The sequence below is a fragment of the Aromatoleum evansii genome (assembly GCF_045689615.1).
GTDB lineage: Bacteria > Pseudomonadota > Gammaproteobacteria > Burkholderiales > Rhodocyclaceae > Aromatoleum > Aromatoleum evansii.
In genome coordinates this window covers 2437849-2551463 of record NZ_CP141259.1, presented here as the reverse complement: position 1 = coordinate 2551463, position 113615 = coordinate 2437849, and the positions used below count along the sequence as shown (strand labels likewise).

The 113615-nt window shown below is 62.5% G+C and carries 110 protein-coding genes, 2 pseudogenes and 1 other annotated feature (1 of these 113 running past the window's edge); of the genes and pseudogenes, 63 read left to right on the top strand and 49 right to left on the bottom strand.

Annotation, left to right across the window (positions count from 1 at the left end):
* Positions 1–224: 224 nt before the first annotated feature.
* On the bottom strand, positions 225–875 hold the full coding sequence (locus U5817_RS11955) for a Fic family protein (protein ID WP_407281062.1): 651 nt from the start codon (positions 873–875) through the stop codon (positions 225–227).
* Between U5817_RS11955 and U5817_RS11950 the strand changes: the two genes are divergently transcribed.
* The 3 genes from U5817_RS11950 to U5817_RS11940 are packed head-to-tail and all read left to right on the top strand — an operon-like array spanning position 874 to position 2673.
* Positions 874–1104, top strand: a complete 231-nt coding sequence (locus U5817_RS11950) for a hypothetical protein (RefSeq protein WP_407280886.1) — start codon at positions 874–876, stop codon at positions 1102–1104. The genes U5817_RS11955 and U5817_RS11950 overlap by 2 nt on opposite strands.
* A 38-nt stretch (positions 1105–1142) precedes the next feature.
* Complete coding sequence (locus U5817_RS11945) at positions 1143–2327, top strand: acetyl-CoA C-acyltransferase (RefSeq protein ID WP_407280885.1); 1185 nt, start codon at positions 1143–1145, stop codon at positions 2325–2327.
* A 37-nt stretch (positions 2328–2364) separates the two neighbouring features.
* Positions 2365–2673, top strand: coding sequence for an EthD family reductase (locus tag U5817_RS11940; RefSeq protein WP_407280884.1), 309 nt, complete (start codon positions 2365–2367; stop codon positions 2671–2673).
* Positions 2674–2768: 95 nt separating this feature from the next.
* On the opposite strand, the pseudogene U5817_RS11935 reads toward U5817_RS11940, so the two are convergent.
* A pseudogene (locus U5817_RS11935) lies at positions 2769–3881 on the bottom strand (Tn3 family transposase); the annotation flags it as partial.
* A gap of 79 nt (positions 3882–3960) precedes the next feature.
* The gene (locus tag U5817_RS11930) at positions 3961–4146 is read right to left on the bottom strand and encodes a hypothetical protein (RefSeq protein ID WP_407280883.1); all 186 of its coding nucleotides are present in this window, start codon (positions 4144–4146) and stop codon (positions 3961–3963) included.
* A gap of 231 nt (positions 4147–4377) precedes the next feature.
* Between U5817_RS11930 and U5817_RS11925 the strand changes: the two genes are divergently transcribed.
* From U5817_RS11925 to U5817_RS11910, 4 genes are read left to right on the top strand one after another with little or no spacing between them, the layout of a single operon-like run.
* Entirely contained in the window at positions 4378–5811 is a 1434-nt protein-coding gene (locus U5817_RS11925; protein WP_407280881.1) for an aldehyde dehydrogenase family protein, read from the top strand.
* A gap of 4 nt (positions 5812–5815) precedes the next feature.
* The gene (locus U5817_RS11920; RefSeq protein WP_407280880.1) at positions 5816–6625 is read left to right on the top strand and encodes a shikimate dehydrogenase family protein; all 810 of its coding nucleotides are present in this window, start codon (positions 5816–5818) and stop codon (positions 6623–6625) included.
* On the top strand, positions 6622–8022 hold the full coding sequence (locus U5817_RS11915) for an FAD-binding oxidoreductase (RefSeq protein WP_407280879.1): 1401 nt from the start codon (positions 6622–6624) through the stop codon (positions 8020–8022). Before U5817_RS11920 ends, U5817_RS11915 begins: the two co-directional genes overlap by 4 nt.
* Positions 8023–8029: 7 nt before the next feature.
* Entirely contained in the window at positions 8030–9628 is a 1599-nt protein-coding gene (locus tag U5817_RS11910; protein WP_407280878.1) for a GMC family oxidoreductase, read from the top strand.
* A 45-nt stretch (positions 9629–9673) separates the two neighbouring features.
* On the opposite strand, the gene U5817_RS11905 is transcribed toward U5817_RS11910, so the two are convergent.
* On the bottom strand, positions 9674–10702 hold the full coding sequence (locus U5817_RS11905; protein WP_407280876.1) for a LacI family DNA-binding transcriptional regulator: 1029 nt from the start codon (positions 10700–10702) through the stop codon (positions 9674–9676).
* Positions 10703–11124: 422 nt separating this feature from the next.
* On the opposite strand from U5817_RS11905, the gene istA reads away from it, so the two are divergent.
* Complete coding sequence (istA, locus tag U5817_RS11900; RefSeq protein ID WP_407279177.1) at positions 11125–12615, top strand: IS21 family transposase; 1491 nt, start codon at positions 11125–11127, stop codon at positions 12613–12615.
* Positions 12608–13411, top strand: a complete 804-nt coding sequence (istB, locus tag U5817_RS11895) for an IS21-like element helper ATPase IstB (protein WP_407279178.1) — start codon at positions 12608–12610, stop codon at positions 13409–13411. Before istA ends, istB begins: the two co-directional genes overlap by 8 nt.
* 239 nt (positions 13412–13650) lie before the next feature.
* Here the strand turns inward: istB and U5817_RS11890 are convergent, their stop codons facing one another.
* Together U5817_RS11890 and U5817_RS11885 are read right to left on the bottom strand one after the other, a co-directional pair.
* Positions 13651–13965 carry a hypothetical protein gene (locus tag U5817_RS11890; protein WP_407280874.1) on the bottom strand — a complete coding sequence of 105 codons (315 nt, stop codon included), beginning with the start codon at positions 13963–13965 and terminating at the stop codon, positions 13651–13653.
* A 36-nt stretch (positions 13966–14001) separates the two neighbouring features.
* Entirely contained in the window at positions 14002–15087 is a 1086-nt protein-coding gene (locus U5817_RS11885) for an IS5 family transposase (protein ID WP_407280873.1), read from the bottom strand.
* Positions 15088–15244: 157 nt separating this feature from the next.
* Between U5817_RS11885 and U5817_RS11880 the strand changes: the two genes are divergently transcribed.
* The 3 genes from U5817_RS11880 (at position 15245) to U5817_RS11870 (ending at position 17884) form a co-directional block, all read left to right on the top strand.
* Complete coding sequence (locus U5817_RS11880) at positions 15245–16753, top strand: MarR family transcriptional regulator (RefSeq protein WP_407280872.1); 1509 nt, start codon at positions 15245–15247, stop codon at positions 16751–16753.
* A gap of 85 nt (positions 16754–16838) precedes the next feature.
* Positions 16839–17114 (top strand): hypothetical protein, encoded by a 276-nt coding sequence (locus U5817_RS11875; protein WP_407280871.1) that lies wholly within the window; start codon positions 16839–16841, stop codon positions 17112–17114.
* The gene (locus U5817_RS11870; RefSeq protein ID WP_407280870.1) at positions 17114–17884 is read left to right on the top strand and encodes a metallophosphoesterase; all 771 of its coding nucleotides are present in this window, start codon (positions 17114–17116) and stop codon (positions 17882–17884) included. The genes U5817_RS11875 and U5817_RS11870 overlap by 1 nt, the downstream gene beginning before the upstream one ends.
* 386 nt (positions 17885–18270) lie before the next feature.
* Here U5817_RS11870 and U5817_RS11865 read toward each other — a convergent pair whose 3' ends face one another.
* Positions 18271–19224 carry a TIR domain-containing protein gene (locus tag U5817_RS11865; protein WP_407281060.1) on the bottom strand — a complete coding sequence of 318 codons (954 nt, stop codon included), beginning with the start codon at positions 19222–19224 and terminating at the stop codon, positions 18271–18273.
* Between the two features lie 516 nt (positions 19225–19740).
* Between U5817_RS11865 and U5817_RS11860 the strand changes: the two genes are divergently transcribed.
* Positions 19741–20199, top strand: coding sequence for a hypothetical protein (locus U5817_RS11860; RefSeq protein ID WP_157354170.1), 459 nt, complete (start codon positions 19741–19743; stop codon positions 20197–20199).
* 418 nt (positions 20200–20617) lie between these two features.
* On the opposite strand, the gene U5817_RS11855 is transcribed toward U5817_RS11860, so the two are convergent.
* From U5817_RS11855 to U5817_RS11840, 4 genes are all read right to left on the bottom strand, one after another.
* Positions 20618–21874 carry a hypothetical protein gene (locus U5817_RS11855; protein WP_018992643.1) on the bottom strand — a complete coding sequence of 419 codons (1257 nt, stop codon included), beginning with the start codon at positions 21872–21874 and terminating at the stop codon, positions 20618–20620.
* 372 nt (positions 21875–22246) lie between these two features.
* On the bottom strand, positions 22247–22714 hold the full coding sequence (locus tag U5817_RS11850; RefSeq protein ID WP_018992644.1) for a DUF411 domain-containing protein: 468 nt from the start codon (positions 22712–22714) through the stop codon (positions 22247–22249).
* Between the two features lie 34 nt (positions 22715–22748).
* Positions 22749–24164 (bottom strand): heavy metal sensor histidine kinase, encoded by a 1416-nt coding sequence (locus tag U5817_RS11845; RefSeq protein ID WP_026296310.1) that lies wholly within the window; start codon positions 24162–24164, stop codon positions 22749–22751.
* Positions 24161–24841, bottom strand: a complete 681-nt coding sequence (locus U5817_RS11840; protein ID WP_018992647.1) for a heavy metal response regulator transcription factor — start codon at positions 24839–24841, stop codon at positions 24161–24163. The genes U5817_RS11845 and U5817_RS11840 overlap by 4 nt, the downstream gene beginning before the upstream one ends.
* Positions 24842–25018: 177 nt before the next feature.
* On the opposite strand from U5817_RS11840, the gene U5817_RS11835 reads away from it, so the two are divergent.
* The 17 genes from U5817_RS11835 (at position 25019) to U5817_RS11755 (ending at position 44458) form a co-directional block, all read left to right on the top strand.
* Entirely contained in the window at positions 25019–25441 is a 423-nt protein-coding gene (locus U5817_RS11835; protein ID WP_018992648.1) for a hypothetical protein, read from the top strand.
* Positions 25442–25850: 409 nt separating this feature from the next.
* Positions 25851–27257, top strand: coding sequence for a TolC family protein (locus tag U5817_RS11830; RefSeq protein WP_018992649.1), 1407 nt, complete (start codon positions 25851–25853; stop codon positions 27255–27257).
* Positions 27258–27274: 17 nt separating this feature from the next.
* Positions 27275–28672, top strand: coding sequence for a copper oxidase (locus tag U5817_RS11825; RefSeq protein ID WP_026296311.1), 1398 nt, complete (start codon positions 27275–27277; stop codon positions 28670–28672).
* Positions 28673–28737: 65 nt separating this feature from the next.
* On the top strand, positions 28738–29247 hold the full coding sequence (locus U5817_RS11820; RefSeq protein WP_026296312.1) for a cupredoxin family protein: 510 nt from the start codon (positions 28738–28740) through the stop codon (positions 29245–29247).
* 106 nt (positions 29248–29353) lie between these two features.
* Complete coding sequence (locus U5817_RS11815) at positions 29354–29707, top strand: copper-binding protein (protein ID WP_018992652.1); 354 nt, start codon at positions 29354–29356, stop codon at positions 29705–29707.
* A gap of 90 nt (positions 29708–29797) precedes the next feature.
* A complete protein-coding gene (locus tag U5817_RS11810; protein ID WP_026296313.1) occupies positions 29798–31087 on the top strand; it encodes a TolC family protein in 1290 nt (429 codons plus the stop codon).
* A complete protein-coding gene (locus U5817_RS11805) occupies positions 31084–32682 on the top strand; it encodes an efflux RND transporter periplasmic adaptor subunit (protein ID WP_026296314.1) in 1599 nt (532 codons plus the stop codon). The genes U5817_RS11810 and U5817_RS11805 overlap by 4 nt, the downstream gene beginning before the upstream one ends.
* Position 32683: 1 nt before the next feature.
* Positions 32684–35857 carry an efflux RND transporter permease subunit gene (locus U5817_RS11800; protein WP_018992655.1) on the top strand — a complete coding sequence of 1058 codons (3174 nt, stop codon included), beginning with the start codon at positions 32684–32686 and terminating at the stop codon, positions 35855–35857.
* Positions 35858–35976: 119 nt separating this feature from the next.
* Positions 35977–37197, top strand: a complete 1221-nt coding sequence (locus U5817_RS11795; protein ID WP_026296315.1) for a TolC family protein — start codon at positions 35977–35979, stop codon at positions 37195–37197.
* A complete protein-coding gene (locus U5817_RS11790; protein ID WP_157354173.1) occupies positions 37194–37763 on the top strand; it encodes a hypothetical protein in 570 nt (189 codons plus the stop codon). Before U5817_RS11795 ends, U5817_RS11790 begins: the two co-directional genes overlap by 4 nt.
* A 23-nt stretch (positions 37764–37786) precedes the next feature.
* Entirely contained in the window at positions 37787–38941 is a 1155-nt protein-coding gene (locus tag U5817_RS11785; RefSeq protein WP_051092363.1) for an efflux RND transporter periplasmic adaptor subunit, read from the top strand.
* Between the two features lie 9 nt (positions 38942–38950).
* Positions 38951–42070 (top strand): efflux RND transporter permease subunit, encoded by a 3120-nt coding sequence (locus U5817_RS11780; RefSeq protein WP_018992659.1) that lies wholly within the window; start codon positions 38951–38953, stop codon positions 42068–42070.
* A gap of 48 nt (positions 42071–42118) precedes the next feature.
* The gene (locus tag U5817_RS11775) at positions 42119–42499 is read left to right on the top strand and encodes a hypothetical protein (RefSeq protein WP_018992660.1); all 381 of its coding nucleotides are present in this window, start codon (positions 42119–42121) and stop codon (positions 42497–42499) included.
* 163 nt (positions 42500–42662) lie between these two features.
* A complete protein-coding gene (locus U5817_RS11770; protein WP_407280867.1) occupies positions 42663–42944 on the top strand; it encodes a hypothetical protein in 282 nt (93 codons plus the stop codon).
* A gap of 198 nt (positions 42945–43142) precedes the next feature.
* Positions 43143–43448, top strand: coding sequence for a hypothetical protein (locus tag U5817_RS11765; RefSeq protein WP_018992661.1), 306 nt, complete (start codon positions 43143–43145; stop codon positions 43446–43448).
* 238 nt (positions 43449–43686) lie between these two features.
* Complete coding sequence (locus tag U5817_RS11760; protein WP_018992662.1) at positions 43687–43896, top strand: hypothetical protein; 210 nt, start codon at positions 43687–43689, stop codon at positions 43894–43896.
* 205 nt (positions 43897–44101) lie between these two features.
* A complete protein-coding gene (locus tag U5817_RS11755; protein ID WP_018992663.1) occupies positions 44102–44458 on the top strand; it encodes an ABC transporter permease subunit in 357 nt (118 codons plus the stop codon).
* Positions 44459–44510: 52 nt separating this feature from the next.
* Here the strand turns inward: U5817_RS11755 and U5817_RS11750 are convergent, their stop codons facing one another.
* The 3 genes from U5817_RS11750 to U5817_RS11740 form a co-directional block, all read right to left on the bottom strand.
* Positions 44511–45875, bottom strand: a complete 1365-nt coding sequence (locus U5817_RS11750; RefSeq protein ID WP_198292343.1) for a hypothetical protein — start codon at positions 45873–45875, stop codon at positions 44511–44513.
* A gap of 154 nt (positions 45876–46029) precedes the next feature.
* Positions 46030–46635 (bottom strand): ubiquinol-cytochrome c reductase iron-sulfur subunit, encoded by a 606-nt coding sequence (gene petA / locus U5817_RS11745; protein ID WP_040395781.1) that lies wholly within the window; start codon positions 46633–46635, stop codon positions 46030–46032.
* A 436-nt stretch (positions 46636–47071) separates the two neighbouring features.
* The gene (locus U5817_RS11740; RefSeq protein ID WP_198292344.1) at positions 47072–47518 is read right to left on the bottom strand and encodes a hypothetical protein; all 447 of its coding nucleotides are present in this window, start codon (positions 47516–47518) and stop codon (positions 47072–47074) included.
* Between the two features lie 628 nt (positions 47519–48146).
* Here U5817_RS11740 and U5817_RS11735 point away from each other — a divergent pair.
* The 7 genes from U5817_RS11735 to U5817_RS11705 all read left to right on the top strand — a co-directional run bounded on the left by U5817_RS11735 (position 48147) and on the right by U5817_RS11705 (position 53962).
* Positions 48147–50405, top strand: a complete 2259-nt coding sequence (locus tag U5817_RS11735; protein WP_232429035.1) for a heavy metal translocating P-type ATPase — start codon at positions 48147–48149, stop codon at positions 50403–50405.
* A 143-nt stretch (positions 50406–50548) separates the two neighbouring features.
* Positions 50549–51391, top strand: a complete 843-nt coding sequence (locus U5817_RS11730) for a class I SAM-dependent methyltransferase (RefSeq protein WP_198292345.1) — start codon at positions 50549–50551, stop codon at positions 51389–51391.
* Positions 51388–51858: a hypothetical protein gene (locus tag U5817_RS11725; RefSeq protein ID WP_040395782.1), complete on the top strand. Its 471-nt coding sequence runs from the start codon at positions 51388–51390 to the stop codon at positions 51856–51858. The genes U5817_RS11730 and U5817_RS11725 overlap by 4 nt, the downstream gene beginning before the upstream one ends.
* Positions 51859–51872: 14 nt before the next feature.
* Positions 51873–52136, top strand: coding sequence for a DUF2933 domain-containing protein (locus U5817_RS11720; RefSeq protein WP_018992670.1), 264 nt, complete (start codon positions 51873–51875; stop codon positions 52134–52136).
* Complete coding sequence (locus U5817_RS11715) at positions 52133–52786, top strand: isoprenylcysteine carboxylmethyltransferase family protein (protein ID WP_018992671.1); 654 nt, start codon at positions 52133–52135, stop codon at positions 52784–52786. The genes U5817_RS11720 and U5817_RS11715 overlap by 4 nt, the downstream gene beginning before the upstream one ends.
* Positions 52786–53565 (top strand): HD-GYP domain-containing protein, encoded by a 780-nt coding sequence (locus U5817_RS11710; protein WP_084600600.1) that lies wholly within the window; start codon positions 52786–52788, stop codon positions 53563–53565. Before U5817_RS11715 ends, U5817_RS11710 begins: the two co-directional genes overlap by 1 nt.
* Before the next feature lie 151 nt (positions 53566–53716).
* A complete protein-coding gene (locus U5817_RS11705; protein WP_018992674.1) occupies positions 53717–53962 on the top strand; it encodes a hypothetical protein in 246 nt (81 codons plus the stop codon).
* A gap of 936 nt (positions 53963–54898) precedes the next feature.
* Here U5817_RS11705 and U5817_RS11700 read toward each other — a convergent pair.
* Complete coding sequence (locus tag U5817_RS11700) at positions 54899–56029, bottom strand: ISAs1 family transposase (protein ID WP_407280864.1); 1131 nt, start codon at positions 56027–56029, stop codon at positions 54899–54901.
* A 639-nt stretch (positions 56030–56668) separates the two neighbouring features.
* On the opposite strand from U5817_RS11700, the gene U5817_RS11695 reads away from it, so the two are divergent.
* From U5817_RS11695 to copK (U5817_RS11675), 5 genes are all read left to right on the top strand, one after another.
* Positions 56669–57130: a CzcE family metal-binding protein gene (locus U5817_RS11695; protein WP_407280862.1), complete on the top strand. Its 462-nt coding sequence runs from the start codon at positions 56669–56671 to the stop codon at positions 57128–57130.
* A 104-nt stretch (positions 57131–57234) separates the two neighbouring features.
* A complete protein-coding gene (gene copK, locus U5817_RS11690) occupies positions 57235–57516 on the top strand; it encodes a periplasmic Cu(I)/Cu(II)-binding protein CopK (protein ID WP_018992676.1) in 282 nt (93 codons plus the stop codon).
* Between the two features lie 244 nt (positions 57517–57760).
* Positions 57761–58153, top strand: coding sequence for a CzcE family metal-binding protein (locus tag U5817_RS11685; RefSeq protein ID WP_407280861.1), 393 nt, complete (start codon positions 57761–57763; stop codon positions 58151–58153).
* A gap of 116 nt (positions 58154–58269) precedes the next feature.
* Positions 58270–58551 carry a periplasmic Cu(I)/Cu(II)-binding protein CopK gene (gene copK, locus U5817_RS11680; RefSeq protein ID WP_026296319.1) on the top strand — a complete coding sequence of 94 codons (282 nt, stop codon included), beginning with the start codon at positions 58270–58272 and terminating at the stop codon, positions 58549–58551.
* Positions 58552–58786: 235 nt separating this feature from the next.
* Positions 58787–59068: a periplasmic Cu(I)/Cu(II)-binding protein CopK gene (gene copK, locus U5817_RS11675; protein WP_018992678.1), complete on the top strand. Its 282-nt coding sequence runs from the start codon at positions 58787–58789 to the stop codon at positions 59066–59068.
* A 152-nt stretch (positions 59069–59220) separates the two neighbouring features.
* Here the strand turns inward: copK (U5817_RS11675) and U5817_RS11670 are convergent, their stop codons facing one another.
* The 13 genes from U5817_RS11670 to U5817_RS11610 all read right to left on the bottom strand — a co-directional run bounded on the left by U5817_RS11670 (position 59221) and on the right by U5817_RS11610 (position 70273).
* Positions 59221–59634: an ankyrin repeat domain-containing protein gene (locus U5817_RS11670; protein ID WP_018992679.1), complete on the bottom strand. Its 414-nt coding sequence runs from the start codon at positions 59632–59634 to the stop codon at positions 59221–59223.
* A 7-nt stretch (positions 59635–59641) separates the two neighbouring features.
* The gene (locus U5817_RS11665; RefSeq protein WP_224792799.1) at positions 59642–59830 is read right to left on the bottom strand and encodes a hypothetical protein; all 189 of its coding nucleotides are present in this window, start codon (positions 59828–59830) and stop codon (positions 59642–59644) included.
* A gap of 99 nt (positions 59831–59929) precedes the next feature.
* Positions 59930–60292, bottom strand: a complete 363-nt coding sequence (locus tag U5817_RS11660) for a hypothetical protein (protein WP_018992680.1) — start codon at positions 60290–60292, stop codon at positions 59930–59932.
* Positions 60293–60743: 451 nt separating this feature from the next.
* Positions 60744–61550: a hypothetical protein gene (locus tag U5817_RS11655; protein ID WP_018992682.1), complete on the bottom strand. Its 807-nt coding sequence runs from the start codon at positions 61548–61550 to the stop codon at positions 60744–60746.
* Positions 61551–61716: 166 nt separating this feature from the next.
* The gene (locus U5817_RS11650; protein WP_040395790.1) at positions 61717–62274 is read right to left on the bottom strand and encodes an ankyrin repeat domain-containing protein; all 558 of its coding nucleotides are present in this window, start codon (positions 62272–62274) and stop codon (positions 61717–61719) included.
* Positions 62275–62386: 112 nt separating this feature from the next.
* The gene (locus U5817_RS11645) at positions 62387–62737 is read right to left on the bottom strand and encodes a hypothetical protein (protein ID WP_026296320.1); all 351 of its coding nucleotides are present in this window, start codon (positions 62735–62737) and stop codon (positions 62387–62389) included.
* A gap of 66 nt (positions 62738–62803) precedes the next feature.
* The gene (locus U5817_RS11640) at positions 62804–63190 is read right to left on the bottom strand and encodes a hypothetical protein (RefSeq protein ID WP_018992685.1); all 387 of its coding nucleotides are present in this window, start codon (positions 63188–63190) and stop codon (positions 62804–62806) included.
* A gap of 41 nt (positions 63191–63231) precedes the next feature.
* Entirely contained in the window at positions 63232–66351 is a 3120-nt protein-coding gene (locus U5817_RS11635) for an efflux RND transporter permease subunit (RefSeq protein ID WP_018992686.1), read from the bottom strand.
* Between the two features lie 15 nt (positions 66352–66366).
* The gene (locus U5817_RS11630) at positions 66367–67479 is read right to left on the bottom strand and encodes an efflux RND transporter periplasmic adaptor subunit (protein ID WP_018992687.1); all 1113 of its coding nucleotides are present in this window, start codon (positions 67477–67479) and stop codon (positions 66367–66369) included.
* On the bottom strand, positions 67476–68039 hold the full coding sequence (locus tag U5817_RS11625) for a hypothetical protein (RefSeq protein WP_026296321.1): 564 nt from the start codon (positions 68037–68039) through the stop codon (positions 67476–67478). The genes U5817_RS11630 and U5817_RS11625 overlap by 4 nt, the downstream gene beginning before the upstream one ends.
* 17 nt (positions 68040–68056) lie before the next feature.
* Positions 68057–69319: a TolC family protein gene (locus U5817_RS11620; protein ID WP_026296322.1), complete on the bottom strand. Its 1263-nt coding sequence runs from the start codon at positions 69317–69319 to the stop codon at positions 68057–68059.
* Between the two features lie 131 nt (positions 69320–69450).
* Positions 69451–69798 (bottom strand): hypothetical protein, encoded by a 348-nt coding sequence (locus U5817_RS11615; RefSeq protein ID WP_026296323.1) that lies wholly within the window; start codon positions 69796–69798, stop codon positions 69451–69453.
* 136 nt (positions 69799–69934) lie between these two features.
* Positions 69935–70273, bottom strand: a complete 339-nt coding sequence (locus U5817_RS11610; RefSeq protein ID WP_018992691.1) for a DUF4148 domain-containing protein — start codon at positions 70271–70273, stop codon at positions 69935–69937.
* Between the two features lie 167 nt (positions 70274–70440).
* Here U5817_RS11610 and U5817_RS11605 point away from each other — a divergent pair, with 167 nt between their 5' ends.
* Together U5817_RS11605 and U5817_RS11600 are read left to right on the top strand one after the other, a co-directional pair.
* Positions 70441–71127, top strand: a complete 687-nt coding sequence (locus U5817_RS11605; protein ID WP_018992692.1) for a heavy metal response regulator transcription factor — start codon at positions 70441–70443, stop codon at positions 71125–71127.
* A 2-nt stretch (positions 71128–71129) separates the two neighbouring features.
* Positions 71130–72461: a heavy metal sensor histidine kinase gene (locus U5817_RS11600; RefSeq protein WP_018992693.1), complete on the top strand. Its 1332-nt coding sequence runs from the start codon at positions 71130–71132 to the stop codon at positions 72459–72461.
* Here U5817_RS11600 and U5817_RS11595 read toward each other — a convergent pair.
* The 3 genes from U5817_RS11595 to merT are packed head-to-tail and all read right to left on the bottom strand — an operon-like array spanning position 72436 to position 73354.
* Positions 72436–72681: a GDCCVxC domain-containing (seleno)protein gene (locus tag U5817_RS11595; protein WP_084600602.1), complete on the bottom strand. Its 246-nt coding sequence runs from the start codon at positions 72679–72681 to the stop codon at positions 72436–72438. The two genes, U5817_RS11600 and U5817_RS11595, sit on opposite strands and share 26 nt — an antisense overlap.
* Positions 72678–72959, bottom strand: coding sequence for a mercury resistance system periplasmic binding protein MerP (merP, locus tag U5817_RS11590; RefSeq protein WP_026296324.1), 282 nt, complete (start codon positions 72957–72959; stop codon positions 72678–72680). The genes U5817_RS11595 and merP overlap by 4 nt, the downstream gene beginning before the upstream one ends.
* Before the next feature lie 20 nt (positions 72960–72979).
* Entirely contained in the window at positions 72980–73354 is a 375-nt protein-coding gene (merT, locus tag U5817_RS11585; RefSeq protein ID WP_018992695.1) for a mercuric ion transporter MerT, read from the bottom strand.
* 39 nt (positions 73355–73393) lie between these two features.
* Here merT and merR point away from each other — a divergent pair, with 39 nt between their 5' ends.
* Entirely contained in the window at positions 73394–73807 is a 414-nt protein-coding gene (gene merR, locus U5817_RS11580; protein ID WP_018992696.1) for an Hg(II)-responsive transcriptional regulator, read from the top strand.
* Positions 73804–74142 carry a YnfA family protein gene (locus tag U5817_RS11575; protein WP_018992697.1) on the top strand — a complete coding sequence of 113 codons (339 nt, stop codon included), beginning with the start codon at positions 73804–73806 and terminating at the stop codon, positions 74140–74142. The genes merR and U5817_RS11575 overlap by 4 nt, the downstream gene beginning before the upstream one ends.
* Positions 74143–74370: 228 nt before the next feature.
* On the opposite strand, the gene U5817_RS11570 is transcribed toward U5817_RS11575, so the two are convergent.
* From U5817_RS11570 to U5817_RS11555, 4 genes are all read right to left on the bottom strand, one after another.
* The gene (locus tag U5817_RS11570; protein WP_018992698.1) at positions 74371–74835 is read right to left on the bottom strand and encodes a disulfide bond formation protein B; all 465 of its coding nucleotides are present in this window, start codon (positions 74833–74835) and stop codon (positions 74371–74373) included.
* 141 nt (positions 74836–74976) lie between these two features.
* Positions 74977–75228, bottom strand: a complete 252-nt coding sequence (locus tag U5817_RS11565) for a hypothetical protein (RefSeq protein ID WP_232429036.1) — start codon at positions 75226–75228, stop codon at positions 74977–74979.
* 81 nt (positions 75229–75309) lie between these two features.
* Positions 75310–75495: a hypothetical protein gene (locus U5817_RS11560; RefSeq protein WP_407280858.1), complete on the bottom strand. Its 186-nt coding sequence runs from the start codon at positions 75493–75495 to the stop codon at positions 75310–75312.
* 51 nt (positions 75496–75546) lie between these two features.
* Positions 75547–77949, bottom strand: coding sequence for a heavy metal translocating P-type ATPase (locus U5817_RS11555; RefSeq protein WP_018992701.1), 2403 nt, complete (start codon positions 77947–77949; stop codon positions 75547–75549).
* A 111-nt stretch (positions 77950–78060) separates the two neighbouring features.
* Here U5817_RS11555 and cadR point away from each other — a divergent pair, with 111 nt between their 5' ends.
* On the top strand, positions 78061–78531 hold the full coding sequence (gene cadR / locus U5817_RS11550; protein ID WP_018992702.1) for a Cd(II)/Pb(II)-responsive transcriptional regulator: 471 nt from the start codon (positions 78061–78063) through the stop codon (positions 78529–78531).
* Positions 78532–78671: 140 nt separating this feature from the next.
* Positions 78672–78917 (top strand): annotated as a pseudogene (locus U5817_RS11545) (transposase); the annotation flags it as partial.
* Positions 78918–79328: 411 nt separating this feature from the next.
* On the opposite strand, the gene U5817_RS11540 reads toward U5817_RS11545, so the two are convergent.
* Together U5817_RS11540 and U5817_RS11535 are read right to left on the bottom strand one after the other, a co-directional pair.
* Positions 79329–79961, bottom strand: coding sequence for a response regulator transcription factor (locus U5817_RS11540; RefSeq protein WP_018992705.1), 633 nt, complete (start codon positions 79959–79961; stop codon positions 79329–79331).
* A complete protein-coding gene (locus U5817_RS11535; protein WP_018992706.1) occupies positions 79962–81380 on the bottom strand; it encodes a sensor histidine kinase in 1419 nt (472 codons plus the stop codon).
* Positions 81381–81540: 160 nt separating this feature from the next.
* On the opposite strand from U5817_RS11535, the gene U5817_RS11530 reads away from it, so the two are divergent.
* Positions 81541–83835, top strand: coding sequence for a TonB-dependent receptor (locus U5817_RS11530; RefSeq protein ID WP_018992707.1), 2295 nt, complete (start codon positions 81541–81543; stop codon positions 83833–83835).
* Positions 83836–84284: 449 nt separating this feature from the next.
* Here U5817_RS11530 and U5817_RS11525 read toward each other — a convergent pair whose 3' ends face one another.
* The 4 genes from U5817_RS11525 to U5817_RS11510 form a co-directional block, all read right to left on the bottom strand.
* Positions 84285–86639 (bottom strand): S8 family peptidase, encoded by a 2355-nt coding sequence (locus U5817_RS11525; protein ID WP_407280855.1) that lies wholly within the window; start codon positions 86637–86639, stop codon positions 84285–84287.
* Between the two features lie 147 nt (positions 86640–86786).
* Positions 86787–87707 carry an AAA family ATPase gene (locus tag U5817_RS11520; protein WP_407280854.1) on the bottom strand — a complete coding sequence of 307 codons (921 nt, stop codon included), beginning with the start codon at positions 87705–87707 and terminating at the stop codon, positions 86787–86789.
* Positions 87708–87870: 163 nt separating this feature from the next.
* Positions 87871–89099 (bottom strand): IS3 family transposase gene (locus U5817_RS11515; protein ID WP_407280852.1). Its coding sequence is split into 2 segments (ribosomal slippage): positions 87871–88811 and positions 88811–89099, totalling 1230 coding nucleotides; the frame shifts between segments, so codons are not numbered across the junction.
* Positions 88705–88821: a sequence feature (AL1L pseudoknot), on the bottom strand. (Overlaps the previous gene by 117 nt.)
* Positions 89100–89432: 333 nt before the next feature.
* Complete coding sequence (locus U5817_RS11510) at positions 89433–90611, bottom strand: tyrosine-type recombinase/integrase (protein ID WP_191659116.1); 1179 nt, start codon at positions 90609–90611, stop codon at positions 89433–89435.
* A 189-nt stretch (positions 90612–90800) separates the two neighbouring features.
* On the opposite strand from U5817_RS11510, the gene U5817_RS11505 reads away from it, so the two are divergent.
* On the top strand, positions 90801–91901 hold the full coding sequence (locus tag U5817_RS11505; protein WP_407280850.1) for a DNA-binding protein: 1101 nt from the start codon (positions 90801–90803) through the stop codon (positions 91899–91901).
* Positions 91902–92204: 303 nt separating this feature from the next.
* Here the strand turns inward: U5817_RS11505 and U5817_RS11500 are convergent, their stop codons facing one another.
* Positions 92205–94436, bottom strand: coding sequence for a DUF6351 family protein (locus tag U5817_RS11500; RefSeq protein WP_407280848.1), 2232 nt, complete (start codon positions 94434–94436; stop codon positions 92205–92207).
* 216 nt (positions 94437–94652) lie between these two features.
* Here U5817_RS11500 and U5817_RS11495 point away from each other — a divergent pair, with 216 nt between their 5' ends.
* The 8 genes from U5817_RS11495 to U5817_RS11460 all read left to right on the top strand — a co-directional run bounded on the left by U5817_RS11495 (position 94653) and on the right by U5817_RS11460 (position 101002).
* Positions 94653–95069 carry a M67 family metallopeptidase gene (locus tag U5817_RS11495; protein WP_407280847.1) on the top strand — a complete coding sequence of 139 codons (417 nt, stop codon included), beginning with the start codon at positions 94653–94655 and terminating at the stop codon, positions 95067–95069.
* Positions 95066–96517 (top strand): molybdopterin-synthase adenylyltransferase MoeB, encoded by a 1452-nt coding sequence (moeB, locus tag U5817_RS11490; protein WP_407280846.1) that lies wholly within the window; start codon positions 95066–95068, stop codon positions 96515–96517. The genes U5817_RS11495 and moeB overlap by 4 nt, the downstream gene beginning before the upstream one ends.
* Positions 96518–96540: 23 nt before the next feature.
* Positions 96541–97542 carry a PLP-dependent cysteine synthase family protein gene (locus tag U5817_RS11485; protein WP_407280845.1) on the top strand — a complete coding sequence of 334 codons (1002 nt, stop codon included), beginning with the start codon at positions 96541–96543 and terminating at the stop codon, positions 97540–97542.
* A complete protein-coding gene (locus U5817_RS11480; protein ID WP_407280844.1) occupies positions 97527–98186 on the top strand; it encodes a peroxiredoxin in 660 nt (219 codons plus the stop codon). The genes U5817_RS11485 and U5817_RS11480 overlap by 16 nt, the downstream gene beginning before the upstream one ends.
* A 95-nt stretch (positions 98187–98281) precedes the next feature.
* Complete coding sequence (locus U5817_RS11475; RefSeq protein ID WP_407280843.1) at positions 98282–98710, top strand: hypothetical protein; 429 nt, start codon at positions 98282–98284, stop codon at positions 98708–98710.
* A 151-nt stretch (positions 98711–98861) separates the two neighbouring features.
* Positions 98862–99482, top strand: a complete 621-nt coding sequence (locus U5817_RS11470) for a LemA family protein (RefSeq protein WP_407280842.1) — start codon at positions 98862–98864, stop codon at positions 99480–99482.
* A gap of 82 nt (positions 99483–99564) precedes the next feature.
* Positions 99565–100431, top strand: coding sequence for a TPM domain-containing protein (locus U5817_RS11465; RefSeq protein WP_407280841.1), 867 nt, complete (start codon positions 99565–99567; stop codon positions 100429–100431).
* Positions 100432–100462: 31 nt separating this feature from the next.
* Positions 100463–101002 (top strand): TPM domain-containing protein, encoded by a 540-nt coding sequence (locus U5817_RS11460; RefSeq protein ID WP_169130776.1) that lies wholly within the window; start codon positions 100463–100465, stop codon positions 101000–101002.
* Positions 101003–101011: 9 nt separating this feature from the next.
* Here U5817_RS11460 and U5817_RS11455 read toward each other — a convergent pair whose 3' ends face one another.
* Positions 101012–101368, bottom strand: a complete 357-nt coding sequence (locus U5817_RS11455; RefSeq protein WP_169130778.1) for a DUF423 domain-containing protein — start codon at positions 101366–101368, stop codon at positions 101012–101014.
* A gap of 475 nt (positions 101369–101843) precedes the next feature.
* On the opposite strand from U5817_RS11455, the gene U5817_RS11450 reads away from it, so the two are divergent.
* The 5 genes from U5817_RS11450 to U5817_RS11430 are packed head-to-tail and all read left to right on the top strand — an operon-like array spanning position 101844 to position 108269.
* On the top strand, positions 101844–102974 hold the full coding sequence (locus tag U5817_RS11450) for a TolC family protein (protein WP_407280840.1): 1131 nt from the start codon (positions 101844–101846) through the stop codon (positions 102972–102974).
* The gene (locus U5817_RS11445) at positions 102971–103531 is read left to right on the top strand and encodes a hypothetical protein (RefSeq protein ID WP_169130782.1); all 561 of its coding nucleotides are present in this window, start codon (positions 102971–102973) and stop codon (positions 103529–103531) included. Before U5817_RS11450 ends, U5817_RS11445 begins: the two co-directional genes overlap by 4 nt.
* A 22-nt stretch (positions 103532–103553) precedes the next feature.
* Positions 103554–104708, top strand: a complete 1155-nt coding sequence (locus U5817_RS11440) for an efflux RND transporter periplasmic adaptor subunit (protein ID WP_169130784.1) — start codon at positions 103554–103556, stop codon at positions 104706–104708.
* A 9-nt stretch (positions 104709–104717) separates the two neighbouring features.
* Positions 104718–107837, top strand: a complete 3120-nt coding sequence (locus U5817_RS11435; RefSeq protein ID WP_407280838.1) for an efflux RND transporter permease subunit — start codon at positions 104718–104720, stop codon at positions 107835–107837.
* A 51-nt stretch (positions 107838–107888) separates the two neighbouring features.
* Positions 107889–108269, top strand: coding sequence for a hypothetical protein (locus U5817_RS11430; RefSeq protein WP_169130788.1), 381 nt, complete (start codon positions 107889–107891; stop codon positions 108267–108269).
* 71 nt (positions 108270–108340) lie between these two features.
* On the opposite strand, the gene U5817_RS11425 is transcribed toward U5817_RS11430, so the two are convergent.
* The 6 genes from U5817_RS11425 to U5817_RS11400 form a co-directional block, all read right to left on the bottom strand.
* The gene (locus tag U5817_RS11425) at positions 108341–109699 is read right to left on the bottom strand and encodes an aromatic acid/H+ symport family MFS transporter (RefSeq protein ID WP_169130790.1); all 1359 of its coding nucleotides are present in this window, start codon (positions 109697–109699) and stop codon (positions 108341–108343) included.
* 73 nt (positions 109700–109772) lie between these two features.
* Positions 109773–110489, bottom strand: a complete 717-nt coding sequence (locus tag U5817_RS11420; protein ID WP_407280836.1) for an ABC transporter ATP-binding protein — start codon at positions 110487–110489, stop codon at positions 109773–109775.
* On the bottom strand, positions 110482–111243 hold the full coding sequence (locus U5817_RS11415; RefSeq protein WP_169130794.1) for an ABC transporter ATP-binding protein: 762 nt from the start codon (positions 111241–111243) through the stop codon (positions 110482–110484). Before U5817_RS11415 ends, U5817_RS11420 begins: the two co-directional genes overlap by 8 nt.
* On the bottom strand, positions 111236–112213 hold the full coding sequence (locus U5817_RS11410; RefSeq protein ID WP_211167221.1) for a branched-chain amino acid ABC transporter permease: 978 nt from the start codon (positions 112211–112213) through the stop codon (positions 111236–111238). Before U5817_RS11410 ends, U5817_RS11415 begins: the two co-directional genes overlap by 8 nt.
* Before the next feature lie 2 nt (positions 112214–112215).
* Positions 112216–113082, bottom strand: a complete 867-nt coding sequence (locus U5817_RS11405; protein WP_169130796.1) for a branched-chain amino acid ABC transporter permease — start codon at positions 113080–113082, stop codon at positions 112216–112218.
* Between the two features lie 174 nt (positions 113083–113256).
* Positions 113257–113615: the final stretch of an ABC transporter substrate-binding protein gene (locus U5817_RS11400; protein WP_407280833.1), read on the bottom strand. It continues 829 nt past the right edge of the window; only the last 359 of its 1188 coding nucleotides appear in the window; its start codon lies off the right edge, out of view; it ends in the stop codon at positions 113257–113259.

Sequence of the window (113615 nt, the reverse complement as noted above, 5' to 3'; positions counted from 1 at the left end):
TGTGCTGGATGGTTCTTTTTCCGTGATCGGCGCAACGTGTTTGGCGGAAGAGTAGTGGAGCGGGTTCCCGATGTGGGCGCGGCCGCAAGCCTCAGTGTTCCCATTAGGCAATCTCTGCGAACACACTTGAACACATGCCCGCGCATTCCCCTTTACAGAACCCCACGGCGCCAAGTGGCAGGAGAATTCATCCCGAATGTCCTCATGCCCACCCGGCACTCTGTTCAGAGGCCGGGACCGGATCGAGGGCGTGAAGGACTCGGCGCCTCCTGCTGCGCGAGTTCAGCCTTCACCAGCGCTTCTATTAACTCGAAGGCTTCGGCGGGCACCCTTTCGATCAACTGCTTGCGCCGTTTCTTCGAGATCGCGCCCCCGTTGTGCAGCGCCGATGCGATCAACAGGTGCTGGTCGTTCGACCGCAAATCGAATTCCTCGTTCACGGCCCTGCTGATGCGGTCGAAGCTCGCAAGAAACTCGGTCTCCTGCCGTAGATCGACGTTGAGGGCTTCTTCAGCCATCCGGAAGCCGAACTCGACGCAAGGCGTGGCATCCCAGTAGCGATAGATCGAAGACTGCCCCTTGAAGTCGAACGCGAACTGATCCTCGTCGATCCACGTCACATCCCACAGTTTGCGGGCCGGCTTCGAGAAAGACTGCAGGGCCAGCAGATACTGCTCCTCATGGCGCTTCATCGCGATCGACACGGGCAGCAGCAGGCCCCGTTCCAGTTGGCCGGACTGACACAAGGCGTGATGAAACAGGAAACGTGACAGGCGACCGTTGCCATCCATGTAGGGGTGCAGGAACACGAAACCGAAGGACTCGACGGATGCCGCAACGATCGGGTTGACCTGTTTGGATAGGCCATTCGCCATGACCATGACATATCGCGCCGGCGACATCGATGTCGTGTGGACGAGCGGCTACGGATTCCCCGCGGCCAAAGGTGGCCCAATGCACCAAGCCGACATGGTCGGCGCCGCCGCGATCCTGGAGGGGCTCGTCCGCTACGGGGACCGTTTCGGAGACGAGCACGGGTTCTGGACGCCGTCGCCGCTGCTCGCGAGGCTTGCGAAGTCGCGCGGGCGCTTTGCGGACCTCTGAGTTGTCATTACCGGAATCGACTTTATAGGAGAAGTGCCTTGAGAGAAGCCGTCATCGTCTCGACCGCCCGCACGCCCATCGGAAGGGCCTACCGCGGAGCGCTCAACAACATGAAGTCGCCCACGATGCTTGCGCACGCGATCGGCAACGCGATCGCGCGCGCAGGGGTCGACGGCAGGGAAATCGATGACGTCGTAATCGGCAGCGTGCCGACTGCCGGCACGGCCGGAATGAACGTTGCCCGGCTCGCGGTTCTCGCGGCCGGGCTTCCGGTCACGGTTGCCGCGCAGACGATGGACCGTCAATGCGCATCGGGGCTCATGGCGATCGCGACCGCAGCCAAGCAGGTAGTCTTCGACGGTATGCAGATCGCCGTCGCCGGCGGCCAGGAGAACATCTCCGCGGTGCAAAACCGATATATGGCATGGGTCGATGCGGACAAGGACCCGAATGTGCTCGCCCGCGTCGAGCATGCGTATCTGCCGATGCTCGCCACGGCGGAGCACGTCGCGAGAAAGTACCGCATCAGCCGTGACGCGCAGGATCTGTACGCATTCGAGTCGCAGCGGCGGACCGCCGCGGCGCAACAGGCGGGGCGCTTCGACGCGGAGATCGTGCCGATCGCGGCGACGATGGCGGTCGTCGACAAGGAGAGCGGTGCGGTGAGCCACAAGGACGTGGTGCTCGCGAAGGACGAGGGCAACCGGCCCGACACGACGCTCGACAGCCTGCGCGCGCTCAAACCCGTCCTCGACGGTGGAACGATCACCGCGGGCAACGCGAGCCAGCTTTCGGACGGCGCATGGGCCTGCGTCGTCATGGAATCGAAGCTGGCGGCCTCGCGCGGCCTCGAGCCGCTCGGCATCTACCGCGGTATTGCGGTCGCCGGTACCGCGCCCGAGGAGATGAGCATCGGGCCGGTGTACGCGGTGTCGCGGCTGCTTGAGCGCCACGGCTTGCGCGTCAGCGACATCGGCTTGTGGGAGCTCAACGAGGCGTTCGCGTGCCAGACAGTGTACTGCCGCGACCGGCTCGGCATCGACCCCGATCTGTTCAACGTCAACGGCGGCGGCATCTCGATCGGCGATCCATACGGCATGAGCGGTGCGCGACTCGTGGGGCATGCGCTGATCGAGGGCAAGCGGCGTGGCGTGCGCTACGTCGTAGTGGCGATGTGCGTTGGCGGCGGTATGGGCGCCGCTGGGCTGTTCGAGGTGTGCTGAGTTCGGCCGAGCGAGCCGGGAAGACGGGAGAAGAGCGGTGATCAAGGTGAGCGTCATGTATCCGCGGCGCGACGGCGCGCGCTTCGACATCGACTATTACGTCGGCAAACATCTGCCGCTCGTATGGAGGCTCCTGGGGCCGGATCTGAAGAGGGTCGAGGTCGACCAAGGCCTCGCCGGCGGCGGACCCGAAGCGCCGCCGATCTACATCGCGATGGCGCTTCTGCATTTCGACTCGGTCGACGCCTTCCTGGCGGCGTTCGGCCCCCACGCGGCAGAGATTCTCGGCGACATCCCGAACTACACTGACATCAGCCCGGCCATCCAGGTCAGCACCATCCTCTGAGCGCCCGGTGCACAGCCTCTTCGCGCAATCTTCGCAACCACGCTTCGCGGCTGGGCGCCAGCGGGGGTTGTAAGCCGGAACCGCCGAAATTTCCGTCATCCCAACTCCAGCCCCGCCACGAGCGCGTCCAGGTCGATCATCTTGCCGTCGCTCTGGATGGTGTAATGCCCGTTCAGCAGGATGTGCCGCCAGGCCGCCGGTGACATCTGAGTGATGAGCGCCACCGCCTTGGCGTTCCCGCTCGCCTCGTACTTCGTCAGCAGCCGCGACAGGATGGCCGAGTTGTAGAAGATGACCGCGTTGGCGATCAGCCTGGCGCACTGGTTGCTGATTTCGATCTCGATGTCAGTGCGCCCGGTCAGTTCCTTCTTGCCACCGACCTGGGCGATGGTCGAGCGTAGCTGGTGGTAGGACTCGATGCGGTTCTGCGAGCGGTGCACGTTGCGCTCCAGTTGAGGATCGCGCAGGTAGCACAGCGTGTAGATGCTGCGGATGAGCTTGTCGAACTCGAACACCGCGCGCCGCGTTGGATTCGGCGCGGTGTAGGTGCACAGCTTGCGGATCAGTGTGCCCTGCGTCATCTCCTTCAGGCCAAGCGTGGCGACAATCCGGTCGATATTCGCCTTTTCGCTGGCGATGAGTTGCCGGTCGATTTGGCCGACCGGTCGGATCAGGCACTTCTCGTACAGCGCCGGATCGTCGGCGCAATACAGTTCCTGCAACTGGCCTTCCATGTCGGTAAAGCGCGGCTCGAAGCGCAATCCGAACCAGTGCAGGATGGCGAAGTTGGCCTTGTTGACGCTGTGCATGTCGTCGGTGATCGCGGTCGGCACGATGTCCGACGTGTTGCGATACCAGATGTCGAACACGTGATGGGCCTCGTAGTCGTGCGCGCCGATCAGGTAGCCGTTGAGCAGCACGTGATTGCACAGCAGCGTGTAGGCGACCACGCCCTTGCCGCGCCCGAAATATTTGCGCGAGTAGCGCGCCTTCACGGTCGGCCGTTCAACGCCGAATTTCTGACCATCGACGGCACCGTACAGCGCATCGAGTTCGAACGAGTAGTACGGAAAGATTGGCAGCCCGGCGATGGCGTTGCTGATGCAGTCGTTGGCCGCGTGCAGCGTTGCGTGGCGCAGGTACTGCTGGTAGGCGCTCTCCAGCACGTGGTACGGGATGTCGCTGGTGCGCGCCATGACCTGGTTGCCTCCGGTGCAACAAACGATCGGTTACGACGCCGTCGGCGACCTTGGTTGTCGTCATGCGCACCGCTTGGATCAGGCCGTCTCAATTGTCGGTGCCCAAATGGACGTTCGTGGCGCGAGCCCAGGTGGCGCCCTCCGTGGTTTGCGTCACCATCAGGTAACGCTTGCCCTCGCGGTTCTCGGCCAAGGGCGGTGTGGCGATCAGCGCGGCGTCAACGAGCGTGCCGGACCTGAGCAGCAGATTCCTCGATTCCAGCAGGTGGCGCATCGGCGGTAGCGGCCGACGTGATGACACGACTGGGACGTTGAATCGCATTGAGCCGACATTATATAAATGAAGCGCTTCAAAACACGGTTTACATTGTCTTTGTACTTATATAAATTCTGACCATAGTTGTTTTTGAAGCGCTACAAAAGTGAGTGGCTGAAGGATTGGGCTTGAATGAAGGAGCCTCCGGAGAGCCATGTGATTCACACGGATCGACGAAAGGAGAGGTCGGTGTTCAAGAACTTTATCGGCGGCGAATGGGTGGAGGGCGTTGCGATTAACCGCAACATCAATCCCTCGAATCTGGACGACTTGGTTGGTGAATACGCGCGGGCAGACGAGGCGCAGGCGCGGCAGGCGATCGATGCGGCATTCGACGCGCAGCAAACGTGGCAGCGCAGCACTGCGGAAGAGCGTGCCGATGCGATGGACCGTATCGGCACGGAGCTGCTGGCACGGCGCGAGGAGCTTGGCCGACTGCTGTCGCGCGAGGAAGGAAAGACATTGCCCGAAGGCATCGGAGAAGTGACACGTGCGGGTCGAGTGTTCAAGTTCTTCTCGGGCGAGGCGCTGCGCCTCGGCGGGGAGCGCTTGCCGGCAATCCGCGCGGGGGTGGACGTTGACGTCCACCGGGAGCCGGAAGGTGTCATCGGAATCATTACGCCGTGGAACTTCCCCATTGCGATCCCGGCATGGAAGATCGCGCCGGCCCTGGCTTATGGCAACTCGGTGGTGTTCAAACCCGCCGATCTCGTGCCTGGCAGTGCGTGGGCGCTGGCCGAGATCATTGTGCGTGCAGGCAAACTACCTCCCGGTGTGTTCAACCTGGTGATGGGAGCCGGCTCCCAAGTCGGGAACGCGATGGTGAAGTCGCCCAAGGTTCGAGCCGTGACCTTTACCGGGTCGACAGGTACGGGGCGACGTATCGGGTTGGACTGCATGGAGCGGGGGGCGAAGGTGCAACTCGAGATGGGCGGGAAGAATCCGCTGGTCATCCTCGACGATGCCGACCTCGATGTGGCGGTGTCGGTCGCGATCAACGGCTCGTTTTACTCGACCGGTCAGCGTTGCACCGGTTCGAGTCGCTTGATCGTCGAGGACGGCATCCACGATCGCTTCATCGCTGCGATGGTCGAGAAGCTGTCGGCGCTCAAGATTGATGACGCCTTGAAGCCCGGCACCGACATTGGGCCGGTCGTCTCGCAGGATCAACTCGATCAGGATCTGTCCTACATCGAGAGCGCGCGGTCCGAGGGCGGACGTGTGGTGTTCGGCGGCGATCTGCTGCAGCGCGCGACCGCTGGCCATTACCTGGCGCCGGCGCTGATCACCGATACGGAGAATTCGATGCGCATCAACCGCGAGGAGGTGTTCGGCCCCGTCGCGAGTGTTATCCGTGTCAAGGATTACCAAGAAGCCGTGGCGGTCGCCAACGACACCGTGTTTGGCCTGTCATCGGGCATCTGCACGACCTCGTTGAAGCATGCGACGGATTTCAAGCGGCGATCGACGGCGGGGATGGTGATGGTGAATCTGCCCACGGCCGGCGTCGACTACCACGCCCCGTTCGGCGGTCGCAAAGGTTCGAGCTACGGGCCGCGTGAGCAGGGCAGTTACGCACGCGAGTTCTATACCTCGGTGAAAACAACCTACACGCTGGCGTGAATCCATGAACAAGATTACTGGAACGACGCGAATCTGCGCCATTCTTGCCGACCCGATCCATCACGTGAAAACCCCTCAGGGGATCAACCGTCTGCTGCAGGCGCGCGGGGTCGATAGCGTGATGGTGCCGATTCATGTTACCGCCGGGAAGCTTGCGTCGGTGGTGGCCGGCCTGCGGGACATGAACAACCTGGACGGCTTCGTTGTGACCGTGCCGCACAAGACCGCGATGGTGGCGCTGTGCGACGAGGTGTCACCGGCAGCGGTGCGAATTGGTGCGGTCAACGTGGTTCGGAGAAGTCCGGACGGCCGCCTGATCGGCGAGATGCTGGACGGTGAAGGCTTTATCGCCGGGTTGCGGCGGGAGGGAATTGACCCCGAGGGACGCAGCGCGTATCTCGCCGGCGCCGGCGGAGCGGCCAACGCGATCGCGTTTGCGCTGGCGAAGGCCGGTGTGGCACGGCTGACCGTCGCCAACCGCACGACTGCAAAGGCCATCGACCTCGTCGACCGTCTCGCTGCGGCCTACCCGCTCCTGCCCCTTGCCGTGGGGACGGACGATCCGTCAGGCCATGACATCGTCGTCAATGGAACCTCGCTGGGGCTGCGTCCGGGGGATGCGTTGCCGTGCGACGCGCAACGCCTGGAAGCGAACCAGATCGTCGCGGAAATCATCATGCAGCCGGCCGACACGCCATTGCTGCTGGCTGCCAGGCGGCAGGGCTGCCGCATTCACTACGGTGCGCCGATGCTCGCGTGCCAGATCGAGCTGATGGCTGCATTCATGGGAATAGCCGAGGCGGCGGGGGCATGATGGAAGACTTCTCGATTGAGGCATTGCGCTGCATCGTGGGCGAGCGTGGCGTCATCACCGACGAGGCCGATCTGGCGCCGTTCTGCACTGATTGGCGAGGCATGTTCAAGGGCAGGGCACGGTGTGCGGTGTTGCCGCGCTGCACGGCGGAGGTTGCGGCGGTGGTGCGACTGTGCGCGGCGGCCCGTGTGCCGATCGTTCCGCATGGCGGGAACACCGGTCTTTCGGGCGGGGCGACGCCTGACGCCAGCGGTGAGCAGGTGATCCTGTCACTGTCACGCATGTCTGCGATTCGCAGCCTTGACGTTATCGGCGAGACGATGGAAGTCGAAGCCGGCTGCATCCTGCAGGTCGCCCAGGAGGCGGCGGCCGACGCGGGTTTGCTGTTGCCGATTACCCTTGCGGCCGAAGGTTCGGCACGGATAGGCGGCATCCTGTCGACCAATGCAGGGGGCACCAATGTGTTGCGCTATGGCATGGCGCGCGGGCGGGTGCTCGGGCTGGAGGTGGTGACGGCCGATGGCTCGATCGTCAGCGGTTTGCGACAGTTGCGCAAGGACAATGCGGGGTACGACTGGAAGCAGCTGTTCATCGGTACCGAAGGCACGCTGGGCATCATTACCGCGGCGGTGCTGCAGCTTGCGCCAAAGTCGCGACAGCGGGTGACGGCGCTGCTGGCCGTGCCGTCCGCGGACGAAGCGCTGGCGGTCCTGCGTCTGGCACGTCAGGCGATCGGCGAGACGCTGAATGCGTTCGAGCTGATGTCCGGTCCGGCACTCGAGCTCGTTGCGCGCCACGTCGGACTGACGACGCCCCTGGCCCCGGCCCCGTGGTATGTGTTGCTGGAGGCCAGTTCCTCGCTGCCGTCGCTTCGTGATGCAGTGGAGGAGATGTTGGCTGACGTGCTTGAGCGCGGCGCGGCGAGCGACGGAGTGATCGCCGAGTCCGAGAAACAAGAGCGTGAGTTGTGGCACCTTCGCGAATCGATCACCGAGGCGGAAGCGCGCGAGGGGCGTTCGATCAAGCACGACGTGTCGGTTCCGATCGCGCTCATTCCGGCCTTTCTGCGAGTTGCCGACGAGGCTGTGATGAACGCGTTTCCGCTGGCGCGCATCAACGCATTCGGCCACGCCGGTGACGGCAATATCCACTACAACGTGATCATTCCGCCTGACGCCGACAGTCAGGCCCTGAATCGCCTCGTCCATGACCTTGTCGTCGACCATGGCGGAAGCATCTCAGCCGAACACGGAATCGGCCAGTACCGGGTCGATGAGTTGCACCGCTGTCGGTCGGCTCCGGAACTCGAGCTGGCCCGGCGCATCAAGCTTGCCCTCGACCCGGCCGGGTTGATGAATCCGGGCAAGGTGCTTCCTCAAACAATTGTCACCGGGTGATGATGCCATGGACCAATTTGACTACATCATCGTCGGCGGCGGGACTGCCGGCTGCATTCTGGCCAACCGTTTGACCGCATCGGGGCGCTTCCGCGTCTTGATGCTCGAAGCCGGTGGCGAGGCACGCAGTATGTGGATTCCCATCCCGGCTGGCTTCAGCAAGCTGCTGACCAATCCGAAATTCAACTGGCGCTTCGAGACCGAACCCGAGGACAACACGCTTCGCCGCAAGATCGCAGTGCCACGTGGCAAGGGTCTCGGCGGATCGACCCTGATCAACGGGATGATCTACGCCCGTGGTCAGCCCGAGGACTATGATTCATGGGAGCAGGCCGGGGCCCGTGGGTGGGGGGCGCGCGACGTCGAGCCGTATTTCAAAAAGCTCGAAAGCTACCAGGAAGGCGATGAGCGGCGAGGCCATGACGGCCCGATGAATCTGTCACGCGTGGATGAGCGCTTTCCGATCGCCGATGCCTTCCTGCAGGCTGCGCGTGAAGACGGGCATGCCCTTAATGAGGATTACAACGCCGGCCGGCAGGACGGTTTTGGCTACTATCAGGTCGCCCAGCACCGTGGCCGTCGCTGGAGTGTCGTCGATGGCTACCTGAAGCCGGCACGCCGGCGGGGCAATCTGTGCATCGTGACCAATGCCCATGTGCTTCGCTTGAATCTTGACGGTCGGCGTTGTGCCGGCGTGACCTATCGCGTGGGTGAGCGGGAAGTCACGGTGCAGGCGAAGGTCGAGGTGATCATGGCCGCCGGTGCGGTCCAGACGCCGCAAATTCTCGAACTCTCCGGCATCGGCAGGCCTGCGTTGCTGCAATCACTGGGGATTCCGGTGCTGCACCCGCTCGCTGGCGTCGGCGAGAACTACATCGACCATTTCGCGACGCGAATGAACTGGCGCGTCAGGAATACCGTGACGCTGAACGAGATGGCGCGTGGATGGCGCCTTGCGCTGGCGGTGGCAGAGTATTTCACTCGCCGTACGGGCATCCTGACACTGGGGACCGGCCTGGTGCACGGATTCGTGCGGACTCGGCCCGAGCTGCCGACGCCCGACGTGCAGTACTTCTTCGTGCATGCGAGTTACGCCAACGCGGCGGAGCGGATCCTCGACCGGGCGCCAGGCATGACGATCGGCGTGACCCAATTGCGCCCCGAGTCCGTCGGCAGCATTCACGCCCGCTCGGCCGATCCTCACGCGGGCCCGGTGATCCGCCCGAACTTCCTCGCGTCCGAGGTCGACCAGCAGTGCATGGTGCGCGGCATGCAGATCGCACGACGCATCGTCGGTCAGCCGGCACTGCGAAAGTACATCGAGCATGAGATGAGTCCCGGCAGCGACGTCGTCAGCGATGCGGACTGGCTCGAGTTCGCGCGTGCGAACGGCCAGACGATCTATCACCCGATCGGCACCTGCCGCATGGGAGAAGACGACGATGCCGTGGTCGACCTGCGCCTTCGCGTGCGAGGGCTCGCCGGACTACGCGTCGTCGATGCCTCGGTGATGCCCAGAATGGTATCCGGGAACACCCAGGCGGCCGTGATGATGGTGGCCGAGAAGGCGGCGGAGCTGATTCTGGAGGATGCCGGCCGCGGCTGACGCTGCGCACCGCATTTGGCTGCGCCTCGCCGCGCCCTCGCCGCGTTACTGTAGCGGGGAAGGTGCGGCGAGGCTCTCGCGCTCGACGATCTGCGTCAACAGCAGGGGTTCGTCACCCAGCGGCCGGTCCTCGATCAGCGCGACGATCTTGTGGGCAGTGTGCACTCCGATCTCGGTGATCGGGACGCGCACCGTGGTGAGGGGAGGCGTCGCAATGCGGGCGAATTCGATGTCGTCGAATCCGGTCACGGACAGGGTTTGCGGAACCTCGATGCCCCGCAGCCTGCATTCGTGGAGCGCGCCAATGGCGTGCAGGTCGGTGCCGCACATCAGCGCCGTTGGCCGGTCTGCCATCTGCCATAGCTTGGCAATTACCTCACTCCCCCCTTCGAGCGAGAACGGGGCTTCGATGATCCAGTGGGGTGGCACCTCCAGTCCCGCTTCGCGGATCGCCGCGAGTGTGCCCGCGATTCGAGCGCGGGCGCGCTCGTTGTGGATGGTCGGCCCGCCACACAGCGCGATGCGCGTGTGCCCTTTTGCGAGGACGCGTTTCGCCATCTCGTACGCGGCAACGTGATTCGAGAAGCCGACCTTGTGCTGATAGTCGCTCTCATCGACCGACCACGTCAGGACGTAGGGGAGATTGCGTTGGCGGATCAGCCGGAACACTTCTTCATCGTGGTCCGCACCGACGAGGATGATCCCGTCGATGCTGTTCTCGACAATGGCTCGCACGACGTTGATCTCGCGCTCGACGCTGTATTCATGGCTGCCGATTACGAGTTGGTAGCCCACGCTGGATAAGGTCTGCTGCAGCGAGTCGACCGAGTTGGCGTACATCGGATTCTTCAGCGTCGGATAGATCGCCGCAATCGTGTGTGTCTTGCGCGATGCGAGGGCCCTGGCGGCGCCATTCCGCACGTAGCCAAGCTGCGACACTGCGGTCATGACCTTGGTCAGCGTCTTCGGCTTCACTGCTTCAGGTATCGACAGCGCGCGCGACGCACTGCCCAACGATACGCCTGCGAGACGTGCAACATCTTCCAGGGTGGCGGGTCTGGTCTGTTTTGGCATTGCCTTGTTCAGCTGGGTTTGTGGATGTCCATTGTGGATACGTAACAGCTTTACGTTGCTGCGGAGATGCCTTCATCTACGCTGTGATGATAGCCCGGAAAATTTGGTTCAGGCACCAAATCAACAAAATGAATCGCTTCAAAAAAAGGTGTGCTAATCTCTTTATACGTTGAAGCACATGCGAGTTAACACTATAAAGCGCTTCAATTATTGAGTGTCGCGAACATCGTGAAATCTTCAGGAGGAGACGTTGATGAGAACATTTGCACGGAAGTGTCTGTCGCTGTGTGCCGGGTTCGGCATGTTGTTGGCGCGCGATGAAAACTACCCAGTTTTAGCGGGGTGTGCACGCTGAAAATTACCCAGGGTCATTAACCTCCGCCGCTTCCGTTGTGAAGCGGGGAACCGAGGAGATGATGACCATGAACATGCTGGGTAAGGTAAGGCGGTTGTACTACCGCGAGGGGCAGTCGCTGTCGGAGATCGAGCGGCGCACGGGGCTCACGCGCAAGACGATCCGCAAGTGGCTGCAGGCGCCCGAGGGGCTGGAGCCGAAGTATCGGCGCTGCGGCGGCGACACCAAGATCACGCCGTATGCGGCGCAACTGGTGAAGATGCTCGAGATCGATGGGCGACGGCCGGTGCGGGATCGGCGCAGCGCCCTCAAGCTTTTCACCGAATTGCAGGCGCAGGGGTTTGACGGCGACTATAGCCGCGTCACCGAATTCATCCGGCGCTGGCGTGCGCAAGGTGGCACCGCGGTCACCAAGGCCTTCGTGCCGCTGCAGTTCGAAGCGGGCGAGGCCCACCAGTTCGACTGGAGCGAGGAACACCTCGTGATCGGCGGGGTGTGGCGCAAGATCCTCGTCGCGCATCTGAAGCTGTGCTACAGCCGCGCCTTTGTCGTCCAGGCCTACCCGACGCAGAGCCACGAGATGCTCTTCGACGCGCATGCGCGGGCGTTCGCGACCCTGGGCGGAATTGCCCGGCGCGGCATCTACGACAATATGAAGACCGCCGTCGATCGCGTGAAGAAGGGCAAGGCACGCGTGGTCAATACGCGCTTCGCGGCGATGGCCTCGCACTACCTCTTCGACCCGGACTTCTGCAACGTTGCTGCGGGATGGGAGAAGGGCGTCGTCGAGAAGAACGTGCAGGACAGCCGGCGCCGCATCTGGCAGGACGCGGCGGCGGTGCGCTTCGGCTCCTTCACGGAACTGAACCTGTGGCTGCTGGGGCGCTGCCGCAGTCTGTGGCAGGAACTCAAGCATCCCGACTACGACCTCACGCTGGCCGAGATGCTCGAACAGGAACGGCCGCAACTGATGCCGATGATCGTGCCCTTCGACGGCTACGTGGAAACCGTCGGCAAGGTGTCGAGCACCTGCCTCGTGAGCTTCGATCGCTGTCGCTACTCGGCGCCCTGCGAACTGGTGGGGCAGGTGGTGGGCATCCGCGTCTACCCGGAGCGCATCGACCTCGTCGCCCACGATGCGGTGGTAGCGAGCCACGTGCGCAGCTTCGGCCGCAACGAGGCCCGCTACGACTGGCAGCACTACCTGCCGCTGATCGAGCGCAAGCCCGGGGCGCTGCGCAACGGCGCCCCCTTCGCCGACATGCCCGAGCCGCTGCAGCGGCTGCGCGCCTTGCTCCTCAAGCGCGAGGGCGGCGACCGCCTCATGGCCAAAGTGCTTGCCGCCGTCCCTGCGCACGGCTTGGAGACGGTGCTGATGGCCATCGAGGTGGTGCTCGAATCGGGGCGCCCGAGCCCCGAACACGTCGAGAACGTACTCAACCGACTCAAGTCCACACCGCCACCGGAGCAGGTCGCGACGGCGCTCACCGTGAGCGAGGCGCCGGTAGCCGATCCGCAACGCTACGACCGCCTGTGTGGGGAGGCGAGCCATGCGTGACCTGATCGCCGAACTCAAGAGCCTGCGCCTGTACGGCATGGCCGACGCGTGGGCTGACCTGACTGCTCAAGGGGAGACGGCCGCGCAGAGTTCGCGCTGGCTTCTCGAACATCTGCTGCAGGCCGAGGATGCCGACCGGCACGTGCGCTCCATCGCCTACCAGCTGCACGCGGCGAAGTTCCCGGTGCACCGGGATCTTGCCGGCTTCGACTTCGAGCAGTCCAAAGTCGATCGCGAACTGATCCACGAACTGGCCACGCTGTCCTTCACCGAAGCCGCCCACAACGCCGTGTTCATCGGCGGAACGGGTACCGGGAAGTCGCACCTGGCGACGGCGCTCGGGGTCTCCGGCATCACTCGTCACGGCAAGCGGGTGCGCTTCTATTCCACCGTCGATCTCGTGAATCTGCTCGAACAGGAGAAGGCCGCCGGCAAGGCGGGCCGACTCGCCTTCTCCTTGCTGCGCATGGATTTGGTGATTCTCGACGAGCTCGGATATTTGCCCTTCAGCCAGTCGGGCGGGGCATTGCTCTTCCACCTGCTCTCGAAGCTCTACGAGCACACCAGCGTGATGATCACGACCAACCTGACCTTCGGCGAATGGGCGACCGTGTTCGGTGACGCGAAGATGACCACGGCGCTGCTCGACCGGATCACGCACCACTGCCACATCGTCGAGACCGGCAACGAGTCCTATCGCTTCCGCCAAAGCACGGCCGATGCGAAGTCGCGCATCGCGGCGCGCGAGCAGATCAAACGGGGAAAGATCGCTGTGACGGAGGATGAACCCTTCTGATCGGTCGCCGCGCAGAGGGAACCCGCTCCGGGCTACGCCCTGCACGGGTTCCCTCTGCGCATTCCGACAGACCGACCAGCGGAACCGAAAAACCGATCCGTTGGGCTACACTGAAAAGCAGTCCGCGCAATGACGCGTGGCTAAAGTCCCTGGGTAAAATTCAACGCGCACGGCTGGGTAATATTGGATGCGCGCCGACACCCTTTCGGCTGAGTTGGATTCGTTCTTGCGCGTGACGCTCAGGTGTTTGACGTACGCAATGCGGCTCTGGGGCGCCACTCCCGCGCCTTCGCCCTCAAGTTCTGCCGGCAAGAGCGGTTTATCAGGGCGTGGAATGAAGCGCTGAACTCATGACGGCGATTCTTCACCAGCCCTAACAGGGCGTTGAAAATCTCGTCTTCACCTTCGGTTTCCAGCTTGCTGGAAAAAAATCGACATTGAAAAGCGCGCGCCTGCCCGTGATCATTCCGATTCAAGCGGACTTTTCCGTCGAGCGTGCTACCGCAAATCAGCAGCGCTCCTGTCGCCGCAAAGAGATGGTTTTTCGTCCACAACTTCTTCCATCCGCAGAGCGCAATGGCGCTCGCGAATCACGGTGCCAGCAGATTGCCCAATCTCGTCAGGTTATAGGCCGAGAAATTGAGCAACGCATGCGCACCGATTCGATCCAGCCCACGCGCCATCGCATGGCGCAGGGTGCCGATCTCCTTCGCCCAGCCAAAGGCCTCTTCGATCATCTTGCGCCGACGCAGGCTGACCGCGTAGCCCGGGGGCGACTTCACTTTCTCTGGTACCGCGCTGCCCTTGGTTTTGGCCGCGACGTGCGGGGCAATCCCAAGGGGCTCGAGCGCGGCGATGAACTCGGCGGTGTCATACCCTCGGTCGGCCGCCAGTGTTGGCTTGTGCGTCGAATTGCCCGGTTTGATGCTGCGCTTGGCCATCACCAACGCCGCCTCACGCTCGGCGGTTCCGGTGGCCGTCGTGGTGTGGACATCGACGATCAGGCCGTGCCGATTCTCGGCCAGCGCATGCGTGGTGTAGCTCAGATACGCCACGCCACCACCCTTGCTGGCCAGCAGCGCCTGCGGGTCGGTACGCGAGACGTGCGTCTTGTTCGAGCGTTTCTTGCCGCGAAAGTCCACCTCGGGGTTACGCCCCTGGTCCGGTCCCGGCGGCTCGTCCGAGTTGTCGCGAGCCATCAGGCTCTTGTGCGAGGCCCACGCCCGCAACAGCGAACCGTCGACGCTGAAATGCTCGTCCGACACCAGTTCGGCCCATTCGGCCACCGCCACCACGCCACCGAAGAACTCGCGCATCACGCTCTCCTTGAGGAGTCGCTCGCGATTGGCGCTGAACGTCGAGTGATCCCATACCGGCTCGTCCAGCGTCAGGCCGACGAACCAGCGGAACATCATGTTGAAGTCGATATGTTCGACCAGCGCACGCTCCGAGCGAATCGAAAACAGACATTGCAACAACGAAGCTCGCAGCAATCGTTCCGGTGCAATCGACGGACGTCCGCCCTCGGCATACAGCGCATCGAAGTGCGGCGACATCGTGCGCAAAACCATATCGGCCAACGTCTTGATCCGGCGCAAAGGGTGATCCGGGTCAATTCGGTCTTCGATATTGACGTAGCTGAACAGGGCGCCTTGTTTGTGGTCGATGCCGCGCATGGGAATAATCGGTGTCGTAATGCGAACGTAATTATATCAGCCGTAGAACCCGCGTAGATGCAGGAAAACGTATTAAATCAACACCCTGCTAAGCCGGCGTAGCCGGAACCAAACAGGTTAAAGTGTCAGCGCCCTGTGACGCGAAGTGGAGGTTGCGATGAACGCACCGCTTCTTGAACGCTACCGTGACCGGATAGCCGGCGTGTTGACCTGTTACGACCGGATCGTCATTACGGGCACGCTGCCGGGCGCCTGCCATCACGCGGGGATGACCAGTTTCCTGAACGCGCACCACATCCGTATTTTTGACTACCCGCGCTTTGCCGAGCCGCTGCGCGAGCGCATCCGGGCGGGCGCCGAGCAACTGGCGGCAACAGCGGGGGCGAAGGTGGAATACCTCGCCAAGGCGCACATTCGCAAGGAAGATGTCGTTGCTGCCGTGATCAAGGGGCGCGGCGATCATCCCGGACTGGTGCATGTCATTTCCGCGATGGAAGCGTGCTCGTCCTACAAGCCCTGGCACGACAAGCGTACCCACCAGACCTATCTGCGTCCGACTCCGGGCAAGTGCCTGCATTACTACTTCTACTTCATCGACGCCGAACTGGGGCTCGTCTATCTGCGCGTACCCACGTGGTGCCCGTTCCGGCTCCAGTTCTACTGCAACGGCCATAGCTGGCTCGCCCGACAACTCACGGCCGCGGGCATCGGCTATGCCACGGCGGACAATGCCTTTATCCGCATCGACGACTGGGAGCGCGCGCAGCAACTCGCGGACAGCCTCTCCCCGGACCTGCTGCACCGGATTCTCGATCGCTACGCCACCGAATGTTGTCCGGTGCTGGATGCCTTTGGTCAGGCTTACCACTGGAGCCTGATGCAGCTGGAGTGCTCGACCGATCTGGTCTTCCGTTCCGAGGCGACGTTGAAGCCACTCTTTGCCGCGATTTCGCGCGAGGCGATTGTCTCGGTCAAGGCCGAACAGGTGATGAGCTTCCTGGGCAAGAAGATGACTGCGCAATTGGCGCAAGAAGTCGACAGCCGCCTGTCCACGCGCATCGAAGGCACCTGTATCAAGCATCGCATGGGCAGGAACTCGGTCAAGATGTACGACAAGTTCGGCCGCGTGCTGCGCCTCGAGACCACCACCAACGACGTTTCCTTCTTCAAGCACCACCGCAAGGTGGAACACCGCGATGGACACACCACCCGGGAACTGGCTGCCGTCAAGAAATCGATCTACAGCCTGATCGATCTGCGCGAGATTCTCACCGGCTGCAACCGCCGCTATCTCGAATTCCTCTCCGCGCTCGATGATTTCTCTGCGGGCCATCGCAGCCTCGACAAACTCACCACGCCCAAAGAGGTCGATGGCCATCGCATCAAGGGCTTCAACTTCTTCGACAAGACCGAGCATTCCCTGCTGTGTTCCCTGCAACGTCCGCAGTTCAACATCCGCGGCGTGCGCCGTGCCGACCTGAAACCGTTTCTCCCTCGGCTGTCCCCAGCCAGCATCACCCGCTACCTGAAACGCCTGCGCGACTTCGGCCTCATCAAGAAGGTCGGCGGAACCTATCGCTATTACCTCACCCGCATTGGCCGCAGCGCCATCGCCGCCGCCTGCAGACTCTCCGAGCAGATCATCGCCCCGGCTCTCGCCGTATGACAAAGTTTGATCAGAATCTGTAAAGAGTGAAGTCATAAGAGACTAATGAAAGGCAGATATAGGCAAAATGCAATAAGGAGGGCATTTGAACGTTCGCGAACTGTTCGAGATCCTTGCGAGCCTGCCGCCCGTCGCGCGAGTAGTGGTCGACGACTTCGAAGGCGTGTTTGATGACGTGGCGTTTGCTAAAGCAGTAGCGATCCGCGGGAACGCAAATCAAGACGCACACTACTACGGCCCGCGCCTGGCGGACGATCTCCAGCCGTCGGAAACGGCGGCGTGCATCGGCGCGGCGTGTACGAGAGGTGCACGGCTCACGGTTGCAGACATGGAAGCCGACAAAGCGCGAGGGATCTGGTGATGAAGCTCGGCATTGCGTCCGATGTCCATCTCGAATTCGGCGAGCCGTGGGAGCCGGCCGATCTCGACTATGACGTACTCGTGCTGGCCGGCGATATCGACGTTGGCACCAAGGGCTTCAAGCGGTTTCGCGGGTGGCGCGGTCGGTGGATGATCTACGTCGCAGGCAATCACGAGTTCTACGGCCAGAACATGCCCGCGACGGTGCGCCAGTTGCACGGACTACGCGCTGAAGCCGAGCGTGCAGGCAGCTTCTTCCTCGAAAAGTCCTCGACCGTGGTCGAGGGCGTGCGCTTTCTCGGAACGACGCTCTGGACCGACTTCCAGCTGTTCGGTACCCATCGCCGCGGCGAAGCAATGAACGCGGCCGAAGAGCAGATGACCGATTACCGGAAGATCGTCGCGCTGAAAGACGGGCCGACGAAGGTCATGCTGTCGGCTGTCGACACCCTGCGCATCCACGAATACGCCCGCGACTGGCTTGCTCACGAGCTCGCGCAGCCACACGACGGTCCGACGGTGGTCGTGACACATCATGCACCGTCGATCCAGTCGATCGCGCCACGCTTCCGGGGTGATCTGGTGACTGCAGCGTATGCCTCGAACCTCGAAGGGCTGATCCTGGAGCATCAGCCGACGCTGTGGATTCACGGCCATTCGCACGTCGCCTGCGACTACCGCATCGGCGCGACACGGGTTGTCGCGAACCCGAAGGGCTATCCAGGCGAAACGTTTGTTGGGTTCCAGCCGCGCCTTGTTGTTGAGGTTTGAGACGACGAAGCCGTATGAGCGCACCGCGCTCTTATCTTCGCTCGCGAGCTGCTCGAAGAGCTCCGTGATCGCACAAAACATCCAGGGACAACTGTGAGGAGTGGGGGCGGCAAGGCAAGAAGCTGCACTCGCGCCATTGCGACCATCAAGACGTCAGGGGGTTAATGTCAAGTTCCGCCGCGTAGGCAGAATGTGAACAGGGCACGACACCATGACGTCGATCCTGCTTCGACGTCCAATCACACAGAACCGTAGCTCACCAGTCCGGCGAACTCACGCTGCCAAAGCTGAGCTGACATACGACTTTCGTCGCGCATGTCCCGGAGGGGGCAATAATCCAAAAATCGCGGGCATGTCGCACGAGGATAGGCAGCGTGCGGGGCGACTCACCGCTGCAATGGCTGAATTAGCATTTCCCAGAAGTACTCCGCCACTCCCTCGTAATTGAGGAGCGTTTGGCCATCGCGCCCGAGGTGGGCGAAGCCGAGCGGCTTGAACCCCAGCGAGTAGCCGTCGTCCTGGATCGACATGCTTTCGTTGAAGCTGTTCTGCGAAACGCCGCTGTGGCTGAACAGGATGTCGCCGCCGAAACTCCTACCTCCCATCCAGATTCCGCATCCGCATCGCCGTTTCCCAGAGACGTAAATCGCCGCGTCAAAGCTGTTGGCATCGATCTGACGGAAATTCACTTCGATGTCCGGATTGCGCTGCTTCAACTCTTCCAGGGAGTTAGCGAAGTACTTGGCTACAAACTCGAAACACTCAGCCCGTGCGCAATCACGCTCGCGGTCAGTAAATTCCTTCTTGATGCGCAGGTTGCTGGACCGGGACGTTGTTGTAGTAACCACCGGTTGCACGGGTGCCGCTACCGGTGGAGCCGCAAGCGCTGCTGGCGCAGCGGCAGTCGACTTGGGAAGCGTATTGAGCGCGCCCTTGATCGCGGATACGACGTGGAAAAAGCCCTCATCCAATGAAGGGTACTGAGTGACCGCCTTCCCATCCGGTGTGGCGGCCAATAGCTTGCCGAACGGCAAATCGTGCCAGTGGCAGACCCGCAAGATCACCGGGATCACGATCGCCAGCCCAAGGTTGTGACGCTCGACTGCGCGCACCATTTCGACGTCGTAGCAGTAATCGGAATTGATGAAATCGGGACTCACGAGCAGCAAGACGAGTTCGGCATCCTCGAAGTGTTGGCCGATTTCATTATTGAATTCTTGCCCAGCAACGATCCGGCGATCGTGCCAGGTTTCGATCAAGCCCTGGCGTTTCAGGGGCGAAAGATGCTTTTCGAGCTCGTTTCGCAATGTCTCGTCCACGTGCGAGTAGGAGAAAACCACTTTGGCCAATTTACGTCTTCCTGAGTCAGTCGCGTGAAGCAAATAAATAGTAATGGAGCGGAGGATCGCTATAGTCCCACTCTTTCGCCTGCGCCCGAAAAAGCTGTGGTCAGCGCTCCCCGAATTGGCGCTTGCATAGTGTAGCTTGCATGCCTAATCCGGAACCACTGTTGCGCGGCGCACCACAGGACTTTTTTTGTCGCGAACGCCCTGGCGACCAACAATAGACGAAACAATCAAGCTTCGGGGCACATGAAATCCATCGCGCTACTCGACATCAGGCTACGCTAGACCGGTGGGTAGGGGAGGATTTGCAGCGCGAGGAGATTCACCATCGAGCGGCCCGGTAAGAGGCAAGTCGGGAACGGCACAACCAGCGTCAAGATCCAATGCCGCCACGTTCTACCTGCTCCGGCCGGCGAGTAGCAAAGCTGGAAGACCAGCTAAATACATTGCGCACACTGGAATACGTAGCGCATAATCTATGTCTTCGATTAAGTTTGCCTGGAGGTGGAAATGCCAAATGCAACAACAATTTATCGCGCGCTCGAAGAACTAGCAAGGCGATTTGAAGTGCTTCATCAAAAGTTCAGCGAATTTTTCGAAGCTGCACAATATATGGGAGATAGGAAATGTTTCGGGCCGATCGTCAAATTTGATGATCATCTGGATAGGAACTGCTTCACGGTTAATTTCCTTGACAAGACTCTTATTTTCCGCTTTTCGTCCGCATTAAGCGAGACGAACTCCCCTGTCGGCACCGTCACCTGCCTGGAGCCCAACCCCGACGACGAATCGCAGCCGTACGACGTGCTGACTATTTCTTTCTCAACCAGTGGAAAAATTTATGGTATCGACAAGCCCGATGACTTTGAGGATCCGCTGAATATCAGTGACACTGTCACCGCAATCTTTATCGTCAGCCATTGCGTCTACCTGACCCTCCGGAAGGGAGTGCAGGCACAACCCTCGTGAGGGCCGGCATAGCCCCCGACAAATCCAAGTCGCGCCGTGACGGCCAAGAGGACGCGCTCTCAAGGCACGAGCCGCGAGGGGATAAAGTGGCGAGCTGAGAACGGTTGGTCGATACTTTCCACCGAGTGAAGAACATATCGACGGTCGAGTGGCTCTTGTCGGTCGGGCCGGCTTTGACATGAGGTTCACTGCGCTCATTCGGCACAGCTTTCCGCTCTGCAGCCGGTAAACGATGGATTTCAGATGGACTTGAGCCGTACGCTCACGGTCGGCCCTGTATGGCAAGCGGAAGGTTGGAAGCCAGCCACTGCCAGACGGCTGAGACGTTCGGCGGGTAATGTCAACCGCGTGGTTGTGGCTGTGAAATGCAATCTACGGGCGCTCCTGCCGAGCGGCAAGTCTCTCCAAATATTCTCCATCATGCGACACAGCGACACGCAAGGCGCTCGAGAATCCGCCGATCTTCGCCGAGCTTGCACAGCGATTCGAAATGCTGGTCAAGATCCTCGAACAGGATATAACTCAGTGAGAAGTCCTCGTGGCGCTGGAACATCGGGCGCTTGAGTTGCACGACGATCTCCTTCTCGCGTGCAGCCGGAGCAACCAAATATAGATGCTCATGCCGGCCCGGAATCGACAATGCCATGTCGGCAAGGCGTAGGATTCCCGAATAAATCGACGTACTCTTCTCCACTTCAAAGGCACTCGCGATTCTCGGTTCGCCAGGGTATAGCCACAAGACATCGATGAGTTCTGCGGTGGCGTGCACTTCTGGTGGGAGCCCAAGGTCTGGCAGACACTCCAGGCAACGGTAGCCCAGCGCGCGGCCGCGGTAGAGGGCGCTGCGGTCATTGCGGGCGACCAGCACGTCATAGCCCAGTGCGCGGCCCAGTTCGATCAGTTGATATTGGACCTTCGTATGCAGGCGCTCCTCCGCCATGTCTTGTTCGACCTGGGCGTGGCGCTTGCGACGCACCTGCTCGATTTTTTCACGTTCGATGGTCAGGGCACTCGAATCATCATCGGTCGTTCCGAGCCGTCCGACGCCAATCTCGAAAAGCATGCCGCTGAATGCGCCCAGATCTCGTGAGAGCATGCCCAGTGCAGCGTTGGCAACGATGATTGTCTCCCGCATTTCCAGATAGCTGTCCCACGAGCCGAGTCTCTTCTTTGTCCTAAACAGCGCGTTGAATCCGTTCAGCATTGCCGTGTTGAACGGTGGGAAATGCGTCGGATGCAGGAAGTACAGAATATTCGCGACGGCTGGGCCCAAGCCTTTGATGCGCTTACCGGCGAGTTTCAGAACCTCCCTTTCGAGCGCCCGTACATCGGTAGTTCCGAGACAGGCGTAGAGGAACTCGCCAAATGCCTGTTTGTTGAGATCATGCTCGTAGATGTCGGGGATACGCAATTTTGGCTTCCAGTAGAACGGATGTGCGGCCCCTTCGAATACCTGTTTTTGTTCGGAAATGCACGCCAGTACGAACTCCAAGGACGATCCCTTGAAGTCATTCGGGAAGCGATGATGCTTGATATCGTCGACGACCGCTGCAACACCACGGCGAATGCTGCGAAACGCCTTGATCCGGTCTTCGCTGCTGATGAACCAAGTGCTATAGACTGATTCGGGATCGGCCTTGTAAGCTTGCGCAATCGGCAACAGAGCATCATGCATAAGGACCCCTCATTGACTTGAGCATCATTTCTAACAGCGTAAATTGAGGTGGTCAATCCTGCCCAAATGGGGGGGCGCTGCCCACACATCCGGCCCCCGGACACATCGCCTACGCCGTCCTGAGTTGTCATCGAGAACGCAAAGGTCCGGAGCATGGGCATAAAGCATATGCCCGCCGCCAAGGATCGCGCATCGGCGTTGATGGCGATGGGTCCCTCCTGTGCGAGGAATGGTAGAACGCCTGCGCTAGCCGTGTTCAGCCGCGATGCAGCAGTCTGGCTCGTGGGTCTGCCGAGGAGGGGGGCGAGGCACGCCGCGCAGGTAGGCCGGCACTTTGCATCTCTGTGCGATAGTGCCGCGCCTGCCCCCGGTTCAGTGCCTTGCGAAAGTGGTGATCACGCCCTTCTCGTCGAAGCTGACGACTTCGTAACGGTCAGCGGGGAAAGGCCCCTCCATTCCCGGGGATCCTTGAGGCATTCCGGGCGCGGAAATGCCCACGATCTTCGGCTTGACTGCCAGCAACCGCTTCACATCCGAAGCGGGCACATGCCCTTCGACGACGTAGCCGCCGACCTTGGCCGTGTGGCACGAGCTAAGCGCCGTCGGGACACCGGCGTCGCGTTTCACCTCGCCCATTTTCGGTGTGGCAATTTCCTTGACGTTGAAGCCCTGGGATCGCATATGCTCTGCCCATTTGCCGCAACAGCCGCAATTCGGATCCTTGTAAACGATGACTTCGTCACCTGCTGCAAGCGCAGGAGACAGACTGAACGTGAGGGACAGCGCAGTTGCGGCAAGCAATGCGCGCTCGCGGATCGGAAACAGTGCATTGATGGTCATATCGGTCACTCCTGGCGAATACCTTGGGCAAACTCTACTCTATGCTCGTCTGGCCATGGATCGAGCGCGGCAAATGAATGCGAAATGCGGTGACGCCGTCGGCGGATTCGACGTCTACCGTTCCGCCATGTGTCTCGACGATCGTACGGGTGATTGCCAGACCGAGCCCGGCGCCCTCTCCGTGATGATGTCGCTCGGCGCTTGCACGATGGAAACGTTCAAAGATGCGTGATAGTTGATCTGCCGGAATTGTGTCTCCGCGATTTTGAACGCGGAGCATGACTTGAGGGCCGTCATCGGCGACATCAATCTCGATAGTGCTTCCCGCGCGCGAGTGGCGCAGGGCATTCGATAGCAGATTTGAGATCGCGCGCCGCAGCATCAAGCGATCACCGTGGACCGTTGCTGCGCCTCGTACCACCACGCTGACATCGTGCTCCTCGGCAAGTGCTTCATAGAATTCCGCGAGCGCACGCGCCTCCTCGGCCAAGGCCACCAGTTCGTGTGGGCCAGGCAGGCGCCCATTATCCGCTTTTGCCAGGAACAGCATGTCGGCAACCATCCGCGCGATCCGTTGGTATTCTTCAAGGTTTGACGTTAAGACCTCACGATATTCGTCGGCGGTACGCGTTCGGGACAGGGAAACGGCCGTTTGCGTCATCAGATTCGAGATGGGGGTCCGCAGTTCATGGGCAATATCGGCCGAAAAGTCGGATAGACGTTGAAACGCAGCTTCGAGGCGGCTGAGCATGCCGTTAAAGGCGTCGACGAGTTCACGCACTTCAACCGGCGCCTTGGCTTCCGTCAAGCGTTGGCTAAGACGCTCAGCTGACACCCCGCGAGCGATCTCGGTTACTCGGCGTAAGGGGGCGAGACCCGCATGCGCGACCCACCAGCCGAGCAGGGCGGCCATTACCGCCGCGAATGAGATGGCAAGCCAAAGGCGAAGCCGCGCTGCGTCGAGAAAAGTTGCATGGTGGGTGATATCCAGTCCGACCACAGCGCGAATATAGGTCGTTGTTCCGTCGGCCCGCGGCATACGCAGCGACTGCTCACGTCCCGCATAGTGGTGTCCATCCTTCTCCCATTTGGCGATGCCGGATGGTAATGCCTCTCCGGCGAGGATTCCCGTCAGAAAAGAGCTTGGATGGATTGCGTAACTTACAACCCCGTCCTTATCGCGCAAGAACGCCGCGATACCATCATGGCCGACGAAAGCGTCGTCGAGTCGTTGGGGCAGCATATCCCGTGCGGACGGCGAATCGGCCCGCTGGAGCAGATTTTCGATCAGCGCGAGTTTTCCGCGCAATTCATGGTCGTCGAGTTCAGCAAAGTGCGCTTCCACTGCACGACCGAGCAGTACGCCGACGGCAATCAGTAAGCTCGCTGCCGTCAGTGCGAAGAGCAGTGCAAGTCGTGTGGTGAGCGATAGAGGGTACCGGAACTTCACTGAGCCTCCGGTACTTCCAGAACGTAGCCCATGCCACGCACGGTACGGATAAGTTTTGGTTCGAAGGGTTCGTCGACTTTCGCTCGCAACCGCCGAACTGCGACTTCGATGACGTTCGTGTCGCTGTCGAAGTTCATGTCCCACACTTGCGAGGCAATCAATGACCGCGGCAACACTTCGCCCTGCCTACGCAACAGCAGTTCGAGTAATGAGAACTCCTTCGCTGTGAGATCGATCTTTATGCCTGCACGCGTCACTCGCCGTCGCAGAAGATCAAGTTCGAGGTCCCCAACCCTGAACACCTCAGGTTCCTTGGCCTTTCCTCGACGTAGCAATGTGCGCACGCGCGCGAGCAGTTCCGAGAAGGCAAAGGGTTTCACTAGATAGTCGTCGGCCCCGAGCTCGAGACCACGTACCCGATCCTCGACCTGATCGCGTGCAGTAAGAAACAGCACTGGCGTTTCTCTGCCGCTACGTCGGACGGTTCGAAGCACGCCCCAGCCATCAAGTGAGGGGAGCATTACGTCGAGCACGATCAGGTCGTACTCGCCATTGAGCGCCATATGCAGGCCATCCAGCCCGTCGCGCGCGAGGTCCACAACAAAGCCGGCTTCGCCCAGCCCCTGCTGCAGGTAATCGCCGGTTTTCGGCTCATCCTCAACGATCAGGATCTTCATGGTTGCCCTCTATCTCGTTCATGCGACGACATTTTGCATCGCTAAACCGGGCTTCAATTCGAGATTACCAAGATGTAATTCGGGAGACAGACTTCTGACACCTTCTGAGTCGCAATATGGCGATGTGTCGGTCCGTACCGAGGGCATCGCTTCTATCCTTTCGAAGGAGGTAGTTGTATGAAACCGATTATGGTGATGCACGTTGTGTTCGCGTTGACTGCCGCGGCTGCGATGTCTGTTACGTTTGCGGCAGCGCCGACGAATGAGGAGCACCAAAGTCATCATCCCGACGTGGCGCAAGTGACACCCGCCACGACAGGGCCCGCTGCCAGCATGCCCGCGCTCCAACAGCGCATGAAGGCGATCCGTTCGGAGAAAGACCCCGCGCGTCGCATGGCCCTGATGGAAGAGCAGGTGCACGCCATGGAGTCGGCGATGCGTGACATGCCAGCTGAATGCCCGATGGCCGCTGGCAGGATGGGCGGCAAAGCGCCAGACATGATGCGTGACCACATGCGAATGATGGAAAAGCGCATGGACATGCTGCAGCAGATGATGGAAATGCACATGAAGGCTGAGCCGACGAACCCCATGAAATAAGAGGAGGTTTGCCTCTGGGAAGGCTCCTCGGGGCTAAGGCCACAAGAAAGAATGAATCCCCGATGAAGAGCGGTTGTTTCGCCATTTCGTGGCGGAGCGCTGCGGCGCTCGTCTGTCTGGCCTTGCAAGTTCACACAGGCCGAGCCGCGGCGTCGAACGTGTCCTCGCCACCAGAATCCTCCCGCGTGCGCGACGCCACATTTGCGACAGGCGCGGATGTCGGAATTGAGGTGCCCTCGTTCCGTTCCGTGCTTGAAAACTACCGTTCTTACGGCGCGGACGAGCCCCTTCGTCCATGGCGTGAGGTCAACGATGAGGTGGGTCGAGAGGAGGGCCGTCACGGTAATCGCGACACTACGCCGATTTCGAACGATGCGGCGCCACAGGGTGGAAGGACGGAGGATATGAGGTGAAGGCCGCCACGTCTTTTGTCTTGGTATCCGCTGGCATCCTGACGGGCTGCGCAACGGCCGAAATTGACAGTAACTACGAGGCGGTAGCGCGATTCAGTCAGGAACATGCTGGAAGCGTGCCACGATGGTTGCGTAGCGATCCTGATCGCGTCGAGGTGGAGGCGGAAGTCGCTCGCCTGCTGGCTCAGCCGCTGCGTAAGGATGATGCCGTGCGGATAGCGCTCAACAATAGTCCGGCGTTTCAGGTGGTGCTTGCAGAAGCGGCGGCGGCATCGGCCGACACTACGCGCTCAGCGCGCGTCCCCGGCCCGGTGTTTAGCTTCGAGCGTCTGCTGCGTTCGGGAGGCGGCGAGCACGAACTCGAGCTTGGCCGAGCGCTGAGCTTCTCACTGCTTGACGTGTTACTCCTGCCTGCGCGTCTCGACCGCGCCGAGCTGAAACAACGGGAAATCCGGTTGCGGGCCTCGGCGTCGGTCTTGGCGCTTGTAACTGACGTGCGCCGCGCATGGGTCGAGGCTGTTTCGGCGTTACAGGTCGCCAATTACCACGACCAGGTGGCCAGTGCCACGGCAGCGACAGCCGAACTCGCGCGCCGTATGCAGAGCGCGGGCAACTACAGTCGTCTTCAGCAAGCGCGAGAACAAGCGCAGTATGCAGATGCCGTGAGCGTTCAGATTCGTGCGCGTCAGGATGCGGTACGGACCCGCGAAAACCTCATTCAGTTGATAGGCCTGTCGCCTCACCAGGCGCTTGCCCTTCGACTCCCGGAGCGCTTGCCGGATTTGCCGGGGGAACCGATCGACGAAGCGACGGTTGCTCGCACGATAGTCGACGAGCGCCTCGACGTCCGTATCGCACGCGCTGCACTTGAAACAGCCGCGAAAGATCTCGGACTTACGCAGGTGAGCAGCGTAGTCAATGGGATCGAGGTCGCTGGCGTGCGCAACAGCGAGACAGGCACGCGCCCACAGCGTGGTTTTGAGATCGAATTGCCGTTGCCGATATTCGACTTCGGTGACGCACGCCGCGCGGGAGACCAGGCGCGTTATCTCGCTGCGGTCAACCGTACCGTACAGGTCGTTCGCAATGCCAGTTCGCAGGTGCGCTCGAACTATGACGGGTATCGCAACGCGTATGACTTGGTACGCCATTACCGCGACGAGGTCATCCCGTTGCGCAGAAGCATCGCGGACGAGGCGGTTCTCCAATACAACGGGATGTTTATCAGCATTTTCGAGCTTCTCGCGGAGACCCGCAACCAGACGTTAGGCGTGATTCAGGCCATTCAAGCTGAGCGTGACTTCTGGCTTGCGGACGCCGCACTGAGTGCGACCTTGCTCGGTTACCCGATTGCGCCGACGGTCCTGCGATCAGGCCCGGCGGTACCTGTCGCTCAACACTAGTATGGCGAGCACTGAGAATGCCCAATAGACGACAATTTCTCGCGGGTGCAGGCTTGCTTGCGATCGGTGGGGTGGGCCGTGCTGCCTTGGCAGCTCTACCCGAGGTGGCCCTACGGCACAGTGCCGACACGGCGATGCCGCTGCAACCCGCCGATGGTGCTTCCTACAACCCAGTTGTGACCCTCAATGGCTGGACAGCACCATGGCGCATGAACGGCGGCGTCAAGGAGTTCCATCTTGTTGCGGAACCGGTCGAGCGCATCATCGCTCCGGGGATGACCGCGAGGTTGTGGGGATATAACGGCCAATCGCCGGGCCCCACCATTGAAGTGGTTGAAGGCGATCGGGTGCGCATTTTCGTCACGAACCGTCTCCCCGAGCATACGACGGTCCACTGGCACGGGCAACGTCTGCCCAACGGCATGGACGGGGTTGGGGGGCTGACGCAACCGCATATTCCTCCTGGCAAGACATTCGTCTATGAATTCATCGCCCGCAGGCCGGGTACCTTTATGTACCACCCCCACGCCGACGAGATGGTGCAAATGGCGATGGGGATGATGGGGTTGTGGGTCACGCATCCGCGTAACCGGCATGCGCTGATCGACCCTGTTGACCGCGATTTTTGCTTCCTCTTGGGCGCGTTCGACGTAGAGCCCGGCAGCTATACCCCCAAGACCCATACGATGCTTGAATTCAACCTGTTTACGTTCAACAGCCGCGTCTTCCCGGGCATCGATTCGCTCAACGTGCGCCGTCGCGATCGCGTACGGATTCGAATTGGCAACCTATCCATGACCAGCCATCCGATCCACCTGCATGGACACGAGTTCGAAGTGACGGGGACGGACGGTGGTCCGATCCCGAAGGAGGCTCGCTGGCCCGAAGTTACCGTCGACATCGCGGTTGGCCAGATGCGTCAGATCGAGTTCGTCGCTGACGAGGAAGGCGACTGGGCGCTGCATTGTCACAAGTCGCACCACACGATGAATGCGATGGGTCACGACGTACCGACAATGATTGGAGTCGATCACAGAGGTCTTGTCGAGCGCATCCAGAAACTCGTACCGGACTATATGGCGATGGGCGAGCGCGGCATGGCTGAGATGGCCGAAATGGAGATGCCGCTGCCAGACAACACCCTGCCGATGATGACAGGCCAAGCGCAGTTCGGCGCAGTCGAGATGGGCGGCATGTTTACCGTCGTCAAGGTTCGGCGTGATCAGAGGCCAGGAGACTACTCGAACCCCGGGTGGTACAAACATCGGGCGGGGCGTGTCGCTCATGAGTGGGCAGGGGGTGTCATGGACCCGGCGCGGACACTCGATGCAGGTGGTCAATCAATGCCGGGGACTACCACCGGCTCTCCCGGAACGATCAATGTTCGCCGGCCCAGACGTCACCCGGGGCACTGATGCTGGACCACTGCCCACTTCTTCCCGAACTGTATGAAATATTCGATTATGATAATGGAGAACCAATGAGGTCACGACGTCATTTCTTGGCTACGAGCCTGTTCGCGACAGGCTCACTCTTTGCTGGTCGCGCAGCATTGGCTCACGGAGAAGCGACGCACTCCGCCATCAGACCTGCGACGGTTAGTAATGAACAGAAGGACTGGGGGGTGGCCGGCGATCCGCGCGAGGCAAGTCGTACTGTCCCCATTCTAATAACGAATGGAATGCGCTTCTCGCCCGATCGCATCGAAGTACGCCTTGGAGAAACGATCCGCTTTGTTCATCGCAACGTCGATAACGTTCTCCACGAAATGGTCATCGGGACAAAGTGGGCACTCCATGAGCATGCTGAATTGATGACGAAGTTCCCCGGTATGGAGCATGACGCGCCGTGGATGACTCACGTTGCCCCGGGCGGGATGAGCGAAATCAATTGGACGTTCAATCGCCCCGGGCGCTTCGAGTTCGCCTGCCTGATCCCTGGTCATTACCAAGCGGGCATGATCGGTACGATCATTGTGTCCCAAGCTTGAGCCGATTGATCCATGCAAGCTGACAAAAAAGTAATTTTCCAGTCACCTTCCGGTTCAAATCGACTCTTCATACTGAGTCTCAATTAGTCACGACGCAGGATTTGTCATGCTTACCCAACGCAATCTTCCGACCGTTGCGCTCCTCGCAGCACTCGCAATGGCCACTCCGACCTTTGCGTCGAACGGCCACGATGCCCATCATGCTGGCGCTGCCGACAGCGGTAGCGAGGTCGTATCGGCGCTGTCTGACGGAACGATCAAGAAGATTGACAAGAGCACCGGCAAAATTACGATCAGCCACGGTCCGCTCGAAAATCTCGCCATGCCGGCAATGACGATGGTTTTCCGTGCCGCCGATGCATCCATGCTCGATCAGGTCAGAATAGGCGACAAGGTCCGCTTCAGGGCCGAGCGCGTTGATGGCGTGTTCACTGTCACAAAGCTTGAAGCCGCAAACTGACGCCAGCGTCACCGGGAGGGGTGTAGTCCCGGACGCCGTGGGCACCTGTCATTTACGATTGTATCGGCCTCTATTTTCAAGTCGTTTCGGATGAAAACGCATATTCTCGGCCTCCGTTCCTTGCATAGAGTCGTAGGCATTACCGTGCTCGCCGCCAGTCTGGGGGCAGGCGCCGCACACGCCCAAACCCCCCCGTTGGGTGCCGATGTGGTCGGTCTGATAGAACAGGCCCGCCTCAACAACCCGGCATTCGCGGGCGATCGCGCCGAAGCTGCCGCGGCCCGGGAACGGGTTGAACCGGCGGGCGCGCTGCCCGATCCGACCGTTCAGATTGAACTCATGGACTTCACTAACACGATGCGTGGGGGCTCGACGACACTTATTCCGGGCGAAGTTGGGGAAACGCGCTATCGCATCATCCAGTCATTACCGGGCTGGGGTAAGCGCGAACTAGCAGCGAACGCGGCAAGTGCGCGTGCTGATCAGGCCGATGCGAACCGCGACGCAGCATGGCGCAATCTTGCTGCAGAGATCAAGATTGCGTGGCTGCGTTACTACGCGGCCGATCGCGAGGCCGCACTGAACCGTGACGGACTCGCATTGCTGCAGAGCCTTGAGGAAATCACGCTGTCGCGCTACCGACTCGGCCTGCTGCCGCAGCAGGCGGTATTGCGTGCGCAGCGTGAGATCACCTCTCAACGTCTTGCGCTTGTGGGCATCGAACAGCGGCGCCGCGGTATGGCCTCGGCACTGAACGCATTGCTCGGACGTGCGCCGGGCAATGAACTTGCTTTGCCCCAGGATCCCGCGCCATTGCCACAGACGCTCATCCTTGCGGACCTGGCCGAGCGCGCCCGTGCGACTAACCCAATGATTGCCGCCGAGGATCGCGGTATCGAGGCGGCGCGGATCGAGCGCGATCGAACTTGGCGGGACCGATACCCGGACTTCAGTCTCGGCCTGACCAACAACCAACCTCGCGGCGGTGATCAATCCTGGGATGTGATGTTTGAGGTGATGATCCCGCTGCAGCAGTCCGCTCGTCGAGCGCGCGAACGTGAGGCGACGCTGATGGTCACTGCCGCTGACGCAAAGCGCGCCGCGGCCGAGTCGAAGCTGCTGGGCGAGCTTGGCAGTGCCTACGCGACGTACGCGAGCGGCCGTGAAACGCTGCAACTGTTGCGCGGGACGCTCATGCCGCAAGCTGAGGCGACACGGGATGCAACGCGCGCCGCATTCGCGACGGGGCGTGTCGACTTCGATACCGTGCTCGAAGCCGAGCGCCAACTCGTCGATACGCGCATGGCGATGCTGCAGGCCGACGTTGACACTCGGATGGCGCTTGCTGAACTTGAAAAACTTGCAGGAGATATGCCTTGAAGCCCGGCGTACAACTTTCCTTGGCTGCTGCGGCGGTCGCGCTCGCGTTGGGCGCCGGTTACTGGGCGGGTAATCGCGCCGATAGACAGGATCCGGTAACGGGTAGCCACGTGGTCGGTGCGGGCGAGGCCGCGCCAGCAGGTGGGACGCCATCGAGTGGAACTGGCGAACGCAAGGTCCTCTACTACCGCAACCCAATGGGGCTGCCCGACACCTCGCCCGTGCCGAAGAAGGACTCAATGGGTATGAACTACATCCCGGTGTATGCCGACGATAAGCCTGACGATAGCGGAGTGGTCGTCGTGAGCCCCGCCCGCGTGCAGACTCTCGGCGTCAAAACGGCGGTCGCCGAAATGCGCGTCGTCGATGCGGTAGTGCGTGCGGCCGGACGTATCGAGCTCAACGAGCGCGCGATCGTGGATGTCGCGCCGCGTTTCGAAGGCTGGATCGAGCGCCTGTATGTGAATGCCGTCGGAGATCCGGTACGTCGCGGGCAGCCGCTCTTCACGATCTACAGCCCGGAACTGCAATCGGCTGGCGAGGAGCTGCGCATCGCCGAGCGACTGCAGCGCGACAGCGCGTCCACCGATACTGTCGCTGCCGACGCTGCTCGTCGGCTCGCCGATGCGACGCGGGCGCGCCTGCGCAACTGGGACATCGCCGCGCCCGCGAGTGGCGAGACGCCGCAGCGCCAGACTTTCCATTCACCGACGAACGGCGTCGTGCTTGAGAAGAAGGCGGTACAGGGCACCCGCTTCATGCCCGGCGACGCGGTCTATCGCATCGCCGACCTGTCGAAGGTCTGGATCATCGCCGACATCTACGAGCGCGACCTCGCCCGCATCCGGGTTGGCCAGTTGGCGTCGGTCACGCTCGACGCCTTCCCGGACCGCCGCTTCGAGGCGAAGGTCGGCTATCTCTACCCAACGCTAAATACCGAAACGCGCAGCACACAAGTCCGCCTCGAACTTGACAACCGCGACGGCCTGCTGCGCCCGGGGATGTTCGCGCACGTTGACCTCGCGTCCGGCGTGGCGACCCAGCGAGTAACCGTGCCGACTTCAGCGGTAATCGACGACGGCAAGCGCCAGGTTGTGCTGCTCGCGCTCGACGAAGGACGCTTCAAGCCGCAACCGGTGCGCATCGGCCAGCGCGGCAAGGAATACGTCGAAGTGACGGACGGCGTGCAGGCGGGCGATCGTGTTGTCGTGTCGGCGAATTTCCTGATCGACTCCGAAAGCCAGCTCAAGGCCGCTTTGTCGAACCTGACCGATGCCACGGCGGCAGAAGGTGGGGGATCGTCCGCAGCAGCGCAGATCTACCGCGGGGAAGGTACCTTCGACGCGCTCGATGACGCTGCCGGCACCGTGTCATTGACGCACGGCGACATTCCCGCGCTGCAGTGGCCTGCGATGACGATGGACTTCGGAATCGCATCGAAGGATCTCGCTGCCGGAGTTGCGCCAGGCACAAAGGTGCGCTTCGAGTTCATACAGCGCGCGCCTGGCGAATTCGTGGTTACCCGGATTGAGAAATCTGCACCGGCGGCCGCTAGCGAGCCGGTGGCACCGGCCCCAGCGCACGGAGGGCACTAACATGCTCGGCCGGCTGATCGACTGGTCTTCCCGCAACATTTTCCTGATTTTGCTCGGGACACTGTTCCTGATTGGTGGCGGGATCTACGCGGTCAAAAATACGCCGCTCGACGCGCTGCCGGATTTGTCGGACGTTCAGGTCATCGTCTTCACCGACTTCCCGGGCCAGGCGCCGCAAGTCGTCGAGGACCAGGTAACTTACCCGCTTACCACCTCGATGCTTGCGGTGCCGCGCGCGAAAGTCGTGCGCGGCTTCTCGATGTTCGGCGCGTCGTATGTCTATGTGATCTTCGAGGACGGCACCGATATCTACTGGGCGCGCTCGCGCGTCCTTGAGTACCTCAGTACCGTTGCCGGCCGGCTACCCGCCGGGGTGGCGCCACAGATCGGCCCGGATGCGACCGGTGTCGGCTGGGTCTATCAGTACGCGATAACCGGCAAGAATTTGTCGCTCGCTGAGACGCGCAGCTTGCAGGACTGGTACGTGCGCTACCAACTGACGAAGGCCGGCGGTGTGTCCGAAGTCGCGAGCATCGGCGGCTTCGTGCGCGAATATCAGGTCACCGTCGATCCCCACCGGCTTGCGACCTTCGGCCTTGCGCTTGACGAGGTCAGCAAGGTGATCCGCGACTCGAACCGCGACGTCGGTGGGCGTGTCATCGAGATGGCTGAAAAAGAATTCATGATCCGCGGTCGCGGTTACCTGCGGGGCGTGCAGGACATCGAGGCGCTCGTTCTGAAGACCGTAGGTGGCACTCCCGTGCGCATCGTCGATGTCGCACGGGTCGAGCTGGTTCCGGCCGAGCGCCGCGGTATCGCCGAGCTCAACGGCGAAGGCGAAGTGGCGTCCGGCATCGTCATGGCGCGATTTGGCCAGAACGCCCTCGATGTGATCGCCAACGTCAAGGCGAAGATCGCTGAGATCACGCCCGGGTTGCCCGAGGGGACCGAGATTGTCCCCGTCTATGATCGCTCGACGCTGATCGAGCGCGCGATCGCGAACCTGAAATGGACGCTGCTCGAGGAAAGCCTGATCGTCGCCGCGGTCTGCGTGATCTTCCTTCTGCATGTGCGCAGTGCGCTCGTTGCCATCATCACACTACCGCTTGGCATCTTGATCGCATTCATCGCGATGCGCTCGCTCAATTTGGGCTCAAATATCATGAGCCTCGGTGGCATCGCGATTGCGATCGGTGCGATGGTTGACGCTGCGATCGTCATGATCGAAAACGCCCACAAACGCATAGAGCACCTCCCCGAGGGAGCGACGCAGACGCAGCGCCGTGAGGCAATTATCCGTGCCTGCAAGGAAGTCGGCCCGGCACTGTTCTTCTCGCTCCTGATCATCACCGTCTCCTTCCTGCCCGTGTTTACGCTCGAAGGCCAGGAAGGCCGTATGTTCTCGCCGCTCGCGTTCACGAAGACCTTCGCGATGGCCGGCGCGGCACTGTTGTCCGTGACGCTCGTGCCGGTGTTGATGCTGTTCTTCGTGCGCGGCCGCATCCTGCCGGAGGCGAAGAATCCGGTGAACCGGGTGCTGATCTGGCTCTATCGTCCGATCATCGCCTGGGTGATGCGCCACAAGGTCCTCACGATCGTGGCCGCACTGGTGACGATGGCGGCAACTGTTTTTCCGGCGCGACAACTCGGCTCGGAGTTCATGCCGACACTCAACGAAGGCACGCTGTTCTACATGCCTGCGGCACTGCCTGGAATGTCGGTGACCGAAGCGGGTCGCCTGCTCGCGACGACGAACCGCATCATCAAGACTTTCCCCGAAGTCGAGTCTGTGTATGGCAAGGCCGGGCGTGCGCTGTCGGCGACCGACCCGGCGCCGCTCGAGATGTTCGAGACGGTCGTCAACCTCAAACCGCAAGCCGAGTGGCGCCCCGGCATGACGACCGACAAGCTGATCGCCGAGATGGACGCCGCGCTGAAATTTCCCGGCGTCGCGAACTCGTGGACGATGCCGATCAAGGCGCGCCTCGACATGCTTTCAACCGGGATCCGGACCCCGATCGGTGTCAAGGTGTTCGGCAAGGATCTGGACACCATCGAGAAGGTTGCGAAAGCGATTGAGGCGGCGGTCAGGAACGTCCCGGGTGCGAGTAGCGCGTACGCCGAGCGCGTTACCGGCGGCTATTACGTCGACATCGTGCCACTGCGCGATCAACTCGCGCGCTACGGCCTGTCGGTCGGGGCCGTGCAGGAAGTTGTCGCAACCGCGCTGGGCGGCGACATGGTGACGACGGCGGTCGAGGGCCTCGAGCGATACAACGTCAGCGTGCGGTATCCGCGCGATCTGCGCGATGACCCGCAACGCATTGCCGCCGAAGTGTATGTGCCGACCATGAGCGGACCGATTCCCCTCGGCCAGCTCGCGGAGATCCGGCTCACGCGCGGTTCGCCTGGCATTCGAACCGAAAATGCGCTGCTGGCTGCCTATGTCTATGTGGACACCCGTGATGCCGACCTTGGTGCGTTCGTCAAACGTGCACAGCAAGCGGTCGCCGAGCAAGTCACATTCCCGCCTGGCTATTACGCCACCTGGAGTGGTCAGTTCGAGTACATGGAGCGAGCGAAGGAGAAGATGAAGATTGTGCTGCCGCTGACAATCGGCCTCATCTTCGTGCTTCTGTATCTCAATTTCCGACGTCTCACTGAAACATTGATCGTGATGCTGTCGGTTCCGTTCGCTCTCATTGGCGGCGTGTGGCTGATGTGGTGGCTAAATTATCAGATCAGTGTGGCGGTCGCGGTTGGGTTCATTGCGCTGGCCGGTGTCGCTGCCGAGACAGGGGTGATCATGCTGATCTATCTCGACCATGCATGGGAGGCGATCAAGGCGAAGCGTGTTGCCGACGGCCAAGAGCCCTCAGTCGTAGACCTCTATGAGGCCATCATGGAGGGCGCCGTCGAGCGTGTGCGGCCAAAGATGATGACTGTCGTTGCCATCATGGCGGGTCTGCTGCCAATCATGTGGAGTAGCGGCACCGGGTCCGAGGTCATGAGCCGCATTGCAGCGCCGATGGTCGGGGGGATGATTTCGTCGACCGTTCTGACCCTCGGCGTGATCCCGGCGCTCTATGCGTTGGTCAAACAGTGGCAACTGAGACGAGGCCGCGAAGTGCGGCCCGCGTCGGACGCCCCAGCCCCCGTCGCCGCGAACATATGAGCAGCAAGAATACACAGGTTACCCGCGCCAGACGGGTAAGCAGCGCCATGCCGTCACTGCATACTGCCGCCCGGACAGTCGCCGAGATATTGTCGATGACTTTTCGGCGGACACGCTCGATGCGCCGCATCGTGCTGCTCGGGCTCGCAGTCTCATGTCCCGCCGCAGCCCAGCAGGCCGCTCTTCACGCGTCAGGAGAGGCCGGTACGCAGAGCATCCGGCACGCTGTCGAAGCGGCATGGCAGCGTAGTGCAGACGGTCGTGCAGCGGCAGCCCGGCGCGACGAAGCGGTTGCTCGGCGCGATGCTGCAACCAGCTGGACGCCCGAACCGCCCACCTTCACGCTGTCTCAGCGCAGTGACCGCCTCCACCGCAATGACGGCCAGCACGAGGTCGAGGCGGAGTTGGAGGTGCCGTTGTGGATGCCCGGGACACGTGCTGCTGCCTCGGCACTTGCAGACGCGCAAGGCGATGAACTGGAAGCGCGTTTGGCGCTGGCCCGACTGAAACTCGCCGGCGAAGTGCGTGAAGCCGTGTGGTCATTGCGGCTTGCGCAAAACGATCTGGACGCGAACCAGCGCCGCGTCGCCGAGGCCGAAGTACTCGCCGCCGATGTGCAGCGTCGGGTCGTGGCCGGCGACCTCGCCCGCATCGATGCCAACAGTGCGCAGGCTGCAGTGCAGCAGGCCCGTGCGGCAATGGCCGAAGCACGGGCCCGCCTGCTGCGCGAGCAGAGGCTCTATTCGGCATTGACGGGCCTTCCCCAACCCCCCGTGGATCGCGAAGCGGATACGGTGGCAGCCGAACTCGACAGTCATCCGGCCCTGATCGCCAGACGCCGTGCTGCAGAACTGGCGCGCGCTCACCTCCACCAAGCCAGCACGGCAACTCGCGACGCACCTGAGCTCATCCTCGGAGTGACCAGCGAACGCGGGGAGTTCGGTGAGCGCTATACGAACACAACCACGGTCGGCATCCGTGTGCCCTTTGGCACCGATGCACGCAATCGCCCGCAGATCAGCGCTGCGAATGCGGAACTCATCGACGCGGAGACGACATTCGCGCTCGAGCGCGAACGCCTCCGCGCAGAACTCGATGCCACCCGCGACGAATTTGATCAGGCTCGTCGCGTCGAGTCCTTTGCCGCCGAGCGTGCTCGCCTTGCGGCAGACAGCCGGCAACTGGTTGCCAAAGCTTTCGAACTCGGCCAAGTGGATCTTCCGACCCGTCTGCGCGCCGAGAACGAATATTTCGATGCTGAACTTGCGCTAAGCCGCGCGCGTAGCGAAGCCGGCCGAGCCGCTTCCCGATTCCAACAAGCCAACGGACTGTTGCCATGAACCCCGATTCACGTTCCATACCATCAGTTGTCCGCCGGCTTCTGCTGCTATTGATGTTTATTATTGCTGCTCCGGCATTTTCTGGGCCAGGGCATGACGGTGGCCACGAGGAGGAGGGGGGGCAGTCTGTCGCGGTGGATTCGGTAGAACCGCGGTTCGAGGCGCACTCCGACCTTTTCGAAGTTGTCGGCATCCTAAATAGTGGTGCATTGGTGCTGTCGCTGGACACTTACGCGACGAACGAGCCTGTCTCGGGCGCGCAGGTCGAACTCGAATCAGGAGCCTACAAGGCCACGGGGGAGTTCGACTCGGATCGGGGGCTCTACCGCTTCGCCGACGTCCCATTCAATGCGACCGGGACCTATCCGGTGACGCTGACCATTACCGCGGGCAACGAGGTGGATTTGCTCGCCGCCGATCTCATCGTGCGCCCGGCCTCGGCTGCGTCCGCGTCCGTCATGAACGGTACGCCTAGTTCGGGCAGCTGGCTGTGGTGGGGTGTGGGGGGGGTAGGTGCCATTGCTGCACTCGCCTTCGGTCTGCGTCGCCGCCGTGCGGTGGCCTGAGAAACGCTCACGGAAACTGATCCATGAAGAAGTCTTCCCACTTGCGGTTGTGCCGCACGCTACCCCCTGTTCGCTCCGCCCTGCTGATTTTCATGCTCGTCAGCGGCGTTTCCGGTACAGCGTTTGGCGACGCCGGACATGACCATGGTAATGAACCGCCTGTTGTCGCCAACCCGAACGCGCCCAAGCGCCTGCCTGACGGTTCCGTTTTCTTGCCCAAGTTGTCGCAGCGTCAACTTGGGGTGCGTACTGTGCTCGCCGAATCGCAATCCCTGCCGCAGACTTGGCAGTGGGTCGGTAAGGTTGTGATGGATCCCAACGCAGGCGGCAAGGTTCAGCCCACGATCGACGGCCGTATCGAGGCCGGCCCAGGTGGTCTGCCGGTGTTAGGCCAGACAGTGCGCAAGGGCGAAGTGCTGGCACGTGTCAGCCCCATTGCGAATCCGATCGAACGAGCCGAACAGAACGCCCAAGCTGCCGAATTGCGTGCGAATTTGGAGATTGCCAAGAAGCAGCTCACCCGCCTGCAGGAATTGGAAGGTAGCGTGCCACGCAAGGAAATCGAGGCGGCACAGGCCGAGGTACGTAGCCTCGGAGAGCGCCTCGCCGCGGTCGCTGGCAGCCTGAGCAACGCCGAGGCCCTCGTCGCCCCCGTCTCGGGCGTCATCGCCACAAGCAGCGTCGTCGCTGGTCAGGTCGTCGAGGCTCGCGAAGTGCTGTTCGAGATCGTCGATCCCGCGCGTTTGCAGGTCGAGGCTATCGCGCACGATGCCGCACAGGCGCAAGGCGTGGCCCATGCCTCGGCCTCCGTGGATGGCGGCCGGACCGCCTTCCCCCTGGCATGGGTGGGTGCCAGCCGCGCGCTGCGCGAACAGAGTCTGCCGGTGCTGTTCCGGACGGTCGAAGGCAAGGCGCCGCCGCTCGCCGTCGGGCAACCGCTGCAGGTCATCGTGCAGACGCGCGAGCAGATCAGCGGCGTCCCCGTCCCCGCTGCCGCACTGGTGAAGAATCCGGCCAACCAGGAGATCGTCTGGGTGCACACCTCGGCCGAACGCTTCGTGCCGCGCACCGTGCGCCACCATCCGCTCGATGGCGCGACCGTCAGCGTCACCGACGGCCTTACCTCTGGCGACCGGGTTGTCGTCCAGGGGGCGCCGCTGGTCAATCAGGTGCGCTGAGGACGATTCATGTTCGATTGGCTTGTCAATCAGTCCCTACGTAACCGCCTGCTGGTGCTCGCGCTTGCCACCGTGATGATGCTCTACGGTGGTCTGACGCTCACCCGCACGCCGGTCGACGTTTTTCCCGATCTCAATCGCCCGCAAGTCACGCTGCAGATCGAGGCCGGCGGCATGGCCCCCGAAGAGGTCGAGCAGCTCATCACGATCCCACTCGAAGTGTCGATGAGCGGCCTGCCGGGTGTGAGTTCCGTACGCTCAGTCTCCTCCGTTGGCCTCGCTTTCGTGTATGTGAGCTTCAACTGGGGCGTCGACGTCTACCGAGCCCGCCAAATCGTCAATGAGCGTTTCACCACCGTTCGCGACCAACTGCCCCAAGGCATCGAACACGCCGCAATGGGGCCGATCAGCTCGATCATGGGCGAGATCCTGTTGATCGCGATTCCGATCGACCCCGCGAAGATCGACCCGATGGCTACGCGCGAGTACGCCGATTTCGTGCTACGCCCGCGCCTGCTGTCGGTCCCCGGCGTCGCCCAGGTGATCCCGATTGGCGGTGAAGTGCGTCAGTACCAAGTGCAGCCGGACACTGCACGCATGGCTGCGCTGGGTGTTACGGTGGATGACATCGCTGGCGCACTGAAGGGCTTCTCGGCGAATACCAGCGGAGGCTTCCTCGAACTCAATGCACGCGAATACCTCATCCGTCACATCGGCCACACAACGCGCCTTGCGGACCTCGAGCGTCTGCCGGTCGCGTCCCGCGACGGGCGCAGCATCCTGCTCAAGCAAGTCGCGTCGGTTACTTTCGCTCCGGCGATCAAGCGTGGCGACGCGGGTTTCAATGGCGAGCCGGCAGTAATCCTCTCGGTCCAGAAGCAGCCCGACGCCGACACCGTGAAGCTCACGCGGGAGATCGAATCGGCGCTTGGCGAGCTGAAGAAATCCCTGCCTGCGGGCATGGAAGAACCGCGCGTGACCTTCCGGCAGGCGAATTTCATTGAGTCATCAATCGGAAACCTCAAGGGCAAGCTTATTGCTGCGTCGACAATCGTTGCAGTGGTGCTCTACCTCTTCCTCGCCAACCTGCGTACAACGCTGATCTCGCTCGTTGCAATTCCGGCGTCGATTCTGACGACCGTGTTGGTGTTCCGCTACTTCGGCATGTCGATCAACACGATGACGCTGGGCGGCCTGGCGATCGCGATCGGCGAACTGGTCGACGACGCCGTCGTCGGTGTCGAAAACGTCCTGCGGCGCTTAAAACAGGAACGTCAGCGCGGCGCCGAGGGCCATTCGCGCCTAAGTCCGCTGGAAGTGATTGGAAAGGCAACGCTGGAGGTGCGCTCCGCAATCGTCTACGCGACCTTCATCATCGTGCTGGTATTCGTGCCCCTTTTCGCGCTGCCAGGTATCGAGGGGCGGCTTTTCCTGCCCCTTGGCGTTGCATACATCACCTCGATTCTCGCCTCGATGTTGGTATCCGTAACGCTGACCCCCGTGATGGCCTTTTACCTGCTGCCGCGTATGAAGAGCCTCGGGCACGGCGACCCCAAGCTCGTTCAGTGGCTCAAGGCGCGTTACGCGGCTACCCTCGCCTGGTGCTTCGAGCACGCCCGCATGCTGCTCGCCGCCGCGGCCGTTGCAATTGCTGCCGCGCTGGCACTGGTGCCGTTCTTCCCGACGACCTTCCTGCCGCCCTTCAATGAAGGCACCGTGCTCGTCGGTCTGCGTCTGAACCCCGGGACCACGCTCACCGAGTCAGTGCGCATTGCGCAGCAGGCGGAAATGCTGATTCGCGAGGTGCCCGAAGTGGTACACGTCGGGCGCCGCTCGGGCCGCGCCGAGATGGATGAGCATGCCGAAGGCGTGCATTCCTCGGAACTGGATATCCAGCTTCGCCCAAGCGAACGACCGCTCGACGCGGTGTATGCTGACATCCGTGCGCGGCTGGTGAGTCTGCCGGCGGCGATCGGCATCGGCCAGCCGATCAGCCACCGCATCGATCACCTGCTCTCCGGGGTGCGCGCACAGATCGCGATCAAGATCTTTGGTGATGACCTCGACACCCTGCGCGCCCAAGCCGACGCACTGCGTGGTCGCCTCGCCGGCATCTCGGGTCTGGCCGACCTCGAGATCGAAAAACAGGTGCTCACGCCGCAGATCAAGGTGCGCGTCGATTTCGACGCGGCCGAAACCTACGGCCTGCCGCCCTCGAAACTGCTCGAGGAATTGAAGATGCTGGTCGATGGCGAGCGCATCACCCAGGTCATCGAAGGTAACCGCCGCTTCAACCTGGTGCTGCGCCTGCCCGACGCCGCGCGCTCGGTCGACGGCCTCGCCAACGTCCTCATCGACACGCCGAGCGGTCGCGTTCCGCTCTCGAAACTTGCGCGCATCGACGACTCCGATGGTCCGAATCAGATCAGCCGCGACGACGGCAAGCGTCGCATCGTTCTCTCCGCTAACGCATCGCAGCGCCCGCTCTCGGACGTTATCGCCGATATCCGAACGGTAATCGCTGATACGCCGTTACCGGAAGGCTACTTCATCGACTTGGGCGGCCAGTTCGAGGCGCAGGAGGAGTCCAGCCGCCTGATCGGCCTGCTGTCGCTGGTGTCAGCTGCGATGGTTTTCCTCGTGCTCTACAGCCGCTACAAGAGCACCGCGCTCGCGCTGATGATCATGGCCAATATCCCGCTCGCGCTAGTCGGCTCGGTGATTGGCCTGTGGCTTTCCGGCCAGCCGCTGTCGGTCGCGGCGCTGATCGGCTTCATTACGCTCGCGGGTATCTCCACGCGCAACGGCATCCTCAAGGTCAGTCATTACATCAACCTGTGCGCCTTTGAGGAAGAAAAATTCGATCAGAAGATGCTGATCCGCGGTTCGCTCGAGCGCCTGACCCCGGTGCTCATGACCGCGCTGGTCGCTGCCTTCGCGCTCGCGCCGCTGCTCTTCGAGGCCGAGCAACCGGGCACCGAAATCCTGCACCCGGTCGCGGTCGTGATCTTTTCGGGTCTGATCAGCTCAACGCTCCTCGATACCTTCCTCACGCCAGCGATTGTTTGGCTCTTCGGGCGCACGCCAATTGAACGGCTGGTCGAAGATTCTGGCAAAGACGCCTTCTGACCCTCATCCTCTCTAGCCTCGCTCACACCCAATCTCAAGGAGACATACGTGAAAGCACTAAAAACCCTTGTCGCTGTCACGGCCATTCTCAGCGCCTCGGCTGTGTTCGCCGGAGCCGGTCATGACCTGACGCCGAAGCACGGCGGCGTCGCCGCCGAAGCTGGTGGTGTGGTCTTTGAACTCGTCGCCACATCTGACGCGCTTACCCTACATGTCGATGACCACGGCCAGAAAATCGACACCGCAGGTGCCTCCGGGAAGGTCACGTTACTCGCCGGTGCGGACAAGAAGGAGGCAATTCTGAGCCCGGCCGGCGATAACAAGCTCGAAGCAAAGGGGGCTTACAAACTGGCTTCCGGGACCAAGGCGGTCGCAGTGGTTACGCTGCCTGGCAAATCGCCTGCGACGGCAAGGTTCGCGATTAAGTGAGCAGGATTGCGTGCGAAGCAGGCTGAATTAATAACGCATATGTAATCCGCTCGCCATGTTCATGACAGGTGGCGGCGGGTAGTCTGTGTTCTCGAAACCGGCGTGGCAGGAGCGCGGTAGACGCCTCATGTCACAGGATTGACTTGTCCCTCAGGGGGGTGGCATGACCTTCAAGACTTTATTGTTCTCCAGCTTACTTGCTGCTACCGCAACGATGGCCATTGGTGCAGAGCATTCCGTGGATCCGCAGCCCAACGTTGCGGCTGAACAGACGAAAAGCGAAAGCGTCGAGAACCAGGCTCCGCAACTGAAGACGCGGCATGACCATGCAGCTGAGCGACTGGGGGTTACAGCCAATACGCCGGCAGATCCAGTGTCCGACAAGTCCACAACGCCACGAAGCCAACAGACGAAGCAGCACGATCATATGCGTGATATGAAGTAGGGTGTGCCCCCAATCAATTTGCACGGGACGTCATTACCCAGAGGGGGCAGTTGACGAGTGCAACGCACCCCGAACACTCGAACACTGAAGCGTCACACTGCACTTGGCCCTCACTTTGCCTGTGACTGCCTAGACGATCAGGTTGAGGACGGCGGCGCGTTGAGTCTTCATGACGTTAAATAGCGATAGGAGGACAAAGTGAACGACAAGGATTTGCAAGCGCATACGAATCACTTGCGGGAAACCTACCAGGCACAGCTCGATCTGTCGCGCTCCTGTTGTGATCTTGGTTTGAAATGCTGCAAGGGATTCGCTGACTTGAGCACGGATGCCACGAATGGTGCGCTTGCTCTCGCGGAAGCCGGTCGTGAATTATTCCTTGACAACGGCCTGTCGAAATACATTGCGGAGAGCAGCGGAATCGGCATGTCTCTGTGGTCCGCTTGGTGGTCAACTGGAGTAGAAATCCAAAAGGGCATCATTAACAGCCTGTCGAAGCAGTAAGTGAGGGCGTGAGACGCGATCACGTTTAAGGCGCGGCATCTCGAAAGTGAGGCGCGACTAGAAAACGTGCCGCGTCACAGTCACCTATGCTTGCAGCGCAACCGTTTTCCGACCGAGCCCCGGCGTGGTGGCCACGTGGGCCTGCGCAGCGAATTCAGTCGGGCTTGTCGACTTCCACCTCACGTAGCCGAAGTGCATGGGTGGTGGGGGTGTCGGATTCGAACTCCGGAACGCGATCATGTATGTGCTCGAGGGCGACAAGAGCGCGGCCTCGCGCGAGTTGTTGAGCCGGTTCACCGCGCCTTATTACCTGCTGCACGGCACGGACGGAAAACTCGGAACTGGCATCCGGCTCCTAGACTGCGGCGATATGATGATCACGATGGACGTTCCAACCGACTTCGAGAAGTCGCTGCTGCGCGGCAAGCCGGCCGCCGTACATCCATAGGCGGATACTGCGGATACCACCAATTCGTCGCTCGTCCTGCTTTCTGCGGCCTATGCAGTGCATATAACAGGCCAGTTCGGAACGGCACTCGCGCTCGCTTGTCTGGGCGCGGGGACCCTTGAGACGCTGCCGGTCATTCGTGAGGAGCAGTGTGCCTGGTTCAACCCGAATCAAAACTCTGGTTTTTCCCATCGCCGAACTGCTGATGATGGCGATGCTTCTGCTGTCGTGCGGGACGGTTGCGCGCGAGAAGGAACGCGGGACCATCGAGCAGCTGCTGCTGGTTTCGCCGCTCACGCCGCTGCAGATCCTGGTGCCCAAGGTGCTCGCGATGACGCTCGTCGTTCTGGCCGGGTCGATGATGAGCGTCTTCGCCGTCCTCGGGCCCGTCTTTCACGTGCTGATCAAGGGTAGCCTGACGCTGTTCTTTGCGCTGACGGCGTTGTCCGGCTTCACGTCGTCGCGACTGGAGCACTTCATCGCCACCGTGCCTCGGACCCTGCTTCTGGGCGGGGCGGTATTCTGCGTCGGCGTCTGGCGCATCCGGCGGCAATTCGAGTAGGGGGCTGCGCAAGTTGGTCGAAATGCTTCATCGCCCCCCCACCTTGTCTCAATCAGAAAATGAACCAGACGTAGCCGAAGAGCAGGTTGTTGTCCGATGCGTCGCGGCCGAAGCCGTTGTAGTTGTTGCGGGCACCGTTGAAGCGCGAGTACGCGGTGTATCGCAGCCCGAGCTTCAGGTTCTGTGTGTCCTTGAGCGGCAGGTAGTTGAGTTCCGCGATCCAGCCGCGGTTGTCAGGACTGCCGCTCGCGCTGCCCATGGCGCTCGGGCCGTCGGCCATGCCGTACTTCAGCATGTCGCGGTCGCCCTGCGTGTCGAAGTAGCCCACGCCGAGACCGACGCGGCGCTGCCAGTAGTAATGAACATTGGCCTTGAAGGTCCGCAGCTTGTCGGATGCGTTGGAGGCCATGCCCATCGGGAAGCTTGCGTCCCAATCGCGCGTCTCGCGCATCCACGTGGCGTCGGCGGTGAACGTGTGAACGGCGCCAATATACTGGTACTGGGCTTCCAGGGCCACGTCGCGAAAGCGATCGGTCGGGCCGCTTGGCTCATCTTCATCAGGGAAGATGTTCACAATGATTCCCTTGATGCCGGCGGCAAAGCTCTGATTGCCCATTTCACGGTTGAACATCAGATGCCAGTATGGGGCATGGCCGTCGACCACCGTTTCGGTCGGCACGCCCGCGCTGAATGGACGCAGCACCCCCTTCCTGGCCGTGCGATAGACGCCAATTTCGCCGTACAGGATGTTGTCCCAGAAGCCATACAGCCCCAGCCCGGCCGCTTGGCCGGCGAGGGCCATGTCGAGCGCCGGTGCGACCTCCGGCATGATTCCGGCGTCCTCGAGATGAGGGAAAGACCACATCGGGGCGCTGTTCCAGACGTCCTGTACGCCGGGTGAGTTGTTGAGCGTCACGCCGAAGAGCAGCTCCTTGTTCCTCAGCATTGTGCTGCTCGCATAGCGGATATCGGCCATCTCGATCGCCCAGCGCCGCTCGATACCGTCGTAGCCGTACTGGACGAAGGCTCCGGTCGAGTCGGTGATCTTGCCGGCGTAGTAGACCGCCGCCGTCTGCAGGATCGTCTCGCCGGCGCGTGGGAAGTCCTCCGACGGATCGGACGCGCGGGAGTCGCGGATCGAGCTGTGCGAGCCAATCAGCGAGCCCGACAGCGGCAGGTTGAACGGGAAATTGTTGTCGTCGAGCTGGTTACCCAGGCTGTAGCCGCGCAGCTTGAACTGCCGACCGAACGCCGTAAGCTCGGGGAAGACAGTATGGCACGACGCGCATGGCTGTCCAGTCTGGCGCCCGAAGCTCGGCACCGCCTGTGCCGGGGCGCTCAACAGCAGGAACAACAGCGCCGCGGCTGCCGCCTGCATCATGGCCTGAATAAGGCTTGCGGTTCTTGACTTGTTCACGATTCCCCCTCTTTTTCTTGCGAGTAGTGAGCGGTATTGCTCGGGCCAGCGGATTCGATTACGACACCCCCTCGGTGCGATCGCCCGTGTTGATGCCCTGCCTCCCGTGCCAAGGATGGGCGAGCGCGCCCATCGATCCCATGTGTGTCTGCGGTCATGCGCCCGAATCGTCTTGGCCGATCAGCAATCGCGTATCGGACAGGTACTTGTGCTTCGGGATGACCAAGTTCGATGGGGCCGGCACATGCTTGAAGACCCGGCCCGCGAGATCGAACTTGGAGCCGTGGCAAGGACAGTAATACCCGCCGGGCCAGGGCTGACCGAGGTCTCGCGGCGATAATTCCGGGCGGAAGGTTGGAACGCAGCCCAGGTGCGTACAAAGGCCGATGGCGACGAAAACGTCGGGCTTGATCGAGCGCGTCGCGTTCTGGCAATAGGGTGGCTGTTGCAGCCGCTGCGAGGCGGGGTCGAGCAATAACTCATAGATACGTTCGAGCCCTTCGATCATGTCGGGCGTGCGCCGCAAAATCCATATCGGCTGGCCGCGCCATTCGACGGTGGTCATCTCGCCGTCGCCAAGTTTCGCGATGTTCGCTTCCACGGGCGCGCCGAGGGCCCGCGCTCGGTCGCTCGGCGTCAGACTGACGATGAATGGAACCGCACCCGCCGCCACCGCGGCACCTCCCGCTGCCGAAGTGGCGACCAGTAAGCGGCGGCGCTGTGGGTCGGGGGGCGTGTCAGTGTCGTGCTCTGATCGCATCGTCTCATCTCCCGTGCACTACGCAGCGAACCACTCTACGGTTGGCTGTTCGCGAAACATGCCCACCTGCCAAGCGAAGCTGTCGTTCTTGCGCGTGGGCAAAGGCCGTCCTGAACGGACTCTTCTATGTGACTACATCATGAAACGGTCGAGCTGACGGTGGAGTGACGACAAGGTTACGTTTCCGTCAGCTCCGCGCCATCAATTACACAAGCTTGCGAAAATGTCCGCGGCATGTACGGTTGGAATGGCTGAATTACAACTAGCATATAGAAGCAGTCGTAAGCACGACAAAGGCGGGTAGAACACCGCCGCAATCAAAGACCAGGACGCGAAGACCAATGTGCCGCGATTTCCCCTCCACGCCGTATGCACATGCGATGGAGTGATGCACATGCGGCCATGCGTTATCTCTCAAATGGCAGTGAGGCGCCCGCTACTCCTCGTGAACGAGGACTGCCTTGATTGCGGGGTCGATCGGCCCAACGTCGTGCCATTTTCCGCTGGTGTCGTGCGTCGCGGGCTTGTTGCACATGCCATGGTCGCAATCGACGATCCAGCGCTTCTGAAGCACGCGGGAGCAGAAGCGGTAGTTCACCGCGCCGGGGGGTAAGCCGACGGCAGCGGCGAGCAGACGGCAGACGCAAAGGTGACCGTGGGTCACTGACGATTTTGATTCCATCGAACACCTCTTATCGGTACTTTTTTCCGACGCACCACAGCCAGTCACGAAGTTTGCGAAGCGCGTTTCGGCGGATGCGGATTTCTTCTCACGCCAGCGCAGGTCTTGGAGTTGCTCGCTGCAATTGACCCTTTGCTCGTCCTCGCCGGCGGGTGGCGGGCGGTAGAATCTGGATAATCCACTCGGGAAATCGACATTCATATGGCAAGCGATTTTTAGGCTTGCCGCACCGCGCTTCGGCCAACGCGGGAAACAGTCATGCAACGGCTCAAATTGTAGGAGTCGGATCTTAACGCGGCAATGAAGACAGCATTACATCGCAGTTATCTAATTGTAATTTGCGACACTGATCCACGCGCAACGGTGCATTAGCGTCTGAAGGCCTCGTCGTTCGCGAACCAAAGCGCGGCTTCTCCGCGCTGTATGGCTGCAGGATTACAGAGTTGTAATTGAAGCGTCATGCGCGGGACAGCATGGGCGGGGTAAGCTACAACTCCATCGGATCCAGGGGCGATGGCAATGATCCGACAGGGAGTTTGTAGCCGGCTCGATGGTTCGTCGTGGTGGACTGCAGTGCAGTCAAGACGTCACTCGCTGTACCAAACCGGTTGCGTTCGTTCAGAACAGTCTGGAGTCTGATCGATCAACATTGCGATGCATGGCCGGCTACGCGCTGTGCGCGCCCACCGCGTCGGACGCGCCGTGCCCCACCAGGGAGAATGCCGCCTTGCGACACGATCATCCCCCCCCAAAAGCCTTGGCCTTGCACGATCATTACGATTCCGATAATCCGCGCGATGACGTAGCGACCAAGGATCCAGTGTGCGGCATGACCGTCAAACCGGATTCTCCACATCATGCGAGCCACAATGGTCACGTCTATCACTTCTGCAGCGCAAAGTGTCACGACAAATTCAAGGTGGAGCCGGAGCGTTATCTGAAACCGGCACCGGCATTGCACGTTAGAGCGACGCCGGACGTCGCGGCAGACACTGAATACACCTGCCCGATGCACCCCGAAATCCGCCAGATGGGCCCTGGCACATGCCCGAAATGCGGTATGACGCTCGAACCGGTGCTTCCCGGCGAAGACGAGGGCGACAATCCGGAGCTGACGGAATTTCGCCACCGCTTCTGGTGGACGCTGCCGCTGACAGTCATCGTGACTGCGATCGCGATGTCGGGCGGCATGTTCGATCCGCTGCTCGGACCGGCGCGGCCGTGGGTCGAAATGGCGCTCGCGACGCCGGTCGTGCTTTGGTCCGGCTGGCCGTTCTTCGTTCGTGGCGTGCAGTCGATCCGCAACCGCAGCCCGAACATGTGGACCCTGATCGGCCTCGGAACCGGCGCCGCTTACGTCTATAGCGTGATCGCAACCGTCGCACCCGACGTGTTTCCGCCGTCGTTCCGGATCGGAGAACACGTCGCGGTGTATTTCGAAGCTGCTGCGGTGATCATCTCGCTGACGCTACTCGGCCAGGTCCTCGAACTTAAGGCCCGTTCGGAGACCGGCGCGGCGATTAAGGCGCTGCTCGGGCTCGCGCCGAAGACGGCGCGCCGGATCCGCGAAGACGGCAGCGAGGAGGACATCCCCCTGACCCACGTCCATCCGGGCGACCGCTTGCGCGTGCGTCCAGGCGAGAAGGTGCCGGTCGACGGTGCTGTCGAGGAAGGGGCGAGCGCGGTCGACGAGTCGATGCTGACCGGCGAACCGATCCCGGTGACGAAGCGGCCCGGTGACAAGCTGATCGGCGCGACGCTCAACGCCAGCGGCGCGCTCGTCATGGTCGCGGAGAAGATCGGCTCGCAGACCGTGCTGTCGCAGATCGTGCAGATGGTCGCCCAGGCGCAGCGCTCGCGCGCGCCGATGCAGCGGATGGCCGACCGCGTCGCGGGCTGGTTCGTCGTCGGCGTCGTCGCGATCGCGCTGCTGACGCTGTTCGTCTGGGGCCTCTTCGGGCCGCAGCCGAGTTGGGCGTACGGGCTCATCAACGCGGTCGCCGTGCTGATCATCGCCTGCCCGTGCGCGCTCGGGCTCGCGACACCAATGTCGGTGATGGTCGCGACCGGCAAGGCCGCGACGCACGGCGTGCTGTTCCGCGATGCCGCCGCGATCGAATCGATGCGCCAGGTCGATACGCTGATCGTCGACAAGACCGGCACTCTGACCGAAGGCAAACCCGCGTTCCATGGCGTCGCCGCGGCGCCTGGCTGGACCGAGGCCGAAGTCCTGCGCGTCGCCGCGAGCCTCGACCAGGGCAGCGAACACCCGCTCGCGCATGCAATCGTCGCCGAGGCGAAAAAGCGCGCCCTCGGCCTTAGCACCGCAGGCACCTTTGAATCCTCGTCCGGCATCGGCGTGCGCGGCACGGTCGGCGGACAGCCCGTCGCGCTCGGCAATACCGCGCTGATGAAAGACGAAGGCGTTGACTGGCGGCCGCTCGAGGCACGGGCCGAGGCGTTGCGGCAGGAAGGCGCAAGCGTGATGTTCCTCGCGGTCGCGGGCAGGATCGCCGGACTGCTCGCCGTCTCCGACCCAATCAAGGCGTCGACGGCCGAAGCGCTCGAAGGGCTGCGCGCGACCGGCCTGCGCATCATCATGGCGACCGGCGACGGCCTCACGACCGCGCGCGCGATCGGCCGACAGCTAGGCATCGACGAGTTGCACGGCGAGGTCAAGCCGAAGGACAAGGACGACCTCGTCGCGAAGCTGCAGGCCGAAGGCCGCATCGTCGCGATGGCGGGCGACGGCATCAACGATGCGCCCGCGCTCGCGCGCGCGAATGTCGGCATCGCGATGGGCACCGGCACCGACGTCGCGATGAACAGCGCGCACCTTACGCTCGTCAAGGGCGACCTGCGCGGCATCGCCACCGCGCGCGCGCTGTCCGTAGCAACGGTGCGCAACATGCACCAGAACCTCACGTTCGCGTTCCTGTATAACGCGCTCGGCGTGCCCATCGCGGCTGGCGTGCTATACCCGTTCCTGGGTCTCCTGTTGTCGCCGCTCATCGCGGCGCTGGCGATGAGTCTCAGTTCGGCCTCCGTGGTCGGGAATGCACTAAGACTTCGCACCACAACACTCTGACGCGTTGGCATAGAACGCTTAACAGGGGGTAGGGAAACGATGTCCTCGCATATAACGCGGTCAACATCCCGAGACGTGCTCGTCCCCTAAAAAGTATTCTCGCCCTAGCCAAAGCAGCGCTGTCCTCGCTATCGGAGATTGCCATGAGCCGACGATCAATCGACAACTGGATGTGGATCTGTCCTGCCTTGGCGATCGGTGTGGCAGCAGTCGTCTTGTCGCTGTGGGGACTCACGTGGCCGAGTGCGACGCTTGTTGCCGTTCTGCTCGCCTGTCCGGGAGTGCTGGTTTGGGGCGGCCTGCAGTTGCGCCAGTCAGGCGCCTTTCCCCTTGGCCCGCCCCCCCGCACGGCGGGAATGACTATGGGCTGGGCCGCACCGATCTACGACTGGTACTTCCCCAAACTCGGCCTCGGCAAGGCCTTTCGGATGGAGACGCTGCGCCATGCCGCACTACAGGCAGGCGAGCACGTGCTGGAAGTCGGCTGCGGCACGGGCGTTCTGACCCGGCTCGCCGCAGAAGCGATCGGGGCGTCGGGCGAGGCAATCGGCATTGACGCGGCACCGGCCATGATCGTCGTCGCCCGTGAGAATGCCGCCCGCGCAGGTAGTCGTGCGAGCTTCCAGCTTGCGGCCATCGAAACGCTGCCATTTCCCGACGCCACCTTCGACGTGGTGCTGGCGAGCGCGATGTTGCATCACCTGCCGCCGGAAGCGAAGGAAGCCGGGCTCAAGAGCGTGCGCCGCGTCCTGAAGCCCTCGGGACGTCTTGTCATTGCCGACCTCGACCGGCCGGCGAACCCGCTGTGGTGGTGGCTGCTCTGGCCCTTGTTGGCCATGCCAATGACCGCCGGAAACCTGCGCGGCGAGATTCCCGCTTTTCTGCAGCGAAACGGGTTCGGCTCTGTCCAAATGCAGGGGCGTTGGATGCAGTTGCTGGCTTTCTGGGTGGCACGTTCAGGCTCAACGCAAGGAGAAGGATCATGAAAAAAGAGTACCCACTATTGATTCGGTGCTGGATGGCTGCGCTCGTCATGCTGGTCACGTCGGCGTTCGCCCATGCGGTCGAATTGGGGCAACACATGACGGTGCAAGGGATCGAAGTCTATTACGGGCTCATGCCGGCACAGGTGGCAGGCAAGCATCCGGCACCTCATGAAGAACGCGCCATGCATGGCGGAGTTCCAAGCAAGAAGGATGCATACCATCTGGTCGTCGCGCTCATCGATACGGCTGGGCAACGCATCACCGAGGCCGACGTGCGGGCAAGCGTCGCTGAACTAGGCATGGCGGGTACGCACAAGCGGCTTGAGCCCATGCACATCGACGACGCGCTGAGCTTCGGCGCTTACTTCATCCTGTCCGGTGATGGACCATACCGAATCGCCATCGAGGTTCGACGGCCCGGGATAGCACAGCCGATCGAAGCACTTTTCGAATACCGCCGACGCTAACCGAGAGCTATGACATGTCAGAGCAACATGATAGGGAACAGCCGGTCCACAGACGCGGGGGGGCTGACTCACGGGTGAAATGGGTATTCTTCGGCTTTCTCGCGCTGGCCGCGTTTTTTCTCTTCACTGAACACCGCGCTCATCTCCTCGGCATCTTGCCGTGGCTTTTCCTGTTGGCCTGTCCGTTGATGCACATCTTCATGCACGGCGGACACGGTGGGCATGGTGGGCACAATCGGGGGGACACACAGAATAAAACGGAAGGAGATGAGAAATGACCGACACCCCTTCCTACGGCCTATGGTCGCTGGTCATCATCAACTCAATCTTTTTCATCGCGTTTGCGTTCAGCTTCGCAAGGCCCCGCAGTACGCGCGATTGGCGTTCGCTCGGCGCTTACTCCGCCTTCATCGTCGCCTTGTTCACGGAGATGTACGGGTTTCCGCTCACAATCTACGTGCTGTCCGGTTGGCTATCCTCGCGCTTTCCGGGTGTTGATTTCCTCGCTCATGATTCGGGCCACCTGCTCGAAGTCATGTTCGGTTGGCGATCTAACCCGCATTTTGGCCCGTTTCATCTCCTTAGCACGGCGTTCATCGTCGGCGGTTTCTGGTTGCTTTCAAAAGCTTGGCCGGTGCTCTATCGCGCACAGCGTGAGCATCGCGTGGCGGACACCGGTCCCTATGCAAGAATTCGGCATCCTCAGTATGTTGCCTTCGTCCTCGTGATGTTTGGATTCCTGTTGCAGTGGCCCACATTGATCACGTTGGCGCTATTTCCCGTGTTGCTTATCGTGTACGCGCGCCTGGCGCACCAAGAAGAACGTGACGTACTCGTTGAATTTGGCGAAGCCTACGTGCAGTACCGGGAACGCACGCCGGCATTCATCCCAGTCCTGGGGCGGCAACCGCCCGATGCAACCGAGTGATGGGGGCGTCGTTACATGGGAGGCACACATTGGAGCTTCGACCTACCTTTGCAGGGACGTGTCATTGCTGCGGTACCCGTGTCGTTTCTCGTACGCCGTGGAAATCAAGCCAGCAGACTTGTGAGCGCTGTTTTCTCGAAGAGTTGTCCCGCGGGTGCTCACGCTGTGGTGAACTGAACGCTGCGTTTGCAGAAGCGCTCGCAGATGCTCTTGATCTGCGTGAGCATGAGACTGGCTTGCATTCCCGGCGTGTTGCGTGCCACACGGTTGTCCTGGCTAAGCGCATTTTTCCTAACGATGAACAGCGATTGGCCCAGATATACTGGGGTGCTCTTCTGCATGACTTGGGCAAAATCGGAGTGCCGGATGGTGTTTTATTGAAGGTAGGGCCGCTCACGGAAGGCGAATGGACCATCATGCGTCGGCATCCGGATGATGGCCATCGGTTAGTTGGCCGACTGGCCGGCATGGAAGAGGCGGCCGATATCGTGCGCAGTCATGAAGAAAGGTTCGATGGCGGCGGGTATCCGCGTGGCCTGCGGGGTGAGGATATTCCCTTCGGTGCGAGGCTATTTGCCGTTGTCGACACCCTTGATGCCATGACGTCAGACCGGCCGTACCGTCAGGGGCTCACATTTGATGCGGCGAAGGCGGAGATACTCCACATGTCCGGCAGCCAATTCGACCCTGTTGCGGTGAATGCACTACTCGCCGAGGAGGCCGTACTGCGTCAGATGGTGGACATGAAATGCGTGTCTGAACCCACTAAATCACCCTAGAAGTCCTAAAGTGCGATTTGATCCAGTTACGAATGTGTAATATCCGCGTCATGCTCTCGACAGCCTATGTGGAGCACACTACCGGTAGGGTGTGCGCAGATCAAGGCGACAGTAGCGCACTTCGATAGTGTTTTTTGTGGGAGATCGTGCCATGACAACGAAGCTGATTCTTATCACGGCTCTGTTATCCGCGTTTGCAATCCTGGCGCCCGCGGGGAACGCTGCCTCAACGACTGCACCTGTGGCGGCGCAGAACGAGAAGACCGAAGGCCGCGTCAGCCCCCATAACCATATGCAAGAGAAGCTCGCTGTTCCCGCACAGAAGAGTGCTGAAGCGACGCCGCAACACGCGAAGAAAGTTCTCCACGATCACAGTAAGTTCCATAAGCACCTGTAATCACTTCGCAGGACTTACTGCGCGCCCGCTTTAGAAATCAATCACTGCCGAAAACCGCGCTTCCCAGACGGGAGGCGTCGGGGTCGGCGAGGTTTCAGAAGAGGACGGCGAAATAAAGAGCTTCCATCGAAAGGTTTCAATCCTACGCGATCGTGAAGACAGGGTAAGACTCTAAGAAGAATCATATATAGCCGACATCCCTCGAGTGAGGGATGTCTACAAGGCGAGGGAAAGGCAGACGCCTTCAGTCAATCTGCCGGCGCAGTCCATGCCCGTCGCTGCACCTGTATCGAAATCAACGCATCTTCGACGCCAGCAGAGTGGGCTCTGCGTAAGCAATGAGATGGACGCTCCCTCCCGACAACGGCATCAACCTGCCAGACAAGAAGCGGAAGCCGGTCCTTGAGCGTTACTTACTCGGGTTGGCCCTGCAACGCCTTAGGCTGCCAACGCCCCCGATGCTGAGACAGTGGCGGGAGTCACTACATTCGACACTGCCAATGTGAGCCTCGCCAGGTTCAAATTTTTCGATGCGCCAAAGCTTCAGGAAATGCAGCGCCGAACCGAGGCCGAAGAATACTGTCAGGCATCCGCTGGCTGCGCACAACCACCGGTTGTTCATTGAAATAGCAAAGCAAGGCCGTCCTCTTCCGCCAACCTCGTGCACCTTGATTTTGCATGAACCTCGCATCCATTCAGGTGCAACAGCAAGCTCTAGCCATGTTGCATATTGCTTCCGCGACTCCATTTTTCCTATCTCCAGCAACGAATTCCCCGTAGCAAGTTGAATGCGAAGACGCCCCGTGACAACAACTCCGGGGCGGTGCAAACGCGGGGCAATCACAGAATCATTCATTTGCCCGTGTAGTGGCAACTGAATGTTGCCGCAAGCGACGTCACATTCCTTTTCGTATCATAGCCAGGGCAATCGCACCTTCATGTCATAACTCCGAGCAACTCGGCGCGAAATTCATCGAGGGTGGCAGCCAGCATGCGCTTCGACTTGATGCTCGCCTTGCGGGTGGTATTGAGCCGCAACAGGTTCATCACGATGTGGCGGACGATGGCCAGGTTGTTGGCGGCATAACCGCTGCGCACCCGTGACTGATCCTCATTGAACTGCACATCCAGACACCAGTGAAGGCGATTCTCCACCTCCCAATGGCTGCGTACAGCCCGAGCGATGCGCTCGGCCTCGGCGGGCAGGCTGCTGATGTAGTAGGCACGCTCGGTGCTGGTGCGATTGCCGACCGTACGCACGCGCTCGACCACGGCAAAGCTGGCGACGTCCTGCCAGTCTTCGGTCTTGTAGAGCCGATCGATCGCATCAAAGGCCCAGCATCGCCTGATTTCGCTACGACCGTGACCAGGGTTCTTGGTCTCGTGCGTCGAACTCGGTGTCAGCGGTCCTTTCGGATCGATACCGGCAAACATGATCGAGTCGAGCAGCTTCGGATGGTTGTCCTTCACGCACAGTACGTAGTGGGCGCCACGCTCGCGGATCGTGCGCGCGATCTTCGTCTGCGTGCCCATCGCGTCGATCGTCACCACGCAGCCCTCGAGCGCCAACTTGGCGAGCAGTTCGGGGATCGCTGTAATCTCGTTCGATTTCTCGGCGGTCGCCGTCTGGCCCAACACAACGCCCATACCGGCCGCGAAGGCGCTGACCAGGTGCAGCGGACTCGCCAGCGTCTTGGTCTTGCTCGCAGTTCGTCGGCTGGTCTTGCCATCGATCGCCACGACCGTGTCCTCGGCCAACGCGGGCACCACCATGCCAACCCAGCGCCGGAATGCAGATTCGAACTCATCGGGCGTGATCATGCCGAACACGCGACCGATCGTGTCATGGGACGGGATGCCATGCTCAAGCTTCATGAAGCCCCGCAGCCAGTCGATCTTGGCCTCGGCCCACAATTCGATGTCGACGAAGTCGTCCACGCCCGACAGCACCGCGCAAACCGCCACCGTGAGCAGTTCGGCAAGATCGTGGCGCTTGTGGCGCGCGCTGCGCGGATCGGAAATCGAGACGAACACCTGCGTCAGCGGCATGACGTTTCCTGCCTTCATGGGCGGCCCAAAAAGGTAGGAAACTACACAAATTATGCCGCTGTGAACAGGGGCTCGCTAAGGTCATGAAAGTTAACAACCTTTGGTATTCTCATATGCCAAGTCGGTGCGATTGCCCTGGTATCATAGCCTGTACGCATTCGTTATTAATACTGGCAGCTCATGTCGTGACTTGTCATCGGCTAGTTTGCAAGGGGCATCATGGTCAGGAAGAACATCATCGACGAGCTCCAATCGGTGATCGCGGATGGCAGCGCCAGCCAAATTTCATTGGCGAACGTGATCGTCCAGCTTGCCAATCCATCCTTGTCGGACGCACAACGAAATCGCCGGAGGTGTCATGAAATGGGCAGCGAGCAGTTCGCATATGAGCATGACTGGAAATCCAAAGTGGATTCCGTAAATCTGGGATCCGTTCGAAAGATGAGCTGCCCGTCTACTCCGAGAAGTGCTCTACTTAACGATTCTCGGTCAGGACAGAATTTTGCACTTTTAGTTCTCCGGCGCGCGAATGTTCTTGGCTAAGGATTTGTTGCGTTGTCAGAGCGTGCATGGATAAATTATATACGTGCTCACAGTGGTTTTACAAAATGACACAGCGATGACAGGAATGTAATTGTTAAGTCATGCCAATGTCAGATGCTCGCTGCTACCATCAGGTTACGGTCGCTCGATAAGGAGCATCTTGATTGGTCCTGGGGAATGATTATGAACCGCAATATCTGCCGTGCCACTGCTATCTCGGCGCTGCTGTTCACAACGGCCTCGTCGGCAATTGCACACACTGACTATTCAGAAGCTGGCACTTCGCACTGGGTCGAGGGCGTTCGAGGATCAGCGAGCGAACCCACAGAGAGACAGAAGGCCCCTTATGGGTATGAATCAACCGGAGTTCCTGAGCGCATCTTAGTCGTAGATAAGAACACCCGGCACATCAATGTCGTCCAGCTAGAGACTGTTTCGATCCGTTTCGGAGGAAAAGTGGTTAATTGGACATTCGATGCATATCCACGGAGAAATTTCTCCTTGTCGAATATTTTGCCTGGAGTAGACGGCGTGACTGTGTACGTGGATGAGAGCCCAATGTATCGGGGGCGTTGATCAAGTGTGCTTCTTGCAGATAGCACACCGGTTTTACAACCAAAAGGCGTCGTGCAGTAAAGGTTAGTTTTTAAGTTCTACCACTTAACTGTCAGGAGTCAATCATGCTTACGAAAGCAATCGCCGCAGCCGCATCCGTGATCATCGCCACCTCGGCATTCGCAGTGGACCGAGGAAATGTCGAGAAAGCCTATGAGTTGAAAGATGGCTCCACCGTCTACGTCTTTAAGGACGGCAAGATGGCGATGGAGAACAAAGTTGGGCAAGTTGTTACGATGAAGGAAGGCCATGCGATGGAAACAAAGGATGGAAAAAAAATAATGATGAAGGGTAACGAAATCTGGCGTCTAGAGAACGAGCTGCATCGCGAGCATCAGACAAACTGAATTGTTTGCGACCGTCGCGTGGCGACGATTGATCGGCCTGCGCGCTGTAACGGCGGAGCAGGCCGATCTGCTGTCGGTGGTGCGTAATCCCTGCTTAAACAACGTTGTTGCTTTCCGCAAGGTTGCAGGAGGATGAGTAGGAAGTAATCGGAAAGTCATTCTGCCGTAAGGCGCTCCAGACTAATATCTACTCGTGGTGTAGCGAAGTCGAGCGATAGAGCCAAATACTGCGGGAGAGTGAAGGATGAAAATTACTAAATCTAGCGTAGCTTATGCATCAATACTGCTGTTTGGAACAGCGAGCGCACTTGCTGGTGAGCAGTATTCCGCGCCGAGCGAAACGCAAGTTGGAGCTTTAATCCGGGTTGCCGCAAGCGCCGCTCATGCACGCCAGGCTGCCCGCTATGGATACGCATCGCTGGCGACGGCGGAGCGGAGCATAACCATTGACAATCAGACCCGCCATATCAACGTTGTGAGAATGGAAACGATTGCAATACGCGTCGGAGAAAAAACTGTTACGTGGACCTTCGATACCTTGGGAACCTCTAGTTTTCCGCTGTCGGAAATCATCCCTGGCACGGAGCAGGTAACCGTATATGTTGACGAGAATCCGATGTACCGAGGAGGTCAGTGAGGGCAGGGCATCGGGAGTGGGGCGTAAACAACGGCGTTGTGCAGAACAAAGGTGTCAAGTACGGCGCGCACAGCCCCAACATTCTTGATTCACATATCCTCTACGAGGAGTTTGTTATGCTTAGTAAGCTCGCAATTGTTGCTGCATCGTTCCTCGTTACCGCGTCTGCGTTGGCCGTAGATGAGGGGAACGTGACGAAGTCGTATCCGTTGAAGGATGGATCAACGGTTTATGTATTCAAGGATGGAAAGATGGCCATGGAGGACAAATTGGGGCGCCTTGTTACCATGAAGGAAGGACACACGATGGAAACAACGGACGGTCAGAGGATCATGATGAAGGGCAATGAAATCTGGCGTCTCGAGCGCGAGTTGCATCGTGATCGTGGAGGTAGTTGACTCTCCCTTGAATTGTTGGGAGTGCCCGACTTCTTGTGGTGCGGTTGCTGATACTAGGTTTTCTCAGTCTGCGCCGAGGGGAGGTTGATACGTCCGTGCCAAGTTTTGTTGGAAAATCTGAACTGTGAACTTATGGCTGGCATGAAGCACGCGGAGCGTGACTAATGCGGAGAATATGCCTGTTGATCTCCCGCTAAACTGTCAGCCACAGGTTGCGAATTTAAAGGAGTAAATCATGCTCAAAAAACTCATTGTCGCAGCAGCCTCTGTCTTGGTCGCGACGTCGGCCCTTGCAGTTGACGAGAGTAACGTCGAAAAATCGTATGTAATGAAGGATGGATCGACGGTTTATGTTTTCAAGGATGGCAAGATGGCCATGGAGAACAAATTCGGCCGGGTTGAAAGGATGGCGGAGGGGCACGTGATGGAGACTAAGGATGGCCAGAAGATCATGATGAAGGGCGATGAAATCTGGCGTCTTGAAAGGGCCTTGCATCCAAATCGCGGCGGTCGCTGACGCTCCCATTACAAGTGTTCACCTGACACCGGCCCCGAGCCGGTGTTGTTCTTGCATCGCCGGCGTTCTTCCGACGATCCGCAGGGCGAACTCGTAGATCAATACGTCGCCGGAAGGCGTGCCGGACGGTGTCTGTCTTGGTTTTAGCTCGATCAGCCTACCAAGTTGCGGCAACCATGCGTCTTGCGTGACGTCTGCGTAGCTACTGGATCAAAGTGCACCGTCGGAGTTTCAGGGAGGAGGATGCTTCGTACGTTGGGCGCGCCGTCCTTCGATGATGGTGACGACGTCGTGCCGCCCAACATCTGCGCGAGCCTGAGCTCGTCATGTCCGTCCGCGTCGAGTTGGTTGCGCTTCGCACCGCCGATCCGAAGATGCCGGACAACCGACGTGTGGCCCTTGTAGGCGGCCCAGAACAGAGGCCACTCCCCGTCCGAGTTCCGCACGTCGTGGTTGGCGCGGCCGATCAGGAATGAAACGATGTCCGCATGGCCGTTGAAAGCGGCCCAGAAGAGTGGCGTCCATCCCCGGCTATCGGGCAGGTCGACCGATGCACCGCGCGCCAACAGGTTGTCAATAACGGCCCACTGACGGTGATATGCCGCCAGGAAGATCAGGTGCCCCCTCGGTATTTTGCGAAGCGACGGGCAGTCCGTCCTCCAGCCATCTCAGCACTTCCGGGACCTTGCCCTGGCGAACCGCGTCGAGCTGCTTCGGGGCCGCTCGATCGCGCCTGGCTTTGTGCTGGATGTCGTAATGCATCGTCTTGGTCCTGACGAGGCGAACCCGGACTCTGCGGGCGTTGATCCTTCGCCACAATCCCCGGCGTCCCGCGCGATACGCACATCAATTGAACTGTTGCTAGTCCGAGGGTGATGAGCTGCGTCTCGGGATTGGTGCGCTGCAGTCCTTGAAATTCACGTAGACCTTGTCGCCGACCTGTAATTGCGAGTCGGCGGGCAACTTGGCGGCGCGCGCATGCGAGTGTCCATGGCTCAAAAGCGCGATCATCACATACTGATCGCTGCCTTCCGTGCCCGACGCCACGGTCCTGCAGTCATAAAACGCGGGCCGCTTCAGACTTTTCGCGGGTCCGATCTCGACAACGGTTCCTTTGCGCCACCCGTCCGCCTCGGAGTATTTCCCTTCGAGCACGGTGGGGCTCGCACATCCGCTCAGCGCTACAAGGGCCACAATAGCGGTAGCAACCATAATTGTCTTCATGGGATGACCTCCAGAAACGGCAGAGGGAATGTCGGGCAGGATGAATCTGCTTCAGCCATCTTGGGGGTACGCAATCATGGCATCTGTGAAACCGCGTACTGGACTCACTGTAGAAGACTTTCCCTGTCGAATTGCAGACAGCCCGATTACGAATTCGTAATGTCGGCAGGCTGCGTGTCTTGAGCTCATTCGCGCATGACGATATGGGCGGTCGACGACCTGCCGATTGCGTCAAACGTCACGTTTGGAGCGCTGCCCTTCAGGGATGGTGACGACGTCGTGCCGCCCCAACGTCTGCGCGAGCCTGAGCTCGTCATATCCGTCCGCGTCGAGCTGGTTGCGCTTCGCACCGCCGACCAGAAGATGCCGGACAACCGACGTGTGGCCCTTGTAGACTCGGGGTTCCGTGCACGGCGACGCGTGTTCTCTCGATGGCAATCGGGCCGTGACCTTACTTGAACGGGTGCTCCAACGACACATAGAGCAATACACCCTGCGTTCCCGAAGACGGGCCGACACCGATCGGTCTGGAAACTCCCGACACAACCTGGAGACCCGAATCGAAGTTGGTCGCATAGCGGAAGCCGGGGTTGATGAACATCGTCTTCTCATGTTGTCTACTGCCGTCCGCCTGAACTGCTTCGAAATTCGTTCCGGCCGCCTCCAACATCAGGTTGAAGTTCGCGCTCACCAAGTAAATGATGCTGGCACCGTAGTTCGACCCTACGGTATCAGCGCGGGCGCCGCCAGACTCTCTGGAGTTCGGCGTGTAGGTTCCCCCGAGATTCCAATGGGTGACCACTGAGTCGGATAACTCAACGCTCAGGGGCAGGTTCACCTGAATGCCAATAGCGCCAGTGCCATGCCCTTTTCGGTAGTCTCCGGACGGCGCGATGACCGACAGGCGAGGCGCGAAGGCGACGCCCTCCCTACCGATCGCTTGATATCGATAGTTGAGGGCGATGTCGCCGACGCCGGTCGATGCAGTTGGATCGGCGACCCGCAGGACTGGAATCGTGTATGAAAGCTGGTGGGTTTCGTCGGGAATCGGCCATTCCTGCGTGAAGGTATAGGCCCACTCCTTGGACTGCCGGAGGTACATAAAGCTCTGAATGTGCTGTACCACGCCGGCTTCCTGGTTGTATGCCTCTTCGATCAGGAACGAATTGTCCTGGATCTTTTTGGCTCCATCGGCTGTGGCATGGAGGGGAACACCGAAGGTCATGGCCAGTGCCACGATGAAACGATGAATTGACATGATGATTCCTTGAGGATATGACAGGTCTAAATCAGAGCGCCGGAGTGCGCGGCAGTGTCGCGTACTCCGGCAAAAGGGCCTACATCACTTCAGTTTGAAGCTTACGTGGGCTTCCGGTTTGCCAAGCAGTTATTTCGACTTGTACGAGTGGAGCCGTGGGGCGGGGTTAAACGAACCCGTCGGAATTCCCTGGCTGGGGGTGAGTCATGTGCCGCGTCCGCTGCCCTTCAAGGATGGTGACGATTTCTTGTCGCGCCAAGGTGCGTGCGAGCCAGAGCTCGTCATGACCATCCACATCGAGTTGATTCCGCTTCGCGCCGCCGAGCAAGAGGTAGCGGACGACGGCCGTGTGGCCTTTGTAAACCGCCCAGAACAAGGGCCACTCCCCGTCGTTAGTCCGCGCGTCGGGATTGGCACCGCGCCCGATCAAGAACGAGACGATGTCCGCATGGCTGTTGAAGGCGGCCCAGAAGAGCGGAGTCCATCCCATGCGATCGGGCAGGTCGACCGATGCGCCGTGCGCCAACAGGCTGTCAATGACAGCCCACTGACGGTGATAGGCGGCGAGGAAGATCAGACTGCACCCCTCGGTGTCCTGCCAGTTGGCCGGCAGTCCGTCCTCCAGCCACCTCAGCACTTCCGGTACGTTGCCATCGCGAACGGCTTCGAGCAGTGCTGGGTCGACTCGATCGCCCCAAGCTTCGTAATGGATGTCGTCACTCATCGTGTGGGCCCTGAGCAGACCAACCAAGGTTTCTCCGACCGCTGATCAATCGCAACGATCCCCCGCGTCCCGCGCGGCAAGTACATCAAGAGAGTGCCTACCGGTCGAACGTTCATGAGCTGCGTTTCGGGATTGGCGCGCTGCAGTCCTTGAAATTCACGTAAACCTTGTCGCCGACCTGCAATTGCGAGTCGGCGGGCAACTTGGCGGCACGCGCATGCGAGTGTCCATGGCTCAACAGCGCGATCATCACATACTGATCGTTGCCTTCCGTGCCCGACGCCTCGGTCCTGCAGTCATAAAACGCGGGCCGCTTCAGACTTTTCGCCGGGCCGATCTCGACGACGGTTCCTTTACGCCACCCGTCCGCCTCGGAGTATTTCCCTTCGAGCACGGTGGGGCTCGCACATCCGCCCAATCCACCGAGGGCCACGACAACCATTCCTGCAGCAAAAGCTTTCATTGGGTCACCTTTTTGATCACATGGGAAGGCCACCCGCAGCGACGTGCTGCAGGCAGCCGGACGGCGTCACTTCAGCGTGAAGCGCGCGGTGGTGGAGGGCTTGCCCGGCAGCGTGACGACGGCCACCAACTTGGTGCCGGCGCCCACCTTGAAGCTCCCCTTGGACTCCAGCCGGTCGCCGGCAGGCTTCAGTTCGACTTCCTGCTTTTCGGTGCCGGCCAGGAGCGTGAGCTTCGCGCTGCCATTGGCCACATCGAGCGGCTTACCGTGATCGCGCAGGTGCAGCTGGATGACGTCAGGCTTGGCGACGAGCTCGAGGTCGATATCCTTGACCTCGACGACCACACCACCGTGCAGGGATTCATGTCCGTGGGCATGGTCGTGCTTATCCGCCGCGAAAGCGGGACCGACGGCGACCAGGGCAGCCAGGGCGACGAGCTTCGAGAGTTTCATGTTTTCTCCTTTCAGGATTCGATTGTGTAGGCGCATCAGCGTTAAAACGCTTCGGCATTGCGGTCGTTGAGCAGGCGCTCGACGTCGCGGCGACCGAAGAGCCAGAACATCGCCGGGGTGAGGAAGGTATCGAGCAGCGTCGAGCTGATGAGCCCGGAGAAGATCACCACGGCGACCGGATGCAGGATCTCGGTGCCCGGGCGTTCGGCCTCGAACAGCAGCGGGGCTAGCGCGAAGGCGGTGACCAGGGCGGTCATCAGCACCGGGGAGAGACGTTCCAGCGAGCCGCGCAGGATCATTGCGTGATCGAAACCTTCGCCTTCGATGCGCATCAGGTTGATGTAGTGGCTGACCTTCAGGATGCCGTTACGCACCGAGATACCGGCGAGCGTGATGAAGCCGATGAGCGCTGCGACCGACAGCGGCTGGCCGGAGATCCACAGGCCGATTACCGCACCAACCAACGCGAGCGGGATGTTGGCCATGATCAGCACCGAGAGCCGTACGGACTTGTAGCGGCTGTAGAGCACGACAAACATCAGCACGAGCGACACGATCGAGAGCAGTCCCACGAGGCGCGAGGCTTCTTCCTGCGCCTGGAACTGCCCGCCCAGCGTAATGAAATAGCCCTCCGGCAGCTTCATGTCGGCCACCACGGCGCGGATGTCCTCGACGATCTCCGACAGCGGGCGCTGCTGCGCGTTGGCCGACAGCACGATGCGGCGCTTGCCGTCGTCGCGGCTCACCTGGTTCGGCCCGTCGCCATCCTCGATGGACGCGAGTTTCGACAGCGGGACATGCCCGGTCGGCGTTTCGATGAGAATCTGCGCGAGCCCCTCGACCGAACGCGCCGACTCGGGCAGGCGCACGACCAGCGCGAAACGCCGTCCGCCTTCGACGATCTGGGTGACTTTCTCGCCTTCGACGAGGTTCTGCAGCGCGGCGAGAATCTGCGGTGCCGGCACCCCGTAACGTGCCGCCGCCGCATAGTCGATGCGGACCTTGATCTGCGGTGCGAGCACCTGCTTCTCGATTTCCAGATCGGCGAGACCGGGAATGCCGGCGAGCCGCGCCCGCAGCGCATCAGCCTGGCCTCGCAGCGTATCGAGATCCTCGCCGAAGATCTTGATCGCGATCTGCGAACGCACGCCCGAGAGCATGTGGTCGATGCGGTGCGAGATCGGCTGACCGATCGCGATCGCAGCGGGCAGGTTCACGAGCCGCGCGCGGATGTCGGCAGCGATCTCACCCATCGAGCGGGTGAGTTCAGATGCTGGTTTGAGCCCGACATCGAGTTCGCTGACGTGCACGCCTTCGGCATGTTCATCGAGTTCCGCACGTCCGCTGCGGCGACCAACGTGCGTGACTTCGGGCACCTGTTTCACGAGCACCTCCGCCTGTTGCGCGAGCGCGGTCGACTCGGCGAGCGTGACCCCTGGGTTGAGCCGCATGCCAATCAGCAGGGTGCCTTCGTTGAAGGGCGGCAGAAACGTGGTCGGGAAGAACGGCACGGCCACCGCAGCAATCAGGACGGCCATCGCTCCTGCAGTCACGGCCGCCTTGGGCCGATCGAGCACCCCCTGCAGCGTGCTGCGATAACGCATTTTGAGCCACGCTAGCAGGCGCGTGTCGCCGTGTTCAAGCGACTTCATGCGCGGCAGCAGATAGAAGGACAGGACCGGGGTCACCGTCACCGACACGACCAGCGACGCCAGCGTCGAGACGATAAACGCGATACCGAGCGGCACGAAAAGCCGCCCCTCCATACCTGGCAACGCGAACAACGGCAGGAACACCAGCACGATGATGATCGTCGCGTAGAGGATGGCCGAGCGCACTTCCATCGTCGCGTGCGCGACGAGTTCGATAGGGTGGAGCCGGTGATCGGGATGCTTGACCCGCTCTTCCTTGAGCCGGCGCAGCACGTTCTCGACGCCGACCACCGCATCATCAACGAGGCCGCCGATCGCGATCGCCAACCCCCCGAGGGTCATGGTGTTGATCGACAGGCCGAAATACTTGAATACCAGCGCCGTCATGAAGATCGACACGGGGATCGCAGTGAGCGCAATCACCGTCGGCCGCAGCGTGCCAAGGAAGAAGAACAGGATCGCCGCTACGAACACGGACGCGCCAATCAGCTTGCCCTGGAGCGTGCCGATCGACGCCTCGATGAAGCTCGCCTGACGGAAAGTCACCACCGGCGCATCCATGCCAGTCGGCAACGATTTCTTCATTTCGTCGAGCGCGGCCTCGATCGAGCGGGTGAGGTGGATGGTGTCCGCGGTCGGCTGCTTCTGGATGCCGAGGATGACCGCCGGTTTGCCCTCGAATCCCGCATCGCCACGTCGCAGCGCCGGGGCAAAGGTCACGGCCGCGATCTGGCGCATCAGGATCGGCTGACCGTCGCGTGCGGTAATCGCGAGATTCTTCAGATCCTCCAGATTCGAGGTGCGTCCGAGGTTGCGGATCAGGTATTCGCGGCCGGTGAGCTCGAGAAAGCCGCCCGAGGTGTTCGACGAGAAGCCGCGGATCGCCGCTTCCATCTGTTCCAGCGCAATGCCGAGTTCCGCCATGCGTCGCGTATCCGGCTGCACCTGGAACTGCCGTACTTCACCGCCGATCGGGATGACCTGCGCGATGCCGGGGATGGCCATGAGACGCGGACGCAGCACCCAGTCCGCGTATTCGCGCACCTGCATCGGCGAGATCTTCGCGGTGTCGATCGGGATCGCGATCTGCATGATTTCGCCCATCACGGAGCTGATCGGTCCCATGCGTGGAATCACGTCCTCCGGCAGTCCTTCCTCCATCGCGGACAGGCGCTCCGACACCATCTGCCTGGCTCGGAAGATCTCCGTGCTCCAGTCGAAGGTCACATAAACGAAGGACAGCCCCGCGCTGGAGATGGAGCGCACGGCCTCCACGCCGGGCAGGCCGTTCATCGTCGTTTCGAGCGGGAAGGTGATGAGTTGTTCGACTTCCTCCGCCGCCATGCCGCCGGATTCGGTCATGATCGTGACCGTCGGCTTGTTGAGGTCCGGGAACACGTCCACGGGCGTGCGTGTGAGCGTGAATGCGCCGTAGGCCATCAGCACCAGGCTGGCGATGATCACCAGCAGCCGGTTGCCGAGACTATTGTCGAGTAGCCACTTGAACATCGGTCGGGCTCCCCGTCAGCGGATCTGGTTGATCAGGGTGGCCGCGTTTGTGGCGACGCGCTCCCCGGCCGCGAGGCCCGACGTCACCGCCACATTCGCCCCGTCGAGCGGCGCGGTCGTGACGGTGCGGGGCTCGAAGCGCTCCGGCGCGGTCTTGACCCACACGATGGTCTGGTTCGCCGGGTTCTTCAGCACCGATCCCGCGGGCACGCTGACGCCCTGCAGTGTGCTGCGCGTTTGCACGAACACCTCGACCGGTTGCCCGACAGCGAAACGCGCCAAGGAATCGCCCGCCGCACCGAAAGCGAGCGGCAGCGCCTGCTCGCGCAGACTGCGCGCCGCGCCGAGAAAGTCGAGTCTCACGCGTTGCTCGCCGACCGCGAGGCTCGCGCCTGCGACATCGATGGCGGTGTCGGCATCGTAGGCCAGCGCCTCGACGCGCAGCCGTTTCGGATCGACGATCTCGAACACCAGTTCGCGCGCGTCGACGACTTGCCCGGCGACCGCGTTGCTCGATGCGATCACACCCGCGACGGGCGCCACGAGCGCATCGCGATTGCTGAGCCCCGCACCCACCGCCGTCGCGCGGGCCGCGAGACTCGCGAGTTCGCTCTCGGCCGCTTCGATCTCCTTGCGCGGCACCGTGTCGGCGAGCTCCTTCAGCCGCGATACGCGCTTTTCCGCGAGCACTTTGGCAGCCCGCAATTCGGCGAGCTGGGCCATCTGGTTCGAGCGCTCGATCTGTCCCGCTGATGGCACGACGTACGCGAGCACCTCGCCCTTCTTCACCGCCTGTCCGATCCCGGGCAAGCCGCGCGGTCCGGCTTCGAGGCGGCCGGCGACCAGCGCCTGCACCTTTCCGCCCGCGTTGGGGTCCATCACCACTTTGCCAGCCAGCGTCACTGTGCGCGGCAGGTTGCCGGCTTCCGTGACCAGCGTGCGCACGCCGATCTGGCGTTGTGCCGGCTTGGGCAGGAATACGCTGCCGTCGGGCAAGCGTCGCGGACCGTTGCCTCCGACGGGCGCGGAGCCTTCGTCGCCGTGATCGTGCCCGTCGCCAGCGAATGCGTTCCACGATGCACTTGCCGTAACAAGGCACAGCATGACCAACAGAATTCCCGGTTTCATGCGACACCTCCGGCCGAACGGGTGCGGGCGTTTCCCTTGCGCAGCGCGGCCCAGCCGACGAGTCCAAGAACGAGAACGCCGGCGCCCACCCATCCCGCGTAGGGTTTCACGCCTGGTCCGGCCGATTCGGCGTGCACCTCGGTGGCCTCTTCATGCAGATCCAGCTCGCCGGCAAGGAGGTCGGTGTCTTGTCCGGCCACGACCGTGGCGGTCACGGACACGACGCCCGGTTTGAGTGCATCCTGCAGCGTGGCTTCGAACTCGCCGTCGGCATGTGGCTCGACGGAAATCGCCTTGCCGTCGAGTTGCAGCTCCAGCGTCGCGTCCTTGACCGGGCTGTTGTCGGCGAAGCGGTCGAGATAGAGGGTGATGTTCTCGCCATCGACCACGCCGACCAGCTCGAAGAGCTCCGAAACGGCGGTGAATCGCGGTAGCGCCGGGCCGGCCATGGGCGCCGGGGCGTCACCGTGGTCGTGGCCTTCGCCGGCCAAGGCCTGAGGCGTGAAGCCCGCAAGGACGGCGGCAAGACTCCACGCCGCCAGGGTAGGGGAAGGTTTCATGTTCGGGTTCCTGGTGTTCATTCGGGAAGAAGGCCCATGGCCTGCCGCAGCGCGGATACGGCCGCGGCCAGTTCGATGCGGGTGCGCGCCACCTGACGCTCGGCTTCGGCGGCCTCGAGTTCGATGCGCAGGCGGGTCGGCAGATCGGTTTCGCCGAGGCGGAACGCCTTCTGGAAGAAGCCGCGCGACTCGCGGGCCAACTGCGCGCGCCGCTCGGCAGAGGCGACCAGGGTGCGCGCCGATTCGACCCGGACGCGCGCCGTATCCACTTCGGCCGTCAGGCGTTCGCGTTCCAGCCTCAGCTGGGTTTCGGCTTCGATCGCCTCGGCACTGGCGCTGGCAACGCGGGCGCGGTTGCGGGTATCGGACCCGAACGGAATGCGTACGCCGATCGTCACCGTCTGTTGCCAGGATTCGCCGGATGCGCCACGCTCGCGCGTCGTCGCCAGACGCAACTCGGGATTGGCGCGGCCCTGAATCCCGGCGAGGTTCATGCTGCGTTGGGCAAGCTCCGCCCGATCGCGTAGTTCGGCGACAGCAGGATGCCCCACTTCTGGTGCAGAGGGGGTGGCAGGGACGGGCTCTGCTTCGGCCACGGCGAGCCCTTCGCCAGCAAGCGCAGGTGCCATGCCTATCAGGGCGCGCAACTGCTGTTCCGCACCCGCGAGCGCGCCGCTGGCTTCGGCGAGCGCCGCTTCTGCGGTCGCGAGCGCTCCGTCCGCCTGATGCTGGTCGGCCCGTGCGAGATCGCCGGCCCGAACCCGTTTCGATACATCCGAGGTGAGTTCGCGGGCGCTGGCAAGCCGCTCGCGTGCGACCAGGACATCGATCCGCGCGCGCTGCCAATCCCAGTACGCGGCCCGAACCGCAGCGGCCGTGCGCAGTTGTGCCGCAAGCGTGCGGCTCGTACTCGTGCGCACTTCGGCATCGGCAAGGGCCGCGGTCGATGCACGTTCGCCGGGCAACCACAGCGGCGCCGCGAGACCGATCTCGTATTCACGGCTGCCGTCGTTGCGGTGGATTTGGTCGGTCTTGCCCGATACTTCGAGTGCCAGCGGTTCGGCCGACCAGTTGTCGGCGCTCTCACGTCGCGCCTGCGCAGCCGTCCGGCGCATGTCAAACGACTGGGCTTCGGGTTGACGCGCCCACGCAGCGTTGAATGCCTGTTGGAGCGTTGTTACGACCGGTGATGCGGGGGGCGTGGCTTGTGCCCACGCCCCACTGGCCGCGAGTCCGAGCAGCAGCCCCGGCAGCCAGTTGATGCGAATTCTTCGAAACATCCAATTCTCCGTTGATGACGAGACACGGAAAATCGGCAAGGCGCGATCAGCTCGATCGCAATGGACGCGCGGCAATACCGTTCATAACGGTGAAACTGCCGGAAAGAGAATGAAAGCGACCACCCTGCCGATCAGGCAGGGAGGCCCCATTTCGGACGTTCGGGCTCGGAGGGATGTCCCGGGAGCAACCCCATCGGAGTGGAGGCGATGGCGAGGGAAGTCAGGATGTCGGTCGATGACGCTCCCACATCGCTCGGCAGTGCGGTGCAAGTCGCCGCCTGGCAGAAGCTGCAATCGAAATCGGTTCCTGCTGCTTTCGATCCGGGCTCGTCGCCAGCCGCGGCCTGATGCTGGTGGTCATGATGACCCAGGTGGTTCGCCGCCGCCCCCGACTCGTGCTGGCAGTAGGCGCTCACCGCGGCCCAACCCAGTTGGAGCGGCAGGAACACCATGAAGAGAATCGCAAGCCAGCGGCGCATGCGGCGCATTGTAGCGGCAAGAGGAAAGAAAATGAAAATGGGGACTGGACTGCTGAGGACTCACGGCGAGACTGCGTGGGGCCATGCGATGTCACGTGTTGCGTGGCATCCGGCCCGCGCGCATATCTCCACCGCGTCAATTGTCACCATAGAGCTCGTCCATGCGTGCCCGCTCCTCGGGCGTCATGCTCAGCAGCTCGTTGATCACCTCTTCGCGGGTTTTGCCCGGTCCGACGTCGCGGGAAGGCGGGGGCAGGCCGCGCAGCAGGTACGAGTAGCTGCCATCGGCTTTCGCCTCTTCGAGTTCCTTCAGCACTTCGGTGCGCGTCTTGGTGCTTGTGGAATGGTCGGGATGAAAGGTGAAACCGGCTTCATTGTTGGCGGGGTGCCACAGCGAACCGGCAAGTGCCGCGGTCGGCGCGGCGAGGACGGCGGCGAGCAAGGGCACGAGGGTGGCGGTACGGATCTTGGACATGATGGGCTTCCTTTCGTCGATGCAGGGGACGGTCCGGCTCGGGCAACGTCCGTTGCAGTCCGGCCGGACACGGGACGTACTGTAGAAAACCGTCCACGTCGAATCGCGAACAGCCCGATTACGAATTCGTAATGTCGCCGCACTGCGCTCTTCGCGATAATTCGCGCATGAAAATCCTGGTCGTCGAAGATGAGCCGAAGCTCGCCGAATACCTGCGCAAGGCGCTGACCGAGAGCAGCTACGTCGTGGATGTCGCCCACAGCGGCACCGAGGGGCGCTACCTCGCGATCGAAGGGCATTACGATCTCGTCCTGCTCGATGTCATGCTGCCGGGCCTGGATGGTTTCGCCGTCCTGCGCGAAATGCGGCGCGACAAGCACGTACCGGTGCTGATGCTCACCGCGCGGGACAAGGTGGAGGATCGCGTGAAGGGGCTGCAGGCGGGGGCGGATGACTATCTCGTAAAACCTTTCGCCCTGTCCGAACTGCTCGCACGCGTACACGCGCTGTTGCGGCGTGGCGCCATTCCGACGGCCGGTCAGGATCTCACGGTCCTCAGCCTGGCCGACCTCGAACTCGATCTGGTGCGGCGCAAGGCGTCGCGCTCCGGGCAGCGGCTCGATCTGACGGCCAAGGAATTCACGCTGCTGACCTTGCTCTTGCGTCGGCACGGACAGGTGCTGTCGCGCACCGCGCTGGCCGAGCAGGTGTGGGACATGAACTTCGACAGCAATACGAATGTTGTGGAGGTTGCCGTGCGCCGCCTGCGCAGCAAGCTCGATGACCCCTTCGCGAGGAAGTTGCTGCACACCGTGCGCGGCATGGGCTACGTCCTGGAAGACCGGGAGCCCTGAGGATGCGTAATTCGCGTTCGCTTGGCCGTTGGCTGTCATGGTGGCTTGCCGTGCAGACCTTCATCGGGCTCGGATTCGTCTGCGCCGTCGTGTATGTGGCCACCAGCCTCAACTTTTCCGCCAGGCAGGCTGAGGAGCTGCGGCACAAGCAGGACGTGATCCGCCACCTTGTCCGCGAGATCGCGACGCCGGAGGACCTGCCGAGCCTACGTCACAAACTCGACGATTTCTTCATCGGCCACGCCGACCTCAAACTGCGGCTGACCGCGGACGCCGAGACGCTCCTCTACATGACGCCACCGGCCCCCGAGCCCCCCGCGAACCTGCGTCGGGTTAAATTCGAGATCCCTTCACCGTGGTCGGGCGCAGTCGTGCTGCGTGCCGAATTGGCGCTCGACAGCAGTTCCGATGCCCAATTGCTGAGGCAACTGGCGTGGACGCTACTGGCGAGTGCGCTGGCCGGCGCCGTGCTCGTCTCCGGCGGGGGGGCGTGGCTCGTGCGGCGCGCGCTGTTGCCTGTTCGCGACCTGGCTCGGCAAGCGGCCGCGCTCAGTCCGGAAAATGTCGGACAGCCGCTGGACGGCTCCGCGCAGGCGCAGGAACTGCAGCCGCTGGTCGCGCAGTTCAACGCGCTGCTTGTGCGGCTGGACAACGCATACCGGCAACTGGAAGGCTTCAATGCGGACGTCGCCCATGAACTGCGCACGCCGCTGGCGACACTGATCGGCGAGACCGAACTCGTCCTGAGCCGCGAACGCGGCATTCCCGAGTTGCGGGACGTGCTGGGATCAAACCTCGAGGACCTGCATCGCCTGGCGGGTCTCGTCAATGACATGCTGTTCCTGTCGAAAGCGGATCGGGGCGAACGTGCCCGCCGGCAGCCTGTTGGCAGGCTTGCCGGGGTTGCTGCGGAGGTGGTCGAGTTCCACGATGCCGCGCTGCAGGAAGCCGGCGTGAGCGTTCGCGTGCGTGGGGACAGTAGTGGTGCATTCGATGCACCCTTGTTGCGGCGGGCACTATCGAATCTCCTCGCCAATGCCACCCGGTTCGCCGAGCGGGGGTCTGTCATCGACGTGGCTATCGAGCCGGGCACCGCCGGCGCCGTACGGTTATCCGTCAGCAACGTCGGTCCAGTGATTCCTGCGCAGGATCTGCCCCGTCTTTTCGACCGCTTCTATCGGGCGGATTTGGCGCGCGAACACGGGGACTTCAATCACGGCCTTGGATTGTCGATCGTCGCGGCGATCGCACGTATGCATGGTGGTAACACCTTCGCCCAGTCGTCGGCCGGCAGGACGACAATCGGCTTCAGTCTGTCGGGCGAGAGTGGCTGATGCCCCTGGGGGTACGCGGGCGGCCGAGCGCCTGAACCGGTGGGCAAGGCACGGTGCCGTACGAGCAAAACACGCAGCAGTCACCTGGCAGCGGCCTGAATACGGTGTGGCACCGCTCGCACTCATAGAACCACTGGCAGGCGTCCGTCGGCATCGTTTCTGTCTTCGCGTGACCGCAGGACGGACAGGACAGCGTCGATTCGAGATCGATCCCGCTCATGGCTTGCGCTCCGTGAGGCCCGACGGATAACCCGCGTCCCGCGTGGCGCGGGTCAGCGCCTCGACAGTGGTCTTGACGTCGTCGAAGGTGACGATAGCTTCGCGCCGGTCGAGGCTCACCGTGACCGCCTCCACTCCGGCAACCTTGCTCAGCGCTTTCTTGAGGGTGATCGGGCAGACCGGACAGTCCATCGTCGGCACGGACAGCGTGACCGTCGTGGATGCCGCCCATGCCGGCAGGGCGAACGTGGCCAACCATGCCAGCACCAGCGGACGTATTCTCACGTGCGGATCTCCTCTCAGTAGAACCAGGGCGCCATGGTGGGAAAAACCAGCGCGACCAGCACCAGCACGGCCACGACCGCGAACAGCCGCTTGTACAGCCGGTTGACCGGCGGGAGCGCGCACCCTGCGCCTGGCGGGCACGCAACGACTGGTCGCCAGATGCGTCGCCAGGCCAGCACCAACGACACCACGGCCAGTGCGATGAACAGCGGGCGATAGGGTTCGAGCGCAGTCAGCGTACCAATCCATGCACCGGAGAAGCCGAGCGCAAGCAGCACCAATGGCCCCAAGCAACAGGCGGAAGCCAGGATGGCCGCCACACCGCCGGTGAGCAGGCTGCCGCGCCCGTCACGGCGCGGGAGAGTCTCGATCGAGCTTTTCGGGTGCATGGTGTAAGCTTACTTCCGTACTTAAGTACGGAGTCAAGCATGATGAAAACCCTCTGCGCCGGTTTCACCATCGGCGTTCTGGCAGAGGCGGCAGGCGTCGGCGTCGAGACCATCCGTTTCTACCAGCGCAAGGGCCTGCTTCCCGAACCTGAGCGGCCGCGCAGCAGCATTCGCCGCTACTCCGACGACGACCTTGCCCGCGTGCGCTTTATCAAATCTGCACAAAGGCTCGGCTTTTCGCTGGATGAAGTAGGCGAACTGCTGAAACTGGAGGACGGCGCCCATTGCGACGAGGCGCGCAGCCTCGCCGAGCGCAAACTGGGGGACGTGCGAGTGAGACTCGCTGATCTGCGCAACATCGAGGCGGTGCTGAGCCAGTTGGTTACCCGCTGCGGATCGTCACATGGGGCGGTAACCTGCCCGCTCATCGCTTCGTTGCAGGGGCGCCCATGATCGAACTGGCAAGATTGAGCGCGCTGTTCGCGGTCACGGCGCTCGCCGAGATCATTGGCTGCTATCTGCCGTTCCTGGTGCTGAAGCAGGGCAAGACCGCCTGGCTATTGATCCCGGCTGCGCTGTCCCTGGCACTGTTCGCCTGGCTGCTGACGCTGCATCCGACCGCAGCTGGACGAACTTATGCGGCGTATGGGGGCATGTACATCGCCGTTGCCTTGCTGTGGCTGCGGTTCATCGATGGCGTGCTGCTGACGCGCTGGGATATCGCAGGTGCGGCCATCGCACTGGCCGGCATGGCGGTCATTGCGCTGCAGCCGTCGGGGGGAATTTAGGAGCGGCTGTCGGTGTGGCGCGGCAAGCCATGCTGCGATCAAGACCGTCTCCTCGCTCTACGAGATTGGCAACGCCTCACGGGGTTCGCGATCTTATTCGGCAATGACCGCAATTCGTTCGCCACCACCAGCAGGCCTGCCCGCCTGTCGGTGAATACGGTCATCCAAGGGCTGGCGTACCCATCAGTGCCAGGACAAAGAGGTGCGCGACAATGCGAATGCTTGTATTCATTTTGAGCTCTTGAAGTGCGCCGCGACCAACAGTGCGCCGATGACGGAAAACGCCACCGTCGACAACAGTGGAATCGTCTCGAAACCGAACCACATATTGGCTTGTAGCTTTGAGTCGCGTATGCCCTGGATGCAGGACTTGAATGCCTCTGCCGCGGGTATGGTTTCCGTAATCAGAAGCAGGTGGACAACCGCGAGCAGCCAGCCGATACCGGCTAACGGGAGTGCGAAGTACACCACCCGGCGGTCGAAGATGATGAGTCCCGCGAAAGATACGGGAACCAAGGGAAACAGGAAGATCCGCTGATACAGGCACAGTACGCAACACGGTAGTTGCATGATTCCGCTGAGCGCGAGCGTACCGAGCGTCGCGACGCTACTGACCCCGAAACACGCAAGCATCAGAAACCAGGCGGTGCCAAATAGAGTATTGCCCCGCAAGCATCGGTCGATCTTGGTCAATTCGGGTTCAGTTCCAGTAATGATGCAGCAATGTTTTCAGGGAACGCGCTTGTCGATAGCGCCGTCGGGAAAGGAGCCCAACCAGAAACGACTGGGCCTGAAGCCAAAGCCGGCAGACCGGGGGCCGGCTACCCATCCACCTCACCGAGAAGGCGGTATCCACATGTAATTCTGATGCTGCATCATGTGATCCATCATCTGCTGCTGCATGCCCATGTACCGATCCATCATGTACTGGCGCTGCTTCATCTGGTCCGGAGTGAGTTTCGAGTAGTAGTCTCCCATTCCGCGCCAGCCCATCATGGGGCCGCCCTTCATGCCCCCACTCATCATCGGGCCGCCGGCACAGCAGCCCATCATCCCCGGCCCCCACATGCCGTACATCGTTCCCATGCCGTTGCGCATCGTTTCCCAGTGCTCCTGAAGCAGCTTCTGTCGCTCCTGCGGATCCTGGGTCTAGCGGATTTTCTCCATCTACTCCTGCATCCGCTGCATGGTCTGCTGCATCTGCGCCATTTGCTTGTCGAACTCGGCAACGTCGGGCGCCTGCTGTCGAACCTGAGCGTCTTTCGCGGGCGGGGCCGCCGTCTGCTGGGCCATCCCCGGCACTGCCGAGAAGGAGGCGGTTACCAATGCTGCAATCAAGATCGTCTTCTTCATTTCGCACTCTCCTTGCCTTGTCGACCCGAAAAACTTCGGACGTCTTCGCCCCTATCGCCGCAACAAGCGCAGTCCATTTGCCACGACCAGCAAACTCGCCCCCATGTCCGCGAATACTGCCATCCACATCGTGGCTTGCCCGGTCATGGTCAGCAGAAGAAACACCGCCTTGATGCCAAGCGCCACCACAATGTTCTGGATCAGTACATCGGATGTGGCCTGCGACAGGCGCACGAAGGCGGGGATCTTGCGCAGGTCGTCGTCCATCAACGCCACGTCCGCGGTCTCGATCGCGGTGTCCGTGCCCGCCGCTCCCATCGCGAAGCCGATGTCCGCGCGGGCCAGCGCGGGCGCGTCGTTAATGCCGTCGCCGACCATGCCGACCTTGCCCCCCTTCGGGTGCGCCAGCAACGATTCGATGGTGCTGAGTTTGTCTTCGGGCAGCAGGTTGCCCCTTGCTTCGTCGATACCCACCGCGCGGGCGATCGCTTCGGCCGTATGGGCGTTATCGCCGGTGAGCATCAGCGTCTTCACGCCCAGGGAATGCAGATCGGCGATGGCCTGACGGCTCGTCTCGCGCAGCGTGTCGGCGACTGCGAAGATCGCCAGCACCCCGGTCTGGTCCGCCAACAGCACCGCCGTCTTGCCTTGACGCTCAAGCATGTCGAGCGTCTTTTCGATCTCGGGCGAACACAGCTCGAGTTCCTCAATCAGTCGATGATTGCCAAGTTGATAGACATGACCATCAATGCTGCCACGCACACCGCGGCCCGGAATGGCGGCGAAATCGGCCACCTCGCGTAACACCCATCCCATTTCGACTGCGGCGCGGGCGATCGCCAGCGAGACTGGGTGATCCGAGCGTACGGCGAGACTTCCCGCCAGGATATGGGCCTGGTTCGCGTCGCCGCTCAACACCATGAAGTCCGTCTGGGCGGGTTTGCCGTGCGTAATCGTGCCGGTCTTGTCGAGCGCCAGCGTGGCGAGCTTGTGTCCCTCTTCGAGATACACGCCGCCTTTCACCAGAATGCCCTTGCGGGCGGCCGCGGCGAGACCGCTGACGATCGTGACCGGCGTCGAGATCACCAGTGCGCACGGACAGGCAATCACCAGCAGCACCAAGGCCTTGTAGATCCAGTCCATCCATGCACCGCCGAAAGCCAGCGGCGGCACGCTCGCCACCAGCAGCGCGACGGCGAACACGGCGGGCGTGTAGATCCGGGCGAACTGGTCAACGAAGCGCTGGGTGGGCGCGCGGCTACCCTGGGCCGATTCGACCGCGTGGATGATGCGGGCCAGGGTGGAATGGCTCGCCTCGGCCGTCACGCGATATTCCAGCGATCCCGCTTCATTGATCGTTCCGGCGAACACGTTGTCGCCCTCGGCCTTATCGACCGGCAGGCTCTCGCCGGTGATGGGCGCCTGATTCACCGTAGAACGTCCGCTGATCACCACGCCGTCGAGCGCGATCCGCTCACCCGGACGTATGCGTACCACGGCCTCCAAGGGCACCGCCGTGGCCGGCATGGCCACCCAGCTTCCATCGCCCTGGCGCACGGTCGCGGTGTCGGGCGCGAGTTCCATCAGGCCGCGGATCGCGTCGCGCGCCCTGTCCAGCGATTTTGCTTCGATTACCTCGGCTAGCGTGAAGAGGAACATCACCATTGCCGCTTCGGGCCAGTGTCCGATGAGCATCGCGCCGGTCACGGCAATCGACATGAGTGCGTTGATGTTGAGGTTGCGATGCCTGAGGGCGATCCAGCCTTTCTTGTAGGTCGACAGGCCGCCACTGAGGATCGACACGAGTGCGAGCGCCAGTACGATCCAGTGGTCGCCGCCGTTGAGCCAATACACCCCCTCGGCCAATGTTGCGGTGACTCCCGCCAGAACCATTGGCCACCGGTGGGTCATCGGTGCGGATCTGGCCGGAGGCGCAGCGCTCTCCGTACCCCCGGCTTCGACCTTCGCCTCGAGACCAATGGCTTTTAGGGCGCCGAGGACCGCGTCCAATGCCCCCGGACGATGCGTCACGCTCAGGCGACGCTGGACGAGGTTGAAATCGAGCGCCGCCACTTCGACCATGCCGGCGAGCTTGCTCCGGATCAACGCCTCCTCGGTGGGGCAGTCCATGCCGGCGATCGTGAGCGTCGTGCGCAGCGGGGCGCTGGTTATCTCGATGCGTGGTGCCAGCTCGCCGCTGGCCGCCAAGGCCGCGTCGACCGCGGCCGGTGAGTGCATGTGATCGCTCACGTCCAACGTGCGCAGTGTCAGCGCAAGATCGAGTCCCGTCACGCCGTCGAGGGGCTCCAGGTTGTTGCGGACCAGCGCCGCGTCGGTGGGGCAGTCGACGTCGTCGAGACGCGATGGCTTCCACTGGGGGGCGTTGGCGGAAGAGTCGCCCGGCGATCGCGGTACGGAGGCACAACCGCAGTCTCCGACGTTGCATTTGCTCATGCTCAATTCCCTTGTCTGGTCACAAGGTCATTTAACAATCTGTAGTCACTACAGAGTCAAGCACCTAGAATGCAGGCACGACATTTGTCCCCGCGTGGAGGGAAATGCAAGATGAAAATCGGTGAACTGGGAAGAGTCACCGGCACCCCGGTAGAGACCATCCGCTACTACGAGCGCGAAGGGTTGCTGGCTGCCCAGGCGCGTACGGAAGGAAATTTCCGCATTTACGACGCGAGTCACGTGGAGCGCTTGTCGTTTATCCGCCATTGCCGATCGCTGGATATGGCATTGGACGAGGTTCGCATCCTGCTGCGCTTCAAGGATGCGCCGGGCGAGAACTGTGGCGACGTGAACACGTTGCTCGACGCGCACATCGGCCATGTCGCGGCACGTATCCGCGAACTTCGCGCGCTGGAGCGGCAACTCCGGAGCTTGCGCGAAAGGTGTCACGACGCGCGGGACGCAGCCCACTGCGGCATCCTGAACGAGCTGTCACAGCCCCCGCGCCAGGGAGCGAGTAACGAGGGTGGGCATGTGCACGGCGTGCATGGCGGTGCCCGCGCCCGCAACGCCGGAAAATGATTTCGGCATGGACGCGCCAAAATGAATGGCACCGCGCCCTGCAGACACTTCAATCCGAAACGTAGTCGGGTTGATCGGGGTGGCGTATGTTTCCTGTGCGGGGAGGCCGCTCCATGAAAGCAGGTGGCCATCGCGAATTGCATGAGGAAGAGCTGGAGGTCATGCAGGCGCGGCTCGATGACGCGCCTGACAGCATACGGATCCGCCGTCGGACCGTCGAACACCCCTTTGGCACCCTCAAGGCCTAGATGGGCGCAACCCATTTCCTGACCAGGGAGCTCGAACGCGTCAGAACGGAGACGAGTCTGCACGTTCTGGCGTACAACCTGACGCCGGTGATGAAGCTGATGGGAAACGAGGCGCCGATGGTGGCGATGAGAGTCTGAAGCAGGCCCATTTTACGACCTCAACAGCGTCGCCTCGTCGTCATCGAATGACTTGGGTTGCCAAGGGCCGCGTGGAAGCGGCCCGACAGCTGGCGCATCGTCAACCGTTAATATACAGCCTCGGCCACAACCGGACCTTGATGCACCTTCGAACAGCGGACAGTCGCCACACACTTGGCCGGCGTCGTCCTCCGCCGTGCGTCCTGGGTGGCGTCGATGATGAGTGCATTCACTCTTCGCATAATGCGAAGTTGCTTTTCCTGCGCTCTTGTCGCGCGTAATGGTGACAGACGGTCCGACGTGCTCTCTTCGGCGGACGAGTCCGTCGCAGTCCCGTAATCTACCAGAAAGGGGCTGGCCCGGAGTCCGCCGAGCCAATCGATAAGGGGTGGAGGGCAGGCGCATTTCGGCTCACTCGAGCAATGCGTGGGTTCGCGCGTAGCGAAACATCTCCAGCGCGTTGCCCAGACCGGTTTTCTGCCGGATAGCTGTCTGATAATTGGCCACGGTCTTGCCGCTGACACACAGCCGCCCGGCGATCTCGTCTACCGCCAGCCCCTGTGCGAGCAGGGTGAATACCTGGAATTCCCGTGGCGACAGCACCAAATGGGGCGCCTGGCTGTCGTTCCCGGCTTCGTTCAAGGCGTGTGCGGCCTCCTGCGACAACGGGTGCCCGCCCGCGCCGAGGTCCAGCACTGCCGAGATCAACGCGTCCGGCGCGCTGCTCTTGGTCAAATAGCCGTCGGCTCCCGCCTGCATCGCCTGACTGACCATTGCCGGCGCGCCATGCATGCTGAAGACGAGGATTTTCAGCGTTGGCACTCTGGCTTTCAGTCGCCGCAACGTTTCGAGGCCGCCGCGGCCGGGCATGGAAAGATCGAGAACAAGAATATCGGCGTGATTGGCGCACAGCCACGTGTATGCCGTTTCGCAGTCGCCAAATTCCGCCACCACGGTGACATTCGGCTCGAGTTCCAACAACCGTCTAAAGCCGGTGCGCACCACGGCGTGATCGTCGGCGATTGCCACGCGCAGGCAGGTCATTCAGTTGGCCTCCAGTTCGTCGTTGCGCATGCTAGGGGCGCCTGAAGCGCGTTCCGCTTCCGGGCAAGGAAAGCATGCGACCAGACGCAGCCCCGGCGCCGCGCCCGTTGGCCCCCGATCCAGCATTTCCAGTTCGCCACCATGTGCCCAGACCCGCTCACGAATGCCGGCCAAGCCGTTGCCCTGCTGCAATGCCTCGTTGTACGAGCCGATGCCGACGCCGTCGTCACATACTGACCACTCGATGGCCCGCCCGGGGCGGGCGACGAGGCGGACTGCCGCCGTCTTGGCGTCGGCGTGGCGGGCCACGTTGGTCAGCGCCTCCTGGGTCATGCGGTACAGGGTCAGTGCCAGAGCTTGCGGGATATCGATGTCGCCGAGGTCGACCGTCAGCCGGTATTCGATCGTTTGGCCCGGACGGTTACGCCAGCTCTCGACCAAGGCCTCGACGAGCTCGTCGATCGGAATCGGCCCGCGGTTCGTTGCATCGTTCGGCTTGCCGAGCCAGCCCAGCAGGTTGCGGATGTCCTGCTGGACACGGGCGCATTGCTGCTCCAGTTCCGCGACGACAGCGTGCAGTTCCGGCTGCTGAGCGGTCCGCCGCAGCAGATAGGTCGCGTCCGCACGCATCGCGGTGAGCGACTGGCCGAGTTCGTCATGCAGTTCGCGGGCGATGTGACTGCGCTCGTCCTCCTGCAGGGTCAGCAGCTTCAGGCTGAGCAGGCGTCGCTCCTCCTGTATCTCGCCCAGTGCCGCTGCCAAGTGGTTGAGCGCACGCGCGATCACATCCATTTCGCGGATACGCATCGCCGGCAGCCGTGCGCGATAGTCCTGGCGTTCGAATGCGTCAATGGTGTCCAGAATGCGGCGCAGCGGTGCGAAGGCATGACGGACCGCCCAGTACAGGGCCACCAGCAGGCACAGGCTATAGAGGAGCAGGACACCGGTGACGCCGACGATGTCGTCGAATGCCTCTCTTTGCTCGCTGAACGGATTCGTGGTCAGCGTGACGCGAAAGCTGCGGCCATCCGCACGCTCGAGATGCCAGGACGACTCCTCCGCGGCATGCGGGCGCGCAAAGAGGTTCAGCAGCCACAGGAAGGGTCGCATCGCGAGCGGCGGCAACTCCTCCGCCTTCGACTGCGCCAGTAGTTCCCCGCTGCCCGCATCTTCGAGCCGGAAGTCGAGGTGGCGCAAATGCCCCACCTCGCGCAGGGCCCCGATCTTCTCCTGGAGCCCGCTTTCCGCAACGTTCTGCAAAGCGGCGAGCTGGCTGCTCAGCTGCGCAAGCTGCCCTGCGCCCAGCCCCTCCCGACGCACGTCCGATCGCGCCTGCCACACCGCGAGCAGCAGGACGCAGAGCAGACAGGCAAGCGAAATCGCCGCTGCGCGGCGCAACAGTACGTAGGTCAGTTCCATGGGGGGAGTATCACGTCGGCCCGATAGGAGGCGCATCGAGAAAATCGGGAATTTTTCCTATGGAAGGCAAGGCGCGGCCTGCGTACGCTGCGACGTGCAGCCGGCGGGACCACGGCACAGGCGACCCACCGACGGATACCAGCAGACTACGAGGACTATCATGCAGCCCGACCGCCGGCCACCGATCCGCAAAGCACTCGCGATCCTGATCGCTTCCCTGGGACCTGTCACGACGGTCGCGGCCGCCGAGACGGTCGAGCTCGCGCCGGTGGAGGTCGTCGGCACCACGCCGCTACCCGGTATCGGCCTTCCAAGAGAACAGGTCCCCGCCAATGTCCAGACCTTGAACAGCCGGCAACTGCGCGAGGCGGGCGGTGTGTCACTGGCCGAGGACCTGCAGCGCAGGCTGCCCAGCGTCAATGTCAACGAGATCCAGGGCAACCCCTACCAGGCCGATGTCAATTACCGTGGCTTTTCCGCCTCGCCGCTGCTCGGAACACCCCAAGGCCTCTCCGTGTTCCTCGACGGCGTGCGCGTCAACGAGCCGTTCGGCGATGTGGTCAATTGGGATCTGATCCCCCAGGCGGCGATCGCGACGATGACGCTCGTGCCCGGCTCCAACCCGCTTTACGGACTGAACACCCTCGGGGGCGCGCTGGCAATCCAGACCAAGCGCGGCGACACTCACCCGGGCGGCGCGATGGAGCTGTACGGTGGTTCCTTTAATCGCCGCGGCGGATCCGTGGAGCACGGCGGCAAGCGCGACGAACTCTCCTGGTTTGTCGCTGCCGAGGGGATGAAGGAGGACGGATGGCGCGACCGTTCTCCGTCGGAGGTCGGCCAGCTGTTCGGCAAGCTCGCATGGACCAAGTGGGGGACGGATGTCGCGCTGACCCTCGCTCACGCCAGCACCGACCTGATCGGCAACGGTCTGGTGCCGGAGAGCATGCAGCGCCAGCGGCGTGAGGCGATCTTCACCCATCCGGACCAGACGAAGAACCGGAGCACGTTGTTGGCGCTCTCCGGGAGCCATTGGCTGAACGACAACGACCAGATCTCCGGCACGATCTACGCGCGGCGCACCCGCACCCGCACGCTCAACGGCGACGGCAACGACGAGTATGAGAACGAGTTCGAGGAATGGGCCGATGCCGGCTTCACCGCCGGCGACGGCCCGGAAAGCGGTGCGCTCAACCGCACCCGCACCGACCAGAACGCCGCGGGGCTGGCTCTTCAGTGGAGCCGCATCGCCGGTGCGCACCAGTTCGCCGTCGGCGTGTCCCACGACCGCAGCCGTGCCGGCTTCCGCCAGAGTGAGCAGGGCGGCGAACTCACCGGGAGCCGCGGCATCGCCGCGGCAGAGGACGAGGATCAGGTGAACAGCCTGCTCGGCCGCACCCGAACCATCAGCGTCCATGCCACCGACACCGTCATGCTGGCCCCCTCCGTGCATATGACCGGCTCGCTGCGTTTCAATCGCACCAGGGTCATCAACCGGGACCGCATGGGCGACACCCTCAACGGCGACTTCACCTATCACAAGCTCAACCCCGCGCTGGGCCTCACTTGGCAAGCCGCGCCGGCTGTTACCGTCTTCGGCGGCTTCTCCCAGGGCAACCGCGCGCCGACGCCGATCGAACTGGGCTGTGCGGATCCCGAGAATGCCTGCAGCCTGCCCAATGCGATGGCCGCTGACCCTTTCCTCGATCAGGTCGTCACCCGGACCTTCGAGCTCGGGGTGCGTGGCAAGCTCGCCGGAAACGTGCAGTGGAACGCAAGCGCCTTCCGCAGCACCAACCGCGACGACATCCTCTTCGTCGGCACGGGCGGCAGCCTCGGCTATTTCACCAATTTCGGGCGCACCCGCCGCCAGGGCATCGAACTGGGCCTGACCGGGGAAAGAGGCGCCCTCGACTGGCGGGTGAACTACAGCTACCTCGAGGCCACCTTCCAGTCCTCCGCCTGCATCCTCGCCGAGAACAACAGCACGGAGGGTGACGGCTGTCCCGACGACGAAATCCGCGTTTCGCGCGGCGACCGGCTTCCGGGACTGCCACGGCACAGCCTGAAGCTCGGTCTCGACTGGCGCGCCGGCGACGCCCTTCGCCTCGGGGCCGACCTCCTCGCATACTCCGGCCAATATGTGCGCGGGAACGAGAACAACCGCCATGAACCCGACGGCGAGTTCGGAGGCCGCGGGAAGCTTCCCGGATATGCCGTCGTCAATGTGAGTGCCGACTACCGGTTCGCGCGCGGCTGGACCCTGTTCGGCCGCATCGACAACCTCTTCGACAAGCGCTACGTGACCGCCGGTGCGCTGGCGGAGAATCCTTTCGTCGGCGCGGGCAACGCGTTTGCCGCGGATCCCGGCGAATGGCGCCATGAACGGTTCGTCGCCCCCGGCACGCCGCGCAGCGCGTGGATCGGCGTGCGTTACACCTGGAAGGGGAGCTAATCCGTTGCTGGCACTCGACCCGCCACAAAGGAACATGTGGAAGCCGTCGTTGGCCCGTAGTTTGCGCTCCGTAAGAATTTCCGAAGCCCGGCTACATGGAATGGCATCCGTTTAACGAATTCTCAAGGTCTCTTGGAGCCACGTAACGTGTTCAAGCGCGGATTGCCGGCGCGCCTATCCGTTGCATGCGCCCATGCATGAAGTGTCAGGGGGCAAATCTCCATGTCGCTTGACAAGACGTTTTGAACGTTTGCTTGGCTCTCGGCCGAACGACCGGTACGGTTGCCGACCCTGGGGGATAATGTCAAGCGAAGAAGGGCAGGGGAGCAACCCCGACTTCTGGTCGTCGGCTGGGACGGCCGTTCAGCTCCCGGCGAGCGAGCGGCCGTAGTCTGCTTGCCGCGCCGGCCACCCAGCGGCCGTTGGGGCTGAACGAAGGCTCCAGCCAATTACGTGGCAACAGCGGCTGCAATCTGGGTTTGTGCGATCAGGTGCTCGACCACTGCGTAGAGGTCCTGTTCCACCGTCGGTGCTTCGATGGACACCACCAGCGCATAGCGAGCCGTCCGGTCGAAACGGCCAACCGCCGGACGATTGCGCCACCAACCCATTGCCGGGAAGACGGCCAATTGACCGCGATTGGCCAGTTCCGCCGCACTTCCAGTCCAGCTATCACTGAGGATCGAGCCACGAGCTCGAAGTCGACCGAGGAACCAGCCGCCGTCGCCTGCGCTGGATCCAGGTAGCCCAGCCTCTTCTTCTTGAGCACGCAGATTAATTCGGGCGCGGAACTGGGCCTCAGTTTCGAGCGGGCGGCGCACCGCGAATCGCAAGGCGTGCGACTGGTATGCGTACTTGTCCGTGTTACCACGCTCCCCAGGATTCGGCTCAATAAAATACGACAGCGTTACACGCAGAGTCACTTGCGTGTTGCCAAGCGCCAAGAGCGAATCCTGTGGCCACGGCAGGTCATGCAGGTGCATGTCCCGAGTCTTGATGCCACTGCTCGTTTTCTCATAGGGCTGGAGTGAATCCTGGACAATCAGGTTCAACGAGTTGGCTGCGCTCCAAAGTGCGCGCTCAAGGCTGGGGACGCCGTAGCCGCAGTGCCGCAACAGGCTGGTCAGAGCCTGCTGCGACCTGCCGTTAGGGAGGTACTCCGTCAGCATCGCATCCGTCCACCGGGCAGAGTGGACGATCATAGCCCGGACTGTCTCCGGCCAGAATTGAGGGTAAGACGCCCACAACTTCGCAGCGAAGTTTGCTCCGAGCGCGGTTGCCGCACTGGTTGCCCAGGTGGTCCAGAAGAGCCGCTCGGTTGGCTGGTGATGCGTCGTCAGCAACGACAGGCTGACAAACGTGCTGCAGAAGGCTTCGGAATCCTTGCCTACGTTCCCGCCTTCAAAGACCACATCGGGTTTCCAAGGCCACTCTCGGGGCCATGTCGCTGAGGTCGTCGTGTACGGACTTAGCGCACCTACTTCAGCGACGGCTCTATAATCCTCAGCATCTTTGTCGGTAATGTCGGTCAGCTGCGTGTAGGCACCAACAGTGAGTGCATTCCACGCTTGCCCTGGATCTCGAATGCTGTCGGTTGACAAGCTGGCCGGATAGTCGCCCCACGAATCGTTGTTGCTGTTGCCGGCGGCGATCACGAACAACCGAGGCTTTTCGCCCTGATTGTCGTAGTCACACGCCAACCGGTCCACCGCAGCTGACCACGACGATGGACGGCCTCGATCGCGACCATCTCTTGCCGTGATTGCCATCGCGAATACACGAGTGCGGTCATTGTTTGCTTCCTCTGGGAGCATCACTGCTGCTCCCGTTAGGCTACCGAATACCTCGCCTTGGTTATCGCCGGTATGGCGCAGTACCTTCACCGACTCAAGGCCGTGCGAAATCTCGAGAGCATGGTTGGATTCGAGCGCACGCGCCAAATCACCGTACATCACGAGGCCGGCCAGCTGTGTTCCATGACCGTTGGTGTCGTCGGTAGCCCACGCTTCGCTGATCGAGTAGAGGTCGGTGGTGTGAGCGTGGGGCGTGAGGAGCGGATGGCCGATATTGACCCCGGTGTCCAGTAGCGTGACGCAAATCGGCAACGATGCACCGGGCGTAACCCGGGTTAGCAGTTCATCCACCCAACCGTCTTGATCTTCGACTGGCAACGAATCGAAGAACTCCGCTGTGTCCTTCGCGCGTCTCAGCTCGGCGATTGCGTTCAGTAGCAACGGGGAGCTGAGAATAAGCGCCTGAGAGCCATACATGAGGACTACAGATCGCTCCGGAAAGTGCACGGCTTGATCCCGCGTCTGCATGCCTGAGAGTTCGGCGATTCGCCTGAATTCATCAATCGTGCGTAGGCGGTGCTCTCCGGCGGGAAGCCAGGCCTCCCACCAGATGGGCTGCTCCATATCCGCCGGAAGTGCTTCAGGTGCGTCAGTCCAGAGAGACTCGAAAGTTGCAGCGCGGACCGTCTGGATCGCGTCGACCAAGGGCTGGTTCTTGGGCTGACCGGATTGTGTCTCTTGTTCTGCATACGCGGTCAGGATGTGCTCGAAGTGAACGAGCTTTCCATCCGGGACGAAAACCGTGGCGAATACCTTTTCTTCACGCTTTCGCACGTTCATCAGTTCGATGCCGCTACGGTCGCGCGCTAAGCTTTCGGTCGCCAGCCTTACGCTGTCGAAACTCTCGAATTCGACCTGGATTCCGACGCCAACTTCGAGGTTGGCATCCTTTTGCTGTGCGACGAGCGATCCCTGCGCTGCCGCCACCTCCTGAAGCTGCTCACGGAGCACTGCCGCGTGCTGGATTCGGTCTTGGGGTGGAACGGGCGGTTTCGGCCCTGCGCGTCCCGGTGACGCGTAGGGTTCGGTCTTGCTTGTGTTAAGAAGGACGAAATGAGGCCTGTGGATCGGCTGATCAGCCATGCGAAAACCTGGAGATTATTCTTTGTTTGTCTGCAGCGCCCTTTGCCGCATCACCTGGCGTTGCTGCAACAGGCCCAGTAGTTCCTGGCCGCTGACCGTCTCGCGGTCGTGCATCACGCTTTCCTTGATGGCGTCTTCCATCGCCCGCGTAATGTCCGCGTGGCTCAGGCCTTGAGCAGCGATGGCTAAGCTGCCCCAGTCAGTGGTCTTCGCCATGTAGCGGCTGAGGCGATTACGCAGGAGGTCCTTGGCTTCGCTGTCAGTAGGCACGTGGTACTCGATCACGTCGTCAAATCGGCGGAACAGCGCTTGATCGAGGATGTCCGGATGATTGGTTGCGGCGACGATCACACTGTTCGACTCATCCTGTTCGATCATCAGCAAGAAACTGTTGAGGATCCGGCGGATTTCTCCCACATCGTTGGCTAGTCCCCGCTGACTGCCGATCGCATCGAATTCATCGAAGAAGTACACGCCCCGGGTTTCGCTGACGGCATCGAACACCTGCCTAAGTTTGGCGGCCGTTTCGCCCATGAACTTCGTGATAAGAGCATCTAAACGGACAACGAACAGAGGGATGCTCAGTTCTCCTGCGAGAGCCGCCGCGGTCATGGTCTTCCCCGTCCCCGACGGACCCACGAGCAAGAGCTTGCGGCGTGGCTGGAGGCCGTGGCTGCGCAGCTTCCCTTGGTGACGCTGCTCCTTGAGAACTTGCTGGAGCGCTTCCGCTACTTCCTGCGCGAGCACCATATCGGCAAGCTTCCGTGCCGGATAGGACACGTGCAGAAGCGATGCGAGCTCGCCCTTAGGCCTAGCGATGGGAACGGCACCTCGACCTGGCACTGCCTCGGCTCGACGCTGCTTTGCCGCATCGATAAGCTCGCGCAACTCCTCAGCCAGCTTCCCGTGACCCTGCTTCGCTTCGTGGGCCGCCATCTGCATCGCCACGGAAAAAAAATGCCGCTCGTCTCCCTCCAAGTGGGAGCGAAGTAGGGCCTTGAGTTGGTCGCCAGTTGCCATAGTCCCGACATTGTCTCCAAACTGCGATCTCAAGGGAACTTGAATCGCCCCGGGTTCCGTGGAGGCCGGTTGGTTTAAGTCAGGCCGCGATGGCGGTCTGACGGGCGAGTTGCCTGTAGTAGTTTGCCTCAGCTTCTGCGGGCGGGATATACCCGATGGGTTCGAGCAGCCGGTGGTGGTTAAACCAGGACACCCATTCCAGCGTTGCCAGCTCCACGGATTCCTTGGTTTTCCAGGGTGCTCGCCGGTGGATCATCTCTGCCTTGTACAAACCATTGATCGTCTCTGCCAGAGCATTGTCATAGCTGTCGCCCTTGCTGCCGACGGACGGCTCTATACCTGCTTCGGCCAGGCGCTCGCTGTAGCGGATCGAGACGTACTGCGAGCCTCTGTCGGAGTGGTGGATCAGGGCTTCTTCGGGACTTGGCTGGCGGGCGTACAGCGCCTGCTCCAGGGCATCGAGCACGAAGTCCGTGTGCATGGAACTGCTCACACGCCAGCCCACGATGCGTCGGGCAAAGACATCGATGACGAAGGCCACATACAGCCAGCCTTGCCAGGTCGAGACATAAGTGAAGTCCGAGACCCACAACTGGTTGGGGCGGTCGGCCTTGAACTGCCGATTGACCCGATCCAGCGGACACGCCGCCTTGCTGTCGCTGATCGTGGTGCGCACGACCTTGCCTCGTACGACACCACGCAGCCCATGACGGCGCATAAGTCGCTCGACCGTGCAGCGGGCTACCGCGACACCTTCCCGGTTCAGTTGCCGCCAGACCTTGTCGGCACCATAAACCTGCAGGTTGGCTTGCCAGACGCGCTCGATCTCGGGCATCAACATCTCGTCGCGCTGCACTCTCTGACTGCGTCGTTCAGGATTGCGCAGCAGCGCGACATGGCGCCGGTAGCCGGATGGGGCGATCTGCAATTGCCTGCAGATCGGCTCGACCCCGAAGGCATCGCGATGCGCGTCGACGAAGGCTCTCAGGACTTGAATCGGCGGTCGAGCTCCGCCTGGGCGAAAAACGCGCTGGCAAGCTTCAGAATCTCATTGGCTTTGCGCAACTCACGGACCTCGCGCTCCAGTTCCTTGACGCGTTTCTGATCGGCCGTGGTAGGTCCCTCGCGCTGTCCGCTATCCCGTTCGTGCTGACGCACCCAGGTCAGCAACGTCTGCGGCGTGCAACTAATCTTGGCGGCGATGGATTCAACGGCTGCCCACTGCGACGGATGATCGCCGCGACACTCGGCAACCATGCGCACCGCACGCTCACGGACTTCGGGGGAGAACTTCACGGACTTCTTCATGGCTCTATCTTCTCAAGAGTTAGAGCCTCCATCAAACCCGGGGCGATTCAACTATCCATGCCGCTGCAGCAATGTATCAGGCATATCGACCGTGCTGCAGCACTCCGCGGAAATCGTCCTCTAAGCAACATCTGCTGCAGACTTCAGTCCTCGTGACTGCACAGATCGGGTAAGCCCCCTCCATGAAATCCACCAAGACCTCCAGTTGAGTGGTGATCGACGAAGGATCGTTTGAATCGCGCTGCTGACCATTTCAGCGTCGTCAGCAATGCCGCACACCCGGCGGCCTGTATGAATATTGAGCTGGGCGGGGAGCGTCGGGCCAATCGGTGTCTACCAACCGATCCGATGCTTTTGTTCCGTCTCCTTGTGACGAACATCATCATCTGTGTGCAAGTACTGGCTGGTGGTCTTCAGCGATTCATGCCCCAAATTGTCGCGGATCGAGCGCAGGTCAATCTGCTGATCAGCCATATGCGAACCAGCGGTGTGCCGTAGCCAGTGAGCGGAGGCCCGCTCGAGTTGATCGGCTCGAGCGGCATATCCCTCGCCACGTTGCCGTAGCCGGGACGCTGCGCCGTCGAAGACCTTTTTCACGATCGCGTGCAGCGCGGCTCGGGTGAGCGGTTCCCGTGATTTGCCAATGGGAAGCACGAGCGGCGTGTCTTCGGCGGGCGTGGGGTAGGGCGCAAGCCCACATTCACGGCGGTACCGGGCGAGTTCCACGATCATCTCGTTGGTGGCCGGCACCAATCGTTCCTTCTCGCCCTTGCCGAGCACTTCCAGCCACCAACGCTCCTCGCCGTCGCGATCGCGCCGGCAGAAGAAGGCGCCCATGGTGTTGGAGCCGACTTCGGAAATCCGCAGCCCGCCCAAGTAGAGGAGGGTGAAGAGCCACCGAATTCGAAAATAGTGCGCCCGCTGCCGATCGGTCTCGCACGGCAGCCCCTCGATATAGGCTTTCACCTCCTGCCAGAGATCGGCGTCGAGGTAGCGCGTAATGCGTGGCTTCGGCCGCCGGGTGCGGTGTCGCGACAACGACAGCGGGTTGCCGGCCAGGTAGCCGGCCTGCACGAGCCACGCGAACATCACGTTGAGGATCACCATTGCTTGCCGCTGGCTCGACGGGGACAGTGGTCCGTAGAACGGACGCCAGCGCGGATCCCCTCGCGGGTGCTTCCGACCGGCGCCGGCCACCCACTTGTCGCGCGGCTGCGGATCGGAAAGAAACCGCTGGTACACGAGGAAGTCCTCGTGCGTGAGCGATGAGATCGGCCGTCCGAGCTGAAACACCGCCCAGAGATACAGCCGCTCGGCTTCCTTGCGGTAGTTATCGAAGGTCGTGCGCGTGTCGGCAAAGCGCGCGAGCCACGCTTGAATGGCCTGCAGGTCGTTGGCTGCCGCAATCTGGGCAACCTTGCCGACGGCACGATTGTGGCCGTGACTGCCGTCCAGATCCGATGGAAGCCGAAGGCCCTCGAATGGGCCGGGAACCAAGAGGGAATCAGCCATTTTGCGTATCCTCGGAGCGATCCCAGTACTCATTATTTCTTAACCGTGAACGTGCCGCAATTTTTCGACATTAGAGTCATAATGTCAAATCTTAGGCGCCGAGCGTACGATTTACTACGTTTTACGTTGTATTAGTTATAAAATTCCCGTCAAACATCGCCGTTTGTCCTGTGGAGCCCAGTCGCAGCCATGAACATTGAAAGCGAAATCCGTGAGGCCATCGACGCGCTGCGCGACACGACGGCGAACACTCAAGAGCTGTATCGAGAGGCTTGCGCGCTATTGTTCTTCCGCTACGGCATCACGCCGACCGCCAACAAGCTCTATCATTTCGTCAGAAAAGGGAGCATGTCTGCGCCGGCGGAAGCCTTGGCGCGTTTCTGGGAGGAGTTGCGAGAGAAGAGCCGGGTCCGCATCGAACACCCTGACCTTCCCGACACACTGAAAGCGGCGGCCGGGGAATTGGTCGGCCGGCTATGGAACGATGCCCAAGCGGCTGCACATGAAGATCTGAGCGCCTTTCGACAGGAGGCCGAGGCTCGCGTCGTCGCGGCCGAGGCTGCAACGCGGCGCCTCGAGCACGACTGGCAGGCTGCCAACGACGAGCTCGAGCATCTGCACGAGGCGCTGGATGGGGCTTCGGAGCGCAACCTTTCACTGGAACGCGCTGTGGCAGCGGAGCGCGCAGAAAAGGAGGCGCTTGCCCGGGAGCTTTCGTCAGCACGGCAACAGCACCAGGCGCTCGAAGTGGAATTGTCCGCGGCACGCAAGGACTTTGCGTCCGAGCTCGAAAAGCTGCACGCTGCCTTGCGGCGTGCGGAGGATCGCTACGAAGCGGCCGAGAAACGTGCGCTACTGGAAATCGACCGCGAGCGCACGACCACGGCGAAGATGCAGAAGGAACTGACTCAAATGCAGCTGGCGAATGCGGATCTCGTTCAACGGCAGCGCGACGAACTCGGTGCCCTCCAACGCGAGTTGGGAGACATCCGTCAAAACCTGGGAGCCGCAGAAGGCAGTCTCATCAAGATGCAGGAGGTCGCGGGGCAGCACATCGCACAGATCGACGCGCTGCGCGGGCAGCTTTCACAGCGAACAACCGAGGCTGCGCTCCTGCGGCGCGAGTTGAAGCTCCGTGAAGAGAAGATCAAGACTATGGCGCAGCAAGTGCGGCCCGCGCCAGAACTGGGCGATGCACGCCCCGGCGCGAAGCCCAACGCGCGAAAGCCGAAGCCCACGTCGCCGGCTGCAGCGTCGGGTACTGTACCGTCCCGAAAGCTTGCTAGATGAGAATCGCTGCGCGGCGACAAGACTTCGAAAATATTCTGCAGCCCAAGATCGCACGACACAACTTCGCGAACTCACAGACATTCCGACGGAGTCGGCAAATTGCGTCCAGATTTGGCCCCTTAAACCGTTGAATTCTGTCCACTTGCTCATGTACGTTGTGTATATGGTTCGTATATTACCACCGTTCGTCTTATCCGTCGTGGTTTACATAATACCAATTATGGCGGTTTACGATGCGCCACTGGATCGCCGGTCGACGGCTGTGACACGGACCCGGCCAAGTCTTCGTTGCCGCTAACGAACCTATCTCACCGCCTTGTCGCCCATCACAACAACCGGACGTCCCTGGTCGGGCTGGCGATAATCGCACACGCCGTTGGGAAAAATCCGCTCGAGTTGTGCCTTGTACGGCTGCATGTCCACGGGCTTGTACACGCCACGGTCGAGCGCGGACGACACGCTTTGCAGCGCGCACTTGAAGCGGTCACCGCTGATCCCTTCGCCCGCGACCATGCGGGAGTTGGCGTAGATCGGATAGACGCGCATGCACGCGCCCGTCGGGAGCTGGTTCCAGTCGCCGTCCCACACATGGTCACCCTTGTACATGATCCGGCCGCCCGCGTCGAAACAGCGGTCGCTGGCGGTCTCCGGGCGAGCTTCCGCCCACGAAAGCTGGGAACGCGCGCGTTTTGCACGCAGCCACTGATCGATCGCGGTGAAGGCCTTGGGTGTCGGATCGTAAGCCTTGTCGCTCACCCAGATCGCCTGGTTCCCGGCGTCGCCCTGAGCGGCGATCATCCGCGCACGAGCGGAAAACGATGCGGCAGCGTGATGCATGTCGAGCTCGGCCTCAAGGTACAGGCGCTCGTCGATGACGGGGATGTCGATGCGGCCGAGGAAAACCTGGCCCGAGTGGTAGGCCGCCGCGATCGCTTCGAGGTCGCCGGCAAAGCGCGGCGCCGGTTTCTCGTGGTTTCTGCCGACGTTCATGTTATGGGCGCTCCACGGAGAAAAGTCGCGCAGTTCGCTCTCGCCGCCGTCGATCAGCCAGTAGTGTTCGGGCTGCATGTCCGCAGGTGACTTCCAGCTGCCTATCGTCGCGTTCAGGCGCAGAAACTGCGTCGGATCTATCTGTCTGCGCTGCAGCGCACGGAGGCCGTACTGCACACCCACGTTGTCCCACGGAATGCGCGCATATCCCCGCGCATCGGTACCGAAGAAGCGTTTGAGGTCCTCGAAGTAACTCCAGCGTACCTGCTCGAAAACGTCCCGCGTCAGATGCGATTCGAAGTGCGCAAACCGTGGATTCAGGACCAACGGCGTGAGGCCTCGCCAGCCGACCACGCACTCCGTTTCGCCCTTGCGGTCGGGTACGGATTCCCCGCGCATCATGAAGGCGACCCTGGTCGTGACCTGGATCCGCATCAGCCCGCCCGAGCTTTCATGGCGATTGCTGGCGTTGAAACCTTCTATCCATCTACGCTTCTCGGCCTTGCGCCAGGTGCGGTTGTCCCTGTCGGTAACGTCGAAGTAGTACTCGAGCAATTCGCAGTCGAACACCGGAATCGTCTGCGTGATCATGTCCGGGTAGGAGTATTGGGCGATGGCCGCATCGATGAGGCCGGGGCGGTTCTGCGCGAGCAGATATTGCTGGATCGCGCCGCCTGAAGCGCCAACGCCCACCGTGTAATCGGGCTCGCCGTACAGCGCGACGAACTGCCGCTTGACGCGCAGCGCGGTGTCCTCCGCGAGCCAGATGTCGAAGTGGTTGCGGCTGGTGGTTCCGGTCGATGCAACGACCGCGTAGCCCTGTGCAAGCTGCTCGCGGCGATCGTCGAGGACAGCCTTCACGCTCGCCCTGCCCTGTCGATGACCGATTCCGACGCCGCCGTAAAACTGGTAGATCAAACGGCGGTTCCAGCGGTCGGCGGCCGGGGCGTCGATGAGTTCGCGCGCGCCCTTGAGCGCCGCGATGAGGTAGATGAAGCGGTTGATCGTGCCCATCTCGACACGGATTATGAAGGGCACGGGGGCGCCATTGACGGTGACCGTTTCGACCTCCTCCGTCTCCCCATTCCAGCGCGCAAAGTGTTCCCCGCCCACAGGCTTGTAGAAGTACCAGGCCTTCGTGGGCGCGAGGCAGTCCTTGCTGAACGCCCCTGACGTGCGCTTCTCCCCGTTGGCGGCAGCGGCGAAGTCGGTCGGTGTGCCGATCCCCGCGAAATTGTCCGCCAGCGGCGGACCCAAGCCCGAACTGGCGGTGTCGCAGATGAAGGGATATTGCTTCGGTCCGGCGAACAAGGGCTCGCTCGGGCCTATCTGCCCGAGCATGATCGGGAAACGGAAGGTTTCGGCGGGTCGTTCGAGCCGTGAAGGATGCGGTCCCGCATACGGCTCCGTGGGCGCCCCGGCGTCGAACCCTGGCGGCAAGCCGGCGACCTGCCGATGGCCAGGCTGTCCGCGCCCATCGGACTGGCCACCAAGGGCGACGCCGACGAGGATCAGCCCCGGCCACAGCCACCTTCCTAGCTTCATCTCCGATGTCCTGCCGTGCGCCCCGTCGGGTCCGGCGGAGCCGTCCATGATTCAGATATAGATCACGGGCGTGCGGCTGCAACGCGCCACGACAGGAACGCCAGTCCGAACGAAATTTGTTCCCGGGGTGGCCGCGCCGCGAACTCCGGCGACCCGATCGCATTCCAAAGTAGACGAATTTAGTCGGTTATTGAATTCCGTAACGAGGGCTCCGCCATGGCGACCTTGCGACTGCCTCCCCCTTTGCGCGACACGATCCTAGCCGCGGCGCAGACGGGCTACCCCGACGAGGTGTGCGGACTCCTGCTGGGGCGGCAGGATGGCGATGCCGTGACCGTGTGCGCGGTCCGCGCCGCCCGCAACATTCACCCTGAGCGCACGGCGGACCGGTTCCTGATCGAGCCGCAGGACTATCTCGATGCCGAATACGCGGCTGCCGCCAGCGGACTGCAGGTGGTCGGCGTGTGGCATTCCCATCCCGACCATCCGCCCCGCCCCTCGGATACGGATCGGGAATTCGCGTGGGCCGGTTGGTCCTATCCGATCGTCTCGGTGAAGGCCGGCGTGGCCACCGAGTTGCGCTCGTGGCGGCTCGAGGGCGAAACGTTCGGCGAAGAGGAGGTGTTGTCATGAGCCGTGTCATCGTTCGCATTCCGACGCCGTTGCGCTCGTACACCGGCGGCGCCGACGAAGTGGAGGTCGAGGCCGCCACGGTCGGCGATGCGCTGCAGGCCTTGGCCCATCGCCACGAAGGACTGCTGCCACGCGTATGCGCGGAGGACGGATCGCTGCGCCCCTTCGTGAACATCTACGTCGGATCGGACAACGTGCGCGACCTGGGTGGACTCGCGGCGCCCCTGCCTCGTGACGGCGCCGTGCTCGCGATCGTTCCTGCGGTCGCCGGCGGGGCCGGCGGCGCACGCGAGCGGCGGATCGCGGAATTGAAAGCGAGCATACCGGAGATCGATCCGCGCGAAGCCTTTGCTTTGCAAGCGCAAGGGGCGGCGCTGATCGACGTGCGCGAGGCGGATGAGATCGCGCAGGGCAGTCCCCGCGACGCAGTCCGTATCGGCCGCGGTTTTCTCGAACTGCGCGTGGAGGAAGCCATCCCGGATACGGAGCGCGCGCTGCTCGTGATGTGTGGCGGCGGAGTGCGCTCGCTGTTCGCTGCCGAAGGCTTGAAGCGGCTCGGTTATCGCAAGGTCGCATCGGTGGCGGGCGGTTTCTCCCGCTGGAAGGCGGAAGGCCTGCCCTTCGAGACCCCGCGCGGCCTCGATGCGCACGCACGCGAGCGCTATGCGCGGCATCTGGCGATGCCGGAAGTCGGGGAAGCCGGGCAGCGACGGCTGCTGGACAGCCGCGTACTGCTGGTCGGCGCCGGCGGTCTTGGGTCTCCGGCGGCCCTGTACCTCGCGGCGGCCGGTGTCGGCACCCTCGGTATCGTCGATCACGACATCGTCGATCGCTCCAACCTGCAGCGGCAGATCCTCCACAACGACGAGCGCATCGGCCAGCCCAAGGTCGACTCCGCGCGCCGCACGCTGCAGGGTCTCAATCCCGCGGTCAAGATCGCAACCTACGCGGAACGCCTCAGTTCGGCCAACGTGGAGCGCATTCTGGAAGGCTACGAGGTGGTGGTCGACGGCTCGGACAACTTTCCTACCCGCTACCTCGTCAACGATGCCTGCGTTCGCCTGCAGATTCCGTGCGTGCATGGCTCGGTGTACCGCTTCGAGGGCCAGGTGACGGTTTTCTGGCCGCGCTGCCCGGCCCGTCGCGGCCCCTGCTATCGCTGCCTCTATCCCGAACCACCGCCCGCCGAATTCGCGCCCTCGTGCGCCGACGCAGGCGTACTCGGCGTACTACCGGGCGTCGTGGGGCTGCTCGAAGCGGTCGAGACGATCAAGCTCCTGCTTGGTCTGGGCGATCCGCTGGTCGGGCGGCTGCTGCATTACGACGCCTTACGCGCCCGGTTCGACGAGTATCGGCTATCCGCAAGGCCGGATTGCGAGCTGTGCGCCGAAGGGCGTGCATTCCCCGGCTACGTCGACTACGAAGCGTTCTGCGCGACGGCGGTATAAGCGCGCCGCAAGGAAAGACGGAAATGGTAGCGATCCCGATCCGCGAATCCGCCCTGCTCTCCAGCGTCGGTCGCGTCCCGCTGGTCGAGATCCACGCCGTACGTGAGCAGGCGCCGGGTTGCCGCGTGTTCGCCACGCTCGAAGGAGTCAATCCCGGCGGATCGATCAAGGACCGACCGGTCGTGCGCATGCTCATGAAGGCCCTGCAAACCGGCCGACTAGACGCCGGCCGGCGACTGCTCGATTCGTCGTCCGGCAACGCGGGCATCTCGTACGCGCTGTACGGCGCGGCCCTTGGCGTGCCGGTCACGCTCGTCGTGCCGGGCAATGCCAGCCGCGAACGCCTCGACCGCATCCGCGCCAGCGGCGCTGAATTGATCCTCACCGATCCGCTCGAAGGCTACGACTTTGCGGTTGCCGAGGCCCGCCGCCTCGCCCGCGCGCACCCCGAGCGCTACTGGTACTGCGACCAGTATTCGAACCCTGAGAACTGGCGCGCACATTACGACACCACCGGGCCGGAACTGCTGCGGGGCGTCATGGCGAGCACCGGCAGGCCGCCGGATGCGTTCGTTGCCGGCATCGGCACCGGCGGCACGCTCACGGGCGTCGCGCGCCGGCTGAAGGAAGCGCATCCTGCAACGGTCGTGATCGCGGCGATTCCCGACGAATTCCCCGGCATCGAGGGTCTCAAGCCGCTCGGCCATCCGGGCGACATGGTGCCGGCGATCCTCGACGAGAGCCTGATCGACCGTCGTCTGCCGGTGCGCATGGAGGATGCGATCCCGATGTGCCGGAGGCTGGCCAAGGCCGGCCTGTTCGTCGGCCCGTCCGCGGGCGCTCTGGTGCACATCGCATGCCGGGTCGCGCTCGAGGATCGCTCGCGCTGTATTGCCACGGTGCTGCCGGATACCGGCGAACGCTACGTATCGACCGGACTCTGGGCGGGCACGGACGAACAACAGGAGAACGGGAAGGACAGGGAGCCACTAATGCATGGGGGTGTTCCATGGCATTGCGATTAGGCGACGACGCACCGGACTTCACAGCGGAAACGACGCAGGGAACGATCCGGTTTCATGAGTGGATCGGGGACGGGTGGGCAATCCTGTTCTCGCATCCGAAGGACTTCACCCCCGTCTGCACCACGGAACTCGGGTATATGGCGGGACTCAAGGAGGAATTCGACAAGCGCAACACCAAGATCATCGGCCTGAGCGTGGACAGCGTCCGCGACCACGACCGCTGGTCGAAGGATATCGAGGAGACGCAGGGGCATCGCATCAATTACCCGCTGATCGGCGACCCGGACCTCAAGGTGGCCAAGCTTTACGACATGATCCACCCCAACGCCAGCGGCAGCGCCCAGGAGCGCACGGCGCAGGACAACCTGACGGTGCGCTCGGTGTTCGTGATCGGGCCGGACAGGAAGATCAAGCTGATGCTCACCTACCCGATGAGTACCGGCCGCAACTTCGATGAGGTCCTGCGGGTGCTGGACTCGATCCAGCTCACGGCGAAGTACAAGGTGGCGACGCCGGTCAACTGGAAACCGGGCGAGGACGTGATCATCGTACCCTCGGTCTCCGACGAGGAAGCAAAGACCCGCTTCCCGGACGGATGGAAGGCGCTCAAGCCTTATCTGCGCATCGTTCCTCAGCCCCGATAGCCGAAAGGCGACCGCCATCCCTTGCCAACGCTTGCTGTCGGTCGGAGATTTGCTCTATACAGGAAATGACCCATCCCGATGCAGAGGAACCGACCATGCCGAAGAAAGCCGTAGCCCACGAGTCCGCACATGCGCCGCCTGTCGACGCCGCTCCTGACGAATCACGCGTTGCATGGCCGTTTAGCGATATTGCCGCGGTGTGGACGGGGGTGCCGTGGATCAACTTGTGGATGCAGTCCTGGGCAACCTGGCTCGGACAGCACGGGCCGGAAATCGAGCGGTCCCCTGCTACCGGGCGGGTGCGTGCGCCACGCCCGGAACGTCGGCAGGCCGAGCTCCCGTGGGTACCCAAGATCGAGTCCACGGTGATCCCGTTCTGCCGCTCGGAGGACGAGCCGGGCGCCGAAGCGACGAGGCTTTCGATGCGCGTGCGCGTCCCGACCCTGCCGTGGATGGGCGGCAGCAACGTGATCTCGATCGATACCGTGATGCCTCACGGATTCGACAAGAAGCGCGGCGACTGAGCGGCCGAGGGGCCAGCGCGCTTATCCCGCCGGTGCAGGCGGCACACGGCGGGGTATCATTACTCCCGCATATCGGGTGTGACGTCCGACATGGGCGGTGCGCCACACCGCGCGCCGCCTTGCGCGGCAAACCTGATCCTGGGAGTGTGACGTGTCGAGATCCTTTCTGCGCCGACTGGCTTCGGTCGCCGCCGTCGCGGTTGCGCTGAGCACCGCGGGCTGCGGTTATAACGATTTCCAGCGGCTTGACGAGCAAAGCAAGGCCGCCTGGGCCGAGGTGCTGAACCAGTACCAGCGGCGGGCCGACCTTATTCCCAACCTTGTCGCCACCGTCAAGGGCGAGGCGAACTTCGAGCAGGAAACGCTCACAAAGGTGATCGAAGCACGTGCGAAAGCGAGTTCAATCCAGGTCACCCCCGAAATGCTTGCCGACCCGCAGGCGATGGAACGCTTCCAGCAAGCACAGGGCCAGCTGGGCAGCGCCCTGTCGCGCCTGCTCGTCGTCGCCGAGAACTACCCGAACCTGAAGGCCAACCAGGCCTTCCAGGACCTGCGGGTGCAGCTCGAAGGCACCGAGAACCGCATCACCGTCGCGCGCAACGGTTACATCAAGGCCATCCAGGAATACAACGTCCTCGCTCGCAGCTTTCCGACCAATCTGACGGCGATGGTCTTCAGCTACGCCCCCAAGGCAGGATTCACCGTCGCGAACGAGCAGGCAATTTCGAGCCCCCCCGCAGTCGATTTCAGTGGCAGTGCGCCCAAGCGTTGAATCGCTCACTCCCCTGCCCTTGATGCCTGCCCTCCTCCCTTCCATGCGCGCGATCGGATGCGCCCTGCGCCTCGCCTTGTGCATGCTCGCGCTGGGGCTCTGGGCGGGCGCTGCCAGCGCGCAGGAATTGATCCCCGTTCCCAAGCTGACGGCACGGGTCATCGACAAGACGGGAACACTGTCGTCCGCCGAACGGCAAGCGCTCGAAGACAAGCTTGGCCGATTCGAAACAGAGCGCGGCAGCCAGATCGTCGTCCTGATCGTGGCGACGACCGCGCCCGAGGATATCGCCGCCTTCGCCAATCGCGTGGCGGCCGAATGGAAGATCGGCCGTCGCGATGTCGGTGACGGCCTGCTGCTGGTGGTCGCCAAGGATGACCGGCGCGTGCGCATCGAGGTCGCCCGCGCGCTCGAAGGAGCGGTTCCCGACCTCGCAGCCTTCCACATCATCGACCGCGCCATCACACCTGCCTTCCGCCAAGGGCAGTTCGCCGCCGGTATCGACGCCGGTGTCGAGGCCTTGTTCGCACGCATCCGCGGCGAGAACCTGGCCCTGCCGGAACCGGACGGGCGCGACTCGGGCGGATCGGGATCGTTTCAGGACATCGGCGTCCTGCTCATGTTTGGCGTGCCCATCGTCGGCGGCATGCTCGTCGCGGTGCTTGGCCGCAAGCTCGGCGCATTAGCAACCGGGGGCGTCTTCGGCTTCCTCGCCAAGTTCCTGCTCGGCAGCCTCGTGCTGGGCATCATTGTCGGCGTGCTCGCGATCATCTTCGTCTTCGTGCTCGGCACCGGCGGGGGCGGACGCGGCGGCCGCGGCGGTCCCGGCGGGCCGATCATCGGGGGCGGCAGAGGCCGGGGCGGGTTTGGCGGCGGCTTTGGCGGAGGCGGTTTCGGTTCGGGCGGAGGCGGCAGTTTTGGCGGCGGAGGCGCGTCGGGGCGATGGTAGCGAGAATGAACGCCATCACGGAGGGGCAGCGATGAGCGCCCTCCCCCGCCTGTTCCGTCACCTTTGGCTGGACGCCGGCGACGCCCGACGGGCCATCGGGCCGGACGCGATGCAGCGCCTGGAGGTGCGCGTGCGCGACAGCGAACGGCAGCACACGGGAGAGATCTGCCTGTGCGTGGAGGCAAGTCTACCGTTGAGCTATCTGTGGCGCCATGTGAGGGGGGCTCCGATCGCCGCGGTCGTGCGCGAACGGGCGGTGACCCTGTTCGGAAAACTGCGCGTGTGGGATACCGAACTCAACAACGGCGTCCTGATCTACCTGCAACTCGCCGAGCACCGCATCGAGATCGTGGCCGACCGCGCCGTGGCACGGACCGTGGGCGCAGCCGAGTGGCAGCGCATGGTCGACGAGGCCACCCCGGAATTTCGCACCGGCCGCTACGCGGAAGGCTTGGAGCGCACGATCGACGCAGTGAATGCGGTGCTGCGCGCGGCTTTTCCCGCTGTGGAAGCCGGTGGCGAAGGCGGCGAGCGTGCAAACCAGTTGCCGAACCAACCCGTGGTGCGCTGAACGGCGTACCTATCCGCGCAGAGCCCGCCACGCGAGAAGCAGCCAGCCGGCAATCATCAACGTGCCGCCAATCGGGGTGATCATCCCCAGCATTCGCCAGCCGCTCAGCGCCATCACGTAGAGGCTGCCCGAAAAGACGACCGTGCCGAGCACCAGCAGGACCGCGGCAAGGCCCGTGTTCGGCAGCCGCCAGGCGCCGAGCGCAAGCAGGCCGGTCGCGTGCCACATCTGGTATTGCACTGCGGTATTCCACCACCCGAGCTCGGCAGCGCCGAGCACATTGCGCAGACCATGGGCGCCGAAGGCCCCGAGCGCTACCCCGAGCCCTGCGAGCAGGCTTCCCGCGATCAGAATGAATCGATTCATGGTTCCGTGATGAGTCGGTTTTCCGCACGGCACGCACCGCGCGGCTGAAGAGGGACCGATGCGCGGACATCGAACGCTCCGGAGGCCGATAGTGTCTGCCGGCCTCATCGTCGGCGCAATGCCCTGTGCGTGGCGGGCTGCTCTCGAATCACGAAGAGTGGCGTCGTATTGCGGATTGCCGGCATCGACAAACGCCCTGACGCACCGATACGGGATTCGGATACAGCTTACAAAAATGTAATTTGGCCGTCAGGGTCCCGTTTGTGCCCGGCAATCATGATCGCCCCTCAGATCCACGCCTGCGCGGAACGGCCGCGTTCGCCCTGCCGTGATGCCATTGCATTCCCCTTTCTCCCCCGGTTCGCACTCCCGACGCCCACTGAATCTCATGCGCTGGGGCACGCTCGGTGCAATCCTGCTTTGGTCGTCGTTGGCCGCCGCACAGCCGGATCCCAGCCCCGAAAGCGATGGCTCAGTGACGATCCGTTCGGTCGTCGCAGCCGCATGGGAGCGCAGCGCCGCATCGCGTGCGACCGGAGCACGGCGGGAACTTGCGCAGGCAAGACGCAGTGCGGCGGATGGCTGGATGGCGACCCCGCCGAGTCTCACTCTGCTGCACACGACCGATCGCCTGAACCGTAACGACGGAGCGCGCGAAGTCGAAGCCGAGCTCGAAGTGCCGCTGCGCACGCCAGGCGTACGTGCCGCCGGAGCGGCGACAGCCGAAGCGGAAGCAACGGTGCTCGAAGGCGAGCTCACCGCCGCCCGCCTCGGCGTTGCCGGCGAGGTGCGCGAGGCCATCTGGAAGCTGCGACTTGCCCACACCGAGGTCGAGGCGAACGAGCGACGGGTGGCAGACGCGGAAGCGCTCGCCGCGGATGTCGAACGCCGTGTTCGCGCCGGCGACCTGGCTCGCGTCGACGCCAACAACGCACGGGCGTCGGTGCTGATCGCCAGGGTCGCGCTGGCCGACGCGGTGGCGCGCGTGCAGCGCGAACAGCGGCTCTATGCGGCGCTTACGGGAAACGCGCCGATTCCCGGGGATACGGAGTCGCCCCCCGCAAGCGCCGAACTCGACGCGCACCCGCTGTTGATTGCGGCTCGCGCGGCGGCGGACCTCGCACGCGCCCGACTGCACGAGGCGAGCACCGCGACGCGCGACCACCCGGAGCTGATCCTGGGCGTCAAACGCGAACGCGGCGAATTCGGCGAGCACTACGCGAACACGACCAGTGTCGGTGTGCGTGTGCCCTTCGGTTCGGAAGCACGCAACCGCCCGCTGATCGGCGCTGCGAACGCGGAAGTGATTGAGGCCGAGACGACGGCCACGCAGCAGCGCGAGCGCCTGCGTGCGGAAGCCGAGGCGGCCCGCGCCGAAGTGGAGCAGGCGCAACAGGCAGAGGCCTTTGCCGCCGAGCGGGCGCGTCTTGCCGCCGACAGCCGGCAACTCCTCGCGAAGGCCTTCGAACTCGGGCAGATCGACCTCCCCGCGCGCCTGCGTGCCGAAAGCGAGGCATACGACGCCGATCTCGCTCTCAGCCGCGCGCGCCTCGACTCCGGCCGAGCGGCGTCCCGACTGAAACAAGCCTACGGACTGCTTCCATGATCCCTGTATCCCATCCCTTCACACGGCACCTGCGATCGTTCGCGCTGGCCGGCACCGTCGTTTTCGCGACGGCCGTCTTCGCCGGCCCCGGGCACGAGGGCGGACACGAGCATGACGAGGCCGCGCCCGTTGGGGCCGGCCCGGCGGTTCCGCGCTTCGAGACGCACTCGGAGTTGTTCGAAGTGGTCGGTGTCGTTTCGCGTGGTGCCTTGACGCTCGCGCTCGACCGCTACGCAAGCAACGAACCCGTGTCCGACGCACAGATCGAACTCGAATCGGGCAGTTTCAAGGCGCTCGGGGAATACGTCCCCGAGCGCCAGGTGTATCGCTTCACTTCCGAGCCGTTTGCCGCCCCGGGGAGCTATCCGGTCACGCTCACCATCACTGCCGGCGAGGAGATCGACCTGCTCGCGGCGGATCTCGTCGTGCCGCAAGTCGAGGCGACGCCCTCCGCCGGCGCGCCTCGTCCCTCGACCGCACTGTGGTGGGGGGCCGGCAGCGCCGCCGCCGTCATCGCACTCGCCCTCGGCCTGCGTCGCCGCCGCCCGGCGTCATGAGAACCGCCCTCCCGGAAAGACCATGAAGAACGTTCCCCGCCCCGCGCACGGCCGTGCGACGACGTCCCGCCAGATTCTCGCTATCCTCACCCTCGTCTTCGCCGCACCGTCCTTCGCTGGGCCAGGCCACGATGGCGGCCACGATCACGATGAAGCACCTGTGGTGACCAATCCCGATGCGCCCAAGCGCCTGCCCGACGGTTCGGTGTTCCTGCCCAAGCTGTCGCAGCGCCAGTTGGGTATCCGCACGGTCGTCGCCGAGACACAATCCCTTCCGCGGACCTGGCAATGGGTCGGCAAGGTCGTCATGGATCCAAACGCCGGCGGCAGGGTGCAGCCGACCATCGATGGCCGCATCGAAGCCGGCCCGCGCGGGCTGCCGGTACTCGGCCAGGCCGTGCGCAAGGGAGAAGTGCTCGCGCGCGTACGCCCGTCGGCCAATCCCATCGAGCGCGCCGGCCAGCGCGCACAGGCCGCCGAGTTGCGCGCCAGCCTGGAAATTGCGAAGAAGCAGCTCGCCCGCCTGCAGGAGCTGGAAGGCAGCGTACCGCGCAAGGAGATCGAGGCCGCGCAGGCCGAAGTTCGCAGCCTGGACGAACAGCTCGCCGCGGTCGGAAGCAGCCTGAGCACCCCCGAGGCGCTCGTCACCCCCGTGTCGGGCGTCATCGCCGCAAGCAATGTCGTCGCCGGCCAGGTCGTGGAGGCACGCGAAGTGCTGTTCGAGATCGTCGATCCGGCCCGCCTCCAGGTCGAAGCGATAGCGCACGACGCCACCCAGGCGAACGGCGTCGCGCAGGCCTCGGCCTCGGTCGATGGCGGCCAGACGGCCTTTCCGCTCGCCTGGGTCGGCGCCGGCCGGGCGCTGCGCGAACAGAGCCTGCCGGTACTGTTCCGAACCGTCGAGGGCACGGCGCCGCCTCTCTCGGTCGGGCAGCCGCTCCAGGTCGTGGTGCAGACGCGCGAACAGATTACCGGCATCCCCGTACCCGGAGCGGCTCTGGTCAAGAATCCCGCGAATCAGGAGATCGTCTGGGTGCACACCTCTGCCGAGCGTTTCGTGCCGCGCACCGTGCGGCACCGCCCGCTCGATGGCGCGACCGTCACCATCACCGACGGTCTAGCCGCCGGCGACCGGGTCGTCGTTCAGGGCGCCGCCCTCGTCAACCAGGTACGCTGAGGGCGATCCATGTTCGACTGGCTTGTCAATCAGTCCCTGCGCAACCGCCTGCTGGTGCTCGCCCTCGCCGCCGTGATGATGCTCTACGGCGGTCTCACCCTCGTGCGGACGCCGGTCGACGTCTTCCCCGACCTCAACCGCCCTCAGGTCACACTGCAGATCGAAGCCGGCGGCATGGCGCCCGAAGAGGTCGAGCAGCTCATCACCATCCCGCTCGAAGTCTCCATGAGCGGCCTGCCCGGCGTAAGCGCGGTGCGCTCCGTGTCCTCGGTCGGTCTCGCTTTCGTATATGTGAGCTTCGACTGGGGCGTGGATATCTACCGCGCGCGGCAGATGGTGAACGAACGCTTCACCACCGTGCGCGACCAGCTTCCGCCGGGCATCGAGCACGCGGCGATGGGGCCGATCAGCTCGATCATGGGCGAGATCCTGCTGATCGCGATACCCATCGACCCCGCTAAGATCGACCCGATGGCGACGCGCGAATATGCCGACTTCGTGCTGCGCCCGCGCCTGCTGTCGGTCCCCGGCGTCGCCCAGGTGATTCCCATCGGCGGCGAGGTGCGCCAGTACCAGGTGCAGCCTGACACCGCACGCATGGCCGCACTCGGTGTCACCATCGACGACATCGCCGGCGCGCTGAAGGGCTTTTCCGCCAACACCAGCGGCGGCTTCCTTGAACTCAATGCGCGCGAATACCTGATCCGTCACATCGGGCACACCACGCGACTGGCGGACCTCGAGCGCCTGCCGGTCGCCGCCCGCGACGGCCGCAGCATCCTGCTCAAGCAGGTCGCCGCGGTGAGCTTCGCGCCCGCGATCAAGCGCGGCGACGCCGGCTTCAACGGCCAGCCGGCGGTGATCCTGTCGGTGCAGAAACAGCCCGACGCCGACACCGTGAAGCTCACGCGCGAGATTGAAACCGCGCTCGACGAGCTGAAGAAATCGCTGCCCGCGGGGATGGACGCGCCGCGCGTGACCTTCCGCCAGGCCAATTTCATCGAGTCCTCGATCGGCAACCTGCAGGGCAAGCTCGTCGCCGCGTCGGCGATCGTCGCGGTCGTGCTCTATCTCTTCCTCGCCAACCTGCGCACGACGCTGATCTCGCTCGTCGCGATCCCGGCTTCGATCCTCACGACGGTGCTGGTGTTCCGCTACTTCGGCATGTCGATCAACACCATGACGCTGGGTGGGCTGGCGATCGCGATCGGCGAACTCGTGGATGACGCGGTCGTCGGCGTCGAGAACGTGCTGCGCCGGCTCAAGCAGGAACGCCAGCGCGGCGCCGAGGGCCACGCCCGCTTGAACCCCCTCGAACTGATCGGCAAGGCGACGCTGGAGGTGCGCTCCGCGATTGTCTACGCGACCTTCATCATCGTGCTGGTGTTCGTGCCCTTGTTCGCGCTACCCGGTATAGAAGGCCGCCTGTTCATGCCGCTGGGCGTCGCCTACATCACCTCCATCCTTGCCTCGATGCTGGTGTCCGTGACCCTCACGCCGGTCATGGCCTATTACCTGTTACCGCGCATGAAGAGCCTGGACCACGGCGATACGCGGCTCGTGCAGTGGCTCAAGCGCCGCTATGCGGCGGCGCTGGAATGGAGCTTCGATCACGCCCGCGCGCTGCTGGCCGCCGCGACCGTTGCGGTGGTCGCGGCGCTGGCGCTGGTACCCTTCTTCCCGACGACCTTCCTGCCACCCTTCAACGAAGGCACGGTGCTAGTCGGCCTGCGCCTGAACCCCGGCACCACGCTCACCGAGTCGGTGCGTATCGCAACGCAGGCCGAGCACCTCATCCGTCAGGTGCCGGAAGTGGTGCACGTGGGTCGCCGCTCGGGCCGCGCCGAGATGGACGAACATGCTGAAGGCGTGCATTCGTCAGAGCTGGACATCGCGCTGCGCGCCGGGGAACGCCCGCTCGAGGCGGTGTATGCCGACATCCGCGAACGCCTCGCGAGCCTGCCGGCGGCGATCGGCATCGGCCAGCCGATCAGTCATCGCATCGACCACCTGCTCTCGGGCGTGCGCGCGCAGATCGCGATCAAGGTGTTCGGCGACGACCTCGACACGCTGCGCGCGCAGGCCGATGCCCTGCGCGGCCGCCTCGCCGGCATCAAGGGCCTAGCGGATCTCGAGATCGAGAAGCAGGTGCTCACGCCCCAGATCAAGGTGCGCGTCGACTTCGACGCCGCCGAAGCCTATGGCCTGCCGCCATCGAAGTTGCTGGAAGAATTGAAGATGCTCGTCGACGGCGAGCGCATCACGCAGGTCATCGAAGGCAACCGTCGCTTCAACCTCGTGCTGCGCCTGCCGGACGCTGCGCGCTCGGTCGACGGCCTCGCCAACGTCCTGATCGATACGCCGGGCGGGCGAGTTCCCCTGTCCAAGCTCGCGCACATCGACGAATCCGACGGCCCCAACCAGATCGCCCGCGACGACGGCAAGCGCCGCATCGTGCTCTCCGCCAACGCGTCGCAGCGCCCCCTGTCGGACGTCATCGTCGATATCCGCAAGGTCATCGCCGACACGCCACTGCCTGAAGGCTATTTCATCGACCTGGGTGGCCAGTTCGAAGCGCAGGAGGAATCCAGCCGACTGATCGGCTTGTTGTCCCTGATCTCCGCCGCGATGGTCTTCCTCGTGCTGTACAGCCGGTACAAGAGCACCGCGCTCGCGCTGATGATCATGGCCAATATCCCGCTCGCGCTGGTCGGTTCGGTGATCGGCCTGTGGTTGTCGGGCCAACCCTTGTCGGTTGCCGCCCTGATCGGCTTCATCACGCTCGCAGGCATCTCCACGCGCAACGGCATCCTCAAGATCAGCCACTACATCAACCTGTGCGCATTCGAGGATGAGAGGTTCGGACGCCGCATGCTCGTGCGCGGATCGCTCGAGCGCTTGACGCCCGTGCTGATGACGGCGCTCGTCGCCGCCTTCGCCCTCGCGCCGCTGCTGTTCGAGGCCGAACAGCCCGGAACCGAGATTCTTCATCCTGTTGCGGTGGTGATCTTCTCGGGCCTGATCAGCTCGACGCTGCTCGACACTTTCGTGACGCCCGCAATGGTCTGGATCTTCGGGCGCAAGCCCCTTGAGCGCCTCGTTGCCGAATCGGGCGGAGAGGCATACTGAGCAATACTGCCGCCTTGATCCACCCCAGCATAGCAATCAAAGGAGAAACCGATGAAATCCCTCAAGGCCCTCGCCGCAGCCCTCGCCATCCTGTCCGCCCCCGCCGCCTTTGCCGGCGCGGGTCACGACCTGACGCCCAAGCACGGCGGTGCCGTGGTCGAGGTCAAGGAGGTCGTGTATGAGCTGGTCGCGACGCCCGAAACCCTGACGCTGTATCTCGACGATCACGGCAGGAAGGTCGACACCACCGGCGGCAGCGCGAAGCTCACCCTGCTGAACGGCAGCGAAAAATCCGAAGCCACCCTTGCCCCCGCCGGCGACAACAAGTTCGAGGCCAAGGGATTGCACAAGGTCGCTTCCGGCACAAAGGCCGTGGCTGTGGTCACTCTTGCCGGAAAGGCGCCCGCAACGGCCCGGTTTACGGTCAAGTAAAGGCTCGTCCGGAGCCCTGGTCCGCGACCGAAGGCGCCCGCACCGATCCCGGGCGGGCGCTCGTCACGGTCTTACTCTGTCACGACACCGATTTCCCCGGCGAAGGCGAGCGGCTCCTCCTCGTCGGGCGCATGCAGCGCATTGCGCGCGATCAGCGACACCGCGAACGCTGCGATCGCTCCGGGAATCGCGAAGAACAGAAAGTTGAAGTGCAGCGGCATCGCCATGGCGAGCAACGTGCCGCCGACAATCGGGCCGAGGATCGCGCCGCTGCGGCCTACGCCCGAGGCCCAGCCGATGCCGGTCGAGCGGATCGCCATCGGATAGAACTGCGCCGCATACGCGTACAGCAGGATCTGGGAACCGATGGTGGTCGCTCCGGCAAGCGCGACGAGCACGTACAGCACCGAGGTGGGGCTCTTGTAGCCGAGCAGGCTGATCGACACCGAGCCGATCACGAAGAAGATCATCAGCACCGTCTTCAGGTGCAGGCGATCCGCCACGACGCCGCCTCCCACCGCACCGAATATCGCTCCGAGGTTCAGCACCAGCAGGAAGGACAGGCTGGAGCCGAGACCGTAGCCTGCCTGCGTCATCAGCTTGGGCAGCCACGATGCCAGCGCATAGACCATCAGCAGGCACATGAAGAAGGCCAGCCAGAACATCACCGTGCTGAGTGCGCGGCCGTGCTTGAACAGCGCCACCAGCGGGACGTGACCGGTCTTGCCGGTCGGGAAGTCATAGCGGTCGCCAGGCTGCGGAACGAAGCTTCCTTCGACGCGTGACAACAGGATGGCCGCTTCTTGATCGCGCTTGGCATGCAGCAGGAAACCGATCGATTCCGGCAGCAGATACAGGATCGCGGGCAGCAACAGCAGCGGCAGCCCCGCGACGAAGAACACCGAGGACCAGCCGTACGCCGGGATCAGGTACATGCCCAGTCCCGCCGACAGCATGCCGCCCACCGAGTAACCGCTGAACATGATCGCGACCAGCGTGGTGCGCAGCTTCTTCGGCGAATACTCGGTCATCAGGGCGACAACGTTGGGCATCACCCCCCCTATCCCCAAGCCCGCCAGGAAACGACAGACCGCGAACTCGGTGACGTCGCGTGCGAAGCCGTTGAGGAAGGTGAACAGGCTGAAGAGGATCACGCATAACGCGATTACCTTCTTGCGTCCGAAACGGTCGGACATCGGGCCGAAGATCAGTGCGCCGAACATCATGCCGAACAAGGCATAGCTGCCGAGCGTCCCGGCCTGGATCGGCGTCAGTCCCCACTCCTTCATCAGCACCGGCAGCACGACGCCGTAGATCACGAGGTCGTAGCCGTCGAAGATGATGATCAGGGCACACCAGAACAGCACCTGCCAGTGGAAGCGATTGAACTTCGCTCCGTCAATCAGCTTATGTACATCGATGTTTCTCATGCCGCCGTGTCTCCAGATATCGTTTTAATACCGCAAGACTCCTCGCGGAGTCGCGCAGTTCGGTGATGGGCGATCAGCTCACGCCCAGATGTTTGTGCAGCAGTTCCGGATTCGCGCGCAGTTCGGCGCTGCTGGCCTCGTGGGCGACCTTGCCCTTCACGAGGATGACGTTGCGATCGGAGATTGACGTGACTGCCGCGTGGTTCTTGTCGATGACGATGGTGGCGATGCCGGTGGCGCGAATCTGGCGGATGATGTACCAGATCTCCTTGGCGATCAGCGGGGCCAGGCCCTCGGTGGCCTCGTCGAGGATCAGCAGATCCGGGTTCGTCATCAGCGCGCGACCGATCGTCAGCATCTGCTGCTCGCCCCCCGAGAGCTGGTTGCCGCCGTTGTTGAGCCGTTCGCCCAGCCGCGGGAAGGTGTCGAGTACGCGCTGGTAGGTCCAGTCGCGACGGCCGTCCACTCCCGGTTTTGCGCCCATGACTAGGTTCTCGCGCACGGTGAGGTTCGGAAAGATGCCCCTGCCCTCGGGCACGTAGGCGATGCCCTTGCGTGCGATGAGATAGGGCCGCGCGCCGGTCATCGTCTTGCCGCGCACCGCGACGCGGCCGTGGCGCGGGCGCACGTGACCGAGCATGCTGCGGATCAGCGTGCTCTTGCCCATGCCGTTGCGCCCCATCAGGCCGACCGTCTCGCCGCGGCTGATGCGGAAATCGATGCCGTGCAGAATGTGGCTGCTGCCGTAGAAGGTATGCAGCCCTTCCGCTTCCAGGAGTACATCACTCATCGCCCGGCTCCCCTTCACCCAGGTAGGCTTCCTGAACGGCTACGCTGTCGCGGATCTGCTCCGGGGGGCCGCTTTCGAGCACCTGCCCCGTCACCATCACCGTGATCACGTCGGCGACCGCAAAGACCGCATCCATGTCGTGCTCGACGAGCAGGATGGCGTGATCCGGCGTGAGCTTCTTGAGCAGTGCGACCATCGACTGCGATTCCTCGGGGCCCATGCCTGCAAGGGGCTCGTCGAGCAGCAGCACCGAAGGCGAGGTCGCGAGCACCATCGCGATTTCCAGCTGGCGCTGTTCGCCATGACTGAGGGTCGCCGCGACCGCGTCGCGCCGCGCGGCAAGGCCGGCCTGCTCGATGGCGCGGTCGGCAGCGTCGCACAGGTCGGCGAACGATACGGCTTTCGAGAAGACGCGCAGCGCCCGCGGTGCCCGCGACTGTGCGGCAAGGCGACAGTTCTCGAATACCGTGAAGGCTGGAAAGATATTGGTGCGCTGGTAGCTGCGGCCGATGCCGGCACGCGAACGCTTGTCCGGACTCCAGCCCGAGATGTCCTGGCCGCGGTAGAGGATCTGCCCCGCCGACGGGGGCAGGTCGCCGGACAGCAGGTTGATCAGCGTCGACTTGCCCGCGCCGTTCGGCCCCAGCACGGCGTGCAGCATGCCCTTGTGCATGTCCAGCGAGACATCGCGGTTGGCGTACAGACCGCCGAAGCGGCGCGACATCCCGCGCGCCGAGAGAACGAGCTCAGCCATTTCGGTTGCCTCCGCCGATCAGCAAGCCCTTGAGGCGTTGCGGCAGGCTCGAGAGCCCGCCCGGCAGCACCATCACCACGGTCACGATGACGGCCCCCATCAGCAGCTGCCAGTGCTTCGTCAGCGCGGAGAACAGCTCCTGCAGCACGACGAAGGCGAAGGCTCCGATCGCGGCGCCGTTGAGCGTGCCCATGCCACCCAGGATCACCATCAGCAGCACATTGCCCGACTGGTGCCAGGAGAGGATTTCCGGAGTAACGAAGCCGTACTGGCAGGCGGAGAAGAAACCGGCAAGCCCGGCGATTCCGCCCGCCGTCACGAAGCCGGCGAGCTTGTACAGGAATACCGGAAACCCCAGCGACAGCATGCGGTGCTCGTTGCTGCGGATGCCCGCCAGCGCGTGCCCGAGCGGCGAACGCAGGAGGACGCGCAGGAACACGTAGGCGACGACCAGGAAGGCAAGCACGATGTAGTAGAACTGCATCGGCTCGTTGAGGTCCAGCAGCACCGTTTCCCCGATGCGCAGCTCCGGCTTCACGTTGAGGAAGGCCCCGTCCGAGCCCCCGCCCAGCGGCGTGTCGTGAAACACGAAATAGATCATCTGCGCGAAGGCGAGCGTGACCATGATGAAGTAGATCCCCTTCGTGCGCAGCACGAAGAGCCCCACGACAAAGGCGACCGCAGCGCCGGTGAATACGGCCGCGGGCAGCACCAGCCACAGATTTGCCGGATCGTACTTCGGCGACAGCAGCACCACGCTGTAGGCGGCCACACCGAAGAACGCCGCGTGGCCGAAGCTGACAAGCCCGGTGAAACCGACCAGCAGGTCCAGGCTCATCGCGAAGATCGTCATGATCATGATCTTTGCGATCAGCTCGTTGTAGTAGCCCGAGCCAAACATCGGGAACAGTGCCAGCACCAGCAGCACGAGCGGCAGGTAGTTGCGCTTCTTCCTTGCAGGCAGCGGCATGGTCAGATCCTCCGGAAGATGCCTTCGGGCCGCCACAGCAGCACCGCGGCCATCAGTACATACACGGCAAGGCCGGCATAATCGGGCGCGATCACCTTGCCGAAAGTGTCGGCCAGGCCGATCAGCAGCGCCGCCACCAGCGCCCCCCATACGGACCCCACGCCGCCGATCACGACGACCACGAAGCAGATGATGAGCACCTGATTGCCCATGCCGGGATAGACCGAGGACACCGGAGCCGCGAGCATCCCGGCGAACGCGGCGAGGGTGACGCCGAGTCCGAACACGATGCGGTAGATCAGGTCGATGTTGATGCCCAGCGCCTGCACCATTTCGCGGTTCGAACTGCCCGCGCGGATCATCATCCCGAGGCGCGTGTAGCGAATCAGCCAGTACATCACGATGGCGAGCAGGATGCAGACGGCGGACATGAACAGCCGATACACCGGATAGCTCAGCGTCTCGCTGAGCTGGATCGAGGCCGAGAGGAGTTCCGGGATCGGTACGCCGTGCACGTCGTCGCCGACGATCAGGCTGCGCAGCTCCTCGAAGATCAGGATCAGGCCATAGGTGAGGAGGACCTGGTCGAGGTGGTCGCGCTTATAGAGCCTGCTGAACAGAGCCCATTCAAGCAGGAATCCGATCAGCACGCTGAGCGCGATCCCCACGACGATCGCGACGAGAAGGTTGCCCGAGAGGGCGGTGAGCGAGAACGCCATGTAGGCGCCCATCATGTAGAAGCTGCCATGGGCAAGATTGATGATGCCCATGATGCCGAAGATCAGCGTGAGTCCGCTGGCAACCAGGAACAGCAGCAGCCCGTATTGAAGCGAATTCAGCAGCTGGATCAGGAAGGTCGAGAAATCCATCGCCGTATCCCTCCGGGCACCGTTCGCGCCCGAGTGAAGGTGAAGCGGAGCGGGCGTTCGCCGATGATGGCGATCGCCTGCCGAAGCAGTGGTGCCGCGCCGGCGGGGCTTGCGCTGCGCGGGGGCGCGCCTGACGCACACCCGCACATTCCCCGCCGGGGCAGGCGACCTGGGTTACATCCGGCAGCCGCGCGCCGGATCGGCCAGCGCCTTTGCGGCGACCGAAACAACCTTGTTCTGCTTCGCCTCCACCTTGCGGAGATAGATGTCCTGCACCGGGTTGTGCGCCTTCGACAGCGTGAAGCGTCCGCGCGGGCTGTCGATCGTCGCCTTCTCCATCGCCGCGATCAACGCCTCGCGTTTCGTGACGTCGCCACCGACGCCGGCCAGGCCCGCGGCGAAAAGCTGCGCCGCGTCATAGCCCTGCACGGAATACACATCGGGCTGCATCTTGTACGCCATCGCGTAGGCGGTGCGAAAGGCCTTGTCCTTCGCGATGTCGAGCCCGTCGGCGTAGTGCAGCGTGGTCAGGA

Excerpts from the sequence above, each read along its gene's own strand:
- U5817_RS11950 (WP_407280886.1), top strand. The coding sequence starts at position 874 with ATGACCATGACATATCGCGCCGGCGACATCGATGTCGTGTGGACGAGC.
- U5817_RS11955 (WP_407281062.1), bottom strand. The coding sequence starts at position 875 with ATGGCGAATGGCCTATCCAAACAGGTCAACCCGATCGTTGCGGCATCC.
- U5817_RS11930 (WP_407280883.1), bottom strand. The coding sequence starts at position 4,146 with ATGCGCCACCTGCTGGAATCGAGGAATCTGCTGCTCAGGTCCGGCACG.
- U5817_RS11920 (WP_407280880.1), top strand. The coding sequence starts at position 5,816 with ATGAACAAGATTACTGGAACGACGCGAATCTGCGCCATTCTTGCCGAC.
- U5817_RS11915 (WP_407280879.1), top strand. The coding sequence starts at position 6,622 with ATGATGGAAGACTTCTCGATTGAGGCATTGCGCTGCATCGTGGGCGAG.
- U5817_RS11910 (WP_407280878.1), top strand. The coding sequence starts at position 8,030 with ATGGACCAATTTGACTACATCATCGTCGGCGGCGGGACTGCCGGCTGC.
- U5817_RS11905 (WP_407280876.1), bottom strand. The coding sequence starts at position 10,702 with ATGCCAAAACAGACCAGACCCGCCACCCTGGAAGATGTTGCACGTCTC.
- istA (WP_407279177.1), top strand. The coding sequence starts at position 11,125 with ATGAACATGCTGGGTAAGGTAAGGCGGTTGTACTACCGCGAGGGGCAG.
- istB (WP_407279178.1), top strand. The coding sequence starts at position 12,608 with ATGCGTGACCTGATCGCCGAACTCAAGAGCCTGCGCCTGTACGGCATG.
- U5817_RS11885 (WP_407280873.1), bottom strand. The coding sequence starts at position 15,087 with ATGCGCGGCATCGACCACAAACAAGGCGCCCTGTTCAGCTACGTCAAT.
- U5817_RS11880 (WP_407280872.1), top strand. The coding sequence starts at position 15,245 with ATGAACGCACCGCTTCTTGAACGCTACCGTGACCGGATAGCCGGCGTG.
- U5817_RS11870 (WP_407280870.1), top strand. The coding sequence starts at position 17,114 with ATGAAGCTCGGCATTGCGTCCGATGTCCATCTCGAATTCGGCGAGCCG.
- U5817_RS11860 (WP_157354170.1), top strand. The coding sequence starts at position 19,741 with ATGCCAAATGCAACAACAATTTATCGCGCGCTCGAAGAACTAGCAAGG.
- U5817_RS11855 (WP_018992643.1), bottom strand. The coding sequence starts at position 21,874 with ATGCATGATGCTCTGTTGCCGATTGCGCAAGCTTACAAGGCCGATCCC.
- U5817_RS11850 (WP_018992644.1), bottom strand. The coding sequence starts at position 22,714 with ATGACCATCAATGCACTGTTTCCGATCCGCGAGCGCGCATTGCTTGCC.
- U5817_RS11840 (WP_018992647.1), bottom strand. The coding sequence starts at position 24,841 with ATGAAGATCCTGATCGTTGAGGATGAGCCGAAAACCGGCGATTACCTG.
- U5817_RS11835 (WP_018992648.1), top strand. The coding sequence starts at position 25,019 with ATGAAACCGATTATGGTGATGCACGTTGTGTTCGCGTTGACTGCCGCG.
- U5817_RS11825 (WP_026296311.1), top strand. The coding sequence starts at position 27,275 with ATGCCCAATAGACGACAATTTCTCGCGGGTGCAGGCTTGCTTGCGATC.
- U5817_RS11820 (WP_026296312.1), top strand. The coding sequence starts at position 28,738 with ATGAGGTCACGACGTCATTTCTTGGCTACGAGCCTGTTCGCGACAGGC.
- U5817_RS11815 (WP_018992652.1), top strand. The coding sequence starts at position 29,354 with ATGCTTACCCAACGCAATCTTCCGACCGTTGCGCTCCTCGCAGCACTC.
- U5817_RS11810 (WP_026296313.1), top strand. The coding sequence starts at position 29,798 with ATGAAAACGCATATTCTCGGCCTCCGTTCCTTGCATAGAGTCGTAGGC.
- U5817_RS11800 (WP_018992655.1), top strand. The coding sequence starts at position 32,684 with ATGCTCGGCCGGCTGATCGACTGGTCTTCCCGCAACATTTTCCTGATT.
- U5817_RS11795 (WP_026296315.1), top strand. The coding sequence starts at position 35,977 with ATGCGCCGCATCGTGCTGCTCGGGCTCGCAGTCTCATGTCCCGCCGCA.
- U5817_RS11790 (WP_157354173.1), top strand. The coding sequence starts at position 37,194 with ATGAACCCCGATTCACGTTCCATACCATCAGTTGTCCGCCGGCTTCTG.
- U5817_RS11785 (WP_051092363.1), top strand. The coding sequence starts at position 37,787 with ATGAAGAAGTCTTCCCACTTGCGGTTGTGCCGCACGCTACCCCCTGTT.
- U5817_RS11780 (WP_018992659.1), top strand. The coding sequence starts at position 38,951 with ATGTTCGATTGGCTTGTCAATCAGTCCCTACGTAACCGCCTGCTGGTG.
- U5817_RS11770 (WP_407280867.1), top strand. The coding sequence starts at position 42,663 with ATGACCTTCAAGACTTTATTGTTCTCCAGCTTACTTGCTGCTACCGCA.
- U5817_RS11760 (WP_018992662.1), top strand. The coding sequence starts at position 43,687 with ATGTATGTGCTCGAGGGCGACAAGAGCGCGGCCTCGCGCGAGTTGTTG.
- U5817_RS11755 (WP_018992663.1), top strand. The coding sequence starts at position 44,102 with ATGATGGCGATGCTTCTGCTGTCGTGCGGGACGGTTGCGCGCGAGAAG.
- petA (WP_040395781.1), bottom strand. The coding sequence starts at position 46,635 with ATGCGATCAGAGCACGACACTGACACGCCCCCCGACCCACAGCGCCGC.
- U5817_RS11740 (WP_198292344.1), bottom strand. The coding sequence starts at position 47,518 with ATGAATGTCGATTTCCCGAGTGGATTATCCAGATTCTACCGCCCGCCA.
- U5817_RS11735 (WP_232429035.1), top strand. The coding sequence starts at position 48,147 with ATGACCGTCAAACCGGATTCTCCACATCATGCGAGCCACAATGGTCAC.
- U5817_RS11730 (WP_198292345.1), top strand. The coding sequence starts at position 50,549 with ATGAGCCGACGATCAATCGACAACTGGATGTGGATCTGTCCTGCCTTG.
- U5817_RS11725 (WP_040395782.1), top strand. The coding sequence starts at position 51,388 with ATGAAAAAAGAGTACCCACTATTGATTCGGTGCTGGATGGCTGCGCTC.
- U5817_RS11720 (WP_018992670.1), top strand. The coding sequence starts at position 51,873 with ATGTCAGAGCAACATGATAGGGAACAGCCGGTCCACAGACGCGGGGGG.
- U5817_RS11715 (WP_018992671.1), top strand. The coding sequence starts at position 52,133 with ATGACCGACACCCCTTCCTACGGCCTATGGTCGCTGGTCATCATCAAC.
- U5817_RS11710 (WP_084600600.1), top strand. The coding sequence starts at position 52,786 with ATGGGGGCGTCGTTACATGGGAGGCACACATTGGAGCTTCGACCTACC.
- U5817_RS11705 (WP_018992674.1), top strand. The coding sequence starts at position 53,717 with ATGACAACGAAGCTGATTCTTATCACGGCTCTGTTATCCGCGTTTGCA.
- U5817_RS11700 (WP_407280864.1), bottom strand. The coding sequence starts at position 56,029 with ATGAAGGCAGGAAACGTCATGCCGCTGACGCAGGTGTTCGTCTCGATT.
- U5817_RS11695 (WP_407280862.1), top strand. The coding sequence starts at position 56,669 with ATGCTCGCTGCTACCATCAGGTTACGGTCGCTCGATAAGGAGCATCTT.
- copK (WP_018992676.1), top strand. The coding sequence starts at position 57,235 with ATGCTTACGAAAGCAATCGCCGCAGCCGCATCCGTGATCATCGCCACC.
- U5817_RS11685 (WP_407280861.1), top strand. The coding sequence starts at position 57,761 with ATGAAAATTACTAAATCTAGCGTAGCTTATGCATCAATACTGCTGTTT.
- copK (WP_026296319.1), top strand. The coding sequence starts at position 58,270 with ATGCTTAGTAAGCTCGCAATTGTTGCTGCATCGTTCCTCGTTACCGCG.
- copK (WP_018992678.1), top strand. The coding sequence starts at position 58,787 with ATGCTCAAAAAACTCATTGTCGCAGCAGCCTCTGTCTTGGTCGCGACG.
- U5817_RS11665 (WP_224792799.1), bottom strand. The coding sequence starts at position 59,830 with ATGCATTACGACATCCAGCACAAAGCCAGGCGCGATCGAGCGGCCCCG.
- U5817_RS11660 (WP_018992680.1), bottom strand. The coding sequence starts at position 60,292 with ATGAAGACAATTATGGTTGCTACCGCTATTGTGGCCCTTGTAGCGCTG.
- U5817_RS11655 (WP_018992682.1), bottom strand. The coding sequence starts at position 61,550 with ATGTCAATTCATCGTTTCATCGTGGCACTGGCCATGACCTTCGGTGTT.
- U5817_RS11650 (WP_040395790.1), bottom strand. The coding sequence starts at position 62,274 with ATGAGTGACGACATCCATTACGAAGCTTGGGGCGATCGAGTCGACCCA.
- U5817_RS11645 (WP_026296320.1), bottom strand. The coding sequence starts at position 62,737 with ATGAAAGCTTTTGCTGCAGGAATGGTTGTCGTGGCCCTCGGTGGATTG.
- U5817_RS11640 (WP_018992685.1), bottom strand. The coding sequence starts at position 63,190 with ATGAAACTCTCGAAGCTCGTCGCCCTGGCTGCCCTGGTCGCCGTCGGT.
- U5817_RS11635 (WP_018992686.1), bottom strand. The coding sequence starts at position 66,351 with ATGTTCAAGTGGCTACTCGACAATAGTCTCGGCAACCGGCTGCTGGTG.
- U5817_RS11630 (WP_018992687.1), bottom strand. The coding sequence starts at position 67,479 with ATGAAACCGGGAATTCTGTTGGTCATGCTGTGCCTTGTTACGGCAAGT.
- U5817_RS11625 (WP_026296321.1), bottom strand. The coding sequence starts at position 68,039 with ATGAAACCTTCCCCTACCCTGGCGGCGTGGAGTCTTGCCGCCGTCCTT.
- U5817_RS11620 (WP_026296322.1), bottom strand. The coding sequence starts at position 69,319 with ATGTTTCGAAGAATTCGCATCAACTGGCTGCCGGGGCTGCTGCTCGGA.
- U5817_RS11615 (WP_026296323.1), bottom strand. The coding sequence starts at position 69,798 with ATGCGCCGCTGGCTTGCGATTCTCTTCATGGTGTTCCTGCCGCTCCAA.
- U5817_RS11610 (WP_018992691.1), bottom strand. The coding sequence starts at position 70,273 with ATGTCCAAGATCCGTACCGCCACCCTCGTGCCCTTGCTCGCCGCCGTC.
- U5817_RS11605 (WP_018992692.1), top strand. The coding sequence starts at position 70,441 with ATGAAAATCCTGGTCGTCGAAGATGAGCCGAAGCTCGCCGAATACCTG.
- U5817_RS11600 (WP_018992693.1), top strand. The coding sequence starts at position 71,130 with ATGCGTAATTCGCGTTCGCTTGGCCGTTGGCTGTCATGGTGGCTTGCC.
- U5817_RS11595 (WP_084600602.1), bottom strand. The coding sequence starts at position 72,681 with ATGAGCGGGATCGATCTCGAATCGACGCTGTCCTGTCCGTCCTGCGGT.
- merT (WP_018992695.1), bottom strand. The coding sequence starts at position 73,354 with ATGCACCCGAAAAGCTCGATCGAGACTCTCCCGCGCCGTGACGGGCGC.
- merR (WP_018992696.1), top strand. The coding sequence starts at position 73,394 with ATGATGAAAACCCTCTGCGCCGGTTTCACCATCGGCGTTCTGGCAGAG.
- U5817_RS11575 (WP_018992697.1), top strand. The coding sequence starts at position 73,804 with ATGATCGAACTGGCAAGATTGAGCGCGCTGTTCGCGGTCACGGCGCTC.
- U5817_RS11565 (WP_232429036.1), bottom strand. The coding sequence starts at position 75,228 with ATGGGAACGATGTACGGCATGTGGGGGCCGGGGATGATGGGCTGCTGT.
- U5817_RS11560 (WP_407280858.1), bottom strand. The coding sequence starts at position 75,495 with ATGAAGAAGACGATCTTGATTGCAGCATTGGTAACCGCCTCCTTCTCG.
- U5817_RS11555 (WP_018992701.1), bottom strand. The coding sequence starts at position 77,949 with ATGAGCAAATGCAACGTCGGAGACTGCGGTTGTGCCTCCGTACCGCGA.
- cadR (WP_018992702.1), top strand. The coding sequence starts at position 78,061 with ATGAAAATCGGTGAACTGGGAAGAGTCACCGGCACCCCGGTAGAGACC.
- U5817_RS11540 (WP_018992705.1), bottom strand. The coding sequence starts at position 79,961 with ATGACCTGCCTGCGCGTGGCAATCGCCGACGATCACGCCGTGGTGCGC.
- U5817_RS11535 (WP_018992706.1), bottom strand. The coding sequence starts at position 81,380 with ATGGAACTGACCTACGTACTGTTGCGCCGCGCAGCGGCGATTTCGCTT.
- U5817_RS11530 (WP_018992707.1), top strand. The coding sequence starts at position 81,541 with ATGCAGCCCGACCGCCGGCCACCGATCCGCAAAGCACTCGCGATCCTG.
- U5817_RS11520 (WP_407280854.1), bottom strand. The coding sequence starts at position 87,707 with ATGGCGGCCCACGAAGCGAAGCAGGGTCACGGGAAGCTGGCTGAGGAG.
- U5817_RS11510 (WP_191659116.1), bottom strand. The coding sequence starts at position 90,611 with ATGGCTGATTCCCTCTTGGTTCCCGGCCCATTCGAGGGCCTTCGGCTT.
- U5817_RS11505 (WP_407280850.1), top strand. The coding sequence starts at position 90,801 with ATGAACATTGAAAGCGAAATCCGTGAGGCCATCGACGCGCTGCGCGAC.
- U5817_RS11500 (WP_407280848.1), bottom strand. The coding sequence starts at position 94,436 with ATGAAGCTAGGAAGGTGGCTGTGGCCGGGGCTGATCCTCGTCGGCGTC.
- U5817_RS11495 (WP_407280847.1), top strand. The coding sequence starts at position 94,653 with ATGGCGACCTTGCGACTGCCTCCCCCTTTGCGCGACACGATCCTAGCC.
- moeB (WP_407280846.1), top strand. The coding sequence starts at position 95,066 with ATGAGCCGTGTCATCGTTCGCATTCCGACGCCGTTGCGCTCGTACACC.
- U5817_RS11485 (WP_407280845.1), top strand. The coding sequence starts at position 96,541 with ATGGTAGCGATCCCGATCCGCGAATCCGCCCTGCTCTCCAGCGTCGGT.
- U5817_RS11480 (WP_407280844.1), top strand. The coding sequence starts at position 97,527 with ATGGCATTGCGATTAGGCGACGACGCACCGGACTTCACAGCGGAAACG.
- U5817_RS11475 (WP_407280843.1), top strand. The coding sequence starts at position 98,282 with ATGCCGAAGAAAGCCGTAGCCCACGAGTCCGCACATGCGCCGCCTGTC.
- U5817_RS11465 (WP_407280841.1), top strand. The coding sequence starts at position 99,565 with ATGCTCGCGCTGGGGCTCTGGGCGGGCGCTGCCAGCGCGCAGGAATTG.
- U5817_RS11460 (WP_169130776.1), top strand. The coding sequence starts at position 100,463 with ATGAGCGCCCTCCCCCGCCTGTTCCGTCACCTTTGGCTGGACGCCGGC.
- U5817_RS11455 (WP_169130778.1), bottom strand. The coding sequence starts at position 101,368 with ATGAATCGATTCATTCTGATCGCGGGAAGCCTGCTCGCAGGGCTCGGG.
- U5817_RS11445 (WP_169130782.1), top strand. The coding sequence starts at position 102,971 with ATGATCCCTGTATCCCATCCCTTCACACGGCACCTGCGATCGTTCGCG.
- U5817_RS11440 (WP_169130784.1), top strand. The coding sequence starts at position 103,554 with ATGAAGAACGTTCCCCGCCCCGCGCACGGCCGTGCGACGACGTCCCGC.
- U5817_RS11435 (WP_407280838.1), top strand. The coding sequence starts at position 104,718 with ATGTTCGACTGGCTTGTCAATCAGTCCCTGCGCAACCGCCTGCTGGTG.
- U5817_RS11430 (WP_169130788.1), top strand. The coding sequence starts at position 107,889 with ATGAAATCCCTCAAGGCCCTCGCCGCAGCCCTCGCCATCCTGTCCGCC.
- U5817_RS11425 (WP_169130790.1), bottom strand. The coding sequence starts at position 109,699 with ATGAGAAACATCGATGTACATAAGCTGATTGACGGAGCGAAGTTCAAT.
- U5817_RS11420 (WP_407280836.1), bottom strand. The coding sequence starts at position 110,489 with ATGAGTGATGTACTCCTGGAAGCGGAAGGGCTGCATACCTTCTACGGC.
- U5817_RS11415 (WP_169130794.1), bottom strand. The coding sequence starts at position 111,243 with ATGGCTGAGCTCGTTCTCTCGGCGCGCGGGATGTCGCGCCGCTTCGGC.
- U5817_RS11410 (WP_211167221.1), bottom strand. The coding sequence starts at position 112,213 with ATGCCGCTGCCTGCAAGGAAGAAGCGCAACTACCTGCCGCTCGTGCTG.
- U5817_RS11405 (WP_169130796.1), bottom strand. The coding sequence starts at position 113,082 with ATGGATTTCTCGACCTTCCTGATCCAGCTGCTGAATTCGCTTCAATAC.